The 110,894-nt window shown below is 72.6% G+C and carries 116 protein-coding genes and 3 tRNA genes (2 of these 119 cut by a window edge); 84 read left to right on the top strand and 35 right to left on the bottom strand.

The features are described 5' to 3' along the window. The 6 genes from AB0K51_RS06960 to AB0K51_RS06935 all read left to right on the top strand — a co-directional run. Positions 1-36: the 3' portion of a sugar phosphate isomerase/epimerase gene (locus tag AB0K51_RS06960; protein WP_363451432.1), read on the top strand. The gene continues 792 nt to the left of window position 1, outside the view; only the last 36 of its 828 coding nucleotides appear in the window; its start codon lies off the left edge, out of view; it ends in the stop codon at positions 34-36. Between the two features lie 59 nt (positions 37-95). Further along, positions 96-575, top strand: a complete 480-nt coding sequence (locus AB0K51_RS06955) for a cupin domain-containing protein (protein WP_363451344.1) — start codon at positions 96-98, stop codon at positions 573-575. Then, positions 572-970 carry a VOC family protein gene (locus AB0K51_RS06950; RefSeq protein ID WP_363451342.1) on the top strand — a complete coding sequence of 133 codons (399 nt, stop codon included), beginning with the start codon at positions 572-574 and terminating at the stop codon, positions 968-970. Before AB0K51_RS06955 ends, AB0K51_RS06950 begins: the two co-directional genes overlap by 4 nt. Before the next feature lie 16 nt (positions 971-986). Then, positions 987-1,745, top strand: a complete 759-nt coding sequence (locus AB0K51_RS06945; RefSeq protein ID WP_363451340.1) for a class I SAM-dependent methyltransferase — start codon at positions 987-989, stop codon at positions 1,743-1,745. A gap of 128 nt (positions 1,746-1,873) precedes the next feature. Then, complete coding sequence (gene ilvD, locus AB0K51_RS06940) at positions 1,874-3,718, top strand: dihydroxy-acid dehydratase (RefSeq protein WP_363451338.1); 1,845 nt, start codon at positions 1,874-1,876, stop codon at positions 3,716-3,718. Positions 3,719-3,765: 47 nt separating this feature from the next. After that, the gene (locus AB0K51_RS06935; protein WP_363451336.1) at positions 3,766-4,251 is read left to right on the top strand and encodes a hypothetical protein; all 486 of its coding nucleotides are present in this window, start codon (positions 3,766-3,768) and stop codon (positions 4,249-4,251) included. A gap of 7 nt (positions 4,252-4,258) precedes the next feature. Here the strand turns inward: AB0K51_RS06935 and AB0K51_RS06930 are convergent, their stop codons facing one another. The 3 genes from AB0K51_RS06930 to AB0K51_RS06920 form a co-directional block, all read right to left on the bottom strand. Continuing rightward, on the bottom strand, positions 4,259-5,467 hold the full coding sequence (locus AB0K51_RS06930) for a hypothetical protein (protein ID WP_363451335.1): 1,209 nt from the start codon (positions 5,465-5,467) through the stop codon (positions 4,259-4,261). Between the two features lie 168 nt (positions 5,468-5,635). Next, a complete protein-coding gene (locus AB0K51_RS06925) occupies positions 5,636-6,064 on the bottom strand; it encodes a hypothetical protein (protein WP_363451333.1) in 429 nt (142 codons plus the stop codon). 84 nt (positions 6,065-6,148) lie between these two features. Then, a complete protein-coding gene (locus AB0K51_RS06920) occupies positions 6,149-6,613 on the bottom strand; it encodes a hypothetical protein (protein ID WP_363451331.1) in 465 nt (154 codons plus the stop codon). A 407-nt stretch (positions 6,614-7,020) separates the two neighbouring features. Here AB0K51_RS06920 and proC point away from each other — a divergent pair, with 407 nt between their 5' ends. From proC to AB0K51_RS06875, 9 genes are all read left to right on the top strand, one after another. Continuing rightward, the gene (gene proC / locus AB0K51_RS06915; protein WP_363451329.1) at positions 7,021-7,845 is read left to right on the top strand and encodes a pyrroline-5-carboxylate reductase; all 825 of its coding nucleotides are present in this window, start codon (positions 7,021-7,023) and stop codon (positions 7,843-7,845) included. 10 nt (positions 7,846-7,855) lie between these two features. Then, entirely contained in the window at positions 7,856-8,509 is a 654-nt protein-coding gene (locus tag AB0K51_RS06910) for an HAD family hydrolase (protein WP_363451327.1), read from the top strand. Positions 8,510-8,604: 95 nt separating this feature from the next. Next, a complete protein-coding gene (locus AB0K51_RS06905; RefSeq protein WP_363451325.1) occupies positions 8,605-9,822 on the top strand; it encodes an MFS transporter in 1,218 nt (405 codons plus the stop codon). A gap of 141 nt (positions 9,823-9,963) precedes the next feature. Continuing rightward, positions 9,964-11,148 carry an acetoin utilization protein AcuC gene (locus tag AB0K51_RS06900; protein ID WP_363451323.1) on the top strand — a complete coding sequence of 395 codons (1,185 nt, stop codon included), beginning with the start codon at positions 9,964-9,966 and terminating at the stop codon, positions 11,146-11,148. Next, positions 11,145-11,984, top strand: coding sequence for a phosphatase (locus tag AB0K51_RS06895; protein WP_363451321.1), 840 nt, complete (start codon positions 11,145-11,147; stop codon positions 11,982-11,984). The genes AB0K51_RS06900 and AB0K51_RS06895 overlap by 4 nt, the downstream gene beginning before the upstream one ends. 116 nt (positions 11,985-12,100) lie before the next feature. Then, positions 12,101-12,310: a helix-turn-helix domain-containing protein gene (locus tag AB0K51_RS06890; RefSeq protein ID WP_099900174.1), complete on the top strand. Its 210-nt coding sequence runs from the start codon at positions 12,101-12,103 to the stop codon at positions 12,308-12,310. Between the two features lie 122 nt (positions 12,311-12,432). Further along, entirely contained in the window at positions 12,433-12,531 is a 99-nt protein-coding gene (locus tag AB0K51_RS06885) for an AURKAIP1/COX24 domain-containing protein (RefSeq protein WP_003948845.1), read from the top strand. Between the two features lie 150 nt (positions 12,532-12,681). Then, positions 12,682-13,734, top strand: a complete 1,053-nt coding sequence (locus AB0K51_RS06880; RefSeq protein ID WP_363451319.1) for an NAD-dependent epimerase/dehydratase family protein — start codon at positions 12,682-12,684, stop codon at positions 13,732-13,734. After that, complete coding sequence (locus AB0K51_RS06875) at positions 13,731-14,741, top strand: lysophospholipid acyltransferase family protein (protein ID WP_363451317.1); 1,011 nt, start codon at positions 13,731-13,733, stop codon at positions 14,739-14,741. The genes AB0K51_RS06880 and AB0K51_RS06875 overlap by 4 nt, the downstream gene beginning before the upstream one ends. A 52-nt stretch (positions 14,742-14,793) precedes the next feature. On the opposite strand, the gene AB0K51_RS06870 is transcribed toward AB0K51_RS06875, so the two are convergent. The 3 genes from AB0K51_RS06870 to AB0K51_RS06860 all read right to left on the bottom strand — a co-directional run bounded on the left by AB0K51_RS06870 (position 14,794) and on the right by AB0K51_RS06860 (position 18,513). Next, positions 14,794-15,948, bottom strand: a complete 1,155-nt coding sequence (locus AB0K51_RS06870; RefSeq protein WP_363451315.1) for a DUF5667 domain-containing protein — start codon at positions 15,946-15,948, stop codon at positions 14,794-14,796. A gap of 273 nt (positions 15,949-16,221) precedes the next feature. Further along, positions 16,222-16,992 carry an ECF subfamily RNA polymerase sigma factor, BldN family gene (locus tag AB0K51_RS06865; RefSeq protein WP_363451430.1) on the bottom strand — a complete coding sequence of 257 codons (771 nt, stop codon included), beginning with the start codon at positions 16,990-16,992 and terminating at the stop codon, positions 16,222-16,224. A gap of 537 nt (positions 16,993-17,529) precedes the next feature. Further along, positions 17,530-18,513, bottom strand: a complete 984-nt coding sequence (locus AB0K51_RS06860) for an HAD-IB family hydrolase (protein WP_363451313.1) — start codon at positions 18,511-18,513, stop codon at positions 17,530-17,532. A gap of 124 nt (positions 18,514-18,637) precedes the next feature. Here AB0K51_RS06860 and AB0K51_RS06855 point away from each other — a divergent pair, with 124 nt between their 5' ends. The 7 genes from AB0K51_RS06855 to hemB all read left to right on the top strand — a co-directional run bounded on the left by AB0K51_RS06855 (position 18,638) and on the right by hemB (position 25,864). Further along, positions 18,638-18,913 (top strand): glutaredoxin family protein, encoded by a 276-nt coding sequence (locus AB0K51_RS06855; protein ID WP_363451311.1) that lies wholly within the window; start codon positions 18,638-18,640, stop codon positions 18,911-18,913. A gap of 210 nt (positions 18,914-19,123) precedes the next feature. Further along, positions 19,124-19,804 carry a 3'-5' exonuclease gene (locus AB0K51_RS06850; RefSeq protein ID WP_363451309.1) on the top strand — a complete coding sequence of 227 codons (681 nt, stop codon included), beginning with the start codon at positions 19,124-19,126 and terminating at the stop codon, positions 19,802-19,804. A 107-nt stretch (positions 19,805-19,911) separates the two neighbouring features. Further along, the gene (locus AB0K51_RS06845) at positions 19,912-20,769 is read left to right on the top strand and encodes a redox-sensing transcriptional repressor Rex (protein ID WP_363451428.1); all 858 of its coding nucleotides are present in this window, start codon (positions 19,912-19,914) and stop codon (positions 20,767-20,769) included. Positions 20,770-20,800: 31 nt separating this feature from the next. Continuing rightward, complete coding sequence (locus AB0K51_RS06840; protein ID WP_363451307.1) at positions 20,801-22,186, top strand: glutamyl-tRNA reductase; 1,386 nt, start codon at positions 20,801-20,803, stop codon at positions 22,184-22,186. A gap of 41 nt (positions 22,187-22,227) precedes the next feature. Then, positions 22,228-23,202, top strand: coding sequence for a hydroxymethylbilane synthase (gene hemC / locus AB0K51_RS06835; RefSeq protein WP_363451426.1), 975 nt, complete (start codon positions 22,228-22,230; stop codon positions 23,200-23,202). Further along, positions 23,199-24,818: a uroporphyrinogen-III synthase gene (locus AB0K51_RS06830; RefSeq protein WP_363451305.1), complete on the top strand. Its 1,620-nt coding sequence runs from the start codon at positions 23,199-23,201 to the stop codon at positions 24,816-24,818. The genes hemC and AB0K51_RS06830 overlap by 4 nt, the downstream gene beginning before the upstream one ends. Before the next feature lie 65 nt (positions 24,819-24,883). Then, positions 24,884-25,864 (top strand): porphobilinogen synthase, encoded by a 981-nt coding sequence (gene hemB / locus AB0K51_RS06825; protein ID WP_363451303.1) that lies wholly within the window; start codon positions 24,884-24,886, stop codon positions 25,862-25,864. 71 nt (positions 25,865-25,935) lie between these two features. On the opposite strand, the gene AB0K51_RS06820 is transcribed toward hemB, so the two are convergent. The 3 genes from AB0K51_RS06820 to AB0K51_RS06810 all read right to left on the bottom strand — a co-directional run bounded on the left by AB0K51_RS06820 (position 25,936) and on the right by AB0K51_RS06810 (position 27,233). Further along, positions 25,936-26,193, bottom strand: coding sequence for a hypothetical protein (locus tag AB0K51_RS06820; RefSeq protein WP_363451301.1), 258 nt, complete (start codon positions 26,191-26,193; stop codon positions 25,936-25,938). A 203-nt stretch (positions 26,194-26,396) separates the two neighbouring features. Continuing rightward, complete coding sequence (locus AB0K51_RS06815; RefSeq protein WP_363451299.1) at positions 26,397-26,744, bottom strand: rodlet layer protein; 348 nt, start codon at positions 26,742-26,744, stop codon at positions 26,397-26,399. Between the two features lie 144 nt (positions 26,745-26,888). Beyond that, positions 26,889-27,233 (bottom strand): rodlet layer protein, encoded by a 345-nt coding sequence (locus AB0K51_RS06810; RefSeq protein ID WP_363451297.1) that lies wholly within the window; start codon positions 27,231-27,233, stop codon positions 26,889-26,891. Positions 27,234-27,481: 248 nt separating this feature from the next. Between AB0K51_RS06810 and AB0K51_RS06805 the strand changes: the two genes are divergently transcribed. Beyond that, on the top strand, positions 27,482-28,189 hold the full coding sequence (locus AB0K51_RS06805) for a hypothetical protein (protein ID WP_363451295.1): 708 nt from the start codon (positions 27,482-27,484) through the stop codon (positions 28,187-28,189). Positions 28,190-28,259: 70 nt separating this feature from the next. Here the strand turns inward: AB0K51_RS06805 and AB0K51_RS06800 are convergent, their stop codons facing one another. The 4 genes from AB0K51_RS06800 to AB0K51_RS06785 all read right to left on the bottom strand — a co-directional run bounded on the left by AB0K51_RS06800 (position 28,260) and on the right by AB0K51_RS06785 (position 29,910). Further along, entirely contained in the window at positions 28,260-28,646 is a 387-nt protein-coding gene (locus tag AB0K51_RS06800) for a hypothetical protein (RefSeq protein WP_363451293.1), read from the bottom strand. Between the two features lie 111 nt (positions 28,647-28,757). After that, complete coding sequence (locus tag AB0K51_RS06795; RefSeq protein ID WP_363451291.1) at positions 28,758-29,039, bottom strand: chaplin; 282 nt, start codon at positions 29,037-29,039, stop codon at positions 28,758-28,760. 88 nt (positions 29,040-29,127) lie between these two features. Further along, complete coding sequence (locus tag AB0K51_RS06790) at positions 29,128-29,370, bottom strand: chaplin (RefSeq protein ID WP_363451289.1); 243 nt, start codon at positions 29,368-29,370, stop codon at positions 29,128-29,130. A 285-nt stretch (positions 29,371-29,655) separates the two neighbouring features. Next, complete coding sequence (locus AB0K51_RS06785; protein ID WP_363451287.1) at positions 29,656-29,910, bottom strand: chaplin; 255 nt, start codon at positions 29,908-29,910, stop codon at positions 29,656-29,658. A gap of 241 nt (positions 29,911-30,151) precedes the next feature. Between AB0K51_RS06785 and AB0K51_RS06780 the strand changes: the two genes are divergently transcribed. Both AB0K51_RS06780 and AB0K51_RS06775 read left to right on the top strand, forming a co-directional pair. Beyond that, entirely contained in the window at positions 30,152-30,391 is a 240-nt protein-coding gene (locus AB0K51_RS06780) for a chaplin (RefSeq protein ID WP_363451285.1), read from the top strand. Between the two features lie 223 nt (positions 30,392-30,614). After that, positions 30,615-32,264 (top strand): RICIN domain-containing protein, encoded by a 1,650-nt coding sequence (locus AB0K51_RS06775; protein ID WP_363451283.1) that lies wholly within the window; start codon positions 30,615-30,617, stop codon positions 32,262-32,264. 34 nt (positions 32,265-32,298) lie between these two features. Here AB0K51_RS06775 and AB0K51_RS06770 read toward each other — a convergent pair whose 3' ends face one another. Beyond that, complete coding sequence (locus AB0K51_RS06770) at positions 32,299-32,874, bottom strand: DUF4291 domain-containing protein (protein ID WP_363451281.1); 576 nt, start codon at positions 32,872-32,874, stop codon at positions 32,299-32,301. 400 nt (positions 32,875-33,274) lie between these two features. Here AB0K51_RS06770 and AB0K51_RS06765 point away from each other — a divergent pair, with 400 nt between their 5' ends. Both AB0K51_RS06765 and AB0K51_RS06760 read left to right on the top strand, forming a co-directional pair. Continuing rightward, on the top strand, positions 33,275-34,030 hold the full coding sequence (locus tag AB0K51_RS06765; protein ID WP_363451279.1) for an SIS domain-containing protein: 756 nt from the start codon (positions 33,275-33,277) through the stop codon (positions 34,028-34,030). Positions 34,031-34,035: 5 nt separating this feature from the next. Next, positions 34,036-35,037, top strand: a complete 1,002-nt coding sequence (locus AB0K51_RS06760; protein ID WP_363451277.1) for a BadF/BadG/BcrA/BcrD ATPase family protein — start codon at positions 34,036-34,038, stop codon at positions 35,035-35,037. Here the strand turns inward: AB0K51_RS06760 and AB0K51_RS06755 are convergent. After that, positions 34,998-35,618 carry an ATP-binding protein gene (locus AB0K51_RS06755; protein ID WP_363451275.1) on the bottom strand — a complete coding sequence of 207 codons (621 nt, stop codon included), beginning with the start codon at positions 35,616-35,618 and terminating at the stop codon, positions 34,998-35,000. The two genes, AB0K51_RS06760 and AB0K51_RS06755, sit on opposite strands and share 40 nt — an antisense overlap. A gap of 185 nt (positions 35,619-35,803) precedes the next feature. Between AB0K51_RS06755 and AB0K51_RS06750 the strand changes: the two genes are divergently transcribed. Further along, complete coding sequence (locus AB0K51_RS06750) at positions 35,804-36,562, top strand: GntR family transcriptional regulator (RefSeq protein WP_363451272.1); 759 nt, start codon at positions 35,804-35,806, stop codon at positions 36,560-36,562. A 174-nt stretch (positions 36,563-36,736) separates the two neighbouring features. After that, a complete protein-coding gene (locus AB0K51_RS06745; protein ID WP_363451270.1) occupies positions 36,737-38,554 on the top strand; it encodes an alkyl sulfatase dimerization domain-containing protein in 1,818 nt (605 codons plus the stop codon). Positions 38,555-38,619: 65 nt separating this feature from the next. Here AB0K51_RS06745 and AB0K51_RS06740 read toward each other — a convergent pair whose 3' ends face one another. Beyond that, complete coding sequence (locus AB0K51_RS06740; RefSeq protein WP_363451268.1) at positions 38,620-39,147, bottom strand: YbhB/YbcL family Raf kinase inhibitor-like protein; 528 nt, start codon at positions 39,145-39,147, stop codon at positions 38,620-38,622. Between the two features lie 108 nt (positions 39,148-39,255). Beyond that, positions 39,256-40,056 (bottom strand): hypothetical protein, encoded by an 801-nt coding sequence (locus AB0K51_RS06735; protein ID WP_363451266.1) that lies wholly within the window; start codon positions 40,054-40,056, stop codon positions 39,256-39,258. 177 nt (positions 40,057-40,233) lie between these two features. Between AB0K51_RS06735 and AB0K51_RS06730 the strand changes: the two genes are divergently transcribed. Then, positions 40,234-41,559: a nucleotide disphospho-sugar-binding domain-containing protein gene (locus AB0K51_RS06730; protein ID WP_363451264.1), complete on the top strand. Its 1,326-nt coding sequence runs from the start codon at positions 40,234-40,236 to the stop codon at positions 41,557-41,559. Here the strand turns inward: AB0K51_RS06730 and AB0K51_RS06725 are convergent. Beyond that, positions 41,519-43,729, bottom strand: coding sequence for a bifunctional polysaccharide deacetylase/glycosyltransferase family 2 protein (locus tag AB0K51_RS06725; protein WP_363451262.1), 2,211 nt, complete (start codon positions 43,727-43,729; stop codon positions 41,519-41,521). The genes AB0K51_RS06730 and AB0K51_RS06725 overlap by 41 nt on opposite strands. A 43-nt stretch (positions 43,730-43,772) precedes the next feature. Continuing rightward, positions 43,773-44,246, bottom strand: a complete 474-nt coding sequence (locus tag AB0K51_RS06720) for a hypothetical protein (RefSeq protein WP_363451260.1) — start codon at positions 44,244-44,246, stop codon at positions 43,773-43,775. 307 nt (positions 44,247-44,553) lie between these two features. On the opposite strand from AB0K51_RS06720, the gene AB0K51_RS06715 reads away from it, so the two are divergent. Together AB0K51_RS06715 and AB0K51_RS06710 are read left to right on the top strand one after the other, a co-directional pair. Beyond that, entirely contained in the window at positions 44,554-45,045 is a 492-nt protein-coding gene (locus AB0K51_RS06715; RefSeq protein ID WP_363451259.1) for a DUF5994 family protein, read from the top strand. 55 nt (positions 45,046-45,100) lie between these two features. Next, complete coding sequence (locus AB0K51_RS06710) at positions 45,101-45,349, top strand: hypothetical protein (protein WP_363451258.1); 249 nt, start codon at positions 45,101-45,103, stop codon at positions 45,347-45,349. Between the two features lie 37 nt (positions 45,350-45,386). Here the strand turns inward: AB0K51_RS06710 and AB0K51_RS06705 are convergent, their stop codons facing one another. Both AB0K51_RS06705 and AB0K51_RS06700 read right to left on the bottom strand, forming a co-directional pair. Then, positions 45,387-45,980: a DUF5994 family protein gene (locus AB0K51_RS06705; RefSeq protein WP_363451256.1), complete on the bottom strand. Its 594-nt coding sequence runs from the start codon at positions 45,978-45,980 to the stop codon at positions 45,387-45,389. A 148-nt stretch (positions 45,981-46,128) separates the two neighbouring features. After that, complete coding sequence (locus tag AB0K51_RS06700) at positions 46,129-46,296, bottom strand: hypothetical protein (protein WP_363451254.1); 168 nt, start codon at positions 46,294-46,296, stop codon at positions 46,129-46,131. A 126-nt stretch (positions 46,297-46,422) separates the two neighbouring features. Between AB0K51_RS06700 and AB0K51_RS06695 the strand changes: the two genes are divergently transcribed. Next, on the top strand, positions 46,423-46,680 hold the full coding sequence (locus tag AB0K51_RS06695; protein ID WP_363451252.1) for a hypothetical protein: 258 nt from the start codon (positions 46,423-46,425) through the stop codon (positions 46,678-46,680). A 34-nt stretch (positions 46,681-46,714) separates the two neighbouring features. On the opposite strand, the gene AB0K51_RS06690 is transcribed toward AB0K51_RS06695, so the two are convergent. Beyond that, positions 46,715-47,203 (bottom strand): hypothetical protein, encoded by a 489-nt coding sequence (locus AB0K51_RS06690; protein ID WP_363451249.1) that lies wholly within the window; start codon positions 47,201-47,203, stop codon positions 46,715-46,717. 354 nt (positions 47,204-47,557) lie between these two features. On the opposite strand from AB0K51_RS06690, the gene hemL reads away from it, so the two are divergent. The 7 genes from hemL (at position 47,558) to AB0K51_RS06655 (ending at position 54,431) form a co-directional block, all read left to right on the top strand. Then, positions 47,558-48,898 (top strand): glutamate-1-semialdehyde 2,1-aminomutase, encoded by a 1,341-nt coding sequence (gene hemL / locus AB0K51_RS06685; protein WP_363451247.1) that lies wholly within the window; start codon positions 47,558-47,560, stop codon positions 48,896-48,898. Positions 48,899-48,939: 41 nt separating this feature from the next. Next, the gene (locus tag AB0K51_RS06680; RefSeq protein ID WP_363451424.1) at positions 48,940-49,590 is read left to right on the top strand and encodes a histidine phosphatase family protein; all 651 of its coding nucleotides are present in this window, start codon (positions 48,940-48,942) and stop codon (positions 49,588-49,590) included. A gap of 151 nt (positions 49,591-49,741) precedes the next feature. Then, complete coding sequence (locus AB0K51_RS06675) at positions 49,742-50,338, top strand: TlpA disulfide reductase family protein (RefSeq protein WP_363451245.1); 597 nt, start codon at positions 49,742-49,744, stop codon at positions 50,336-50,338. Next, complete coding sequence (locus AB0K51_RS06670) at positions 50,335-51,120, top strand: cytochrome c biogenesis protein CcdA (protein WP_363451243.1); 786 nt, start codon at positions 50,335-50,337, stop codon at positions 51,118-51,120. Before AB0K51_RS06675 ends, AB0K51_RS06670 begins: the two co-directional genes overlap by 4 nt. Positions 51,121-51,123: 3 nt before the next feature. Continuing rightward, complete coding sequence (locus AB0K51_RS06665) at positions 51,124-52,863, top strand: cytochrome c biogenesis protein ResB (protein ID WP_363451241.1); 1,740 nt, start codon at positions 51,124-51,126, stop codon at positions 52,861-52,863. 3 nt (positions 52,864-52,866) lie between these two features. Further along, a complete protein-coding gene (gene ccsB, locus AB0K51_RS06660) occupies positions 52,867-53,988 on the top strand; it encodes a c-type cytochrome biogenesis protein CcsB (RefSeq protein WP_363451239.1) in 1,122 nt (373 codons plus the stop codon). A gap of 59 nt (positions 53,989-54,047) precedes the next feature. Further along, on the top strand, positions 54,048-54,431 hold the full coding sequence (locus tag AB0K51_RS06655) for a hypothetical protein (protein WP_363451237.1): 384 nt from the start codon (positions 54,048-54,050) through the stop codon (positions 54,429-54,431). Between the two features lie 173 nt (positions 54,432-54,604). Here the strand turns inward: AB0K51_RS06655 and AB0K51_RS06650 are convergent, their stop codons facing one another. The 3 genes from AB0K51_RS06650 to AB0K51_RS06640 all read right to left on the bottom strand — a co-directional run bounded on the left by AB0K51_RS06650 (position 54,605) and on the right by AB0K51_RS06640 (position 57,209). After that, complete coding sequence (locus tag AB0K51_RS06650; RefSeq protein WP_363451235.1) at positions 54,605-54,805, bottom strand: acyl-CoA carboxylase epsilon subunit; 201 nt, start codon at positions 54,803-54,805, stop codon at positions 54,605-54,607. 57 nt (positions 54,806-54,862) lie between these two features. After that, entirely contained in the window at positions 54,863-56,455 is a 1,593-nt protein-coding gene (locus AB0K51_RS06645) for an acyl-CoA carboxylase subunit beta (RefSeq protein ID WP_363451233.1), read from the bottom strand. 352 nt (positions 56,456-56,807) lie between these two features. Further along, positions 56,808-57,209: a PLD nuclease N-terminal domain-containing protein gene (locus AB0K51_RS06640; RefSeq protein ID WP_363451231.1), complete on the bottom strand. Its 402-nt coding sequence runs from the start codon at positions 57,207-57,209 to the stop codon at positions 56,808-56,810. 76 nt (positions 57,210-57,285) lie between these two features. Between AB0K51_RS06640 and AB0K51_RS06635 the strand changes: the two genes are divergently transcribed. Beyond that, complete coding sequence (locus AB0K51_RS06635) at positions 57,286-58,737, top strand: menaquinone biosynthesis decarboxylase (protein ID WP_363451229.1); 1,452 nt, start codon at positions 57,286-57,288, stop codon at positions 58,735-58,737. Next, positions 58,734-59,636 (top strand): menaquinone biosynthesis prenyltransferase MqnP, encoded by a 903-nt coding sequence (gene mqnP / locus AB0K51_RS06630; protein ID WP_363451227.1) that lies wholly within the window; start codon positions 58,734-58,736, stop codon positions 59,634-59,636. The genes AB0K51_RS06635 and mqnP overlap by 4 nt, the downstream gene beginning before the upstream one ends. A gap of 40 nt (positions 59,637-59,676) precedes the next feature. Here the strand turns inward: mqnP and AB0K51_RS06625 are convergent, their stop codons facing one another. Next, on the bottom strand, positions 59,677-60,405 hold the full coding sequence (locus AB0K51_RS06625) for a helix-turn-helix domain-containing protein (RefSeq protein WP_363451225.1): 729 nt from the start codon (positions 60,403-60,405) through the stop codon (positions 59,677-59,679). A 232-nt stretch (positions 60,406-60,637) separates the two neighbouring features. On the opposite strand from AB0K51_RS06625, the gene AB0K51_RS06620 reads away from it, so the two are divergent. The 4 genes from AB0K51_RS06620 (at position 60,638) to AB0K51_RS06605 (ending at position 63,931) form a co-directional block, all read left to right on the top strand. Then, a complete protein-coding gene (locus AB0K51_RS06620) occupies positions 60,638-61,303 on the top strand; it encodes a DUF4097 family beta strand repeat-containing protein (RefSeq protein ID WP_363451223.1) in 666 nt (221 codons plus the stop codon). 88 nt (positions 61,304-61,391) lie between these two features. Further along, positions 61,392-62,363 (top strand): ATP-binding cassette domain-containing protein, encoded by a 972-nt coding sequence (locus AB0K51_RS06615; protein ID WP_363451221.1) that lies wholly within the window; start codon positions 61,392-61,394, stop codon positions 62,361-62,363. Beyond that, on the top strand, positions 62,360-63,142 hold the full coding sequence (locus AB0K51_RS06610) for an ABC transporter permease (RefSeq protein ID WP_363451219.1): 783 nt from the start codon (positions 62,360-62,362) through the stop codon (positions 63,140-63,142). The genes AB0K51_RS06615 and AB0K51_RS06610 overlap by 4 nt, the downstream gene beginning before the upstream one ends. A 414-nt stretch (positions 63,143-63,556) precedes the next feature. Next, the gene (locus AB0K51_RS06605; protein WP_363451217.1) at positions 63,557-63,931 is read left to right on the top strand and encodes a VOC family protein; all 375 of its coding nucleotides are present in this window, start codon (positions 63,557-63,559) and stop codon (positions 63,929-63,931) included. Positions 63,932-63,970: 39 nt separating this feature from the next. Here AB0K51_RS06605 and AB0K51_RS06600 read toward each other — a convergent pair whose 3' ends face one another. Together AB0K51_RS06600 and AB0K51_RS06595 are read right to left on the bottom strand one after the other, a co-directional pair. Then, the gene (locus tag AB0K51_RS06600) at positions 63,971-64,681 is read right to left on the bottom strand and encodes an MOSC N-terminal beta barrel domain-containing protein (protein WP_363451215.1); all 711 of its coding nucleotides are present in this window, start codon (positions 64,679-64,681) and stop codon (positions 63,971-63,973) included. Positions 64,682-64,763: 82 nt separating this feature from the next. Next, positions 64,764-65,504: a cyclase family protein gene (locus AB0K51_RS06595; RefSeq protein WP_363451213.1), complete on the bottom strand. Its 741-nt coding sequence runs from the start codon at positions 65,502-65,504 to the stop codon at positions 64,764-64,766. A gap of 230 nt (positions 65,505-65,734) precedes the next feature. Between AB0K51_RS06595 and AB0K51_RS06590 the strand changes: the two genes are divergently transcribed. The 6 genes from AB0K51_RS06590 to AB0K51_RS06565 all read left to right on the top strand — a co-directional run bounded on the left by AB0K51_RS06590 (position 65,735) and on the right by AB0K51_RS06565 (position 71,415). Continuing rightward, positions 65,735-66,412 carry a UbiX family flavin prenyltransferase gene (locus AB0K51_RS06590; RefSeq protein WP_363451211.1) on the top strand — a complete coding sequence of 226 codons (678 nt, stop codon included), beginning with the start codon at positions 65,735-65,737 and terminating at the stop codon, positions 66,410-66,412. Between the two features lie 119 nt (positions 66,413-66,531). After that, positions 66,532-66,993, top strand: a complete 462-nt coding sequence (locus AB0K51_RS06585; protein WP_363451209.1) for an Lrp/AsnC family transcriptional regulator — start codon at positions 66,532-66,534, stop codon at positions 66,991-66,993. Between the two features lie 51 nt (positions 66,994-67,044). Further along, a complete protein-coding gene (locus tag AB0K51_RS06580) occupies positions 67,045-68,007 on the top strand; it encodes a threonine/serine dehydratase (protein ID WP_363451207.1) in 963 nt (320 codons plus the stop codon). Positions 68,008-68,060: 53 nt separating this feature from the next. Then, complete coding sequence (gene mqnE / locus AB0K51_RS06575) at positions 68,061-69,224, top strand: aminofutalosine synthase MqnE (protein ID WP_363451205.1); 1,164 nt, start codon at positions 68,061-68,063, stop codon at positions 69,222-69,224. A gap of 208 nt (positions 69,225-69,432) precedes the next feature. Next, complete coding sequence (locus tag AB0K51_RS06570) at positions 69,433-70,374, top strand: L,D-transpeptidase family protein (RefSeq protein ID WP_363451203.1); 942 nt, start codon at positions 69,433-69,435, stop codon at positions 70,372-70,374. A gap of 96 nt (positions 70,375-70,470) precedes the next feature. Beyond that, positions 70,471-71,415: a beta-ketoacyl-ACP synthase III gene (locus AB0K51_RS06565; protein ID WP_363451201.1), complete on the top strand. Its 945-nt coding sequence runs from the start codon at positions 70,471-70,473 to the stop codon at positions 71,413-71,415. A gap of 213 nt (positions 71,416-71,628) precedes the next feature. Here AB0K51_RS06565 and AB0K51_RS06560 read toward each other — a convergent pair whose 3' ends face one another. After that, positions 71,629-72,270, bottom strand: coding sequence for a TetR family transcriptional regulator (locus AB0K51_RS06560; protein WP_363451198.1), 642 nt, complete (start codon positions 72,268-72,270; stop codon positions 71,629-71,631). 296 nt (positions 72,271-72,566) lie between these two features. On the opposite strand from AB0K51_RS06560, the gene AB0K51_RS06555 reads away from it, so the two are divergent. After that, positions 72,567-74,834: a serine/threonine-protein kinase gene (locus AB0K51_RS06555; RefSeq protein ID WP_363451196.1), complete on the top strand. Its 2,268-nt coding sequence runs from the start codon at positions 72,567-72,569 to the stop codon at positions 74,832-74,834. 68 nt (positions 74,835-74,902) lie between these two features. Here AB0K51_RS06555 and galE read toward each other — a convergent pair whose 3' ends face one another. Next, a complete protein-coding gene (galE, locus tag AB0K51_RS06550) occupies positions 74,903-75,877 on the bottom strand; it encodes a UDP-glucose 4-epimerase GalE (protein WP_363451194.1) in 975 nt (324 codons plus the stop codon). Between the two features lie 191 nt (positions 75,878-76,068). Between galE and AB0K51_RS06545 the strand changes: the two genes are divergently transcribed. After that, entirely contained in the window at positions 76,069-77,109 is a 1,041-nt protein-coding gene (locus AB0K51_RS06545; RefSeq protein ID WP_363451422.1) for a trypsin-like peptidase domain-containing protein, read from the top strand. A gap of 98 nt (positions 77,110-77,207) precedes the next feature. Here the strand turns inward: AB0K51_RS06545 and AB0K51_RS06540 are convergent, their stop codons facing one another. Beyond that, positions 77,208-78,362 (bottom strand): sensor histidine kinase, encoded by a 1,155-nt coding sequence (locus tag AB0K51_RS06540; protein ID WP_363451191.1) that lies wholly within the window; start codon positions 78,360-78,362, stop codon positions 77,208-77,210. A 226-nt stretch (positions 78,363-78,588) separates the two neighbouring features. Here AB0K51_RS06540 and AB0K51_RS06535 point away from each other — a divergent pair, with 226 nt between their 5' ends. From AB0K51_RS06535 to AB0K51_RS06465, 15 genes are all read left to right on the top strand, one after another. Further along, positions 78,589-78,996, top strand: coding sequence for an NADH-quinone oxidoreductase subunit A (locus AB0K51_RS06535; RefSeq protein ID WP_363451189.1), 408 nt, complete (start codon positions 78,589-78,591; stop codon positions 78,994-78,996). Then, the gene (locus AB0K51_RS06530) at positions 78,987-79,631 is read left to right on the top strand and encodes an NADH-quinone oxidoreductase subunit B family protein (RefSeq protein WP_363451187.1); all 645 of its coding nucleotides are present in this window, start codon (positions 78,987-78,989) and stop codon (positions 79,629-79,631) included. Before AB0K51_RS06535 ends, AB0K51_RS06530 begins: the two co-directional genes overlap by 10 nt. A gap of 80 nt (positions 79,632-79,711) precedes the next feature. After that, on the top strand, positions 79,712-80,737 hold the full coding sequence (locus tag AB0K51_RS06525) for an NADH-quinone oxidoreductase subunit C (protein ID WP_363451420.1): 1,026 nt from the start codon (positions 79,712-79,714) through the stop codon (positions 80,735-80,737). Beyond that, the gene (gene nuoH / locus AB0K51_RS06520; RefSeq protein WP_363451185.1) at positions 80,734-81,693 is read left to right on the top strand and encodes an NADH-quinone oxidoreductase subunit NuoH; all 960 of its coding nucleotides are present in this window, start codon (positions 80,734-80,736) and stop codon (positions 81,691-81,693) included. Before AB0K51_RS06525 ends, nuoH begins: the two co-directional genes overlap by 4 nt. Next, the gene (locus AB0K51_RS06515) at positions 81,690-82,247 is read left to right on the top strand and encodes an NADH-quinone oxidoreductase subunit I (protein WP_363451418.1); all 558 of its coding nucleotides are present in this window, start codon (positions 81,690-81,692) and stop codon (positions 82,245-82,247) included. Before nuoH ends, AB0K51_RS06515 begins: the two co-directional genes overlap by 4 nt. Positions 82,248-82,255: 8 nt before the next feature. Then, a complete protein-coding gene (locus AB0K51_RS06510) occupies positions 82,256-82,801 on the top strand; it encodes an NADH-quinone oxidoreductase subunit J (RefSeq protein ID WP_363451416.1) in 546 nt (181 codons plus the stop codon). Positions 82,802-82,803: 2 nt separating this feature from the next. After that, positions 82,804-83,172, top strand: a complete 369-nt coding sequence (gene nuoK, locus AB0K51_RS06505) for an NADH-quinone oxidoreductase subunit NuoK (RefSeq protein ID WP_363451183.1) — start codon at positions 82,804-82,806, stop codon at positions 83,170-83,172. After that, on the top strand, positions 83,169-85,187 hold the full coding sequence (locus tag AB0K51_RS06500; RefSeq protein ID WP_363451181.1) for an NADH-quinone oxidoreductase subunit L: 2,019 nt from the start codon (positions 83,169-83,171) through the stop codon (positions 85,185-85,187). Before nuoK ends, AB0K51_RS06500 begins: the two co-directional genes overlap by 4 nt. 43 nt (positions 85,188-85,230) lie before the next feature. Beyond that, a complete protein-coding gene (locus tag AB0K51_RS06495) occupies positions 85,231-86,757 on the top strand; it encodes an NADH-quinone oxidoreductase subunit M (protein ID WP_363451179.1) in 1,527 nt (508 codons plus the stop codon). Positions 86,758-86,789: 32 nt separating this feature from the next. Continuing rightward, on the top strand, positions 86,790-88,298 hold the full coding sequence (locus AB0K51_RS06490; RefSeq protein ID WP_363451414.1) for an NADH-quinone oxidoreductase subunit N: 1,509 nt from the start codon (positions 86,790-86,792) through the stop codon (positions 88,296-88,298). Positions 88,299-88,403: 105 nt separating this feature from the next. Continuing rightward, on the top strand, positions 88,404-89,261 hold the full coding sequence (htpX, locus tag AB0K51_RS06485) for a zinc metalloprotease HtpX (protein WP_363451177.1): 858 nt from the start codon (positions 88,404-88,406) through the stop codon (positions 89,259-89,261). A gap of 105 nt (positions 89,262-89,366) precedes the next feature. Then, positions 89,367-91,079: a cytochrome c oxidase subunit I gene (gene ctaD / locus AB0K51_RS06480; RefSeq protein ID WP_363451412.1), complete on the top strand. Its 1,713-nt coding sequence runs from the start codon at positions 89,367-89,369 to the stop codon at positions 91,077-91,079. A 127-nt stretch (positions 91,080-91,206) separates the two neighbouring features. After that, a complete protein-coding gene (locus tag AB0K51_RS06475) occupies positions 91,207-91,614 on the top strand; it encodes an SHOCT domain-containing protein (protein ID WP_363451175.1) in 408 nt (135 codons plus the stop codon). Between the two features lie 151 nt (positions 91,615-91,765). Further along, entirely contained in the window at positions 91,766-92,167 is a 402-nt protein-coding gene (locus tag AB0K51_RS06470; protein WP_363451173.1) for a YccF domain-containing protein, read from the top strand. Positions 92,168-92,319: 152 nt separating this feature from the next. Continuing rightward, the gene (locus AB0K51_RS06465; RefSeq protein WP_363451171.1) at positions 92,320-93,084 is read left to right on the top strand and encodes a phosphotransferase; all 765 of its coding nucleotides are present in this window, start codon (positions 92,320-92,322) and stop codon (positions 93,082-93,084) included. An 18-nt stretch (positions 93,085-93,102) separates the two neighbouring features. On the opposite strand, the gene mug is transcribed toward AB0K51_RS06465, so the two are convergent. Beyond that, positions 93,103-93,678 (bottom strand): G/U mismatch-specific DNA glycosylase, encoded by a 576-nt coding sequence (gene mug, locus AB0K51_RS06460; protein ID WP_363451169.1) that lies wholly within the window; start codon positions 93,676-93,678, stop codon positions 93,103-93,105. 122 nt (positions 93,679-93,800) lie between these two features. On the opposite strand from mug, the gene AB0K51_RS06455 reads away from it, so the two are divergent. Together AB0K51_RS06455 and AB0K51_RS06450 are read left to right on the top strand one after the other, a co-directional pair. Then, a complete protein-coding gene (locus tag AB0K51_RS06455) occupies positions 93,801-94,268 on the top strand; it encodes a hypothetical protein (protein ID WP_363451167.1) in 468 nt (155 codons plus the stop codon). A gap of 185 nt (positions 94,269-94,453) precedes the next feature. Beyond that, the gene (locus AB0K51_RS06450) at positions 94,454-95,005 is read left to right on the top strand and encodes a hypothetical protein (RefSeq protein WP_363451165.1); all 552 of its coding nucleotides are present in this window, start codon (positions 94,454-94,456) and stop codon (positions 95,003-95,005) included. A gap of 73 nt (positions 95,006-95,078) precedes the next feature. Here the strand turns inward: AB0K51_RS06450 and AB0K51_RS06445 are convergent, their stop codons facing one another. Next, positions 95,079-95,567: a YajQ family cyclic di-GMP-binding protein gene (locus AB0K51_RS06445; protein WP_363451163.1), complete on the bottom strand. Its 489-nt coding sequence runs from the start codon at positions 95,565-95,567 to the stop codon at positions 95,079-95,081. Positions 95,568-95,781: 214 nt separating this feature from the next. On the opposite strand from AB0K51_RS06445, the gene AB0K51_RS06440 reads away from it, so the two are divergent. Then, positions 95,782-95,862: transfer RNA gene (locus AB0K51_RS06440), tRNA-Tyr, on the top strand. 141 nt (positions 95,863-96,003) lie between these two features. On the opposite strand, the gene AB0K51_RS06435 is transcribed toward AB0K51_RS06440, so the two are convergent. Then, on the bottom strand, positions 96,004-98,793 hold the full coding sequence (locus tag AB0K51_RS06435; RefSeq protein WP_363451161.1) for a PKD domain-containing protein: 2,790 nt from the start codon (positions 98,791-98,793) through the stop codon (positions 96,004-96,006). A 308-nt stretch (positions 98,794-99,101) separates the two neighbouring features. Between AB0K51_RS06435 and AB0K51_RS06430 the strand changes: the two genes are divergently transcribed. From AB0K51_RS06430 to AB0K51_RS06415, 4 genes are all read left to right on the top strand, one after another. Further along, positions 99,102-101,147 carry a phosphocholine-specific phospholipase C gene (locus AB0K51_RS06430; protein ID WP_363451159.1) on the top strand — a complete coding sequence of 682 codons (2,046 nt, stop codon included), beginning with the start codon at positions 99,102-99,104 and terminating at the stop codon, positions 101,145-101,147. Positions 101,148-101,284: 137 nt separating this feature from the next. Then, positions 101,285-101,434, top strand: coding sequence for a hypothetical protein (locus AB0K51_RS06425; RefSeq protein WP_363451157.1), 150 nt, complete (start codon positions 101,285-101,287; stop codon positions 101,432-101,434). Next, the gene (locus AB0K51_RS06420) at positions 101,431-101,820 is read left to right on the top strand and encodes a Fic family protein (RefSeq protein ID WP_363451155.1); all 390 of its coding nucleotides are present in this window, start codon (positions 101,431-101,433) and stop codon (positions 101,818-101,820) included. The genes AB0K51_RS06425 and AB0K51_RS06420 overlap by 4 nt, the downstream gene beginning before the upstream one ends. A gap of 60 nt (positions 101,821-101,880) precedes the next feature. Further along, entirely contained in the window at positions 101,881-105,489 is a 3,609-nt protein-coding gene (locus AB0K51_RS06415; RefSeq protein WP_363451153.1) for a COR domain-containing protein, read from the top strand. Between the two features lie 25 nt (positions 105,490-105,514). Here AB0K51_RS06415 and AB0K51_RS06410 read toward each other — a convergent pair whose 3' ends face one another. Next, positions 105,515-106,768 (bottom strand): hydrolase, encoded by a 1,254-nt coding sequence (locus AB0K51_RS06410; protein ID WP_363451151.1) that lies wholly within the window; start codon positions 106,766-106,768, stop codon positions 105,515-105,517. A 220-nt stretch (positions 106,769-106,988) separates the two neighbouring features. Between AB0K51_RS06410 and AB0K51_RS06405 the strand changes: the two genes are divergently transcribed. The 8 genes from AB0K51_RS06405 to AB0K51_RS06370 all read left to right on the top strand — a co-directional run. After that, a tRNA-Thr gene (locus AB0K51_RS06405) sits at positions 106,989-107,061 on the top strand. 41 nt (positions 107,062-107,102) lie between these two features. Continuing rightward, positions 107,103-107,175 (top strand) — tRNA-Met (locus tag AB0K51_RS06400). An 82-nt stretch (positions 107,176-107,257) separates the two neighbouring features. Then, positions 107,258-107,422 carry a 50S ribosomal protein L33 gene (gene rpmG / locus AB0K51_RS06395; RefSeq protein ID WP_006604855.1) on the top strand — a complete coding sequence of 55 codons (165 nt, stop codon included), beginning with the start codon at positions 107,258-107,260 and terminating at the stop codon, positions 107,420-107,422. 84 nt (positions 107,423-107,506) lie between these two features. Beyond that, positions 107,507-107,962: a MaoC family dehydratase N-terminal domain-containing protein gene (locus AB0K51_RS06390; protein ID WP_363451149.1), complete on the top strand. Its 456-nt coding sequence runs from the start codon at positions 107,507-107,509 to the stop codon at positions 107,960-107,962. Between the two features lies 1 nt (position 107,963). Beyond that, complete coding sequence (locus AB0K51_RS06385) at positions 107,964-108,386, top strand: MaoC family dehydratase (RefSeq protein WP_363451147.1); 423 nt, start codon at positions 107,964-107,966, stop codon at positions 108,384-108,386. An 88-nt stretch (positions 108,387-108,474) separates the two neighbouring features. Further along, positions 108,475-109,047 carry a helix-turn-helix domain-containing protein gene (locus tag AB0K51_RS06380; RefSeq protein ID WP_363451145.1) on the top strand — a complete coding sequence of 191 codons (573 nt, stop codon included), beginning with the start codon at positions 108,475-108,477 and terminating at the stop codon, positions 109,045-109,047. 96 nt (positions 109,048-109,143) lie between these two features. After that, positions 109,144-110,571 (top strand): DHA2 family efflux MFS transporter permease subunit, encoded by a 1,428-nt coding sequence (locus AB0K51_RS06375; protein ID WP_363451143.1) that lies wholly within the window; start codon positions 109,144-109,146, stop codon positions 110,569-110,571. Positions 110,572-110,594: 23 nt separating this feature from the next. Further along, positions 110,595-110,894, top strand: partial view of an antibiotic biosynthesis monooxygenase gene (locus tag AB0K51_RS06370; protein WP_363451141.1) — the 5' portion only. The gene runs 120 nt beyond the window's last position; the window shows 300 of its 420 coding nt (coding positions 1-300); the start codon lies at positions 110,595-110,597; its stop codon lies off the right edge, out of view.

Here is a 110,894-nt window from a genome sequence, read left to right as displayed (position 1 = left end):
CGGCTGCACCTGGCCGCGGCCCGGCCCACCGCCTGACGGACCGTCAGGCGGTAATTCGCCGGACAGCGTTGCGGACCCCGCCTAGAGTCAGGTCCATGATCAACGACAAGCCGGTCGAGCCGGTGCGCGCCCACGAGGCGGAGACCAGCGCGGACCCCAGCAGCGTGATGACCCTGCTCGCCGAGAACGCCGACCACACCACGTACCGCTCCAGCTTCGCCACGGGCGCGGTCGGAGCCCCCGCGCACTTCCACACCCGCGCCACCGAACTGTTCTTCGTCCTCGACGGCGCGCTGCGGGTGCTGCTCGACGACCGGGTCGTGGTGCTGGAGCAGGGCGACTTCCTCGCCGTGCCGCCGCGCACCCCGCACGCCTTCGCCGCCGCCCAGGGCCGCACGGCGGACGTGCTCTTCACCTTCACCCCCGGCATCGGCCGCTTCGACTACCTGCGCCTGCTCGGCCGGGTGATGCGCGGCGAGGCCGACCCGGCCGAGATCGCCGCCTCCGCGGAGAAGTACGACAACCACTACGTGGACAGCCCGGTCTGGCGCGCCGAACTGGACGCCACCGCGTGATCGGCCCCACCACGCACGTCCGGCTGGCCCGCCCGTCCCGGGACCTCGCGGCCGCGGAGCGCTTCCACACCGAGGGCCTCGGCCTGACCGTACTGTGGCGCACCACCGAGCGGGTCCCCGGCGAGCACGACCTGGTGATGGTCGGCTTCCCCGGCGGCGGCTGGCACTTCGAGCTGACCCACGACCCCGAGCACCCGCTGGCCCCGACGCCGACGGTGGACGACCTGTTCGTGCTGTACCTCGGTGAGCCGGTCGACGACGCGCTGGTCGAGCGGCTGGTGGCCGCCGGCGGGCGTCGGGTCGCCGCGCACAACCCCTACTGGGACGAGCACGGCGTCACCGTCGAGGACCCCGACGGGTACCGGCTGGTGCTGTGCTCCCGCAGCTGGCAATAGTCGAGAGGACGATCTGATGACCGACGAACTCCGGGCCCACGCGATGTCCTTCGGACCGGTGGCCGCCCAGTACGACGCGGCGCGGCCGTCCTACCCGGACGCGCTGTTCGACGAGTTGGAGCGCCTGTCCGGCCGGTCGCTGCGCGGCGCCGACGTGCTGGACGTCGGCGCGGGCACCGGCATCGCCACCCGCCTGCTGGTCGGCCGCGGCGCCCGGGTGGTGGCGGTGGAGCCCAGCGACGGGATGGCCGCGGTGCTCCGCCAGGCCAGCCCCGAACTCCCGGTGGTGAAGGCCGGCGGCGACGAACTGCCGTTCCACGACGCCTCGGTGGACTTCGTCACCTACGCCCAGGCGTTCCACTGGACCGACCCGAAGCGCTCCGTCCCGGAGGCGCTGCGGGTGCTCCGCCCGGGCGGCACGCTGGCGCTGTGGTGGAACGTGAAGGACCGTCAGGCCCCGTGGGTGCACGCCCAGGAGCAGCGGCTCGCGGCCGCGCTGCCGAGCTACCACTACTACGGCGGAGTGATCGCCGGGTCCGAGGAGTTGACGGCGGCGGGCCTGGAGACCGGGCACGTCCAACTGCGCTGGGAGCGGCAGGTGACCATCGACAGCCACCTCGCCGACCTCACCTCCCGCTCGTACTTCGCGGTGCTGGACGAGCAGCGCAGGGCCCCGGTGCTGGCCGCCGAACGGGAGGCGCTGCTCGCCGAGTTCCCGGACGGCCTGATCCCGGAGCCGTACACCCTGGACCTGTTCGCCGCGAAGCGGCCGTAGCGGTCGCAGCGGAGCCCCGGGGCAGGGGCGCGCCCGTGCTGCCCGCATCGCGGACAGCCGGTCCGGACGCGGGCGGTACGGGCGTAGGCTCGATGGGATACCACGAGTCTGTCGAAGGAGCGGCTCCGATGCCCCAGCTGAGGTCTGACACGGTCACCCAAGGTCGCAACATGGCGGGCGCGCGCGCCCTTCTGCGCGCCGCTGGCGTAGCCCGCGAGGACTTCGGCAAGCCGATCATCGCGGTCGCCAACTCGTTCACCGAGTTCGTCCCCGGCCACACCCACCTGCAGCCGGTCGGCCGGATCGTCTCCGAGGCGATCAAGCAGGCGGGCGGCATCCCGCGCGAGTTCAACACCATCGCGGTCGACGACGGCATCGCGATGGGCCACAACGGCATGCTCTACTCGCTGCCCTCGCGCGACCTGATCGCCGACTCGGTCGAGTACATGGTGAACGCGCACTGCGCGGACGCGCTGATCTGCATCTCCAACTGCGACAAGATCACCCCCGGCATGCTGATGGCCGCGCTGCGCCTGAACATCCCGACGGTCTTCGTCTCCGGCGGCCCGATGGAGGCCGGCAAGGCCACCCTGGTGGACGGCACCGTCCGCAAGCTGGACCTGGTCGACGCGATCTCCCAGGCGGTGAACGAGAACGTCTCCGACGCGGACATCTCGATCATCGAGGAGAACGCCTGCCCGACCTGCGGCTCCTGTTCCGGCATGTTCACCGCCAACTCGATGAACTGCCTGACCGAGGCGATCGGCCTGTCGCTGCCCGGCAACGGCTCGGTGCTGGCCACCCACACCGCCCGCAAGGCGCTGTACGAGCAGGCCGGCCGCACCGTCGTGGACATCACCAAGCGGTACTACCACGGGGACGACGACTCGGTGCTGCCCCGCAACATCGCCACCTACGCCGCGTTCGAGAACGCCATGGCGCTGGACATCGCGATGGGCGGCTCCACCAACACGATCCTGCACCTGCTCGCCGCCGCCCAGGAGGCCGGCGTCGAGTTCGACATGCGGGCCATCGACGCGATCTCCCGCAAGGTGCCGTGCCTGTCCAAGGTCGCCCCGAACGGCAACTACTACATGGAGGACGTGCACCGGGCCGGCGGCATCCCCGCCATCCTCGGCGAGCTGTACCGCGGCGGGTTGCTCAACGAGGAGGTGCACACCGTGCACTCCGACTCGATCGCCGAGTGGCTCAAGACCTGGGACGTGCGCGGCGGTTCGCCCTCCGAGGAAGCCGTCGAGCTGTGGCACGCCGCGCCCGGCTGCGTCCGCTCCGCCGAGGCGTTCAGCCAGTCCGAGCGCTGGGAGACGCTGGACACCGACGACGCCAAGGGCTGCATCCGCAGCGTCGAGCACGCCTACTCGGTCGAGGGCGGCCTGGCCGTGCTGTACGGCAACATCGCCGAGGACGGCTGCGTGGTGAAGACCGCGGGCGTCGACGAGTCGATCTGGCGCTTCCAGGGCACCGCCGTGGTCTGCGAGTCCCAGGACGAGGCGGTGGAGAAGATCCTCGCCAAGCAGGTCAAGGAGGGCGACGTGGTGGTCATCCGCTACGAGGGCCCCAAGGGCGGCCCCGGCATGCAGGAGATGCTCTACCCGACCTCCTTCCTCAAGGGCCGCGGCCTGGGCAAGGCCTGCGCGCTGATCACCGACGGCCGGTTCTCCGGCGGCACCTCGGGCCTGTCGATCGGCCACGTCTCCCCGGAGGCGGCCTCCGGCGGCGCGATCGCCCTGGTCGAGGACGGCGACTCGATCACCATCGACATCCCCGCCCGCACCATCAGCCTGGACGTCTCCTTCGAGGAGCTGCACGAGCGCCGGCTCAAGCTGGAGGCCGCGGGCGGCTACCGGCCGAAGAACCGCGACCGCCAGGTCAGCGCCGCGCTCAAGGCGTACGCGGCGATGGCCACCTCGGCGGACAAGGGCGCCGTCCGGGACGTCTCCAAGCTCGGCTGAGGCGCGTCGCTCCGGGGCAGGCCGCCGGCCGCGGTGATAATCGGACCGTGACCGCGCCCAGTACCGCCCCCGCCCCGGAGCCGATCCGCTTCTTCGGCACCACCTGGGTCGACCGCGGCGCCGCCTACTGGCTGCGCCGCGTCCTGGTGTCGCTCGGCGCGCTGGCCGCCACCCTCACCGGGGCCCTGCTGCTGCGCCTGAGCGTCTCCGGCGTCCGGCTCTCCGACGCCCGGGCCGTCACCCTGCTGCTGATCCTCGCCCTCGGCGTGTGCACCGCGCTGGCCGCCATGCGCACCTGGAAGATCCTCACCGAGGGCCGCGGCGCGCTCAGCGGCTGGATGGCCGAGGAGAAGTCGCTGGGCGGCGTCTGGCTGGTCGGCTTCACCGGCGCCCTCGCCGCCTACTTCTGCCGCAGCCTGGTCGAAGCCCCCGGCGAGGGCCTCAAGCGTGCCGTCTACGACCAGGAGAGCGCCGTCTGGCACCGCCGCCGCGCCGCCCGCGAAGCCCGCGGGGCGACCCGGCGACGGGCCTGACGCTCCGTCAACTGCGGCTGATCGAGCCGCACTCGCCGCTCTCGGTGAGCGGCCGGCTCCAGTCGTACGGGTCGGTGGTCGGCCCGGCGGAGGGCCCGTCGCTCGGCCGGGCGCTCACGGTGGCCCAGTCGGCGTCGAAGGACGGCCGCAGGTAGCCGCCGTGGAAGCCGCACAGGTTGTTGCCGAGATCGCTGTAGGAGTGCGCCACCGAGAGCTTGCCCTTCTTCACCTGGAAGCGGGCCGGGTCGGCGAACCGGAAGTCGAACTTGCGCCGGACGATCTCCCGCTCGACGTCGACCGCGCCCGGCGTGTCCTGCACCCAGCCCACCGGCTTGGCCGCGCCCGTACCGCCGCCGGTCGGCGCCGGCTGCGAGGGCTGCGAGGGCTGCTTCGACGGCGCGGCCTTGCCGACCTCCGGACCCGGCCGCGCCGCGTACACGAAGGTGACGTCGGTGTGCACCAGCAGGCCCTGCTCGCCGTCGCCCTCGAAGCTGATCAGCCCCTGCACCTTGACCTGGTCGGTCACCGGTACCGCCCACGCGGGGTCGAAGCGGCTCAGCCAGTTCGACGGGTCGTGCTCCTCGCTCGGGTGGGCCAGGTCCTCCGCCAGCGCGTCGGCGGTCGAACGGTTCGTCAGATCCAGTGCCGCCTGCGGGTACCCGCCCGCGAGCACCTTCGGATCCATGTTGGCCGCGACCAGGAACTGCTTCACCACGTCCAGGTCCGCGGCGACCTGCTCCGGACCGAACACCCCCACCGCGGTGGCCGCCGGCAGCGCCAGCCCGTCCGGGCCGGACGGCCACGCCTCGGCCGGCGAACCCGCCCACGGGTGCTCCACCGTGGCGGTCTGGGGCGCGACGCTCGGCGGCGCACTGCTCGGTGTCGCCGTCGCCGCGCCGAGGGTCGGCAGCGCGGACGACTTCACGGCGTCGGACTTCGCGAAGTCCGACTTCACCGTCCGCGCGTACGCCACCGCGACCAGCAGCAGCGCCGGTATCAGCAGGAGCAGCAGCGCGTTGCGCAGGCCCCTGCGCCACCTGCGGCCGCCATCCACCCGGCGGGCCCGCCGGCCGAACCACGACCGCCGGATCTCGGCCACCGGCAGGTTCGGCCCGCTGTCCGGCGGCGGCTCGTTCTGCCACCGCGCACTCAACATCCGGGCCCGCCCGGACGCCTCCTTCACCCGCGCGGCCCGGACGAACTCGTCGTCCAACACCAGCCCGGCGAACGGATCGTCGGACTCCCGCCCAGGTCCCGGTTCAGGATCATCAATCGTTGGCACGAGCCGGAAGTATGCCGACCGTCGCCGACACGCCCGACACCGGGGGGCGAAATGCCGGGGGCCGGACCGGCACCGTGCCGACCCGGCCCCCGAACGGCCCGCTCAGCTCCGGCGCGCCGCCTTCACCGAGCCGACCACGCCCGCCACCACCAGCAGCAGCCCGGCCGGCAGCAGGGAGAAGAACAGCGCCCCGAACAGGCCCCAGCTGCCCAGCAGCCACAACGCGACCGTGTTCAGCACCAGCAGCGCCCCGGCGGCCGGCAGCACCGACTGCCACGGGTGCGCGTCGGACCACCGCCGCAGCCGCCGGTCGCCGTCCTTGCGCAGCCGGCCGCCCACCGTGCCGACCAGGAAGAAGAAGAACAGGGCCAGCCCGACCGGGCCCGCCAGGATGTCCATCGACCAGTGCCCGGTCACCACATCCACCACCAGCGCGGCCCCGCCGACCACCGCGCCCACCGCCGTGGCCGTCCGCCACGGCCCGAGGGTCGAGGCCGCGACGGCGACCTGGCGGCTCTCACGTCCAGTCAAGTCTCCGTGTCCCATGTCTCCACGGTGCTCCTCGCGGACGGGCAAATCCAGAGGGCCCGGCCCTGACTTTCCCCCTACGGGCCCCTACTCCCAGACGACGACGTCCAGGGTCAGCACCCCGCCGCTGCCGCCCGGGGTGGCGGTGTTCGACACCACGGTCACCAGCGCGTCGAAGCCGCCCGGGAAGACGCAGAACCGCTTGCCCGCGCCCAGCCCGCCGGCGGAGGGGTCACCGTTGGCGCGCGGCGAGTTCCGGCACGCCTGGTGGCTGGAGTCCGCCCCCGGCGCGAGCAGGGTCACCGAATCGGGGAAGCCCTTGATGCCGAGGTAGTCCTCGCCGTTCGCGTCCTTGCCGCTCCAGGCGAAGTTCTGGGTGGTCCACTCCCCGGTGGTGCGCTGGTGGTCGGGGTCGTGCGCACCCAGGTTGATCGCGTAGCCCTCGGCCAGCGCGTACGTGTAGCGGTAGCCGCCGTCCGCCGCGGTGGCGGTCGGGCTGGGCGGGAGGCCGCCGGCGGCCTGTCCGCCGGTGCCGGTGGTTCCGCCGGTCACGGCTCCGGTGGCTCCGCCCGCCGTGCCGCCGGTCGTGCCTCCCGTGGTCCCGCCGCCCGTGGTGCGCCCGGTGGTGCCGCCGGTGGTGCCCCCCGTAGTGCCTCCGGTCGTGCCTCCCGTGGAACGACGATCTTGGTGAGCTGGACGGCTGCGGTCTGGTTCGTCTGGTTCTTCTCCTCGGACGGGTCGTGCTTCGCCATGTCCACCCCCCCAGGCGGACAGCGCGCGGTGGCCGATTTTCGTCGGGAGTGTTCCAGCCGGGTGCCGCCCCAACCCCCGGGCGGGAGACGGATACCGGGATGTGACGGTTCGTCGGGGAACCGCCGACCGCAGGGTGGACACCTGCGGCGTCGGCGGGGGGATCGGGTGCAAGATGGCGGGCAGGAAACCGCAGCAAGGAGGGCCCGATGGGCAGCATCGCTACCGGACAGAAGATCGCCTTCCTGGGCACCGGCAAGATCGGTGAGGCGCTGCTCTCCGGACTGCTGCGGGCCGGGACGGATCCGGCGGACGTGCTGGTGACCGCGCGGCGAGCGGATCGCGCCACCGAACTCGCCGACCGCTACGGCGTGTTCGCCGTCACCAACGCGGAGGCGGCCAAGCTCGCCGACACCCTGATCCTGGCCGTCAAGCCGCAGGACATGGGCAGCCTGCTGGACGAGCTCGCCCCGCACGTGGCCGCCGACAAGCTGGTGGTCTCCGCCGCGGCGGGCATCCCGACCGGCTGGTTCGAGGAGCGGCTCGCCCCGGGCACCCCGGTGGTCCGGGTGATGCCCAACACGCCGGTGCTGGTGGACGAGGGCATGAGCGTGCTCTCCGGCGGCTCGCACGCCACCGAGGCGCACCTGGCCCGCGCCGAGGCGATCTTCCGCTCGGTCGGCAAGGCGCTGCGCGTCCCGGAGAGCCAGCAGGACGCCGCCACCGCGCTGTCCGGCTCCGGACCGGCGTACTTCTACTTCCTGGTCGAGGCGATGATCGACGCGGGCATCCTGCTCGGCCTGCCCCGGCAGGTCGCGCACGAGCTGATCGTGCAGTCCGCGATCGGCGCCTCGGTGATGCTGCGGGACTCCGGCGAGCACCCGGTCAAGCTCCGCGAGGCGGTCACCTCCCCGGCGGGCACCACCATCGCCGCCATCCGCGAACTGGAGAACCACGGCGTGCGGGCCGCCCTGCTGGGCGCCCTGGAGGCCGCCCGGGACCGCTCCCGCGAGCTCGCCAGCGGCGGCAAGTAGGCTCGGACCGGTGAGCTACGACCTGCTGATCCTGGACAACGACGGCGTGCTGGTGGACAGCGAGCCGATCTCCAACCGGGTGCTCGCCGAGTACCTGACCGAACTCGGCTACCCCACCACCGTCGAGGACTCCTACCGCGACTTCATGGGCTGCGCCGCGCACACCGTCCACGACGTGATCGGCGAACGGTACGGCGCGACGCTGCCCGAGGGCTTCGACGACCTGTTCCACGACCGGGTCTTCGCCGCCTTCGCGACCGAACTCACCCCCGTCCGGGGCGCCGAGCAGCTCCTCAAGCACCTCCAGCAGCACGGCATCCGCTACTGCGTGGCGTCCTCCGCCCACCACTCCTGGATCCGCACCGCGCACCGGCTCACCGGCCTGGACGGCTACTTCACCGACGAACTGCTGTTCAGCGCCCAGGACGTCGGCGTCGGCAAGCCCGCCCCGGACCTGTTCCTGCACGCCGCCCGCACCATGGGCGCCGACCCCGCCCGCTGCCTGGTGCTGGAGGACAGCCGCAACGGCGTCCTGGCCGCCCGCGCCGCGGGCATGGACGTGTACGGCTACGCCGCGCTCACCGACCCGGCCAAGCTGACCGGCGCCGGCGCCACCGGACTGCTCGCCGGACTCGAATCCGCGATCGCACTGCTGCCGAACTGATCCCGTCGCCCCCCTCCCGCCGACGCCGCCGACCGCCTACGCTCTGCCCAACATCTCCGTACCGGCCGGTAGCGTCGGTGGTCAGCGAGGTCCCGATGCAGGTCACGGCAGAGGCCGAACCCAGCCCCCGGCTCCGACAGGCCCGGGCCGCGCTGGCCGTCTCCTTCCTGCTGCAGGGCACCACCTTCGCCCTGCTGGTCACCTGCATCCCCGAACTCCAGCACCGCTACGGCCTCAGCGACTCGCTGCTGCCGCTGTTCCTCGCCGCGGTGCCGATCCTGGCCGGCGTCGGCTCTATCACCTCCGAGAGCCTGGTCAAGCGGACCACCGCCCGCGGCGTGCTGCGGATCGTCCAGCCCGCCGTCTGCGTCTCCCTGGCACTGGCCGGCCTCGGCAGCCAACTGTGGCAACTCGCCATCGCTCTCGGCCTGTTCGGCCTCCTGGTCGGCGCTCTCGACGCCTCGATGAACATGCTCGGCGTCGGCCTGCAGCACCGCTACGGCCGCAGCATCATGATCGGCTTCCACGCCGCGTTCAGCCTCGGCGGCATCGCCGGCGCCGCGATCGCCGGCCTCGGCGCCCACTACGACACCGGCCTGCCGGTGCTGTTCGGCGTCTCCGCGGCGGTGTTGATCCCCGCCGCGATCATCACCGGCCGCTGGTTCGCCGGACCGGCCGAACTCGGCGACGCCGTCCGGGAGGCCGCCGCACTGGCCGCCCGTCGCATCCCCTGGAAGCCGCTGCTCCCGCTGTGCGCCGCGATGGCCTTCGCCTACATCGCCGACGCCTCGGTCTCCAACTACAGCGTCAAGTACCTCACCGACGGGCTCGGCAGCCGCGAGGACCTCGCCAAGCTCTCCTACCTCGGCTACATGGTCGCCATGCTGCTCGGCCGTACCGTCGGCGACCGCGCCGTCCAGCGCTTCGGCGCGATCCCGGTGGTCCGCACCGGCGCGACCGTGGCCGGCGCCGGCTTCCTGGTCGCCGCGCTGGCCCCCGCCCCGTGGGCCGCGATCCTCGGCTTCACCGTCCTCGGCTTCGGCATCTGCGCGATCATCCCGCAGGTCTTCGCCGCCGGCGGCCGGCTCTTCCCCGCCGCGAGCGACGCCGCGGTCGCCCGCCTCAACCTCTTCAACTACGTCGGCTTCCTGGTCGGCTCCCCCCTGGTCGGCACCCTCGCCGACCTCTCCTCCTACCGGCTGGCCTTCTGCGCCCCGATGCTGCTGATCCTCGCGATCCTCCCGCTCGCCCCGCAATTCGCTCCGCGATCGGTGGAGCTGACGAAGGAGGAACGCGAACCCGTGCCCAGCTAGGGGCGCGAGGAACTGCGCGAGCAACCGATCACGCACGGCAAGATCGCGCCGCGGTCCAAGCCGCCGCCCTCGGCGCGATCCCGGCGGTGCCGCTCTCCGCTCCGCGCGGTTCCCCGCACCGCACCCGATAGCGTGTGACCCATGTCGGAAACCACCTGTGGGCTGCACCTGTTCTGGGACGAGGCCGCGACCAGCTACGACTTCGGGCCGGGCCACCCCATGGACCCGACCCGGCTGGCACTGACCATGCGCCTGGTCGAAGCCCTCGGCCTGACCGAGCTGCCCACCGTACGGCTGCGCTCCGCGCCGCCGGCCGGCGACTCCACGCTGCGCCTCGTCCACACCGCCGACTACCTGGCCGCGGTCAAGCAGGCCGCCGCCGACCCGGCCGCCGCCGACCCGGCGTACGGCCTCGGCACCGACGACAACTGGGCCTTCCCCGGCCTGCACTCGGCGTCCGCGCTGATCGCCGGGCAGTCGGTCGCCGCTGCCGAGGCGGTCTGGCGCGGCGAGAGCCCGCACGCAGTCAACTTCGCCGGCGGCCTGCACCACGCGATGCCCGGCCAGGCGTCCGGGTTCTGCGTCTACAACGACCCGGCGCTGGCCATCGCCCGCCTGCTGGAGCTCGGCGCCGAACGGGTCGCCTACCTGGACGTCGACGTCCACCACGGCGACGGCGTCCAGCAGGTGTTCTGGAACGACCCCCGGGTGCTCACCGTCTCCCTGCACGAGAGCCCCAGCACGCTCTTCCCGCAGACCGGCTGGCCCACCGAGACCGGCGGCCCCGACGCCGAGGGCACCGCCGCCAACCTGGCCCTCCCGGCCGGCACCGGCGACGCCGGCTGGCTGCGCGCCTTCCACGCGGTGGTCCCCGAGCTGCTGGCCGCGTTCCGCCCGCAGGTGATCGTCAGCCAGCACGGCGCCGACACCCACGTCGAGGACCCGCTGGCCCACCTCGCGGTCACCGTCGACGCCCAGCGGCTGATCGCCGAGGCGGTCCACGACCTCGCGCACCGGCACGCCGAGGGCCGCTGGGTGGCCACCGGCGGCGGCGGGTACGCGGTGGTCGACGTGGTCCCGCGCAGCTGGACCCACCTGGTGGCCACCGCCGCCGGACACCCCGTCGACCCGCTCACCGAGACGCCCGAGGCGTGGCGCGCCGAGGTCTACCGGCTCACCCGCAGGCCCGCGCCGCCCCGGATGACCGACGGCGCCACCCCGCGCTGGCAGGACTTCGACGGCGGCTACGACCCGGCCGACCGCCTCGACCAGGCCGTGCTGGCCACCCGCCGCGCCGTCCTCCCGCACCACGGACTGATCCCGTGACCGCCCGCGACCGCCTGCGCGCCCACCTGCTGCGCCACCGGCTGGCCGGCCCCGAGGTGCCGACGCCCCGTCAGAACAACCTGCGCCACTACCGGTTGTTCGCCCAGGGCGACCCCAAGGCGCTGATGGGACTCGACCCGGAACACCGCTACGACCAGGACCAGGTGCTGGCGCTGATGGTCGAACGGGTCGGCGTCGACCCCGACCCCGGCTACACCGACGGCCCCGACGGCATCGACCCCGAGCGCACCCTCGACGCCCTCGACCGGCTCGCCGCCCTGCTGCGCCGCACCGCCGACCGCCGCGGCAGTGTGCTGGCCGGCACCGGCCACCCCACCAAGCTGCCCGGCTTCCACGGGGCGCTCACCCGGGCGCTCGCGGCGGCCGGCTGCCCCGTGCTCACCCCCGCGCGGGGAACGCGCTTCCGCGAGCCCACCCCCGACGGCGACCGCGGCCGGGTGCTCGACCTGGTCGGACACGTCCTGGTGGTCCGGGCCCTTGACGGCACCGGGCGGACCGGAAACCCTGGCACCGGCGAACTGGCGCACACCCACTCGCCGTTGCCCGTCCGGCTGGCCCTCACCGCCCTCGCCGACGCCGGCCACCGCCCGCCCGACCTGGTACTGGGCGACCACGGCTGGATCTGCGGAGCAGGCCGGCTCGGCATCCCGGCCGGCGGCCTGGCCGACTGCAACGACGTCGCCCCGTTCGCCGCCGAGGCGGCCGGCACGGTCGAGGTGGTCGTCCCGCTCGACGACGGCTCTGCGCCCGCCTGCTACAGACCACTGAGCGACTACGTACTGCAACAGGCGGATCTCGCACCGTACAACAGCTGAGGGCCCCCCTCTTCCCACCCGTACCACCCATAACTACTCTGGGGATACACGTGTGCCGGTGGAGTCACCGGAGGGGAAGCCGGTGCCTTGCACACGGGTAAGGGTCGGTGAGGGTCATGAGTTCCGGCGAGCGTCCCCTGCAGGATGTCGTCTTCCTGACCGTGGCCGAGGTCGCCTCGGTCATGCGGGTGTCGAAGATGACGGTCTACCGCTTGGTGCACAGCGGCGAGCTTCCGGCCATCAGGGTCGGACGCTCGTTCCGGGTGCCCGAGCAGAAGGTCCACGAGTACCTCCAGGAGTCCTACGTGCGGCTGCAGAGCGCGTAGGCGAAAGCATCAAGGGGCACCGATTACGGCAAACGCGACGTGGACGGTAGGCTAGGCCCTCCGTCAGTCGTATGGACTCCCGTCTCTCACGGGCGCGGGTCCGAGTGAGCGAGGAATGTTCCGTGGGCTCTGTCATCAAGAAGCGTCGCAAGCGTATGGCCAAGAAGAAGCACCGCAAGCTTCTGAAGCGCACTCGCGTGCAGCGTCGCAACAAGAAGTAACACCGCCTGCGGTCGCCTCGCGTCGCCAGGTTTCCGTCCTGCCCGTCCCGGATTGATTTCCCGGGGCGGGCAGTGGCGTTTCCGTCACCGTGACGTCGGCGCGGTACGGTGCATGGCAGGAGCGCAGGGAGCCAGGGAGGTCGCGGCAACGTGGGCAAGGTCGTGCTCGTCACCGGCGTGGCGCGCCGACTCGGCGCGCGGTTCGCCGGACAGATCGCCGAACAGCCCGACGTGGAGCGGGTGGTCGGAGTGGACATCGGCCTGCCGTCGCGGGAACTGCCGCTCGGCGTGCACTTCGCGCCGGTCGACCTGCGCCGCCCCGCGATCGCCCGGGTGATCGCCGAGCACGAGGTCGACACCGTCGTGCACCTGAACGTCACCGCGCTCGGCCAGGGCGGCCGCGCCACGGTGAAGGAGACCAACGTCATCGGCACCATGCAACTGCTCGGGGCCTGCCAGAAGGCACCCGGCCTGCGCCGACTGGTCGTCAAGTCCACCACCGCCGTCTACGGGTCCGCGCCCCGCGACCCCGCCGTCTTCGGTGAGCGGATGCAGCCCAAGGCGCTACCCGACGGCGGCTTCGCCCGGGACGCCGCCGAGGTCGAGGGCTACGTGCGCGGCTTCGCCCGCCGCCGCCCCGACGTCGCGGTCACCGTGCTGCGCTTCGCCAACATCCTCGGCCAGGGCGGCGACACCCCGCTGGCCGCGTACTTCCGCCTGCCGCTGCTGCCCACCGCGCTCGGCCACGACCCGCGGCTCCAGTTCGTCCACGAGGACGACGCCGTCGAGGTCCTGTGCCGGGCCGCGCTCACCGCCACCCCCGGCACCTACAACGTGGCCGGCGAGGGCGTGCTGCTGCTCTCCCAGTGCGCCCGCCGGCTCGGCCGGCCGACCGTCCCGCTGCTGAAGCCCGCGCTCGGCGCGGTCGCCCAGCTGGCCCGCCGGCTGACCGCCCCCGCGGACCGCGCCTTCTCCCCGGAGCAGCTCCAACTGCTCACCCACGGACGGGTGGTGGACACCACCCAGCTGCGCGAGACGTTCGGCTACACCCCCCGGTACACCACCTCCGAGACCTTCGCCGACTTCGCCGCCCACCAGTCACCCGGCCTGCTGCCGCCCGACCGGCTGGCCGCCGCCACCGACCGGCTCGCCGCGTTGCTCGACGACCGCCCCACCGACACCGAGGAGTTGAGGCCGCGATGACAGCCGTCCGGGAGCCCGCCGACCCGGCGGCCAAGGTCATCCCGATCGAGTCCGCGCCCAGCTGGACCGGTCCCGACCCCCGCCCGGCCCTCGCCGACCAACTCGCCGACGCCGTCGGCCACGCCCTCTCCGGCCAACTCGGCGCCACCGCCACCCGGCTGCTCGGCAAGGGCTGGGAACAGCGCGCCGCACACGGCCTCGGCTTCCTGCGCCGCCGCCTCACCGGCGACTACGAGGTCGACGACTTCGGCTTCGACAAGGAGCTCACCGAGGAGGTCTTCCTCTCCCTGCTGCGCCCGCTCGCCGAGAAGTACTTCCGGGTCGAGGTCCGCGGCACCGAGCACATCCCCGCCGAGGGCGGCGTGCTGATCGTCGCCAACCACTCCGGCACCGTCCCGCTCGACGCCCTGATGACCCAGGTCGCCGTGCACGACCACCACCCGGCCCGCCGCCACCTGCGGATGCTCGCCGCCGACCTGGTCTTCGTCCTCCCCGTGGTCAACGAACTGGCCCGCAAGGCCGGGCACACCCTCGCCTGCAACGAGGACGCCCAGGCCCTGCTGGAACGCGGCGAGGTGGTCGGGGTCTGGCCCGAGGGCTTCAAGGGCATCGGCAAGCCCTTCGCCGACCGGTACAAGCTGCAGCGCTTCGGCCGCGGCGGCTTCGTCGCCTCCGCGCTGCGGGCCGGCGTCCCGATCGTCCCCTGCTCCATCGTCGGAGCCGAGGAGACCTACCCCATGATCGGCAACTTCAAGACGCTGGCCCGCCTGCTCGGCCTGCCCTACGTCCCGATCACGCCCACCTTCCCCTGGCTCGGTCCGCTCGGCGCGATCCCCCTCCCCACCAAGTGGACCATCCAGTTCGGCGAGCCCATCCCCACCGACAGCTACCCGAAGGACGCGGCGGACGACCCGATGCTGGTCTTCAACCTGACCGACCAGGTCCGGGAGACCATCCAGCACACGCTGTACAAGCTGCTGGTCCAGCGCCGCTCGGTCTTCTTCTGACCGGACGACAACAGGGGCGCCGGGCGGTGACCCAGCGCCCCTGCCGCGGATGTCAGCCCAGGGTGATCCCCGGCAGCAGCCCCGGAATGAGCGGCGGAATGGTGATCCCCTGCCCGTCCGGCGCGGCCGGCGAGCCCGAGGGGGCCGGGCTGCCCGCCGGGCTGGTGGAGGGCGCGGGCGTGTTGCCGGTCAGCGTCCCGAGGAGGTCGCCGAGGCCGGACTGGGTGGACGTGCTGGGCGACGGCGTGGACCGGGCGGACGGCGCGGTGCCCGGGTTGCGGCCGCTGGTGCCGCCGCTCGCCGGAGCGTTGCCCACCCCCGGGACCTGCTGGCCGGTGCCGGTGCCGCCGGTGCTGGTGCCACCGGTCGAGGACGGTCCGCCGCTGCCCGGCCCGGAGGGCTGCTCCAGGCGCAGGGGCGCGACGTCTTCGCTTATGTCGCTGAAGAGTTGGTCCACCTTGTCGGCCTGGGTGGTGAGCCCGGACGGCAGCTTGGACTGCAGCGCGGACCAGCGCTGGTCCTCCCCGGCGAAGTCGGCGAGCTGCCGCATCGGGGTCAGCGAGCCGTTGGACCGGTAGACGGCCCGCAGCAGGTCGCGCCCGCGCAGCGCCTCGGCGTGCATGTCGTCCAGGGCGCGGCGGACCTGGTCCACCGTGGCGGGGCTGAGCGCGCCGGGCGAGTCGGAGCGGCCGAGCAGGGACTGGGCCTCGTCCAGCCGGGTGGACGCCTGCTGGAGCAGCAGGGCGCCGCGCTCGCTGTCCGAGTCCGCCCAGTCGAGCTGGAGGCCTTCGAGTCCGCGCTTCATGCCGTACAGGGCGTCGCCCGGCAGAGCGTCGGTGGAGGCGGCGGCGGCTCCCGCGAAGGAGCCGACCGCGACGCCGGCGACCAGCCCGCCGATCGCCAGCCGGCGGCCCCAGCGGGTGCGGCGGGCCCGCCGGCCCGGCTGGGCGGGGATCACCGCCGTGGGGGCGCCGCCGGCCCACTGCTGCTCGAACGCGGCCATCAGCTGGGCGCGTTGGACCGTCCGCGTCTCGGCGGCGAGCTCGGGGGCGGGGAGCGCACCGAGCGTGTCGGCCATGGCGAGCAACTCGGTCATGGCGGCGGAGCCGGCCCGGTGCGAGCCGCTGCTCCGGTGATCACTCTGGTGGGCCTCCAGCGCCTCGGCGAAGGACTTCGCCCGCCGGTGCTCCAGCACGTTTGCCGTCACGGGCCACACCTCCCTTCGTCGTTTTCGACACCGTGGCCCGCCGGTTGGTTGTCTCCGCAGGCCGAAACCACACCATCGGGTGACAGTTCCAAGCCCCACTTGACTGCGGGCCCGATGGCGGACTTCACGCTGGCCAACGAGCGGCGTCGGGAGTCGGTTACGCACGACCCCCCTGGCGTATTAAGCAGAGCAGATGACCGGCCCGTCACCCGGACGTGGCAACGCCCGGGCGGGACTGACGGTCCAGGGTCTATCGGATCCACGAGGCGCGGGTCACCGGGCGTCCGGCGGCAGCAGGCGGGCCAGCGTGCGCACCGCCCGGTACTGCAGGGTCTTGATGGCGCCCTCGTTCTTGCCCATGATCCGGGCCGTCTCGGCGACCGAGAGCCCCTGTAGGAACCGGAGCGTGACGCACTCCTGCTGCTGCGGGTTGAGTCGGTGCACCGCGTCCAGCAGGGCGGCGTTGGAGAGCGACTCCAGCACCGACTCCTCCGGGCTGCGCTCGCACTCGTTGGAGTCGAGCATCTCGCCGGTGGTGACCTCCAGCCGGAAGCGGCTGGACTTGAAGTGGTCGGCGACCAGGTTGCGGGCGATGGTGACCAGCCAGGCGCCGAAGTCGCGGCCCTGCCAGGTGAAGGTGCCGATCCGGCGCAGCGCGCGCAGGAAGGTCTCGCTGGTGAGGTCCTCGGCCGTGGCCCGGCTGCCGACCCGGTAGTAGATGTACCGGTAGACGGTGTCCGCGTAGTGGTCGTAGAGCCGGCCGAAGGCCTCGCTCTCGCCGTTCTGGGCCCGCTCGACCAGTTCCACGACCGGGTTCTGCTCGGTGTCGTAGCCGGGTCCGGCGGGCGCGCTGCGGGAGCGGCCGCGGGTGCCGGGGGATGGGACGGTCCGGCTGCGCGGGGTGGCGGCGGTGTTGCCCGCCGCGGTGGAGCGCAGCAGCGGCGCGGGGAAGGCCGGGGCGGTGAACGCGGCGCCGGCCACCGCGGGCTGGGGGACGAGCAGGTCGAAATCGCGGATCGCGGCCCACAGCAGGTCCAGGCGCACACCGCGGCGCAGAGTGGCGGTCGACGGGCGGGAGGTGGCTGGCGCGTCGTTCCGGACGGGTGGGTACACGGGACTCCCAGAGGCAGAACTGTGGACGGATCACCTCCGCCTGTGCGGAGAGCACGCCGCACTGACCACCCGTCACGGGACGCTCGGGTGGCGTGCATCCAGGAGAGAATAACGCTTTGTGCAATGACAGCTACACCGCGTGGTCGAAGTGGTCGGATGAGGTCCACTTCTTGCGCATATTCACCTGTCGCTGACCGGAGTTGTCGCCATCCATCCGGCCCAATGTGACCGATTGTGCACCGGGGGTGACCGGTTGTCCGGCCGGCACCCCGGTTTCCCCGGTACCGGCGCTTCCAACCCCCGACTTTGCCGGGCTGCCGAACGATCAGTTCCAGTCACCACCGGACGGAAGCGAAGTACCGTGCTCCGTACCGCCGTTCGCTCGTTGGTGTGAGCCGGAACCACCCCTGGGGTGGGCGGGCGAACACCGAGTTGACGTCGGGTCAGGACGCCCGGCCGGGCGGGGCGTCAGGCGCGGTGCCGGCGGCGCAGCGAGACGGCCGCGGCGGTGGCGCCGGCCAGCACACCGAGGCCGGCCGCGGCGGGCAGGCCGATCCGAGCGGCCTTGCGTCCGGTGCGGAAGTCGCGCACCCGCCAGCCCATCGCCCGGGCGTGCCGGCGCAGCGCGCCGTCCGGGTTGATCACGTACGGGTGGCCGACCAGGGTGAGCATCGGGATGTCGTTGGCGGAGTCGCTGAACGCGGCGCAGCGGGCCAGGTCCAGCTGCTCGCGGCGGGCCAGCGCCTGGACGGCGGCGGCCTTGGCCGGGCCGTGCAGCATCCCGCCGACCAGCTTGCCGGTGTACTCGCCGTGCCGGATCTCCGAGACGGTGCCCAGCGCGCCGGTCATGCCGAGCCGGCGGGCGATGATCCGGGCCACCTCCTGCGGGGCGGCGGTGACCAGCCAGACCCGCTGGCCGGCGTCCAGGTGCATCTGCACCAGGGCGCGGGTGCCGGGCCAGATCTTCTCGGCCAGCACCGGTTCGAAGATCTCCTCGCAGATCTTCTCCAGGTCGGCGGTGCGCTTGCCGGCGACCAGGCCGAGCGCGCTGTCCCGGGCGTCGGCGATGTGCTCGGGGTTCTCCGAGCCGCGCAGCCGGAACACGGCCTGCTGCCAGGCGAACCGGGCCACGTCGCGGCGGGAGAGGAAGCGGCGGCGGTACAGGCCGACGCCGAGGTAGAAGATCGCGGCGCCGCGCAGGATGGTGTTGTCGCAGTCGAAGAAGGCGGCGGCGCGGGCGTCCCCGGGCACCGGCGTGTGGTCGCCCTCGGGGGCCTTGGGCTTCCCGCCGGCCGGCGGCTCGGACGCGGCGTCGGCGGGCGCGGATCCGGCGTCGGTCCCGGACTCGGCGGCGAGCGCGGACTCGGCGGCGTCGGCCGCGGCCTCGCCCGCCAGGGCGGTCCGTTCGTCGGGGGAACGCCTTGCCTGGGTGAGCCTTCTCAGCGCGGCCATGCAACGAGCATAGTCAGCCGGGCCCCCCGGCCCCGTGACGTCGGGATGCCGCACCGGTGAACGCGGGGCGACCGGCCCACCCCGTACGGGCGGAGCGGGCCGCGGCGGGCGGCACAATGAACCGGTGAGCCTGCTGCGACGTGACACCAAGAAGAAGAACCCCGCCGACTCCACCGTCACCCTGATCGGCAAGCCCGGCTGCCACCTGTGCGACGAGGCCCGGGCCGTGATCGTCAGGGTGACCGGGGAGCTCGGCGCCGCCTTCGAGGAGAAGGACATCCTGCAGGATGCCGAGCTGTACGAGAAGTACTGGGAGCAGATCCCGGTCACCTTGATCGACGGCCGCCAGCACGACTTCTGGCGGGTCGACGAGACCCGGCTGCGCACCGCACTGGGCTGACCCGCCCGGGCCCGTTCTCCGCCCTTGCGTTATCCTCCCGCCCCGCCCCCGGGCCCGGCCCCGAACGCGCAGATCAGCCGCATGATCGCGGGCAGCCCGGCATTCCTTCGTGAGCGTCCGATGAAGATCGGCCTAGGAATTCATCAACTGATCGGCTTACGATCGAGCGCGTTTCCGAGTCCGCCGGGGGCTGATGCAGAGGAGGGCGCGATGGACGGCTACGCCGTCGTCGACGTCGAGGCCACCGGCCGTAGTCCTTGGCGCCATCGGATGGTGGAGGTCGCGGTGGTGCTGCTGGACGACGGGCTGCGGACCGAGGGCGAGTTCGCGACCCTGCTCGACCCCGTGGGCCCGGTCGGGCCGACCCACGTGCACCGGATCACCCAGGACGAGGTGGCCGGCGCGCCGCGGTTCCGGGAGATCGCGCCCAGGCTGCTGGAACTGCTCGCCGGACGGGTGCTGGTCGGCCACCACGTGGCCTGTGACCGGGCCTTCCTGGAGCGGGAGTTCGCCCGGATCGGGGTGGTGCTGCCGACCGTCCCGCAGCTGTGCACCATGCGCCTGGCCCGGCACCGGCTGTCGGACGCCGGGAGCTACGGCCTGGCCGCGTGCGCGGCGGCGGCCGGGCTCGGCTGGTTCCCCGCGCACACCGCGCTCGGCGACGCCCGGGCCACCGCCGGACTGCTGCGGCACTGCCTGCGCGACGAGCCCGCGCCCCGGCGCCCGGAGCAGCCGTCCGCGGCGGAGGTGCCCTGGCCCCGGCTGGCCCCCGCGCGGTCGGGCCGGGCCGCCGGCGGGGTGGCGCTGCGCCGCCGGTCGCTGCCGCACGGGCCGCGTCCGGCGGGGGCCGAGGGCCCGTGGCAGCTCATCGGCGCGCCGGGGGGCGAGTGATGCGTGTCACTGTGCAGGGACAAATCGGACACCATCTTTGTGCACACGTTCACAAACGCATAGCCTGGCGTTCCAAGCCCAGCTTCACCCACAGGAGCACCGTGGCAATCGGCCGACCCTCACCCAGCAGTTCGCAGACGCCCGACCAGGGCGCCGGGCGCCGCCCGTCGCGTGCCCGGGGCATCCCGGAGGCGACGGTGGCCCGCCTCCCGCTCTACCTGCGGGCGCTCACCGCGCTGTCCGAGCGGTCCGTGCCGACCGTCTCCTCCGAGGAGCTCGCGGCCGCGGCCGGCGTCAACTCGGCCAAGCTGCGCAAGGACTTCTCCTACCTCGGCTCCTACGGGACCCGCGGCGTCGGCTACGACGTCGAGTACCTCGTCTACCAGATCTCCCGCGAGCTGGGCCTCACCCAGGACTGGCCGGTCGTCATCGTCGGCATCGGAAACCTCGGGCACGCCCTCGCCAACTACGGCGGCTTCGCCTCCCGCGGGTTCCGGGTGGCCGCGCTGCTGGACGCCGACCCCAACGTGGTCGGCAGCACCGCGGCCGGACTGCCGGTGCGGCACATGGACGAGCTCGAGGAGATCGTGGCCGGCCAGCAGGTCTCGATCGGCGTGATCACCACCCCGCCCGGCGCCGCCCAGCAGGTCTGCGACCGCCTGGTCGAGGCCGGTGTGACCAGCATCCTGAACTTCGCCCCCACCGTGCTGACCGTCCCGGACGGCGTGGACGTGCGCAAGGTCGACCTGTCGATAGAGCTGCAGATCCTCGCCTTCCACGAGCAGCGCAAGGCCGGCGACGAGCCCTCCGCCGGGGACTCGGTGCTCGACCGCGCCCCCGGGCCGGTCCGCGCCGCCGCCGCCAAGCTCCGCCGCGCGGCCGGCGGCGCCAAGTCCGAGCAGGCCAAGGCCACGCCGGCGGCCACCGGAACCGACGGTGAGATGTCCGCGGTGATGCCGGCGTGAGCGCACACATCCGTCACAACGAGGTGGGGGCATGAGTCTTCTGGTAGTCGGCCTGAGCCACCGGACGGCACCGGTCGGGGTCCTGGAGCGCGCCGCGCTCACCGGCGAGACCCCGACCCGGCTGCTGCACGACGCCGCGGCCTCCGCGACCGTCGCCGAGGCGGCACTGGTCAACACCTGCAACCGGATCGAGCTCTACGCCGACGTCGACAAGTTCCACGCGGGCGTCGCCGAACTCTCCCAGCTGCTCGCCGCGCACAGCGGCGTCGACCTGGACGAACTCACCGCCCACCTGTACGTGCACTACGAGGACCGCGCCGTCCACCACCTCTTCTCGGTCGCCTGCGGCCTGGACTCGATGGTGGTCGGCGAGGGCCAGATCCTCGGCCAGCTGCGCGACGCGCTGGCCACCGCGCAGGACGAGCACACCGCCGGACGCGGCCTCAACGAGCTGTTCCAGCAGGCCCTGCGGGTCGGCAAGCGGGCGCACAGCGAGACCGGCATCGACAAGGCCGGCCAGTCGCTGGTCACCTTCGGCCTGGAGCAGGTCGCGGCCGGCGCCGGGCCGATCGCCGGCAAGCGCGCCCTGGTGGTCGGCGCCGGCTCGATGAGCTCGCTGGCCGCCGCCACGCTGGTCCGCTCCGGCGTCACCGACCTGCTGATCGCCAACCGCACCGCGGCCCGCGCCGAGCGGCTGGTGGAGATCCTCGGCGGTGCCGCCCGCACCCTGGACCTCGCCAAGGTCCCGCAGGCGCTCGCCGACGTCGACCTGGTGATCTCCTGCACCGGCGCGGCCGGCACCGTGATCGGCGCCGCCGAGGTGGCCGCCGCCCTGGCCCTGCGCACCGCCGCCGCCCCGCTCGCCTTCCTCGACCTCGCCATGCCCCGCGACGTCGACCACGCCGTGCACGAGCTGCCCGGCGCCCTGCTGGTCGACCTGGAGAGCCTCTCGCACGCGCACGCCGCCACCCCCGGCGCCGGCGACGTGCAGGCGGTCTCCACCATCGTCGCCGACGAGGTCACCGCCTTCGGCCAGGCGCAGCGCGCCGCCCGGATCGCCCCCACCGTGGTCGCCCTGCGCGCCATGGCCTCCGAGGTGGTCAGCGGCGAACTGGCCCGACTCACCTCCCGGCTGCCCGACCTGGACGAGCGCTCCCGCGCGGAGATCTCGCAGACCGTGCGCCGGGTGGTCGACAAGCTGCTGCACGCGCCGACCGTCAAGGTCAAGCAGCTCGCCGCCGAACCCGGCGGCGCCTCCTACGCGGAGGCGCTGCGCGAACTGTTCGACCTCGACCCGGCCGCCGTGCACGCCGTCTCCGGAACCCCCATCGGTGCGCAGGCCGGCTCGTCGATCCCGGCCGGCGGCATCCCCGCCGCCCAGACAGCCCTAGCCCCGCCCGCCGGAGCCTCCAGATGAACACCCCGTCACCCCACCAGCACGACCAGGACGGTCACCTCATGAACGGTCAGGAGACAGTGCCGGCGCTCCGCCTCGGCACCCGTCGCAGCGCCCTCGCCATGGCCCAGTCGGGCATGGTCGCCGAGGAGGTCGCCAAGGTCACCGGCCGCCGGGTCGAACTGGTCGAGATCACCACCTTCGGGGACGTCTCCCGGGAGTCGCTGGCGCAGATCGGCGGCACCGGCGTGTTCGTCTCCGCGCTGCGCGACGCCCTGCTGGACGGCCGGATCGACCTGGCCGTCCACTCGCTGAAGGACCTGCCGACCACCGCCCCCGCCGGGCTGCTGCTGGCCGCCGTCCCCGAGCGCGAGGACGTCCGCGACGCCCTGATCGCCCGCGACGGCCTCTCGCTCGCCGAGCTGGTCGCCAGGAGCGACGGCCGCACCGTGCGGATCGGCACCGGCTCCCCGCGCCGGATGGCCCAGCTCAACGCCTGGGCCCGGGCCCGCGGCGCCGACCTGGAGACCGTCGCGATCCGCGGCAACGTGGACACCCGGATCGGCTACGTCACCGACGGCCGGCTGGACGCCGTGGTGCTCGCCACCGCCGGCCTCAACCGCCTCGGCCGCTCCGCCGAGATCACCGACCACCTCGACACCGTGCTGATGCTGCCCGCCCCCGGGCAGGGCGCGCTGGCCGTCGAGTGCATCGACCCGACCCTCGCCGCCGCCCTCGGCGCGCTCGACCACACCCCCACCCGGGCCGCCGTGGTCGCCGAGCGCGCCCTGCTGGCGACCCTGGAGGCCGGCTGCTCCGCGCCGGTCGCCGCGCTGGCCGCCTGGCACGGCGCGGAACTGCGCCTCGACGCCGTGGTCGGCACCCCCGACGGCGTCGAACTGCTCAAGATGTCCGCAAACGGCCCGCTCGTCCCCGACGACGCCGCCGAGGAGCAGGCCGCGGCCCTGGGCCGCGCCCTCGCCGCCCGGCTGCTCGAAACCGGCGCGGCCGACCTGATGGGGGAGCGCGCCCGATGACCGCCGCCGGATTCCACCCGCCCGCAGGGCGCTGCACCTTCCTCGGCGCCGGACCCGGCGACCCGGGGCTGCTCACCCTGCGCGCCGTCGACGTGCTCGGCACCGCCGACGTCCTGATCGCCGACCCGGTGACCGCCGCCGCGGTGCGCACCCACTGTCCGGCCGCCGTGCAGGTCCTCGACCCGTGCGAGGCCGGCGCACAGATCGCCGCGCTCGCCGCCGACGCGGTGAAGGCCGGCCGCCACCTGGTCCGCACCGTCGACGGCGACCCCGGCCTGGACGGCGCCGCCGCCGACGAGATGCTGCGCTGCGCCCACGCCGGCGTGCCGTTCGAGGTCGTCCCCGGCGTCGCCCAGTCGGTCGGCGTGCCCGCCTACGCGGGCGTGCCGCTGCGCGCCGGCCAGGGCGCGGACGTGCGCTTCGTGGACGGCGACGCGCTGCTGGCCGGCCAGCTGGTCGACCTCGGCGTGCCGGACACCACCCTGGTGGTGCGCACCACCCTGGGCCAGCTGCCGGTGACCGCCAACGCGCTGGTCGCGCACGGCCGCAAGCCGGACGCGGCGCTCTCCGCGACGCTCTCCGGCACCACCACCCGGCAGCGCACCTTCACCTCCACCCTCGCCGCCATCGCCGCCGACCTGAAGGCCGCCCGGGTGCTGCCCTCGCCGGTCTCCGCCCCGGTGGACCCGGCGACGCCGGTGATAGCCGTGGTGGGCGAGCAGGTCGCCCACCGGGCCTCGCACTCGTGGTTCGAGACCAAGCCGCTGTTCGGCTGGAACGTGCTCGTCCCGCGCACCAAGGAGCAGGCGCACGGCCTGTCCGAGCAGCTGCGCTCGTACGGCGCGGTGCCGCAGGAGGTGCCGACCATCGCGGTCGAGCCGCCGCGCACCCCGCAGCAGATGGAGCGGGCGATCAAGGGCCTGGTCACCGGCCGCTACGAGTGGATCGCCTTCACCTCGGTGAACGCGGTCAAAGCGGTCCGGGAGAAGTTCGAGGAGTACGGGCTGGATGCCCGGGCGTTCGCCGGGATCAAGGTCGCCGCGGTCGGCGAGACCACCGCGCAGGCGCTGGTCGACTTCGGCGTGAAGCCCGACCTGGTGCCGTCCGGCGAGCAGTCCGCCGCCGGGCTGCTGGAGGACTGGCCGCCCTACGACCCGGTCTTCGACCCGATCGACCGGGTGCTGCTGCCGCGCGCCGACATCGCCACCGAGACCCTGGTGGCCGGCCTGGTCGAGCTCGGCTGGGAGGTCGACGACGTGACGGCGTACCGGACCGTGCGCGCCTCGCCGCCGCCGGCCGAGACCCGCGAGGCGATCAAGGGCGGCGGCTTCGACGCGGTGCTCTTCACCTCGTCCTCGACCGTCCGCAACCTGGTCGGCATCGCCGGCAAGCCGCACAACGTGACCGTCATCGCCTGCATCGGCCCGGCCACCGCCAAGACGGCGGAGGAGCACGGCCTGCGGGTCGACGTGATGGCCCCGGCCCCCTCGGCCTCCGCGCTGGCCCAGGCGCTCGCCGACTTCGGGGCCGTCCGCCGGGACACCGCCACCGCGGCGGGCGAGCCGGTCTACCGGCCGAGCGAGCGACGCCCCGGCTCGCGCCGCAAGGCGCGCTGACCCTTCGTCAGGGGGAGCCCGCCAGGCTTCCCCTGACGCCTTCGCGACCACAGGGAGCCTTCGAAGTGTCCGCCGAATTCCCCTCCGTCCGACCCCGCCGCCTCCGGGCGACGCCCGCCATGCGCCGGCTGGTCGCCGAGACCCGGCTGCACCCGGCGGAGCTGATCCTGCCGGCGTTCGTCCGGGAGGGGATCACCGAGCCGCGGCCGATCGGCTCGATGCCGGGCGTGGTCCAGCACACCCGTGACACCCTGCGCCGGGCCGCGGTCGAGGCCGCCGAGGCGGGCGTCGGCGGCATCATGCTGTTCGGCGTCCCCGAGGTGCAGGACGCGATCGGCTCCGAGGGCACCAACCCCGACGGCATCCTCCAGGTCGCCATCCGCGACGTGGTCGCCGAGGTCGGCGACGCCCTCGTGGTGATGTCCGACCTGTGCCTGGACGAGTACACCGACCACGGCCACTGCGGCGTGCTCGCCGCGGACGGCTCGGTCGACAACGACGCCACCCTGGAGCGCTACGCCGAGATGGCCGTGGTGCAGGCCGACGCCGGCGTCCACCTGGTCGGCCCGTCCGGCATGATGGACGGTCAGATCGGCGTGGTCCGCCGCGCGCTGGACGCCGCCGGCCACCAGGACACCGGCATCCTCGCCTACACCGCCAAGTACGCCTCCGCGTTCTTCGGCCCGTTCCGGGAGGCGGTCGGCTCCTCGCTGCGGGGCGACCGCAAGAGCTACCAGCAGGACCCGGCCAACGCCCGCGAGTCGCTGCGCGAGCTGGAGCTCGACCTCGCCGAGGGCGCCGACCTGGTGATGGTCAAGCCCGCGATGTCCTACCTCGACATCGTCCGCCAGGTCGCCGACGCCTCGCCGGTGCCGGTCGCCGCCTACCAGGTCTCCGGCGAGTACTCGATGGTCGAGGCCGCCGCCGCCAACGGCTGGGTGGACCGCGAGCGGATCATCCTGGAGACCCTCACCTCGATCCGCCGGGCCGGCGCCGACCAGATCCTCACCTACTGGGCCACCGAGGCCGCCCGGATGGTGCGCTGACCTCCCGTCAGCACGTACGAAGGGCGCGGGAGCCGTCGATCGCTCCCGCGCCCTTCGTCGTTGACGCGACGTCAGTGGATTTCGACGATGCCGCCCTCGCCGCCGCCGGTGGCCTCGTCGGTGGCCCAGAAGTAGCCACCGCCCGCGGTGAAGATGTGCGAGGTCTCGGCGAAGCCCGCCCAGTGGCCGGCCACGAACGGCTCGTCAGCGGTGGCGATGCCCTCCTGGCCGCCGCCGGCGGCGACGTGCGCGTACGCGGGGGCGGCGACACCGGCCAGCGCCACCGCGGCGACCGTGGTGACCAGGGCCTTGCCCAGCTTGCTCTTCATGAGAGGTCCTCTCTGCGTCAGGGGATGTTCCTACGTCAACACAGGGATGCGGCTGGTTCGGCGCTGCACGCGCCCACCGGAGCTCCGATCCACCCGATCGCACCGCAGACGAACGGGTATCCGGGAGCGGCCGGAGACATGGCACCGCCGGGCCCGCGGGGAGAGGCTCCCCCCGGACCCGGCGGCCGGCTTCGAACGGGAGATCAGCCGATCAGGTGGCTGACGCCACCGTCGCCGCTGCCCAGGGTGTTCTGGCCGACGTCGCAGGTCTGCTCCGGGTTGTTGTTCAGGACGTTGGCCTCGACCGGCACCGCGACACCGATGAGGGCCGCAACGGCGATGTTGTGGACCTCCGGCAGGCAGATGTTCGGGTTGTCCAGGGTGTGGAAGTTCGGGCTGTGGGCGCCCGAGGTGCCGGTGGCGTTGGTACCGCCGTTGCCCTGGACCGAGGTGGCGGAGCCGTCCGCGTCGGTGATCGCCATCGCGGGGGAGGCGGTCATGGCGAGACCGGCGGCGGCGACGCCGACGGCGGCGAGAGCCTTCTTGATCATTGGGGTTTCCTTTTCGGATCTGATGGAGTGGAGCGGCGGCCCAACCCGTGGCTCGGGCTGGGCCCGGCCGCCCGGCCGGGGGAGCGGACCGGGCGGCTGTGTCGCGCGGAGCGGGGGCTCCGCGCCGCAGGCGGTGGCGGTGCGTCAGCCGACCAGGTGGGAGACGCCGCCGTCGCCGCTGCCGACGGTGCCCTCGCCGACCACACAGGTCTGCTTGGGCTGGTTGTTGAGGGCATCGACCTCGACCGGGACCGCCACACCGAGGACCGCCACGCCGATGTTGTGGATCTCCGGCAGGCAGATGTTCGGGTTGTCCGCGAAGTGGAAGTTCGGGCTGTGGCTGCCCCAGGTGCCGGTCGCGTTGGTGCCGCCGTTGCCCTGGATGGAGCCGGCCGCGCCGTCCGCGTTGCCGATCGCGACGGCGGGGGTGGACACCGCGGCCAGCGCGGCGGCGGCCAGGCCGGCGGTAGCGAAAGTCTTCTTGAGCATGATGGAGATACCTCTCTGAAATGCCGTTCGAGGGGTGCTGCCCCGTCGTCGTCGGGATCAAAGAATGGCGACTGGGAAAGTTACGGGGTTCCCGGGAAATTCGTCGAGGATCGCCGTTTTCCCCGTGCGCCGGTCGGACTATTACGCCGTTTCGGTTAACTGTCGCAATCCACCCGGGCCGTGGCTCGTTCGCAGGGTGCTTTCCGTACCCCTTTCAACCCCCCGTAACCGAACGAACGGCGAACAGCATGAAGCTCTCCAAGCGGGCGACCGGCGCCCTGCTGCTGGCGGTCGGCGCCGGCGTGGTGGCGGCGCAGGGCGCGGCCCAGGCGGCTCCGAAGACCCCGGCCGACGTGGCCGCGATCGAGAACGGACTGGCCACCCAGGAGGTGCCGTTCACCATCCCGCTGAGCGCGGCCACCGCGCCACTCCCGCTGCTGCCGGACGGCGGCGAGATCCACGGCGGGATCCCCACCTCGCCGCTGATGCCGCCGACCGAGACCGGTCAGAGCCCGTCGCAGCCGATGCCGGACCACGTGCTGCCGGCCATCAACGGCGGCAAGGCGGGCCCGTCGCTGGGCGCCACCCTGCCGCTGCCCGAGGCCGACCACGGTGCGGAGCTCGGCACCCTGGGCCTGGACGCCCCGGCCGCCCCGTTGAACCTGGCCGGCCCGGCGGTGGGGCTGGGCCGACCGGTCTCCTTCGTGCAGGGCGAGAGCGGCCAGCTGACCGACGCCGCGCTGACCCTGGACAAGGTGGACCCGCACCTGGTCACCGGCCCGGTGCAGGCCGTCCCCGGCGCCAGCGCCTCGCTCGGCGGCGAGCAGGACCAGATCTCGGTCACCGACTCGGCGAAGAACCTGGCGGCCACCACCACCGGCACGGTCGGCGGCATCATGGACCAGGCCGGCCCGGTGGAGACGCTCGGCGGCGCGCTGGACCAGACCGCCCTCTGACCCGCCGTCAGCAGGGCGACGGCCCGGGCCCCTCCGGCAGCGGAGCGGGCCCGGGCCGTCGCACGCCCGCTCAGCCCGGCAGCACGCCGAGCAGCGGCCCGGCCACCGGCAGCGAGTCGGGGCCGCCGCCGCCGCTCAGCGGGGCGGTCAGCGGGGCGGTGCCGACCGGGGCCAGGCCGTTGTCGGGCTCGACCGCGACGCCGTTGTTCAGGACGTCCGCGGAGGAGCCGGCCCACGGGTCCAGCCGCAGGTCCTTGACCGGGGCGATCGCGTAGCCGAGCGCGTTGGTGGTGCCGCCCACGGCCTGCTGGGCGTCGGTGTTCTGCAGGTGGGTGGCGGGCAGCGGCAGGCCGCCGGCCGGCGGGGCGGGCGCCGCGTGGGCGGCCTGGGCGGACACGCCGCCGAGCAGCATCGCGGCGCCGAGCGCCGCGACGGCGCCGCTGGTCTTCCGGGACATCGAGCGATCCTTCGGGGTGAGGAGGGTGGTGACGGTGCGTCGGAACGCCGCAGCCCCCCGGCCGTCGGGCCGAGGGGCAGGAGCACGGGGTTACCGGTCGGCCGGGGCCGATCAGCAGTCGTCGTCGTCCATGTGGTGCTCCACGTGCGGCGCGTCCACGTTGGCGCAGGAGTTGCCGAACGCCGGGTTCAGCAGGCCGACCACGTCGATCGAGTTGCCGCAGACGTTGACCGGGACGTGCACCGGCACCTGGATCAGGTTGCCGGAGAGCACGCCGGGGGAGTTGGCGGCGACGCCCTCGGCCGAGGAGGAGGCGTTGGCCAGGCCGGCCGAGCCGAGGACCAGACCGGCGGCGGCGGCGGACAGGACCGCGGCCTTCTTCACGTTCTGCATGGGGGTTGATCTCCTAGATCACACAGGGAGGGGGTGCGCCGCACCGCGGGGTGCGCGGTGCGGCGCGAACACTGCTGCGTCAGGCAGTTCAGCCGACGTTGGCGCAGTGGTTGCCGAACGCCGGGTTCAGCAGACCGATCACGTTGATCGAGTTGCCGCAGACGTTGACCGGGACGTGCACCGGGACCTGGATCAGGTTGCCGGAGAGCACACCCGGGGAGCCGGCGGCGACGCCCTCGGCCTCGGCGGAGGCGTTGGCCAGACCGGCCGAGCCGAGGACCAGGCCGGCGGCGGCGATGGACAGGACCGCGGCCTTCTTGAAGTTGCGCATAGCTGTATTCCTCACGTTCTGCCCGACTGTGGATGGTCGGGTGCCGGGCGATTGGCATCATCGCCCGCCGCTTTCGGGATGGGCCGTGAATGTCACTCCCGCGGCTCAACACCTGCGTGTCGCCCGTGGCTTGGGCGATACCTGCCGCGTTTACGAGTGCGCCGACGATCGCTCACTCACGGCTGCGAGCGGTCGCCCTCGCGGCGCGCCAGGCGGGCCGGGGGCCACGGCCTGGGATCTGCGGAGCCGGCCCGGCTGGGGTACGGCCGTCGGGCCGGCCGGCCGTCAGGAGACGTTGGCGCAGGAGTTGCCGAACGCCGGGTTCAGGAGACCGATCACGTCGACGGTGTTGCCGCAGACGTTGACCGGGACGTGCACCGGCACCTGGATCAGGTTGCCGGAGAGCACGCCGGGGGAGCCGGCCGCCACGCCCTCGGCCGACGCGCCGTGGGCGCCGTGGGCCGAGGCCGCACCGGCGGCACCGAGGAGCAGGGCCGCGGCGGCCGCGGAGCCGAACGCGCCGTAGGCGAGCTTGCGCATGATGCAGTCTCATTTCTTGCGGTGGAGCGGGTTTCGCCAGGAAGAACGAACCAGGGGGCGCGGGGAAACGGGCGGATTCCACCGTCACCCGAATGCGTCGGTTGCGCCGGTCGGGTGATTGTGCGGGAGTCCGCGCAACCGATTGCGAAACGCCTCGTTGGCCCGGTGCACGTCCCGTGTGCTTCCTTGCGGTAGCCCCCGGCGCGGCAATTGGAAGATCTGATTTTTCGAGGAGACTCATATGAGCATCAAGAAGGCCGCCGCCGTCGGCGCCGCCGTCGTGGGTATCGTCGCCGCCGGTGCCGGCTCCGCCATGGCGAGCAGCGAGGCCGAGGGTGTGGCCGCCGGCTCCCCCGGCGTGCTCTCCGGCAACGCGATCCAGGTTCCGGTGCACATCCCGGTCAACGTCTGCGGCAACACCGCCAACCTGATCGGCGCCCTGAACCCGGCGTTCGGCAACTCCTGCGCCAACGTCGGCTGACGCGCGCCGCGGACCGGTCGAGCCGCCTCCCTCACCCTCCTGACGGGTGCGAGCGGCGGCTCGACTGCGTTCCGGGGTCCAACTGCTGCTCGGCGGTGCTGTTCTGACTCTTGTTGTGTTACCTGTCAGTACCTAGCATGTGAGCCTGCCTCATGTTCCACCCCCATGCTCCGCGCCCTCCGGCGTTCGCCGGCGGATCCCCCACCCTCGCAAGGAGACATGAGTGTTCAGGACACCCCGTGCCCGGCGCAGGCCACCCGCCCTGCTCGCCACTGCCGCCCTGCTCGCCGCCCTCGGCCTCGGCTCCGGCCTCGGCGCCGCGACCACCGCCCAGGCGGCGTCCGGCAGTCCGGGCAAGCCCGCCGCGATCGTCGCCCTCGGCGACAGCGCCATCTCCGGCGAGGGCGCCGGCACCGACACCGGCGACGACTACGTCCCCGGCACCGACACCCCCACCAACTACTGCCACCGCTCGACCAGGTCCGAGATCTTCGTGACCCAGCTCCCCGGCGTCACCCCGATCGACCTGGCCTGCTCCGGCGCCCAGACCGGCGACCTGGTCAGCGACCCCGAGCTGGCGAAGATCACCGGCCCCGGCAGCGGCGACTTCGGCGAGGCCAAGCAGGACGTCCAACTCGCGGCCACCGCGGCCCAGTACGACGTCAAGATGGTGGTCGTCACGATCGGCGCCAACGACGACTTCGACTTCGCCGGGATCATGATGAGCTGCCTGGCGCAGTACTTCCCGATCCCGCAGTCCCAGGGCTGCCGGGACACCATCGGCAGCGCCGAGATCACCAAGCGCGCGGCCGGCATCAAGCCCAAGGTGGCGGCGGCGCTGACGAACATCCGCAGCACCATGCGGAAGGCCGGCTACTCCGACGACTCCTACCAGCTGGTCTACCAGTCGTACTTCAACCCGATCACCCCCGACATCCGGCGCAACGACTACGCCGGCAAGGTCGCCGACGGGTGCCCCGCGTTCCCCGAGGACCTCGCCTGGGGCCACAACTGGGTGGTGCCCACCCTCAGCGACGCGCTCCGCGAGGCCGCCTCCACCGTGCCCGGGGTGCGCTACCTCGACCAGCGCCGGGTCGCCTTCGGGCACGAGGTCTGCGCCGAGTGGACCAGCTCGCCGTACGAGTACACCAACGGCGACGTGATCGACCTCTCCGAGAAGACCCGCAACGGCTGCGACAGCCCGATCTCCATCCCGGGCCTGTGCATGAACAACGTCCGCCAGTCCTACCACCTGCGGGTCGCCGGGTACGCCGCCGAGGCCGCCTGCCTGCGCCAGTTCTACCAACAGCCGTCGCAGGCCCAGGCGTTCTGCTCGCTCAACCAGCAGGACGGCACCTCGATCACCCCGCTCACCCCCGGCAAACCGTTCCCCGACACCCCCGAGGAGGGCGCCTGGTACCAGCTCACCAACCAGGCCGACGGCAAGGCCCTCGACCTGTCCGGCGGCGGCACCTACGGCGACTCGACCAACGGCCGCACCGCCCTCACCTATCCGGTGACCGGCGGCCTCAACCAGTCCTTCGTCCTGGAGATCAAGGCCGGCGGCTCCTACGAACTCGACTTCAGCGGCAACCGCGACATGTGCCTCGACGTGGCCGGCGGCTCCACCGCGCCCGGCGCCAAGATCGAGCAGTGGCGCTGCAACGGCGGCGGCAACCAGCACTGGCTCCTCCAGCCCGTCGGCGACGGCACCTACAAGCTCGCCGACTCCCAGGACCCCACCAAGCTCGCCACCGCCTCCCCCCAGACCGACCCCCAGGGCAACACCCTCGTCCAACTCGCCACCGACACCGGCTCCGCCACCCAACACTGGCGCCTGACCAAACTCGGCATCGTCTACCTCCACGGCTGACCCGGGGCGTGACGGAGGGTCACTCGGCTCTCCGTCACATCCGGAGCCGAACGGCGGCCGCCGCGGGCACCGGGTACGGCCGCTCCTCCGGCAGCAGCCGGGCATCCCGGGTCTCGTGCAACTCCCGCGCCAGCGCGGTCAGATCCTCGATCCGCACCAGCCACTCGTCCGCGTACCCGTGCACCAGCGGCCCGCTCAGTCCCAACTGCAACGACCGGTGCGGCAACGGCTGCAGCTGCAGGTCCCGCTCCGGATCCCACTGCGCCCGGGCCGCGCTGCGCCGCAACTCCCGCTGCCACGCCGCCTTCGAGGCGTGCACGCCGCGCTCGTAGCCGCTCAGCACCGCGGCCCCCAGCGCCTCGTCGAACCCCGCCCGGCGCACGGTCACCCCCAGGATCCGCTCCTGGCCTGCGGCGCGCCCCCAGTCGCTCCGGTACATCAGCCACCGGAACGAGGGCTTCACCCAGGTCATCCGTCCGCGCGAGAACGCCTCCGGCCACCGCCCGTCCGCCACCGCGGGCCCCGCGATCTCCGGCCGGAAGGCCTGGTAGACCGTCACCGTCTCCGCGTCGTAGCGCGCCCTGACCTGTCGCTTCGGTGTCTCCTCCATTCCGCCATCCTCACCGCCGCCGCCCGCGCCCGCCTCCGGATTTCCGCTCCACCGAAACCCGCTGGTCCGCCCGAGCCCTGCGGAGCACCACCCCGGCACGGACCTCCTCGCCCAACTGGACCAGGTCGCCCCGCTCGCGCCGGGCGCGCCGTCCGAATAGCTGGAGTTGACGACGGTGATGGTGCCGGCTGCGCCTGGTGCCGCGGGGCGAGCTGCTTCTCCTGGCGCGTCCCCGCGGCATGTTCGACTTCCCAGGGCCTGTCCGGCCTTGATCCGGACGACGATCCGTTCGACCTCGAGTCGTTCGAGAGCGCGACACTGGTCTAGTCCACTCGTTGACAGCGGTGCGGGCGCAGGCGAATAGTGGTGCAGCACACAGCGATTCACCTGGAGGTTTCCGGTGCCCAGCCCGTCCGCGGCCGATTTCGCCGCTGCTGCTCATGCCGCCATCGACCGTGTCAGTGCCGGGCAGGCCGAGGGGGTGGCGCGGGCTGCGGAGCTGATCGTGGCGGCGCTGGCCGCGGACGGCATCGTGCAGGCGTTCGGGACGGGGCACTCCGAGGCGTTGGCGATGGAGGTGGCGGGGCGGGCCGGCGGGCTGGTGCCGAGCAACCGGATCGCGCTGCGGGACGTGGTGCTGTTCGGCGGGAAGCCGGTCGAGGTGCTGGAGGGCCCGGACCTGGAGCGCGGCACCGACTCGGCGGCGCAGCTCTGGGAGCTGACGGACCCGCACCCGGCGGACGTCTTCGTGCTCGCGTCGAACTCGGGCGTCAACGGCTGCGTGGTGGAGCTGGCCCGGCTGGCGAAGGAGAACGGCCACCCGCTGATCGTGATCACCTCGGCCGAGCACACCGCGGGGGTGGAGCCCAAGCACCCCTCGGGCCTGCGGCTGCGCGACTACGCGGACGTGGTGCTGGACAACGGCGCTCCGTACGGCGACGCGGTGCTGCCGATGGCGGGTGGCGGCAAGGCGTGCGGCATCTCCTCGATCACCGCGGCGCTGCTGGCGCAGCAGGTGGTGGCGGAGGCGATCCGGCGGATCGAGGAGTCCGGCGGCGTGCCCCCGGTGTACCTGTCCGCGAACATCCCCGGCGGTGACGAGCACAACCGGAAGCTGGAGGCGCTCTACGCCGGCCGCATCCGTCGCACGGCGTGACGGGCATGACGGCCCCTCAGTCCGCCGACGCCGACCGGCTGGTGATCGGCCTGGACGTCGGCGGCTCCACCACCCGGGTGCTGGTCGCCGACCTGACCGGGCGGGTGCTCGGCACGGCCCGAGGCGGAGGGGGCAACCCGGTCTCCAACGGGACCGAGGCGGCGGCGCGGGAGATCGGCGGGGCCGTCCGCGCGGCGCTGGCCGGCCTGGACCCGACCCGGGTCGAGGCGGGCGTGATCGGCCTGGCGGGCGGGCTGGTGGCCTCGCCGGAACTCTCCGCGCTCTGGCCCGCGACCGGGCTGACGGTCCCTCCGCGGCTGGTCTCGGACGCCGAACTCGCCTACACCGCCGGTACCAGCGAGCCCTCCGGCACGGTGCTGATCAGCGGGACGGGCGCGGTGGCCGCGGACGTCCGCGACCACGAGCTGATCCGCACCGCAGACGGGCACGGCTGGCTGCTCGGCGACCGCGGCTCGGGCTTCTGGCTGGGCCGCGAGGCGGTCTCGGCGACGCTGACCGAGGTGGACCGGCTCCTCCCGGTGGTGCTGGACGCGGACGCCCCACCCGCCCGACTGCCCGGCCTGGCCGGTGCGGTGGCCGAGGCGCTGCTCGGCGAGCGGGGCCTGGGCGTCCACCCGCGGGCGGCGCTGATCACCGCCGCGCACGCCGAACCGCCGGCCCGACTGGCCCGGCTCGCCCCGCTGGTGCTCGACCACGCGGCGGCGGGCGACCCGGTGGCCGCCGCGCTGCTGGAGCGCGCCGCCGACCTGCTGCTGGAGACGCTCGCCCTGATCCGCGAACCGGCCTCCGACCTCCCGATCGTGCTGGCCGGCGGCATCCTCTCCGCCGACACCCCGCTGACGCCCCGGCTGCGCACCCGCCTCGCCGCACGGTGGCCCGACGCCCCGCTCACCCACGCCCGCAACGGCGCGGGCGCGGCCGCCTGGCTGGCCGCCCGCACCCTGGGTCACGGCACGGAGAAGCTGCACGCCGAACTGACGGCGTGACGCCACCCGGCGGACCTGTACGCGGCACCGGCGCCGCGCCGCGGCGTGGAGGAGCCGCCGGTCATCGCCCAGGGGGTGACCCCGGGATGGGGCGACCTCCGGCGGGCGCGGTCGCCGGTGCGGCCGGGGGCGCCCGGCGTGCGTCCGGGGGTGCGCCCCGGCGTGCGCACGGACCGGCCGTGGCCGGCCGGGAGGGCGATCTCGGCCCACACCCACTTGCCGCCGCGTTTGCGCACCACGCCGTGGGCGAGGGCGAGTTCGCCGATCAGCAGCATGCCGCGGCCGGCCTCCTCGTCCTCGCCCGGGTGGCGGCGGTGCGGCAGGGCGGGGGAGCGGTCGTAGACCTCGATCACCGCGCGGCCGCGCAGCGGGTCGGCGTGCACGCCGACGGTGACGGTGGGGCCGGCGGCGTGCCGGACGGCGTTGCCGAGGAGTTCGGAGGTGACCAGGTCGAGGGTGAGGCGGGTGTCCTCGTCGAGGCGGGTGCCGGCGGCGGTGATCAGGTCGCGGACCCGGCGGCGTCCGGCGGCGACGGTGGCGGGCTCGCGGGGCAGGGAGAACCATCGGCGGTGCACGGACATGGCGGGCTCCTCACGCGGACCGCCCGGTGAGCGGGTCCGTCCCGGTGGATCGGTTGATCGAGTGGCCGATATGAGGATGTGTCAGATACCCACCTCTCTAGACAAGCTGAATTCTCTAGAGATGTCAATGCGCTCCCGGGCCCCGCGCGCGTAGGATGTCTAGAGAGGGGAAGGGAGCCGCTCTGATGACCAGTCACCCACGCGCCACGCAGCCCAAGTACCAGCGGATCGCCGAGGACCTCAGGCGCGAGATCGACTCCGGCCGCTACCGCCCGGGCGACCGGCTTCCCGGCGAGAACGACCTGATGGCCCGTTACGGCGTGGCCCGGATGACGGCCCGCCAGGCGCTGGGAGTGCTGCAGGGCGAGGGGATCGCGGAGGCCCGCAAGGGCGTCGGCGTGTTCGTCCGGGAGTTCCGGCCGATACGGCGGCGCGGCATCCAGCGGCTCTCCGACCGTACCTGGGGCAGCGGCGCGTCGGTCTGGTCGGCGGACATAGCGTCCCGGGAGCTGACGGTCGACCAGCTCACCGTCGCCGAACGCGAGGCGCCCGAGCCGATCGCCGCCGTGCTCGGCCTCAAGCCCGGCGAGGGCGCCTGCGTCCGCAGTCGCCGCTTCGTGCTGGACGGCAAGCCGGTGCTGCTCGCCGAGTCCTACCTCCCCGCCGCGCTGGTCGCCGGCAGCCGGATCACCGCCCCCGACACCGGCCCCGGCGGCACCTACGCCCGGCTCGCCGAACTCGGCTGCAAGCCCGTCCACTTCCAGGAGCACATCCGGGCCCGGATGCCCTCCGCCGACGAGGCCGAGCGCCTCGCACTCCTGCCCGGCACCCCGGTCTTCCTGGTCCACCGCACCGCCTTCGCCGAGGACGGCCAGGCCGTGGAGGTCAACGAGATGGTGCTCGACTCGGCGTCCTACGTGCTCGAGTACGACTTCGACGCCTGAGCCCCGGGCGGGTCGGGACGCGGGCAGCTCGTCCACAGCCTGTGGACGAGCGACACACCGGGACCTCACCGGTTCGGCGCAGCCCGCCGGGCTCGGGCGCGGCCCGGCGACGGAGGGTGGGGAGCGGGTCTGCCCGCGAGCGGCGCGGTGCGGCCCGCGACCAGGGAGGCCACGGTGACCCGCTCCGACCAGGACCTGCTGGACTACTCCGACCGCACCGACTTCGAGGACGCCGACCGCGGCCTGCTCGCCCGTCCGACCGGCGACACCATCACCACCGCCGAGGGCGCCGTCGCCTGGGACTTCCGTGCGACCGACTTCCTGGCCGGCGAGTGCCCGGACACCGTCCACCCCAGCCTCTGGCGGCAGTCCCAACTCACCTCGCGCGCCGGACTGTTCGAGGTCACCGAGGGCGTCTACCAGATCCGCGGCTTCGACCTCTCCAACATGACCCTGATCGAGGGCGAGCGCGGCGTGGTGGTGGTCGACCCGCTGGTGTCCGCAGAGTGCGCCGCGGCCGGCCTGGCCCTCTACCGCTCGGTGCGCGGCGAGCGCCCGGTGACGGCGGTGCTGGTCACCCACTCGCACGCCGACCACTTCGGCGGCATCCTCGGCGTGCTCGACCAGGGAGCGGACGTCCCGATCGTCGCGCCGGCCGGCTTCATGGAGCACGCGGTCGCCGAGAACGTCTACGCCGGCACCGCGATGCTCCGGCGCGGCAACTACTACTCCGGCGGCGACCTGCCGCCCGGTCCCACCGGGCTGGTCGGCATGGGCCTCGGCCACGCCGCCTCGCACGGCAACCCGAGCCTGCTGCCCGCCACCCTGGACGTCACCCGCACCGGGCAGGAGGAGCGCCTGGACGGGGTGCTGTTCCGCTTCCAGCTCACCCCGGACACCGAGGCCCCGTCCGAGCTCAACTTCTTCCTGCCCGAACGCCGGGCCCTGTGCATGGCCGAGAACGCCACCCACAACCTGCACAACATCCTGACCCTGCGCGGCGCCCTGGTCCGCGACACCCGGATCTGGTCGCGCTACCTCACCGAGGCGATCGACCTGTTCGCCGGGGACGCCGACGTGGTCTTCGCCTCCCACCACTGGCCGACCTGGGGCACCGAGCGGCTCATCCGCTTCCTGTCCGAACAGCGCGACCTCTACGGCTACCTGCACGACCAGACGCTGCGCCTGCTCAACCAGGGGTACACCGGCCCGGAGATCGCCGAGCTGATCGAACTCCCCCCGGCCCTCGCCTCCGCCTGGCACGCCCGCGGCTACTACGGCTCGGTCAGCCACAACGTGAAGGCGATCTACCAGCGCTACATGGGCTGGTACGACGGCAACCCGGCCTCGCTCTGGGAGCACCCGCCGACCGAGTCCGCCACCCGCTACGTCGACTGCATGGGCGGGCTGGACGCGGTCCTCGCCAAGGCCCGGGAGTACCTGGACGGCGACGACGCCCGGTTCGCCGCGCAGCTGCTCAAGCACGCGGTGTTCGCCGCCCCGGACAACGCCGAGGCCAAGGAGCTGCTGGCGCGGACCTTCGAGCGGCTCGGCTACGGCGCGGAGTGCGCGACCTGGCGCAACTGCTACCTGATGGGCGCTCAGGAACTCCGCCAGGGCCGCAAGGCGCTGGCGTTCGGCGCGAGCAGCATGGCCGGCGCGCTCTCCGTCGACCAGGTCTTCGACGCGCTAGCGATCCGGGTCGACGGGCCCAAGGCATGGGACCTGGACTTCACCGTGGTGTGGCGCTTCACCAACCTGCACGCCACCCACCGGATGACGCTGCGCAACGGCGTCCTGGTGCACGCCCCCGTCACCGGCGACCCGGGCCCGGCCGATCTGACCGTCACGCTCGCCGTGCAGCACCTGATCCCGGTGCTCGGTGGCGCCGTCCTCGACAGCCCGCTGCTGGTCGGCGACTCCACCGTGCTGGATCGCCTGCGCGGCGTCCTGGACGACTCCGACCCGGCGTTCGCGATCGTCACGCCCTGATCCGCGGGCCGTGCGCCGCGTGGGCCGGTCCGGCGGATCGCGCCGGACCGGCCCACGGGCGGTGGTCAGCTCTCGTGCTCGGCCACGATCACGGCCCGCGCCAGCGCGTGGAAGCCGAGCGTCCCGCTGATCGCCGCCGCCGAGGTGTCCGCGGGCAGGCCCAGCTGCTCGACGCCCAGCGCGTGCACCGTGAAGACGTACCGGTGCGGGCCGTGCCCGGGCGGCGGCGCGGCGCCGCCGAAGTCGTGGGTGCCGTAGTCGTTGCGGCCGTGCACCGCGCCGACGGGCAGCCCCGGGAAGACACCGCTGCCCGCGCCGGCCGCCAACTCCGTGGTCTCCACCGGCAGATCGAACAGCAGCCAGTGCCACCACCCGGACCCGGTCGGCGCATCCGGATCGAAGCAGGTCACCGCGAAGCTCCGGGTCTCCGCGGGAAAGCCCTCCCAACTCAACTGCGGCGACAGGTTCCCGCCCTCGTACACCTGCGCCGGCGCCAGCCGCCCGCCGTCCGGGACGTCGGTGCTGCGGAGCGTGAACTGCGGTACGGGGCGCAGGAACTGATGTGGCAGAGGCGGCCTGGTGGGCGCGGACATGGGTGTCTCCCCCGAGGAAGGTGGTGGGTGTGCCTGCGGACGTTAGCACCGCTCCCCGCCCCGGCGCGCGGCAATGTTCGTCCACAGCCTGTGGACGGCGTCGGTCGCTCAGCCGAGGACGACGGGGTAGCGGCGCTCGGTGACGGTCCGGGCGTGCGGGGAGAGGGCGATGGTGAAGCCGGCGCGGTCGGCGGCCTCGCGGAGGTCGGGGAGCGGGAGGGAGCCCTGGCGTTCGACGGTGAGCCGGGGGCGACCGGAGGAGGCGGGGGCGGTGTAGTGGAAGGCCAGCACGGTGGTGGACATCGGCCGGTGGCGGGGGTGGGCGCGGCGGGCGGCGGGTTCGTCCTGGTGGGGGAGGAAGACCATCTCCGGGTGGGAGTCGAACTCGGCGCGCAGCGGGGCCAGTTGCCAGTGGGCGGGCTCCTCCGCGGTGCCGGTCATCCGGCGTGAGCGGTTGGCCGAGGTGATCGCCAGGAAGTCGCCGCCGGTCGCGGCCAGCGCTTCGGCGAGGAAGCCGTTGGACGGGCAGGCGTAGCCCGGGGCGATCAGCTGGACGGTGCGCACGCCGTCCTGAACGGTCGTCAGGTGGTCGGGCAGACCGGTGGCGGCGGGCCCGCGCAGGCCGAACGGGCCGATGCCGTACAGCAGATCGGCCAGCGAGAGCAACTGCTGCCGGGTGACGCCGTCCGGCAACCGGGTCCAGTCGAAGAGCGCGGCGATCCGCGAGGGCGGGGCGGTGATGCTGCCCACCTGGTCCTCGGGACGGCCCTTCAGTCGGTTCATCGCCCGGACCGCGGGGCCGTCGGGGCGGCAGCTCAACGCGTAGAAGTTGCCGAACCCGTGGGCCACCACCCGTCCGGCGACCACCGCCGCCACCGCATCGCGCACCGCATGCGTGTCACCCAGCACCGTCGTACTCCCTCACCCTCGCCGCCCCGCGGAACTCCCGACAACGGGTGCAACGCCCGGGGGCGCACGGAGTCACCGCCCGGCGCGAAGGGGATCGCGCGCCGATCAGCGGGCGTTGATCGTTCGTTGATCGCCGTCGGGCAGGCTGGGGCCACACCGATCGACCCCGGGGGATCCATGTCGAAGATCATCGTCGCCGCCACACCCGTGACGGGCCACACCCATCCGCTGCTGCGGATCGCCACGCACCTGGCCGAGCAGGGCCACGAGGTGGCGTTCCTCGGCGGCGCGAGGTACCGCGCGGCGGCGGAGGAGTGCGGGCTGGCGTTCGCGCCCCTGCCGGCCGAAGCCGACTACGACGACCGGGACTTCGCGGCCTCCTTCCCCGAACGCGCGGCCGTCCCGGCCGGACCGGCCCAGCTGCTGTGGGACGTGATGCACGTCTTCGGCGACCCGCTGCCGGCCCAGCACCGGGCGCTGCGCGCGCTGCTCGCCGAGTTCCCGGCCGTCGCGGTGCTGCACGACAGCCTGTTCCTCGGCGCGGTGGCACTGGCGATGGCCCACCCGCGGGCCGAACGCCCGGCGGTGCTCGCGGTCGGCATCTCCCCGCTCGCGTTGGTCAGCAAGGACACCGCGCCGCCGCTGCTCGGCCTGCTCCCGCCCGTCGACGAGCAGCAGCGCGCCGAGTACGCCGCACTCGGACGGGAGTCGGCGCGGCGGATGCGGCCCGCGATGGAGTACGTCAACGCGCGGTTCGCCGAGACCGGCCTCCAGGTACCGGAGGGGACCCACCTGTTCGGGCGCGTCGAGTCCGTCGACGCGCTGCTCCAACTCACCGTCCCCGCCTTCGAGTACCCGCGCAGCGACCTGCCCGCGAACGTCGCCTTCGTCGGCCCGCTGCCGATCCCCGCCGCGCCGGGCGGCCTGCGACCCGACTGGTGGCCGCGGCTGGCCGAGGCCCGCGAGGCCGGCCGCCGGGTGGTCGTGGTCACCCAGGGCACCATCGCCAACGCCGACCCGCAGGCGCTGCTCGCGCCCGCCGTCCGCGCGCTGGCGGACCGTCAGGACCTACTGGTGATCGTCGCCACCGGCCGGGTGGACGGCCCCGACCTGCTCCGCGGCGCGCTGCCCGCGGTGCCCGCCAACACCGTGCTCGCCGGCTTCGTCCCGTTCGACGCGCTGCTGCCGCACGCGGACGCCCTGGTCACCAACGGGGGCTACGGCGGGGTGCAGGCCGCGCTCGGGCACGCGGTCCCGGTGGTGGTGGCCGGCGACAGCGAGGACAAGCCCGAGGTCGCCGCCCGCGTCGAGTGGACCGGCACCGGCGTCAACCTGCGCACCGGACGCCCGACGGAGCGTCAACTCGCCACCGCCGTCGACACGGTGCTCACCGACCCGGAGCTCCGCGACCGCGCGGCGGCGCTGGCCAAGGAGTTCGCCGGCTACGACGCGCTGCGCCGGATCACCGAGCTGCTGCCCCGCGTCGCGGCTCCCCGGCGGTAGCCGCCGCGGGGCCGCCCGGCTGCGGCGGGAGCGACAGGCTGCCGTAGCGCTGCATGCGCTGCCAGCGCAGCCGCGTCCCGGCCAGCGCGGTGCAGACGGACTGGATGACGACCAGGTACATCAGCTGCCGGTAGACCACCTGCTGGAGCGGCAGGGTCCACAGCGGGCCCAGCCGCTCGCCGTCCAGGCGGAAGGCGTAGGCCCCCATCGCCACCTGCATCAGCAGGAAGGCGAGCCACAGGCCGATGATCCGGACCGGGTCCAGGAAGACCAGGCCGTACACCGCGAAGACGTCCACCACCGGGGCGAGCAGCGGCAGCAGGACCTGGAACATCAGCAGGTAGAGCAGGCCGCGGCGGCCGAGCTTGCCGGCCTGGCCGCGCTGGCCGAGCGCGCCGCGGTGCTTCCACATCGCCTGCAGGGTGCCGTAGCACCAGCGGTAGCGCTGGCGCCACAGGGCGCCGAGGGTCGCGGGCGCCTCGGTCCAGGCCCTGGCGCGCTCCTCGTAGACGACCCGCCAACCCGCCCGGCACAGCGCCATGGTGAGGTCGGTGTCCTCGGCCAGCGTCTCCTCGGCGACGCCGCCGATCCGCAGCAGGGCGGACCGGCGGAAGGCGCCGACCGCGCCGGGCACGGTGGGCATGCACTGGGCGAGGTCGAACAGCCGGCGGTCGAGGTTGAAGCCGACCACGTACTCGATGTGCTGCCAACGCCCCAGCAGCCCGCCGCGGTTGACGACCTTGGCATTGCCCGAGACGGCGCCGACCCGGCGGTCGGCGAACGGCTGGACGAGCATCCGGACCGCGTCGGGTTCGAAGACGGTGTCGCCGTCGACCATCACCACCAGCTCGGCGCGGGCGTGCCGCAGGCCGTTGTTGAGGGCGGCGGGCTTGCCCGCGTTGGCCTGCCGGACCACCCGGACGCACGGCAGCCGGAGCGACTCCACCAGGTCGGCGGTCCCGTCGGTGGAGCCGTCGTCGACCACGATCACCTCGACCGGATGGTCGGAGGCGAGCAGCGAGCGGACCGCAGCCTCGATGCCCGCGCTCTCGTTGAACGCCGGGACGATGACCGAGACCGGATCGGTGACCGGCGGCCCCCAACCCCGGCGGCGCAGCCGCTTGTGGCGCCGCGCGGCGACGATCAGCGCGAGGGCGCGCAGCGCCCCGATCGCACCCGCCGCCCAGAGCAGCCAGCCCAGCAGGTCGAGCACCCGGGAGCTGGCGGCGAGGACGGCGATCAGGGCGAGCCCCTGCCAGTGCTCGGCGGTGCTCGCCGGACGGACCGGGTCGGTCAGGCCGACGGCCGCCGAGACCGTCGCGAAGTGCCAGCCAGCGTCCGTGAGTTGCGGCAGCAGCCGGTCGAGGGCGGCGACCGTCTGCGCGCGGTCGCCACCCGCGTCGTGCATCAGCAGGATGCGGCCGTCGTGGTCCTTCGGGGTGGCGTTCGCGACGATCGCGTCGACACCGGGGCGGCGCCAGTCCTCGCTGTCCTGGTCGGTCAGCACGGTGAGGTACCCGGCCCGGCCGGCCTGCCGGACGGCGTCCCAACCCGCGTCGGTGAGTGCGTCGTTCTCGGACGAGTACGGCGGGCGGAACAGCGAACTGGTCACTCCGGCGGCGCCCGCCAGGGTCAGCTGCGACTCGCGCAGCTCCAGGGTGCGCCGCCAGGGGGAGGCGGTGGACAGGTCGGCGTGGGTGAAGGTGTGGATGCCGATCTGGTGGCCCTCGGCGACGATCCGGCGGGCCAGTTCGGGCTCGGCGGCGACCTGGGTGCCGACGGTGAAGAAGGTGGCGTGCACGCCGTGGCGCCGCAGCACGTCGAGGATCCGCGGCGTCCAGACCGGGTCCGGGCCGTCGTCGAAGGTCAGGGCGATCGTCCCCGCCGCGGGACGCGCGGTGCGGGCGCCGTCGGCGGAGATCACCGGGCCGCCGGTGCGCACCTGCGCGGGAACGGTCGCGTTGCCGCCCCGGTCCGGCACGGCGCCGTCGGCCGCGCTGCCGTACATGTGCCGGGTGTAGCCCTGCAGCAGCAACGCGGCGGCGAGGGTGAGGACCAGCGTGCTGAGCAGCAGCCAGTGGGTGCGCAGGGGGACTTGGCGCACGACCCCGCGGCGGCCGCGCCGCCGGGGGGCGCGGCGGTCGCGGCGTCGGGAGGTGGGGGTGGTCACGGCGGGGCCCTCCGGGGCTGGGGTCGGTGCTGCGGGGGGACCGTCAGGGGGTCTTGGTCGGCCGGTGGCTGGGCGGCGCGGTGGGCTTGCCGTGGCCGGGTGCCGCGGTGGCCGTCGGCGGCGGTGTCGTCGTCGGGACGGCGGTGGTGCCGGAGGCGGCCGGCGTCGGCTCGCCGCTGCCGTGCGCGGCGGTGGCGGTGGGCCTGGCGGCCGGGCCGACCGCCGCCGACCGGCCCGGGGCAGGCCCACCGGTGGTGACCGCGGGGGCGGACGCGGAGGCCTCGGGCACCGGGGCGGTGGAGACGGCGTGCGCGGGCCCCTGCGGCAGGAACGGCGCGCTGATGCTGGGCCCGCCGAGCATCGAGCTCACCAGCAGCGCGAGGTAGCCGACCGCCGGCACGGCGAGCAGTCGGCCGACGCGGCGCACGCGCCGCTGGCGCTGGCCGCTGCCGTCGACGAACACCGGGGGCGGCGCCACGGCCGGGTCGCGGTCGGCGCTGAGGCTGGTGTCGATCACTGGTGTGCTCCGGGTGGAGACGGGCGCAGCGCGCCGTCGCGGCGCGAGGTCCTCGAAGCGTCCGCGGCGAGGCCCCGCCGGAGGGGTCGGCCAGTACCCCTTCCAGCAGGCTCAGCGCTGCGGCCCGCCGGGGTGTCACACCCAGGCCGCGACTTCCCCGGCCGGACGCCGGCGGCCCCCGCCGGGTCGGACCGGCCCGGCGCGGGCGGAGTACGGTGGAACAGCCGGGGCAGCCCGAGCTGCCGCTCCCCAGGGGTCGGCGCACACGCAGCGGGCCGGGTCTGTGCCGGTGGACAGGTGGCGAGCCATGTCGGACAGCACCGCATCGCCCCAGCGCGGGCTCCTGCCCGACCGGTTCGAGCAAGCGGCGAAGCCCGGGACGATGCTGTTGCGGCTGAAGACCACGCAGTCACGCGAGGGCACGCTCGACGGCGCGTGGTGGCCGCGTTCCCGCGACGTCGCCGCGGAGCTGCCCGGCCTGGTCAGAGCCCTGACGGAACACCTCGGCCCGGTCGCGAGCATCGGTCTCGACGCTGACGCCTGGGACGACATCCCGCCCCGGCTGGTCGTCGACGGGCGGCCGGTGCACATCGACCGGTACCCGGTCGGCGACGACACCGTGATCATCACCCGGGGCGACCGCGATCACTTCAGCCTGCTCGTCGTCCCGCCGCAGGCAAGCCAGGAGGCGGCGCTGGCCGCGATGGCACGTGCCGTCCTGGCCGGCGGAACCGACTCGGCGCAACAGATCCTGGTCACCACCGGGATCGGTTCCGCGCCACCGGCGGACGCGACCTGAGACCAGGTCACACGGGTCGGGCACCCCGGGCAGACAGGAAAGGCGGGACGAGGAGATGTCCGTCTACGTGAAGCTCTCAGCCGAGGCCCGGGCGCCGGCGGAGCCGTCGAAGGGGCCGTTGGACCTGCAGTTCGAGGACGGCGCGGACGACGGCGTCACCTTCGAGTACGACCTCCACCCGAGCGGCGCGCTGCGCATCCTGCGGGTCTTCGAGGACACCCCGCACCGGATCGAGACGTGCTTCGGCCGCGGAGCCTGGCTGCAGGTCGCCGGTACCTACCTGCGAAGCGGCTCCGAGTACTGACGGCGATCCGCCGCCGAGCCAGGGGTCGGACGGACCGTCAGCGGCGGTGGGCCGGGTCCGTGTCGGCGGGCCCGGGCGGGAAGGACGGGTCGCACCAACGGGCGGAGCCCCAGGTCGAGGCCGAGGGGTCGCGGACCGGCCAGGCGATTCCGCGCCGGTCGGGCGCGCCGGCGCTCGCCCCAACGGCGAGCAGCTCGCTCGCGGTCCGGGTGTTCGCGGGATCGGCGGCCTCGGCCATCAGCCGGGCGGCCTCGACGGCACCCGTCCGCGGCGGGACGACCAGCAGGGTCAGCCGGTGGGGAAGGTGCGTGCGGACCGAGATCGTGTGCTGGTCCTGCACGGTGGTGAGCCGGCCCGCGTGGACGGTGTGGTTCGCGTGGACGGTGTGGCCGGCGACGGGGATGCGGCGGGGGACGGCGGACCACTGGGCGGGGTTCACGGTGATCCGGGCGACCCGGCCCCATCGCTTGCCCAGTTCGGCGGCCAGGGAAGGGAGTTCGAGCGGAAGGTCGCACGATCGGGGCCACCAGGCTCCGTCCAGCGCACCGGACCGGGTGCCGTCCGGTGCCAGGGAGAGCCGCAGCCGACACTCAGGGGCGGCAGGCGTCGTCGCCCGGTCGATCACAGTCATGGTCAACGACCTGTCTCCGAACCCGACCGCAACCGGGTCCGGGATCGCCGTACGCCGGAGACGACGCCAGTGTCCGGTGCCGGCATGCGAAGCGCCTTCGGTGAGGTCCAGGCTACTCTCGGCCGGGCTCGCAAACCCGGCAGGGCATTCAGCGGTCCGCGGATCGGCCGCCGCGCCGGAACCGGACGGCGGCGAGCGCCAGCGCGACGATCAGTACGGCGATACCGATGAACAGCAGGTAGGTCAGACCGTCGGCGGCGACACCCACCAGTCCGAGCACGATCGCCACGATGACGAGGAACAGCACCAGTGCCATCGTCGGCCTCCCTCCACCCCTCCCTTCCATCGTGACACCGCCGCCGCCCGACGTCCCCGGTCGCTGTCCGCCCGCCCGCCTCGTACGGTCGTGGTCGAGGCAGGACCGTCGTCCCAGGAGGCCACGATGCGGCGCTACCGGTGGATTCTGGAGACCCAGGACGACGACGGCCGCTGGTCCCGGCAGGACGAGACGCAGGTGTCGAACCCGCTGGACTACGACGGTCCGCCGCAGCGCGCGGCCAACCACCTCCGGGACGTCTTCGTCCGCACCCTCTCCCGACCCGCGCCCGGCCCCCGCGCCGTCAGGGTCCGCCTCTGGGAAGGGACCGGTGCCGACGGCGAGCCGCAGGCCGAGACCGAGTGGTCACGCGAACGCGAATGACCTGGACCCGGCACGGCGTTGATCGCGCCGAAGGTCAGGGCCAGACCAGGCAGTACAGCTGGTGGCCGGCGTCGTGCAGGCGGTTCGCGAAGTCCTGCCACTCGTGGAGCATCTGGTAGATGACGAAGGCGTCGCGCGGGCCCCGGCGGTCGGGGACGGTGGACCAGATGAAGGCGGCGGCGCCGAGCTCGGTCTCGTCGGCCTTGCGGAGGGGCTCGACGACGGTGTGCGGGAGCTGGACGACGGCGTAGTCCGGGTGCAGCACGACCAGTTCGAGCGGCGGCACCTGGTGCAGCGCGACGCCCTGGATGCCGGTGAGGACCATCGCGCTCATGGTCTCCGGCTTGATCTTGGTGGAGAGGTGCCCGTTGAGGGAGCCGCTGGTCTCCATCAGGTCGCCGAGCCGTCCCAGGGCTCCGAGTTCGCCGGCCTCCAGGCCGAGGCCGCCGGGACCGAGGGCGGTGGGGACTCTGGCGGCGGTGGCCCGGTCGGGTGCGCCGAAGTACTTGTAGGTGACCCCCACTCTGCCCTCGCCCCTCCTTCCCCTGCCCGTTCCCGTACCCCCGCCGGCTTCGCCGGGCCTGCGGGAGCGACCCGCGGCCTCGTCGAAACCGTCCTGCGTCTCGGACACTCGGACCATCCTCACCGGAATTCGCCGGAATCGACAGACCCCCCGCATGTCCGGTGCCCTCCGAACATGCCCCTTACCCGTCTGCTGTCGTGCTACACGAGCCGACCTCCACCGACCTTACCTTCGACACAGCCAGTGAGGGGAGCAGCACACGGATCATCGTTCCAGATGATCGGGCCCGAGATGCAATAAGCAAGGACACGATTTGAGAGCATGTCCGGGTAAGCCACCCCGCGGACCCTCCGGATGAGCGAGCAGATGAGCTACCCGTACGAAGCCCCCCAGTCCCAGTCGCTGTTCGAGCGCGCCTTGGCGGTCACCCCCGGCGGCGTCAACTCTCCGGTGCGGGCCTTCCGCGCGGTCGGCGGCACGCCCCGTTTCATGGTGTCCGGCACCGGCCCCTACCTGACCGACGCCGACGGCCGCGAGTACGTCGACCTGGTCTGTTCCTGGGGCCCGATGCTGCTCGGGCACGCCCACCCGGCGGTGATCGAGGCGGTGCAGCAGGCGGTCGCCCGCGGCACCTCGTTCGGCACGCCCGGCCAGGGCGAGGTCGAGCTGGGCGAGGAGATCGTCGACCGGATTGCCCCGGTCGAGCAGGTCCGGCTGGTCTCCTCCGGTACCGAGGCCACCATGTCGGCGATCCGGCTGGCCCGCGGCTTCACCGGCCGCGCCAAGGTGGTGAAGTTCGCCGGCTGTTACCACGGTCACGTGGACGCGCTGCTCGTCGCGGCCGGCTCCGGCGTCGCCACCTTCGGCCTGCCGGACACCCCGGGCGTCACCGGTGCGCAGGCCGGCGACACCATCGTGCTCCCCTACAACGACCTGGACGCGGTGCGCGCCGCCTTCGCCGCGAACCCCGGCGAGATCGCCTGCGTGATCACCGAGGCCTCGCCCGGCAACATGGGCGTGGTCCCGCCGCTGCCCGGCTTCAACCGCGGCCTGTCCGAACTCTGCCGCGAGAACGGCGCGTTGTTCATCTCCGACGAGGTGATGACCGGCTTCCGGGTGTCCCGGTCCGGCTGGTACGGCCTGGAGGCCGCGCACGAGGGCTGGGCTCCGGACCTGCTCACCTTCGGCAAGGTGATGGGCGGCGGCTTCCCCGCCGCGGCCTTCGGCGGCCGCGCCGACGTGATGGCCCACCTCGCCCCGGCCGGCCCGGTCTACCAGGCCGGCACGCTGTCCGGTAACCCGGTGGCCACCGCCGCGGGCCTGGCCCAGCTGCGGCACTGCACCGACGAGGTGTACGCCACCGTCGACCGGGTCGCCGCCGAGGTCTCCGGCCTGGTGACCGAGGCGCTCACCAAGGAGGGCGTGGCGCACCGGCTGCAGACCGCGGGCAGCATGTTCTCGGTGTTCTTCACCGACCAGGCCGTCACCAACTACGACGAGGCGCGCACCCAGCAGGCGTTCCGCTTCAACGGCTTCTTCCACTCGATGCTCAGCCAGGGCGTCTACCTGCCGCCGTCGGCCTTCGAGTCCTGGTTCGTCTCGGCCGCGCACGACGAGCGCGCGGTCGAGCGGATCGCCGCCGCCCTGCCCGCCGCCGCCCGCGCCGCCGCCGAGGCCACCGAGGAGTCCAAGTGAGCGAGCAGGGCCAGGACAAGGACATCACCGTCGTCCACCTGATGCGGCACGGCGAGGTGCACAACCCGGAGGGCATCCTGTACGGGCGCCTGCCGGGCTATCACCTCTCCGAGCTGGGGCGGCAGATGGCGGACCGGGTGGCCGAGCACCTCGCCGACCGGGACATCACCCACGTGGTGGCCTCCCCGCTGGAGCGCGCCCAGGAGACCGCCGAGCCGATCGCCAAGGTGCACGGCCTGGAGGTGGCCGCCGACCCGCGGCTGCTGGAGGCGGAGAACATCTTCGAGGGCAAGACCTTCGGCGTCGGCGACGGCTCGCTGCGCAACCCCGCGTACTGGCGGTACCTCACCAACCCGTTCAAGCCGTCCTGGGGCGAGCCGTACATCGACCAGGCGGTGCGGATGATGCGCGGCCTGGCCGCCGCCCGGGACGCCGCGCGCGGGCACGAGGCGGTGGTGGTCAGCCACCAGCTGCCGATCTGGACCGTCCGCTCGTTCGCCGAGCGCCGCCGGCTGTGGCACGACCCGCGCCGCCGGCAGTGCTCGCTGGCCTCGCTGACCAGCTTCACCTACGAGGGTGACCGGATCGTCTCGATCGGCTACCGCGAGCCGGCCCGGGACCTGCTGCCGGCCCACCTGATCGGCAAGGGGAAGAAGGGCGACAAGCCGGTCGGCAAGAGCTTCGGGGCGTAGCTCACACCGGGCCGCCGCGGGTAAGCGCCGGGCGCGGTGAAATGTCCGGAATAAGACGATCATAAGCGGAGAAGCCGCAGGTCACGGGGGGTCCGGTCGACAAGGCCGGACCCCCCGGAAACGGCCTGGAGAGCCATGCGAAACTTTTCACATGTCTCGGACGTCCAGCCGTCGTATCGCCCTCGCCGCCACGCTCCTCGCGGCCCTCGCCCTCGCCGGGTGCTCCAGTTCGGGGTCCGTGAGCGGCGACGGTTCGACGGGTTTCGTCACCGGCAAGGGCGGCATCGACACCGCCGCCACCGGCAAGCGCGCCGCCGCCCCGGACGTCACCGGGACCGGGCTGGACGGCACCGGCTCGCTCAAGCTCTCCGACTACCGCGGCAAGGTGGTCGTGCTCAACATCTGGGGCTCCTGGTGCAGCCCCTGCCGGGCCGAGGCCAAGGGCCTGCAGGAGGTCTCGCAGAAGTACGCCGACCAGGACGTGCAGTTCCTCGGCATCAACACCCGCGACACCGACCCGGCCAACGCGGTCGCCTTCGAGCGGAACTTCGGCGTGACCTACCCGAGCATCTACGACCCGGACGGCACCCAGATCCTCAAGTTCCCCAAGGGCAGCCTCAACCCGCAGTCCATCCCGACCACCATCGTGGTCGACCGGGACGGCAGGCTCGCCGCCCGGGCCATGCACGCACTCTCCGCCGAGGATCTGGAGACGATGCTGAAGCCGGTCCTCGCGGAGTCCAAGTGACCGCCACGGCCGTCCAGTTGGCCGCCGCCGTCGGATACAACGAGACCGTCGGCAGCGGCGCCCTGCTGCTCGCGCTGCCGATCGCGCTGGCCGCCGGACTGGTCTCCTTCTTCTCGCCCTGCGTCCTCCCGCTGGTCCCGGGCTACCTCAGCTACGTCACCGGATTCTCCGCCGCCGACCTGGCCGACGCCCGCGGCTCCCGGCGCGGCCGGATGCTGCTCGGCTCGGCGCTGTTCATCCTCGGCTTCGGCGCGGTCTTCGTCTCCGAGGGCGCCCTGTTCGGCTCCTTCGGGCAGACCCTGCTGGCCCACCGGCGCACCATCTCGGTCGTGATGGGCGTCTTCACGGTGCTGATGGGCCTGGCCTTCATGGGCCTGCTGCCCGGCTTCACCATGCGCGAGCTCCGCACCCACCGCCGCCCGGCGGTCGGCCTGGTCGGCGCCCCGCTGCTCGGCCTGGTGTTCGGCGTCGGCTGGACCCCGTGCATCGGACCGACCATGGCGGCGATCAACTCACTCTCCATCAACCAGGCCAGTGCCGCGCGTGGCGCACTGCTGATGGCCGTCTACTGCCTGGGCCTCGGCGTACCGTTCATCCTGGCCGCCCTGGCCTTCCGCAAGGCGCTGGGCGCCTTCGGCTGGATCAAGCAGCACTACCAGTGGGTGATGCGGATCGGCGGCGGCATGCTCGTCGCGGTCGGCCTGCTGCTGGTGACCGGGGCCTGGGACTCGATGGTCAACCAGCTCCAGTACCTCACCGAAGACTTCTCGATCGGAATCTGACCCGTGAGCGACACCAAGACCACCCCGCAGGCGCCCGACGACGCCGCCGAGGCGGAACGGCTCAGCACGGCGCCCGAGGAGACGGACGCCCCGGTCGGCATAGGCGTGTTCGGCTGGCTGCGCTGGACCTGGCGCCAGCTCACCTCGATGCGGGTCGCGCTGATCCTGCTCTTCCTGCTCTCGCTGGCGGCCATCCCCGGCTCGCTGATCCCGCAGAACGGCCCCAACCAGCTCAAGGTCATCGACTGGAAGAACGCCCACAAGGGCATCACGCCGTTCTTCGAGAAGATCCAACTCTTCGACGTCTACAGCTCGGTGTGGTTCTCCGCGATCTACATCCTGCTGTTCGTCTCGCTGGCCGGCTGCATCGTCCCGCGCACCTGGCAGTTCGTCGGCGTGCTGCGCGCCCAGCCCCCGACCGCGCCCCGCAACCTGGCCCGGATGCCGGTCTACGCCGCCTGGCACACCGACGCCGACGCGGAGACGGTCAACGCCGCCGCCCACCGCCTGCTGAAGAAGCGCGGCTTCCGGGCCGCCGCCGACACCGGCTCGGTCGCCGCCGAGAAGGGCTACCTGCGCGAGGTCGGCAACCTGCTCTTCCACTTCGCGCTGTTCGCCCTGCTGATCGGCTTCGGCTGGGCCAGCCTGGCCAGCGGCCAGGGCGGCAAGCTGGTGCTGGAGGGCCAGGGCTACTCCAACACCACCACCCAGCTCGACGACTTCTCCGGCTCCGCCTTCTACGGCGTGGACGACCTCGACCCGTTCGGCTTCAAGCTGGACGGCTTCACCGCCCGCTACCAGACCAGCGGCGACCAGGCCGGCAGCGCCCGCGAGTTCACCGCGCACATCCGGTACTGGACCGGCGAGGACGCCAGCAAGCTGAAGAACGCCGAGATCCAGGTCAACCACCCGCTGGAGATCGGCGGTTCCAAGGTCTTCCTGATCGGCCACGGCTACGCCCCGGTGGTCACCGTCCGGAACGCGAAGAACGAGATCGTCTACCGCGGCCCGACGCCGTTCCTGCCGCGCGACGCCAACCTCACCTCGCCCGGCGTGATCAAGGTCAACGACTACGGGGCCGACGCCAACGGCACCAAGACCCAACTCGCCTTCCAGGGCTTCTTCCTGCCGACCGCGCCGCCGGACTTCGAGAAGACCGGTCCGATCTCGCTGTTCCCCGGCGCCGCCGACCCGATGCTGGTGATCACCGCCTACGCCGGCGACCTGCGCACCGACAGCGGCCTGCCGCAGAACGTGTACCAGCTCGACACCAAGGCGATGACCCAGCTCCAGGTCAACGGCGAACCCGCCAAGGCCCGGCTCAGGGTCGGCCAGGGCTGGGAGCTGCCGAACGGCTACGGCACCGTCACCTTCGACGGCTACCAGCAGTGGGCCAGCTTCACCGTGTCCCACCGCCCCGGCAACGCCGTCGCCCTGATCGGCGCGATCGCCGCGATCCTCGGCCTGGCCGGCTCGCTCTTCGTCCAGCGCCGCCGGATCTGGGTCCGCGCCACCGCCACCCCCGACGGCCGGACCCTGGTCGAGGTGGCCGGCCTGGCCCGCAGCGAGTCCGCCCGGACCGCCGAGGAACTCGCCGAACTCGCCGTCGACCTGCAGGACGACGCCCCGGCCACCGAGGAACCACCGGCCGACCCCGACGCCCTGCCGACCGTCCCCGACCAACCGACCGCAGCCGACTCCCCGGCCGCCGTCGCCCCCGCCGATCCGGAAACCAAGGAGTAGACGGTGCTGCTCGCGCAGGTCAACACCCAGTTGGCCGATACCTCCAACAAGCTGATCTACTCGGCGATGGCCGTCTACACCCTGGCCATGTTCGCCCAGATGTTCGAGTGGACCTTCGGCTCCAAGGGCGGCGTCGCCGTCCGCTCCGCGCAGCAGGCCACCCTCGCCGAGACGGTCAGCGACTCCGCCGACGCGGCCAAGGGCGTCCGCAAGGTCACCGTCACGGTGGCCGCTGCGAACGGTGGCACCACCACCCTGACCCGCACCGCCCTCGCCGACGCCGGGGCCACCACGGTCACCAGCGGCCGCGGCGACGGCGGCCCCACCGACGGCCCCGGCCCGGCCGGCACCAACGAGAAGGCCGACACGGCCGGCCGGATCGCGGTCTCGCTCACCGTCCTCGGCCTGCTGCTGCACGTCGGCGGCGTGCTCACCCGCGGCCTGTCGGTGATGCGCTGGCCGTGGGGCAACATGTACGAGTTCTCCTGCGCCTTCGCCATGATGATGGTCGGCGCCTACGTCGTCCTGCTGGCCACCCGGAAGAACGTCCGCTGGCTCGGCCTGCCCGTGGTGATCGCCGCGCTGCTCATCCTCGGCATCGCCGTCAGCGTCCTCTACACCGACTCCGAGCAGCTCGTCCCCGCCCTGCACTCCTACTGGCTGGGCATCCACGTCTCCACCGCCACCATCTGCGGCGGCGCCTTCTTCGCCGCGTTCGTCGCCACCGCCGCGTACCTGCTCAAGGACCGCTACGAGCACCGCGTCGCCGCCGGACTCACCGTCCGCGCCGCCAACCTGATGGAGCGCCTGCCCGCCGCCGGCACCCTGGACAAGCTCTCCTACCGGATCAACGCGCTGATCTTCCCGCTCTGGACCTTCACCATCATCGCGGGCGCGATCTGGGCCGAGGCCGCCTGGGGCAAGTACTGGGAGTGGGACCCCAAGGAGACCTGGTCCTTCATCACCTGGGTCGTCTACGCCGCCTACCTGCACGCCCGGGCCACCGCCGGCTGGCGCGGCCGCAAGGCCGCCTACCTGGCGCTGCTCGCCTTCGCCTGCTGGCTGTTCAACTTCTACGGCGTCAACATCTTCATCACCGGCAAGCACTCGTACGCCGGCATCTGACGCCACGTCACTCACACGTCTGCGAGGAGGGCAGCACAATGGAGTGCGACGAAGTCATCATGACCGTCCGAATCACCGCCGCCGAGCGAACCCTGCTGCGACGGCTCGCCCAGGGCCACCACAGCGACGTCTCCGAGGTCGTCGCCGACGGGCTGCTGGACGTCTTGCCCACTCTCCACTGCACGGCCGACGACTACCGCCTGCTCGCCGCCATCACCGACCCCGCGCCCTGCGCGCTCACGGTCTGGCTCCCCACCGAACTCGCGGACCTGCTCAACCTCGCCACCGCGCGGATCGCCCACAACACCGGCGTCCGCCTCGGCTCCTCCTGCATCATGCTCGGCGCCGCGGTCCGCCTCTGGCTCGCCCAGGACCCCCAACGCCTCGCCGCCAACCTGACCACCATGCACGCAGGCCGGCCTGCGGCCTTGGCTGCGGCTTAACCAGGCACGTCTTTAAAGGGGCTCGGGGAACGGCGAGGCGAGTGCCTGGCGGTCTCAACCTGGCTGAAGGTCTTCAAGACCCCCAGCCAAGCTCAGACCGTCCGACACTCGCCTCGCAGTTCCGCCCCCAGCCCCAAGGGGGGCCGGGAGGTACCCCCAGAGCCCCTGAAAAACTACGCCGCTTGCTGCCAGCTGACCGGCGAGAAGTACGCCGGGCGGCGCTCCAGGCGGGACCAGGTGGCGATGGGCTCCGCGGCCTGGACGGCGGTGGCCGCGGCGGCGGCAGCCTGCCTCGCGGCGAGGACGGCGGTCAGGGCGGCCAGTTCCTCGGTGGTCAGCGAGCCGCGGACGATGCGGACGAGTGGTTCGCTCATGGTTCCCGTTCTCCCCCAGTCTGAAGTCTGAATGGTTTCGGCGCGCTTGAGGCTGCGTTACATCGGCGGGTTGCCGTGCTTGCGGCTCGGCAGGTCGGCGTGCTTGGTGCGCAGCATGGCCAGCGAGGAGGCGAGGACGGCGCGGGTCTCGGCGGGGTCGATGACGTCGTCGACGAGGCCGCGTTCGGCCGCGTAGTACGGGTGCATCAGTTCCGTCTTGTATTCCTTGATCTTCTGGGCGCGCATCGACTCGGGGTCGTCGGCCCCGTTGATGTCGCGGCGGAAGATGACGTTGGCGGCGCCCTCGGCGCCCATCACGGCGATCTCGTTGGTGGGCCAGGCGAACGACAGGTCCGCGCCGATCGACCGGGAGTCCATCACGATGTATGCGCCGCCGTAGGCCTTGCGCAGGATCAGCTGGATGCGCGGGACGGTGGCGTTGCAGTAGGCGTACAGCAGCTTCGCGCCGTGCCGGATGATGCCGTCGTGCTCCTGGTCGACGCCGGGCAGGAAGCCGGGGACGTCGAGCATGGTGACCAGCGGGATGTTGAAGGCGTCGCACATCTGCACGAAGCGCGCGGACTTCTCGCTGGCGTTGATGTCGAGGACGCCGGCCAGCGACTGCGGCTGGTTGGCGATGATGCCGACCACGTGGCCGTCGACCCGGGCGAGGGCGCAGATCACGTTGGTGGCCCAGCGCTCGTGCACCTCGAGGTACTCGCCGTGGTCGACGATCTCCTCGATCACCTTGCGCATGTCGTAGGGCCGGTTGCCGTCGGCGGGCACCAGGTCCAGCAGGGAGTCGTTGCGGCGCTCGACCGGGTCGTCGTTGGGGACGGACGGCGGCATCTCGCGGTTGTTCTGCGGGAGCAGCGAGAGCAGGTAGCGGACCTCTTCGATGCAGGACTGCTCGTCGTCGTAGACGAAGTGCGAGACGCCCGACACCGAGGAGTGGACGTCCGCGCCGCCGAGGCCGTTCTGCGAGATCTTCTCGCCGGTCACGGCCTGGACGACGTCCGGGCCGGTGATGAACATCTGCGAGGTCTCGCGGACCATGAAGACGAAGTCGGTCAGCGCGGGGGAGTACGCCGCGCCGCCGGCGCACGGGCCGAGCATCACGGAGATCTGCGGGATCACACCGGAGGCGCGGGTGTTGCGCTGGAAGATGCCGCCGTAGCCGGCCAGGGCGGTGACGCCCTCCTGGATGCGGGCGCCGGCGCCGTCGTTGAGCGACACCAGCGGGGCGCCGGCCGCGATGGCCATGTCCATGATCTTGTGGATCTTCTGCGCGTGGGCCTCGCCCAGCGCGCCGCCGAAGATCCGGAAGTCGTGCGCGTAGGTGAAGACGGTGCGGCCGTGCACGGTGCCCCAGCCGACGATGACGCCGTCGGTGTGCGGCTTCTTCGCCTCCAGGCCGAAGCCCTGGGCGCGGTGCCGGCGCAGCGGCTCGACCTCGTGGAAGGAGCCCTCGTCGAGCAGCAGCTCGATGCGCTCGCGGGCGGTCAGCTTGCCCTTGGCGTGCTGTGCCTCGGTGGCCTTCTCGCTGGGGCCGCGGCGGACCTGCTCGCGCAGTTCGTGCAGCTCCGCCACCCGACTGCGGGCGTCGGCCGGGGTCTCGCCGCCGACCGGCGCATCGTGCAGGACCGTCATTTCGAACCACTCCAAGGTCGCGTAAGGCTGCGAACACCTCTCCTGCTACGACACTACGAGTCCCGGCCGTCCCGTTTCGGCGTCGGTTCCGTACAAGGTCGGAAGCCGTTCGCTGTACAGGCCCCACAGAAGGGGGCGCACGGGGCTACTCGTGGGTCGCCGGAGGCGGGTGCCGGACGGTGGGGGTCGCGGGCACCCCTGGAGGGGTCGATTTGGCAGGTCAGCGCCATGAGCGGGGCGTCGGAGCGGGCGTCGCCGGGCCCGCGCCGCGGGTGGGCGCACGGGGGCCGGCGGCGAGGTGCGGAGGGTACGTACGGCGTTCGGATCGTAGGGATGCGCCAAAAGGGCGTGATCAGCCCTTGGGGTGGTCCTCGCCGCCCTCGGACTCGCTCCCACGACGCAGTTCGTCCTCGCGGCGGCGGAGATCGGCCTCCCACTGCCGGAGCATCTCGCGGTGCTGCCGGTCCCCGGTGTTGTCGCGGTTCAACGAGGCCAGGAACTCCGGGTCGTCGTCGGGGGCGACCGGCCGGGTCGGCGGCTGCGCGGGGCGGGCCGTCGCGGCGCGGCGGGCGGTGGCGCGGTCCTTGCCCACCAGCAGCCAGGCGATCGAGCCGACCAGCGGGAAGAGCAGGACGACGATCGCCCACACCACCTTGGGCAGGTGGCGCACCTCGTCGTCGGGCGTGGTCAGGCAGTCGATGAACGCCCAGACCCACAGGGCCAGCAGCGCCACCACGGGCACGATCCTCAGCACAGCGGCAAGCTCCGAAACTTCACTCAGGTGGGACCCTTGGCGGGCTCAGGGTAGCCCGTGTCGGATACTGACACCTATGGCATACGACGATCTCCGTTCCTTCCTCCGGGCGCTGGAACGGGAGGGCGACCTGAAGCGGATCAAGGTGGAGGTCGACCCCTATCTGGAGGTCGGCGAGATCGTCGACCGGGTGCAGAAGGCCAAGGGCCCCGCGCTGCTCTTCGAGAACGTCAAGGGCTCGGCGATGCCGCTGGCCATGAACGTGTTCGGCACCGAGCGGCGGCTGTCCAAGGCGCTCGGCCTGAAGTCCCCGGACGACATCGCGGAGAAGATCGCCGGCCTGCTCAAGCCGGAGCTGCCGCAGGGCTTCACCGGTTTCCGCGAGGCCTTCGGCAAGCTCGCCTCGATGGCGCACGTCCCGCCGAAGAACGTCAAGGACGCCCCGGTGCACGAGGTCGTGCTCACCGGTGAGGACGTCGACCTGGACCAGTTGCCCGCGCTGTTCACCTGGCCGCAGGACGGCGGCTCGTTCTTCAACCTGGGCCTGACCCACACCAAGGACCCGGACTCCGGTGTCCGCAACCTCGGCCTGTACCGGCTGCAGCGGCACGACAGCCGCACCATCGGCATGCACTGGCAGATCCACAAGGACAGCCGCAACCACGCCGCCGTCGCCGCCAAGCGCGGCGAGCGCCTGCCGGTCGCCATCGCCTTCGGCTGCCCGCCCGCGGTGACCTACGCGGCCACCGCGCCGCTGCCGGGCGACATCGACGAGTACCTGTTCGCCGGCTTCGTGGCGGGGGAGCGGGTCCGGATGGTCGACTGCAAGACGGTGCCGCTGCAGGTCCCGGCCGACGCCGAGGTGGTGCTGGAGGGCTGGCTGGAGCCCGGGAAGATGCTGCCCGAGGGCCCGTTCGGCGACCACACCGGCTTCTACACGCCGCAGGAGCCGTTCCCCGCGCTCACCATCGACTGCGTCACGATGCGCCGCCGCCCGCTCCTGCAGTCCATCGTGGTCGGCCGCCCGCCGACCGAGGACGGCCCGCTGGGCAAGTTCACCGAGCGCTTCTTCCTGCCGCTGCTCAAGGTGATCATCCCGGACATCGTCGACTACGACCTGCCCGAGGCCGGCGGCTTCCACAACTGCGTGATCGTCTCGATCGACAAGAAGTACCCCAAGCACGCGCAGAAGGTGATGCACGCGATCTGGGGCGCCCACATGATGTCGCTCACCAAGCTGATCATCGTGGTGGACGCGGACTGCGACGTGCACGACTACCAGGAAGTCGCCTGGCGGGCGCTGGGCAACGTCGACTACAGCCGCGACCTCTCCGTCGTCGAGGGCCCGGTGGATCACCTGGACCACGCCTCCTACCAGCAGTTCTGGGGCGGCAAGGCCGGCATCGACGCCACCCGCAAGCTCCCCGAGGAGGGCTACACCCGCGACGGCGGCTGGCCCGAGATGGTCGCCTCCGACCCCGCGACCGCCGCCCGGGTCACCAGCCGCTGGAAGGAATACGGACTGTGACCACCGCCGACGCGTTCGAGGCCCCGCCGAGCAGGACCCGCGCCTTCCTGCGCCTGGTCGCGATCGAGCACTCGATCTTCGCGCTGCCCTTCGCCTACATCGCCGCGCTGACCGCGATGTTCCTCGCCGACCGGCACGTGCACTGGGGCGAACTGCTCCTGGTCACCGTCTGCATGATCGGCCTGCGGACCTTCGCGATGGCCGCCAACCGGATCATCGACCGCGAGATCGACGCCCGGAACCCGCGCACCGCGCAGCGTGAACTCGTCACCGGCGCGGTGTCGCTCCGCACCGCCTACCTCGGCTCCGCGGTCGCCCTGGTGGTCTTCCTCGGCGCCGCCGCGATGCTGAACACGCTCTGCCTGCTGCTCGCCCCGGTCGCCGTCGTGCCGATGGTGGTCTACCCGTACGGCAAGCGGTTCACCGACTTCCCGCAGGCGATCCTGGGGCTGGCCCAGGCGATGGGCCCGATCGGCGCCTGGCTGGCCGTCACCGGCACCTGGTCCTGGGACGCCGTGGTGCTCGGCCTCGCGGTCGGCATCTGGATCGGCGGCTTCGACCTGATCTACGCCTGCCAGGACGTCGCCGCCGACCGCGGCCAGGGGGTCCGCTCCGTCCCCGCCCGGTTCGGCGTCGCCGCCGCGATCACCGGCGCCCGGGTCTGCCACCTGCTCACCACGGTGCTGCTGGTCTGGTTCGCGCTGCTCACCGACGCCGGTCCGGCGTTCTGGCTGGGGCTCCTGGTGGTCGCCGGGGCCTTCGTCTACGAGCACACCATCGTCAAGCCGAACGACCTGTCCCGGCTCAACCGGGCGTTCTTCTCCACCAACGGCTTCGTCGGCATCTCGCTGTTCGGCTTCGCCCTGATCGACCTGATCAGCCGGGGCCTGTCGATCTGATCCGCCGTCGTCGAACCGAGGGGCCGTCGCTGACGGCCCCTCAGTCGTTCCCGCCCTCCCCGCCCGGCGCGGGCCCGGCGGAGAGCACCTCGCGGGCCTGTTCGGCGGCGCGGGTGATGCTCTCGGAGATGAAGTCCAGGAACCGGGCGATGTTCTCCAGCCGGGCGGCCGCCGGGGTGTCGGGTCCGAGCACGGCGACGCCTTGCCGGGCGGTCTCCACCAGCCGGGCGTTGGCCCGGGCGCTGGCCATCGTGGCCTGGTAGAACACGTCGTCGTCCACCACGTACCGCTCCCGCCGCCGCTCGTCCCGCTCCCGGCGGACCAGCCCCTGCTCCTCCAGGAAGGCGATCGCCTTGGAGACCGACGCCGGGCTGACCTGCAGCCGCTCCACCAGCTCGGCGGCGGTGAGGCTGCCGGTGTCGGTGGTGTAGAGGGCGACCTGAACCCGCGCCATCATCCGCGGCACGCCCGACTGCACCAGCACGGCGGTGAACGCCTCCTCGTACGCCCGCAGGGCCGCGGCGTCGCGTCCCGCGCCGTACGGGGCGGTCTCGGGCGGTGCCGACTGCCCACGCCGGGCCCGCCGTTCGGTGGCGTCGTGGGCGAGTTCGGCGCGGTAGGCGGTCGGGCCGCCGTTGCGGGTCACCTCGCGGGTGACGGTCGAGGTGGGGCGGTCGAGCCGCCGGGCGATCTCCGCGTAGGCGTGGCCGTCGGCCAGCCCCAGCGCGATCTGCCGGCGTTCCTGCTGGGTGAGCCTGCCTCCCGGCATCGCGGGGGTCTCCTTCCTGGGTCCGAACTGCCCCCAGCATAGCGTTCACCTTCAGGCCATTGCAACGAACGCACTGCCCGTGTTGCATTCAGCTTCAGGGGCATTGCAATGATTTCCCCAGTTTGACCTGCGGTGATGGGAGTTGGATGCAACAAGGGCGTTGCCGAGTTCATGAACGCAACGTAGCGTTTGCGAAGTCGGAAACGAGAGAAGCGAAACCAAGGAGCACACCATGCAGAAGTTCGACACCCCCGCGCCGATCACCGTCGTGCTGGACGTCCCGGCCGGGCTGGTCCGGTTCATCGCCGCCGACCGCGCGGACAGCGTGGTCGACGTGCGGCCCGCGGACCCGTCGAAGAGCCGGGACGTGAAGGCCGCCGAGCAGGTCGAGATCGGCTACCGCGACGGTCTGCTGCGGGTGACCGCGGCCGAGCCGGCGAACCGGCTGCTGGGCTCGTCCGGGTCGGTCGAGGTGACCGTCCAGCTGCCCGCCGGCTCCCGGGTGGAGGCGAAGGCGGCGGCCGGCGAGATCCGCGGCGTCGGACGCCTGGGCGACGTCGCCGTCGAGGTGGCGCTGGGCCCGGTCAAGCTCGACGAGGCGGCGGGCGGCCGGGTGGTCCTGCAGTCCGGCGACGTGGAGATCGGCCGGCTGACCGGCCCGGCCGAGGTCAGCACCCGCAAGGGCGGCATCCGGATCGCCGAGGCGGTGCGCGGAAGCCTGGTGCTGCGCACCGACCTGGGCGCCATCGAGGTCGGCGCGGCCGCCGGGGTGTCGGCGTCGCTGGACGCGGGCACCGGCCACGGCCGGATCCACAACGCGCTGGCGAACGCCGGCGAGACCGCACTGCACATCCAGGCGACCACCGCCCAGGGCGACATCACCGCCCGCAGCCTCTGACCCCTCGTCAGTCCCGCGTGCCACGGGCCCGGCGCACCGCCGGGCCCGCCCCTCCCCGCCCCACCGAAACCGAAGGAGTACCCCCGTCATGACCGAACCGGCCATCTCCGCCGTCGGGCTGCGCAAGTCCTACGGCGACAAGACCGTCCTGGACGGCATCGACTTGGCCGTCCCCGCCGGGACGATCTTCGCCCTGCTGGGCCCGAACGGTGCCGGCAAGACCACCGCCGTCAAGATCCTCTCCACCCTGATCTCCGCCGACGAGGGCCAGGCCCAGGTGGCCGGCCACGACGTGGCGAAGGCGCCGCAGCGGGTCCGCGCCGCGATCGGCGTCACCGGCCAGTTCTCCGCCGTCGACGGCCTGATCACCGGCGAGGAGAACATGCTCCTGATGGCCGACCTGCACCACCTCCCCAAGACCGAGGGCCGCCGCGTCACCACCGAACTCCTCACCCGCCTCGACCTCCTGGACGCCGCCCAGAAGCCCGCCGCGTCCTACTCCGGCGGCATGAAGCGCCGCCTCGACATCGCCATGACCCTGGTCGGCAGCCCCCGCATCATCTTCCTCGACGAACCCACCACCGGCCTCGACCCCCGCGCCCGCCACGCCATGTGGCAGATCATCCGCGACCTCGTCCGCGACGGCGTCACCGTCCTGCTCACCACCCAGTACCTCGAGGAAGCCGACCAACTCGCCGACCGCATCGCCGTCCTCAACCACGGTCACATCGTCGCCGAAGGCACCGCCGACGAACTCAAGCGCCTCATCCCCGGCGGCCACGTCCGCCTCCGCTTCACCGACCCCACCGCCTACCGCCACGCCGCCACCGCCCTCCCCGACGCCGCCCCCGACGACGACGCCCTCGCCCTCCAACTCCCCAGCGACGGCAGCCAACACGACCTGCGCACCCTCCTCGACCGCCTCCACACCGCCCACATCGAAGCCGACGAACTCACCGTCCACACCCCCGACCTCGACGACGTCTTCTTCGCCCTCACCGGCGCCACCACCGTCCCCGCCCAGAACCAGCCCGCTCAGTCGAAGGAGAACGCCCGATGAGCACCCTCGCCCTGGCCGTGCGCGACTCGTCCACGATGCTGCGCCGCAACCTGCTGCACGCCCGCCGCTACCCCTCGCTGACGCTGAACCTGCTGCTCACCCCGGTGATGCTGCTGCTGCTCTTCGTCTACATCTTCGGCGACACCATGAGCGCCGGGATGTCCGGCGGCCGCACCGCCTACATCGCCTACCTGCTGCCCGGCATCCTGCTGATGACCATCGGCTCCACCACCATCGGCACCGCCGTCTCGGTCGCCACCGACATGACCGAGGGCATCATCGCCCGCTTCCGCACCATGGCCATCCACCGCGGCTCGGTGCTGATCGGACACGTCGTCGGCAGCGTCATCCAGGCCGTGGCCAGCGTCCTCCTGGTCGGCGCGGTCGGCCTGGCGATCGGGTTCCGCACCACCGGCGCCACCGCGCTGGAGTGGCTCGCCGCCCTCGGCCTGCTCGCCGCGTTCTCGCTCGCCCTGACCTGGATCGCCGTCGGCATGGGCATGGGCAGCCCGAACGCGGAGGCCGCCTCCAACAGCGCGATGCCGCTGATCCTGCTGCCGCTGATCTCCAGCGCCTTCGTCCCGCTGCACTCGATGCCCGGCTGGTTCCAGCCGATCGCCCAGTACCAGCCCTTCACCCCCGCCATCGAAACCCTGCGCGGACTGCTCCTCGGCACCGCGATCGGCAACAACTGGTGGATCGCGCTGGCCTGGTGCCTCGCCCTCACCGTCCTCGGCTACCGCTGGTCCAAGAGCCAGTTCGACCGCGACCCCAAGTAACCGGCGTGCGCACCCGGGCCGCGAGCCGGCCCCCGCCACCCCCCGAAGGCCCGTCGCCGCCACCGTCCAGGTGGCAGCGACGGGCCTCCTCGCGTCCGAGGGGGCGCCTACCCCCGCAACGCGAGCCGCGCGTACGCCCGGACGTCCGCATCGGCGTCGGCCAGCCGCTCCCGCAGCGCCTGCGCCACCCCCGGCCCGGCGACCGCCCCCGCCAGCGCCCGGACGGCGGCCTTCCGGACGTCGGCGTCCTGATTGGCCGGGGTTTTCGTTGCTGCGCCGTCACGCCACCTGACGGACCGTCCGACCCGGCGCTGAGCTGGGCGGACGGCGCCCCCGCCGGATGAACCGCCACCCCGCCCGGCGATGCGCCATGCTGGAAGCACGGGCATCGAGCGACCAGGACGGTGAGGTCTGATGATCGGCGTACTGCAGTGCGTGGTGCTGGACTGCCACTACCCGGCGGGCCTGGCCCACTTCTACGCGGGCCTGCTCGGCGGCGAGGTCGACCGCCCCGACGCGCGCTGGTCGCCGGACGACGACTGGTCGACGGTCCACCTGCCCGACGGGATGGTGCTCTGCTTCCAGCGGGCCCCGGACTTCCGCCCGCCGATCTGGCCCGACCCCGCGCACCCGCAGCAGCTCCACCTGGACATCGAGGTCGAGGACCTGGCCGTCGCCGAGCGGCGGGCGCTGGAACTCGGCGCCGAGGTCAAGGACCGCAAGCCGACCTGGACGGTGTACGTCGACCCCGCCGGGCACCCGTTCTGCCTGGTCCGGAAGGTCCCGTGACGGGCATCCGGCCGCTGCGGGGCCGGTGCTGACGCGGGGTCAGTGCAGCGTCAACGCGTCGCCGACCCGCAGTCGGCCCGGCCGGTCGACGGTGGCCAGCGCGTCCAGCCGCCCGTCGTGCTCGTGGACCAGCGTCTTGAGGATCTCCGGCGCGTGCGGCAGGCCCGGCTGCGGGGTGCCCACCATCGCGCAGCGCTCGCTGGAGCGGACGAACGCCAGCCGCACCCCGCCCTTCACCCGGCCCTCGCGGCCGAACCAGCGGTCCTCGGTGAACGGCGGCGTCCCCGGCGGGGTGCGCAGCAGCACGTTCGGGCGGAACCGGCGCTCGTCCACCACCGCCATCGGCACCGCGGCGGCCACCCAGTCCAGGGTGGCGGTGGTCAGCACGCTCACCGGCAGCTGGTCGAAGTGCGAGACGGCGTCCTCGCGGGCGAGTTCCACGTCCTCCTGCTCCAGGTAGGCGCGCAGGAAGGAGGTGGGGTCGGCGACCGGTGAGCCCAGCGGGTCGAACAGTTCCGGGGCGTCGATCCGGGCGCCGAGCCGGGCGCTCAGCCGCAGCAGCCCGTCCATCCGGCGGAAGCGCCGGGTGTTCTTCCCCGACCCGAGCTTCCCGGCCCCGTCCCGGACGGCGTACAGCCGGTCGCCGGCCAGGCCGCGCTCGTCCACCTCGACGGCGTCCAGCAGCTCGCCGCCCGTGGACTTCACGGGGTATCGCCACAGCCGCTCGACGACACCGATCACCTCAGCCATGGGCGCGAGCCTAGCGGCGCTCTCCGGCTTTGGTCTAGACCAAGTCCGGTGCCGCGGAAGGGCGCTGGTGCCGGCGCCGCGCTCAGCCGATCCGCGCCACCGCCCGCACCGGCGCCCCGTCCGCCGCGGTCAGCCGCAGCGGGAACAGCGACACCTCGACCGGCGTGCCCGCCGCCTGCGCCTCCAGCAGCAGCGTCAGGTCCGTCAGGTTCTCCGCGATCACCCCGCCGCCCTCCGGGCCCAGCAGCACCCGGTGCGCCGCCAGCGTCGGCGGCTCCGGAGCCGGATCGTGCTCGTCCGCCAACTCGGCCAGCAGCCGCGCCACTTCGGGGTCCGAAGGGCCCGGGTCCGGCGTCGGGTCCACCGACAGCGCATCGATCCCCACGGTGCGCACCCCGGCGTCCACGATCGCCCGGGCGGCCTCCTCGGTCAGGTACGGGTGCGCGAAGTAGCGGTCCGTCCCCCAGTACCGGGGCCAGCCCGTCGCCAGCAGCAGCACCGTGCCCGGCCCCGACGCGGCCAGCGCCTCGGCGAGATGACGCCCCGTCACCGCCCCGCGGGCCGGGACCTCCCGCAGGTCCACCACCACGGCGGGCCCGGTGAACAGCTCCAACGGCAGCCCGTCCAGCGTCGGCCACCGCACGTCCAGGTGGTACGGCGCGTCCACGTGCGTCCCGGTCTGCGACCCCAGGTGCACCTGCAACACGTTCACCCCCTCCACCTCGGCCGTGAGCGCCGCCCGCAACTCCACTCCGGGATCACCGGGGTACACCGGCATCCCGGACACCACCGGATGCGTCAGATCCACCAACACCGCTGCCATACCTCCATTCTGAGGGGAAGTCGCCCCAACCAGGGGCTCTGGGGGTACCTCCCGGCCCCCCTTGGGGCTGGGGGCGGAACTGCGAGGCGAGTGGCGGTCCGGGTTCCGGGGCGCTGCGAGGTCTGGGCGCCGACGGTTTCCCAAGGCCCCCAGCCGAGCTCAGACCACCAGACACTCGCCTCGCAGTTCCCCGAGCCCCCAGTGGTTGCTCCACAGCGACAATGGGCCCCATGAGCAACACCCGAAAGCCCTGGATCGTCGGCGTCTCCGGTGCCTCCGGCACCCCCTACGCCGCTTCCGTGATCCGCGCCCTGCTCGACGCCGGCGAAGCCGTCGACCTGATCGTCAGCCGGGCCGCGCGGCTCACCATCCTGGACGAGACCGGCATCTCCTTCCGGGACGCCCACTGGCGGGCCGACCTGGCCGACTGGCTGGGCCTCGCCGAGCAGGCGCTGGGGGACGTCCGGTACTGGCCCGCGGGCGACTTCGCGGCGGGCCCGTCCTCCGGCTCGTACCCCGCCAAGGGGATGCTGGTGGTGCCGGCCACCACCGGCGCGGCGGCGGGCATCGCGCTCGGCCTCTCCAAGGACCTGCTCCAGCGCACCGCCTCGGTCACCCTGAAGGAGCGCCGCCCGCTGGTGCTCTGCCTGCGCGAGACCCCGCTGACCGGCGCCACCCTGCGCCACCTGGTGGCCCTCGACGAGCAGGGCGCGGTCGTCCTCCCCGCCTCCCCGGGCTTCTACGCGGGCGGCTCCACCGCCCGGGAACTGGTCGACTTCGTGGCCGGCCGGGTGCTGGACGCGGTCGGCGTCCCGCACGAGCTGTACCGCCGCTGGTCAGGCAGCCTGGGAGAGGCGGCGAGCACCCCCGCGCGACACCGCGAAGTCCACCCGAGCCGGGGCGAGTGAGCGGGCTCGTTACGGGAGAGTATGTTCTCTGGGATACCCGGGTTGATCGGCGCACGACGCCTTGGATTCCGGATAATGATCTGTGGTTCTGGAGAGGTTCGGAAGGACGCGGCAGGCACATGGACTCTGTGGACAGACAGCTCATCCAGGCACTGAGGGAGAACGGCCGCGCCTCGTACGCGGAGCTGGGCCGCCTGGTGGGCCTCTCCGGGCCGAGCGTGACGGACCGGATCAACCGGCTGGAGCAGGCCGGCGTGATCACCGGCTACCGGGCGACCGTCAACCCGGCGAGCCTCGGCTACGGGGTGACGGCACTGATCGGCCTCCAGCTCACCGACGCCGCCGACCACGACGACGTCTCGCACCGGCTGAAGGACCTCCCCGAGGTGGAGGACTGCTGGTTCATCGCGGGCGACGACTCCTACATGCTCAAGGTCCGGGTGCCGGACGTCGAGGGCCTGGAGTCGGTGGTCAAGCGGCTGTCCGGCACCAAGGGCGTGGCCCGCACCCGCACCACCGTGGTGCTCTCCACCAAGTGGGAGAACCGGGTCAGTGAGCTGCCGCTCGACCTGGCCGAGTAACGTCCGCTGCGAAGCGCGCCACTGACGCACCGTCAACGAGAGGGAGCGGACATGACCCTGATCGGCCTGGAGGAACTGCACGCCGCGCAGCGGCGGATCGCCGGCACCGCCGTGCGCACCCCGCTGCTGCCCTGCCCGTGGGCCGCGTCCGGCCCGCGCGAGCTGTGGCTGAAGCCGGAGAACCTCCAGCCGACCGGGGCGTTCAAGATCCGCGGCGCGATGAACCGGCTGGCCGCGCTCACCGACGAGGAGCGCGCCCGCGGCGTGGTCGCCCAGTCCAGCGGCAACCACGCCCAGGCGGTGGCCTACGCGGCGCAGCGCCTCGGCCTCAAGGCGGTCATCGTCATGCCCGACACCTCGCCCGCGGTGAAGATCGAGAACACCCGCGCGTTCGGCGCCGAGGTGGTCATCGTCACCGCCGAGGAACGCGACACCGTCCCCGCCGAGCTGGCCGACGAGCACGGCTACGTCTGGGTGCCGCCGTACGACGACCCGTACATCATCGCGGGCCAGGGCACCGTCGGCGTGGAGATCGCCGAGGACGCCCCCGACGAGCTGGACACCGTGCTGGTGCCGGTCTCCGGCGGCGGACTGATCTCCGGCACCGCCGCCGCGCTCAAGCTGGCCTGCCCGGGCGTGCGGGTGATCGGCGTCGAGCCGGAGTTCGCCGCCGACGCCCAGGCCAGCCTGCGCGCCGGGGTGCGCACCGCCTGGCCGGTCGCCGACACCTACCGCACCATCGCCGACGGCCTGCGCACCACCTCCGTCGGCGTGCTCCCGTTCGAGCACCTCACCGCCTACGTGGACGACATCGTGACGGTCTCCGAGGACGAGATCCGCGCCACCGTCGCGCTGCTCGCCCGGCGCGGCCGGATCGTCGCCGAACCGTCCGGCGCGGTCGCCCCCGCCGCCTACTTCCACCGCGCCGAGGAGCTCGGCGGCCGCGTGTTCGCCGCCGTCGTCAGCGGCGGCAACCTCGACCCCGCCCTGCTGGCCGAGCTGCTGGCCGCCTAGGCGTAGTCTCGACTTCGGCAACGAATCGAAGTCGCAAGGAGGCGGAGCGCCGCATGGACGCAGGGCTCAAGCGCGAGCTGGAGGCGAAGGTCTACGCCGGTGAGCGGCTGACCCGCGAGGACGGGATCGCACTCTACGAGAGCGACGACCTGGCCTGGCTGGGCGGCCTGGCGCACCACGTGCGGACGCGGAAGAACGGCGACGTCGTCCACTTCAACGTCAACCGCCACCTCAACATGACCAACGTCTGCAGCGCCTCCTGCGCCTACTGCTCGTTCCAGCGCAAGCCGGGCGAGAAGGACGCGTACACCATGCGCATCGAGGAGGCCGTGCGGCTGGCCAAGGCGATGGAGGTGGAGTCCCTCACCGAGCTCCACATCGTCAACGGCCTGCACCCGACGCTGCCCTGGCGCTACTACCCGCGCTCCCTCAAGGAGCTCAAGGCCGCGCTGCCGAACGTCTCGCTGAAGGCCTTCACCGCCACCGAGATCCACTGGTTCGAGCGGATCAGCGGCCTGACGGCCAGTGAGATCCTCGACGAGCTGATCGACGCCGGCCTGGAGTCGCTCACCGGCGGCGGCGCGGAGATCTTCGACTGGGAGGTCCGCCAGCACATCGTCGACCACGACACCCACTGGGAGGACTGGTCGCGGATCCACCGCCTGGCGCACGAGAAGGGTCTCAAGACCCCGTGCACCATGCTGTACGGCCACATCGAGGAGCCCCGCCACCGGGTCGACCACGTGCTGCGGCTGCGTGAACTGCAGGACGAGACCGGCGGCTTCCAGGTCTTCATCCCGCTGCGCTACCAGCACGACTTCCACGACTCCAAGGACGGCAAGGTCCGCAACCGTCTGATGGACCGCACCGAGATGGCCACCGGCGCCGAGGCGCTGAAGACCTTCGCGGTCTCCCGGCTGCTCTTCGACAACGTCCCGCACGTCAAGGTCTTCTGGGTGATGCACGGCGTCACCACCGCCCAGCTCGCGCTCAGCCACGGCGCCGACGACATGGACGGCTCGGTGGTCGAGTACAAGATCACCCACGACGCGGACAACTTCGGCACCCCGAACAAGCTCGGCCGCGACGACCTGCTCGACCTGATCCGCGACGCCGGCTTCCGCCCGGTCGAGCGCAACACCCGCTACGAGATCATCCGCGAGTACGACGGCCCGGACCTCCAGCGCCGCGAGACCCCGCAGGCGATGCGCCTCTGACGACCGCCCGACCCGCGCCCCGGTGGCTGCTTCCGACATTCGGAACCGGCCACCGGGGCGCGGTCGTACCCGCGGGGCGTGCGGCGCTGCGCCGCACCACCGAGGGCCTGCGGCGGCGGTGAAGAAACGTTTCCGGCCGCGTATGCTCACAGGCTCATCACACGTCCCGGGTTCCGCACCGGTCTCCGGGTCTGGGAGGATCGACCGCATGTCCGGTTCCCATCGCGCCGCCTCGCACCGCCGTTCGGCCGCCGCGCCGAGCACCCGGAGCGGGGTCCCGGCCGCCGCGCCGAGCACCCGGAACGGGGCCGAGCAGCCCCAGGGCCGTGCCGCGGGCCGCCGTCGCAAGCCGAAGCCGCGCCGGACCCGCAAGTTCACCGTCGGCACCGCGACGCTGCTGGCGCTGGCCGCCGGCTGGTTCACGATCGGCCCGGGCCGGACCTTCCCGCAGACCGCCAGCGCCGCCCCGGACCGCGAGCCCGGCGAGCAGGTGGTCCCGATGCAGGCCGCCGAAGCGCACACCGACGCCCCGGCCGCGGACCGCTCCAGCCGCGACAAGATCACCGCGATTCCCGGTCTCGGCCCCACCTGGACCGCCCAGATCCCCGCCGAGACCCGCCAGCTGCTGGTCGCCAGCGGCAAGGACAAGGACTCCTCCGACTCCACCGTCACGCTCTGGACCCGCGGCGACGACGGCAGCTGGCAGGCCGGCCAGGCCTGGCCCGCGCACAACGCGTACAAGGGCTGGACCGCCGACCACAAGGCCAACGACCTGCGCAGCCCGATCGGCCTGTTCGCGCTCACCGACGCCGGCGGCCGCAAGGCCGACCCCGGTGCCAAGCTCCCGTACGACCGCGACAACGCCTTCCAGATGTCCGGGCGCGGCTTCAACAACGAGCCGCTGGCGGGCTCCTTCGACTACGTCATCGCGATCAACTACAACCGGGTCGCCGGCACCTCGCCGCTCGACACCGGCTTCCCGATGGGCGCCGCCAAGGGCGGCGGCATCTGGCTGCACCTCGACCACGGCGGCCCCACCCACGGCTGCATCTCGCTGACCGAGGACCACATCGTCGAGCTGCTGAAGACCCTCGACCCGGCGATGCATCCGATGATCGTCATGGGTGACGCCCCCGCACTGGCCGCCTGACCAGCGCCGAGTTGTGAGGCCCCTACAGCATCCGGCACCCGATCCTGTGCCAGAGTGTTACCGCCCGACTCACCGGTAACCCGGTTGAGTGGCTGTATGACCGCCTCCCGCATCGTGTCGCTCGGCCACTACCAGCCACCCAAGATCCTCACCAACGACGAGTTGGCGAAGCTGGTCGACACCGACGACGAGTGGATCCGCACCCGGGTCGGCATCCGCACCAGGCACATCGCCGAGTCCGAGACCCTGGTCGACCTCGCCACCGAGGCCGCCCAGAAGGCGCTGGCCGCCAGCGGGTTCTCCGCCGACCAGATCGACCTGGTCGCGGTCGCCACCTGCACCGCCGTGGAACGCAGCCCCAGCACCGCCGCCGCGGTCGCCGCCCGGCTCGGCATCCCCACCCCCGCCGCGTACGAGTTGAACACCGCCTGCTCCGGCTTCTCCTACGCGCTGGCCACCGCCGACCACGCGATCCGGGCCGGCGCCGCCACCCGCGCGCTGGTGATCGGGGTGGAGCGGATGTCCGACATCATCGACTGGACCGACCGGACCACCTGCGTGATCTTCGGCGACGGCGCGGGAGCCGCGGTGGTCGAGGCGGTTCCGGACGAGCAGTCAGGCATCGGCCCGGTGGTGTGGGGCTCCGAGCCGGAGAAGGGCGACGCCGTCGCGATCAGCGGCTGGCAGCCCGTCATCAGCCAGCAGGGCCAGACCGTCTTCCGCTGGGCCACCACGCAGATCGCCCCGCTGGCCCGCCAGGCCTGCGAGAGGGCCGGCCTCGACCCGTCCCAGCTGCGCGGCTTCGTCGCCCACCAGGCCAACCTGCGGATCATCGACGCCATCGCCGGCAAGCTCGGCCTGCCCGAGGACGCGGTGGTCGCCCGCGACGTGGTCGACTCCGGCAACACCTCCGCCGCCTCCATCCCGCTCGCCCTCTCCAAACTGGTCGCGCGCGGCGAGCTCGCCAGCGGCGACCCCGTGCTGCTCTTCGGCTTCGGCGGCGGCCTGGCCTACGCCGGCCAGGTGGTGCGCTGCCCCTGACCGGGCACCCGGGACACCGGGCCGGCCCCGACGGGGCGCCGGACACGACGAAGGGGCGGTCGGGAGAATCTCTCCCGACCGCCCCTTGCGTCCGTAGATGGGTGGCGCACTACGGTACGTCGGCGAACCTCCCCCGAGGACACGGCCGCCGTCCGCCACACCCCGGACAGGAAACCGGGGTTCGCACGCCAGGTGGACTGAGCTCTGCGGCTGTTACTTCGGCGGCTTCTTTCCGGTGACTCCGAGGTACACCTGGAGCGCCAGGTTGGGCTTGAGGTCCTTGACCTTCACGCCCCACGAGGTGAACGCCTTCGAGTGCTCCGCCGCGGAGGCCAGCAACGAGACCAGGGAGCCGGCGATCGCCGACGGATCGACCGACTTGTCGGTCTTGCCCTGGTTGTTGCGGACCGCCTCGGTGAGCGGCGCCGCCACCGAGTTGAGGACCTTCATGCGGATCTTGAAGAACCGCTTGTCCCCTTCCGCGGCACCGAGTGTGACCACTCGGAGAATGGCGTCATTCTTGCGCCAGAAGGCGAGGAATCCGTCCACCAGATCTTCCGAAGTGGTGAACCCGGTCTTTCCCGCCCAGGACTTTCCATCGACGAGCTCTTTGAGCCCGCCGCTGTCCTCGGCCATTTCCTCGGCGATCTCAAGGACTGCGCCCTCGACATCCGGGAAGTACTGGTAGAAGGTCGCGGGGGAGGTACCCGCCATACGGGCGACGTCGATGACCTTGACGTCCCGGTACGGCGACGTGCTGAGCATCTCGCGGAGGCAGTCGAGCAGCTTCTGCCGCGTCTCCTGTCCGCGCCGCCCGGCGACGCGACCGTCGACGGTGCGAACTTGTCCTGTCATGCCGTCAGCTTACCGCCACAAGATCTTGGCGCGATTCGGTGATGCGACTATTAGTCCGCCCGAGGGGGGAAACGACGGTTTTTCAGCGTGTGTTGTTGCCCCCCCGTGCACTGATGACCCCACAGCGTGACGACAAGTCAGCTTCCGCGGTCCTTCCGGGCGGCGGAGCGACCCGGCGGCCGAGGCTGAGGGGCGTGTCACGGGCGGGGGAGATTGGCTCCCGGGCGGTGGGCAATGGAGAATCGTGGGCGCGCCACCGCCGGGGGGCGCTGGCGGACAGGGGAGGTGGCTGCGGAGTGGACCAGCTGACGGCGCACGATCCGAGGCGGATCGGGCCCTTCGAGGTGCTCGCCCGGCTCGGCGCGGGCGGGATGGGCCTGGTCTACCTGGCCCGGTCGGCCTCCGGGCGCCGGGTGGCCATCAAGACCGTGCGCAGCGAGCTCGCCGAGGACAACCTGTTCCGGGTCCGCTTCGCCCGTGAGATCGCCGCGGCCAAGACGGTCGGCGGCTTCTACACCGCCGCCGTGGTGGACGCGGACGCCGACGCCGCGGTCCCGTGGCTGGCCACCGCGTACGTGCCCGCGCCCTCGTTGGAGGACCTGGTCACCGGCTGCGGGCCGCTGCCGGTGGGCGCGGTGCGCTGGCTGACCGCCGGCATCGCGGAGGCCCTGCAGTCCATCCACGCCGCGGGCCTGGTGCACCGTGACCTCAAGCCGTCCAACGTGCTGGTGGTCGAGGACGGGCCGCGGGTGATCGACTTCGGGATCGCCGCCGGGGTCTCCACCACCCGGCTCACCATGACCAACGTCGCGGTCGGCACCCCCGCCTACATGTCGCCCGAGCAGGCCCGGGACAGCCGCAGCGTCACCGGTGCCAGCGACGTCTTCTCGCTCGGCTCGCTGGTGGTGTTCTGCGCCACCGGGCACCCGCCGTACCGCGGCTCCAACCCGGTGGAGACGGTCTTCCAGCTGCTGCGCGACCAACCCGACCTGTCCGGACTGCCGGTGGACCTGGTGGACCTGGTGCGGGCCTGCATGCGGCCCGCGCCCGAGCACCGTCCGACGCCCGCTCAGATCCAGGCCGAGCTGGCGCCGCACCTGTTCTCCCGGGCGGACGCCTCCGGCGAGGCGGGGGACTGGCTGCCGCCGGTCGCGCTGGACCTGATCGAGGCCAAGCGCTCCAGCCGCCGCCCGCCCGCCGCGGCGCCCGCGGTGCCGCCGCAGCCGCTCGCACCGCCCGAGCCGCCGCCGTCGCAGGCCGCCCCGGTCGGCGGGCCCGGCTCCGCCGTCGCCGAGGTGGCCACCGAGCGGATGCGCCCGCACCAACCGCCGCCCGGCCGCCCCGGCGGCGAGGTGCGGCTGCCCGGGACCCAGGTGCCGATAGGGCCCGGGCCCCGGGTCGAGCCGTCCGCGCCCTCCCTCGCGCCGGCCGGCACCGACTGGGTCCGCCGGACCAGCGCCCCCGCGGCGCCGCCGGCCGCCCGCTGGCGGCCCTGGCGGTTCCGGATGTCCAACGACGTGTGGGGCACCCCCGTGGTCGCCGACGGCACCCTGTTCGTCTCCAGCTTCGAGGTGCACGCCCTCGACATCGCCTCCGGGCAGCGCCGCTACAAGACCCACGACGTGGCCTGGGCGCTGGCCGTCGACAACGGCCGGGTGCACGCCGCCGACGGCCCGCACCTCTACACCGTCGACGTCGCCGACGGCACCGAGCGCTGGCGCAGCTCGCTGGACGGCTGGGTGTACTCGCTGGACGCCGCCGACGGCGTGCTCTGCTGCGGCATCCGCGGCGGCGGGGTGCAGCTGCGCTCGGCCGCCAGCGGCGCCGAGCTGTGGCGCGCCGAGGACGCCCAGCAGGAGTACGAGAACCCGCAGTCCGGCCCGGCGCTGGTCGGCGGTGCCGCGTACTACCAGGGCGGCGGGCGGCTGCACTGCGTCGACCCGCGCGGCGGCGGGGTGCGCTGGGCGGTGCCGGTCGGCGGCGACGTGCCGTCCCGGCCGGTGGAGCGCGGCGGGGTGCTGTACGTGACGGCGGGTCAGCGGGTGTACGCGCTGGACGCGGCGACCGGTGCCGAGCGCTGGCGCTTCGACGCGCCGGTGGTGCTGTTCACCCCGCCCGCGGTGGACGGCGCGGCGGTGTACGTCGCCGACTACCTCGGCACCCTGTACGCGCTGGACGCCGTCACCGGGCAGGGCCGCTGGCGGGCCGCCACGGCCGCCAGACAGGGCGCCGAGCCCGCCGTGGTCGCCGACGGCGCGGTGCTGCTCGGCTCGGGCGACACCCTGTTCGCGTTCGACGCGGCCACCGGCCGGGAACGCTGGCGCTACGCCACCCGCGGCGAACTGGTCGGCTCCCCGGCCGTCGCCGACGGCCTGGTCCACCTCGGCAGCCGCGACCACTCGCTGCACACCCTGGAGCTCGCCACCGGCCGGCTGCGCTGGGAACTCGGCACCAAGGGCGAACTGACCGGCTCCCCGGTCGCCGTCGGCGGCCGGGTCTTCGTCGGCTCCAAGGACCGCTGCGTCTACGCGCTCGACGCGTTCTACGGCACGGCGGTGCCGTAACCACCAGGGGCTCCGGGGGTACCTCCCGCCCCCCCCGAGCCCCTGGGTGTTGCACCTTCCCCTGGTAGTTACGGGTGCCGGTGCTGCCAGCCGGCCCACGCGGAGGTGACCATCTCGCGGACGTCGTAGCGGGCGGTCCAGCCGAGCTCGCGGTGGATCAGGTCGGCGGCGGCGACCACCCGGGCGGGGTCGCCGGGGCGGCGGGGGGTGACCTCGGGGGCCAGGTCGAGGCCGGTGACCTCGGCGATCTCGGCGAGCATCTCGCGCACCGAGACGCCCTCGCCGCGGCCGATGTTCAGCACCAGGTTGACCTGCTCGTCCTCGCCCGCCGCGTTCAGCCGACGGACCGCCGCCAGGTGCGCGGAGGCGATGTCCGAGACGTGGATGAAGTCGCGGATGCAGGTGCCGTCCGGGGTCGGGTAGTCGGCGCCGAAGATCCGCGGCGGCTGACCGGCCGTCAGCCGCTCGAAGACCATCGGGACCAGGTTGGTGACGCCCTCGTCGGACAGCTCCGGCGTGGCCGCGCCCGCCACGTTGAAGTAGCGCAGCGCCACGGTCGACATCCCGTACGCGGTGGCGGAGGCGTTCAGCAGCCACTCGCCGATCAGCTTGGACTCGCCGTACGGGTTGATCGGCGCGCACGGGGTGGACTCGGTGACCAGGTCGACGTCCGGCATGCCGTAGACCGCGGCGGAGGAGGAGAGCAGGATGCGCCGCACCCCGCCCGCGACGGCGGCCTCCAGGACCAGGCGCAGGCCCTCGACGTTCTCCTGGTAGTAGCGCAGCGGCTCGGCCACCGACTCGCCGACCTGCTTCTTGGCGGCGATGTGCAGGATGCCGGTGACGCCGTGCTCGGCGATCACCTTGTCCAGCAGCGGGCGGTCGAGGGTGGAGCCGACCACCAGCGGGACGCCGGCCGGCAGGCGGTCCGCGGATCCGCTGCTCAGGTCGTCCAGGACGACGACCGGCTCGCCGGCCCCGGCCAGCTCGCGCACCACATGTCCGCCGATGTATCCGGCCCCGCCGGTGATCAACCAGGTCATGCCGCGATCCTAGTCCGACGTCGCCGGGACGAACTTGGGTGTGTCTCCAAGGGCAACCGGACATAACGGTGAAATGCTGACAAAGTCCTGTCCAGCGACCGGAGGTGGCCGCCGTGCGCCCGAAGAAGGAACCGACCCGCCCGATCCCGGCCGGGCCCCGGCCCACCGGGCCCAAGCTGTGGCTCGGCCCGATGGCGCTGCTGGCCGCGGCCGGACTGCTCGTCACCGGTTGTTCCAGCTCCGGCTCCAGTTCCTCCAGCTCGACGGCGGCCACCGGTCCGGCCTCCGCGGCGGCCACGCCGTCCAGCAGCAACCAGCTGCAGGACGACTACCAGCGGGTGATCGGGCAGGTGCTGCCGTCGGTGGTGCAGATCACCGCGGGGGACAGCCTCGGCTCGGGGATCGTCTTCGACGACAAGGGCGACATCGTCACCAACGCGCACGTGATCGGCAGCGCGCAGACCTTCACCGTCACGCTGGCCAACAGCACCACGCCGCTGGACGCCACCCTGGTCGGCTCCTACCCGGACTCCGACCTCGCGGTGATCAAGCTGAGCAGTCCGCCGAGCGGGCTGAAGCCGGCCGTCTTCGGTGACAGCTCCAAGGTGGAGGTCGGGCAGATCACGCTGGCCATGGGCAGCCCGCTGGGGCTGTCCAGCTCGGTCACCCAGGGCATCGTCTCGGCCACCGGACGGACCGTCAGCGAGCCGAAGAACGCCACCTCGCCGGGCGCCACCATCGGCAACATGGTGCAGACCTCGGCCGCGATCAACCCGGGCAACAGCGGCGGCGCGCTGGTCAACCTCTCCAGCCAGGTGATCGGCATCAACACGCTGGCCGCCGTCGACCAGGAGCTGAACGGCTCGGCCGCGCCCGGCATCGGCTTCGCCATCCCGGCGGTGACCGTCACCGGCATCGCCAACCAGCTGATCAAGGACGGCAAGGTCACCAACTCCGGCCGGGCCGCGCTCGGGGTGACGGTCCGTCCGTACTTCGACGCCAACTACCAGCCGGCCGGGGCGGTGATCGTCTCGGTCACCTCGGGTGGCCCGGCGGCCTCCGCCGGGCTGCAGGCGGGCGACGTGATCACCAAGATCAACGACACCCAGATCACCTCGCCCGCCACGCTGACCACCGCACTGGCCTCGCTCAGCCCCGGCGACAAGGTCACCGTCGGCTACCAGCGCGGCGGCCAGAACCAGACCGCACAGGTCACCCTCGGGACGCTCTAGGGCTTGTCAGACAAGCCTTGGCACCGCCGAACCCGGGCCCGGAGTGCCGTACCGCGCAAGGGAAGCGGCACTCCGGGCCCGCCCATGCCGGCCGTCGGTCAGGAGCGGGCGCCGGCGCGGGTGCGCCAGGGCAGCTCGACCGTGACCGAGGTGGGGCCGCCGGCGGGGCTGTCCACCACGAAGACGCCGTCCACCGACTCGACCCGCTCGGCCAGCCCGGCCAGGCCGCCGCCCGGGCGGACCGTGGCGCCGCCCTTGCCGTCGTCCTGCACCATCAGCATCAGCCGGTCCTCCTGGCGCCAGAGGTCCACCGAGGCGGTCCGGGCGCCGGAGTGCTTGGAGGCGTTGGTGAGCAGCTCGCTGACGGTGAAGTAGGCGATCCCCTCGACCGCGGAGTCCGGGCGGTCGCCGCCCAGCTCGACGTGCACCCGGACCCCGCCGGGGACGGTGCAGCGGGCCGCCACCGAGGAGAGCGCGGCGTCCAGTCCGCGGTCGGTGAGCACCGCCGGGTGGATGCCGCGGGCCAGGTCGCGCAGCTCCTGCAGGGCGAGCTTCACCTCGCCGTGCGCCGCGTCCACCATGTGCCGGGCGGCCTCCGGGTCCTCGGACAGCTTCTCCTTGGCCAGGCCGAGGTCCATCGCCAGCGCCACCAGCCGGGCCTGCGCGCCGTCGTGCAGGTCGCGCTCGATCCGGCGCAGGTCGGCCGCGGCGGTGTCGACCACCGCGCCGCGGTCGTCCTCCAGTTCGCGCACCCGCTCGGACAGCGCGCTCGGCGAGAGCAGGCTCTCCACCAGCATCCGGGACGCCCAGGCCATCGCCCGCATCACGAACGGCAGCACCGGCCAGCCGACGATCAGCACCGCCAGCGTCACCGCGAAGGTCAGCACGCCCCACGGCAGCAGTACCACGCAGTACAGCGCCGAGCGCCAGCTCAGCGAGTCCGTCAACGCCGCGGTGACCCGGCCGCCGAGACCGGCGCGGGACGGCTCCACCGGCACCGGCTCGCCCACCCGGCTGCCGAGGTCGGTGCGGGCGCGGGCCCGGGCGACCGCCCCGAACCAGCGGCAGCCGGCCAGCCCGAAGGCCAGCAGCGGCAGCCCGACCACCGTCACCGCCAGGCCCAGGCCGACCGTGAGCATCACGGTGGTGAACACGAACCCGGCCAGTGCGACCGGCAGGTTCAGCAGCCCGTGCCCGACCTGCCGCCACATCTGCGGCCCGTACAGCGACGGGCGCTTCGGCTCCTCTCCCATGCGCGGCGCACTCTCCTCACTCTCGCCCGGCTGGTGTCGATCACCAGCATCCCGGGAGCGGCCCCGGCGGCGCCATGGTGCTGGATGCCGTCTTCTCCCGGGGGTTAACCCCACCCCCGGTGGTGGACCGTCTTGCAGGGCGGGCGGGTGAAGGGGTAAACGGACGGTGCACATAGACTCGCGCGTTAGCGATGGTCATTGACTGGCAAAGAAGAAGGGCGAACGCATGGAGGGGCAGCCGCTCGCTGCCGACCCCGCCGTCGGCAGCGGCTACTTCGACGCCTACGCGGCCGTCGGCCTGCTGACGGTCATCGGCGTCCTCTTCGTCGCGGTGGCCTTCACCGCCAACCGCCTGCTGCGGCCGGTCGTCCACACCCCGGAGAAGCTGCTCACCTACGAGTGCGGCGTCGACCCGGTCGGTGAGGGCTGGGCCCACACCCAGGTCCGGTACTACGTCTACGCCTTCCTGTACGTGATCTTCGCGGTCGACGCGATCTACCTGTTCCCGTGGGCCACGGTCTTCGCGGCGGCGGGATACGGCGCGACCACGCTGGTGGAGATGTTCGTCTTCATCGGCTTCCTCGCGGTCGGGCTGCTCTACGCCTGGAAGAAGGGCGTTCTGGAATGGACGTGACGCATTCGCACGGGACGCCGGGCTCCGGCCCCGTCCCGCTCGGCATCCCCGACCCGGCCCACCCCGGCGCCGCGGTCGAGCAGCGGCGCCTCGGCCCGCTCGCCCGGCTGGCCCCGGACCCGGTCAAGGTGGTGCTCAACTGGGGCCGCCGGTACAGCCTCTGGTGCTTCAACTTCGGCCTGGCCTGCTGCGCGATCGAGTTCATCGCCGCGTCGATGGCCAAGCACGACTTCATCCGAATGGGCGTCATCCCGTTCGCGCCCGGCCCGCGCCAGGCCGACCTGATGATCGTCTCCGGCACCGTCACCGACAAGATGGCGCCCGCCGTCAAGCGGCTCTACGAGCAGATGCCGGAGCCCAAGTACGTGATCTCCTTCGGCGCCTGCTCCAACTCCGGCGGCCCGTACTGGGACTCGTACTCGGTCACCAAGGGCGTCGACCAGATCATCCCGGTCGACGTCTACGTGCCCGGCTGCCCGCCCCGGCCCGAGGCGCTGCTGCAGGGCATCCTCAAGCTGCAGGAGAAGATCGCCGCCGAGGACGTCCCGCAGCGCTACGCCGCACCCGACGCCGCACTGCGCCGCCCGTTGCAGGCCGCGCCGCCCGCGCCGACCGTCCCGGGGGAGGGCCAGTGACCGACACCCCGGACGCCCCGACGCCCGACGAGCCGTCAACTCCCGCCGAGCCCACGGCGGCCGAGCGCACCGCCGCCGCGATCGGGCCCTGGGCGAGCGGTGCCGAGGCGTACCAGCTGCTCACCGTCGACGTGCCCGCCGAGCACTGGATCGAGGCGCTCACCGCCGCCCGCGACGGGCTCGGCCTCGCCTTCCTGGACTGGCTGAGCGCCGTCGACGACCTCGCCGAGGGCTTCGCGGTCTGCGCCCACCTCGCCGCCGTCGGCCGGCCCGGCGAGGTGCGCCGGCTGCTGCTGCGCACCCGGGTGCCGCGCGAGGGGGCCGTGCTGCCCACCGCCACGGGCGTGTACGCGGGCGCCGCCTGGCACGAGCGCGAGACCCACGAGATGTTCGGCATCGACTTCGCCGGACACCCGCACCTGATCGCCCTGCTGCTGCCGGACGGCTTCGAGGGCCACCCGCTGCGCAAGGACTTCGTGCTGGCCGCCCGGGTCGCCAAGGACTGGCCGGGCGCCAAGGAGCCCGGCGAGTCCGCCGACCACGGCGGCCCGGCCCGGCGCAAGATGCAGCCGGCCGGCGTCCCCGACCCGAACGAGTGGGGCCCGCTCAAGGGCACCCTCCCGCCGGTCGCCGAACGCCCCGCCCGGGCCGCCCGGGCCGGAGCGGCCGCCGGGGTCGACCGTCCGCGCCGTACCCGCAGCGTCGGCGAGGGCTCCGCCACCCAGGCCGCACCGGCCGAGGGCGACACCCCGCCGGTCCGCGCCGACCGTCCGCGCCGCACCCGCAGTGTCGGCGAGGGCTCGGTCAGCCAGGCGCCCGACACCCCGGCGACGCCCGGCACCGCGCCCGAGCCCGCCCCGCGCCGGTCGAGCGACGCCCCGTGGCACGCGCCGGTCCCGGCGTACGACGAGAAGCCCGGATCGGAGGCGGTGCCCGAGGCCGCGCCCGCGCCCGCGGCGAAACCTGACGCCGTCCCCGCGCCGGAGGCCGAGCCCGAGCAGCGGCCCGAGCCCGAGCAGCCGCAGCCCGAGCAGCCGCAGCGCGAGCCGTCGCAGCCCGACAGCGAACCCGACCAGCCCACCGACCGGAACGGAGACAGCGCGTGAACCTCATCGACACGCTGCTGCGCTGCGTCGGGACGCTGGCGGTGTTCCTGGTGCTGCCGCTGGTGGTCGGGCAGACCGAGCACAAGGTGATGGCGCACATGCAGGGCCGGCTCGGCCCGATGTACGCGGGCGGCTTCCACGGCTGGGCGCAGCTGGTCGCCGACGGCGTGAAGTTCGCGCAGAAGGAGGACGTCGTCCCGGCCGGTGCCGACCGGCGGATCTTCCAGGCCGCCCCGGCGGTGGCGCTGCTGCCGTACCTGCTGGTGCTGCTGGCGATCCCGGTCGGGCCGAACGGCTTCGTCGGGCAGGCGATCGACGCGGGCATCTTCTTCGTGCTCGCGGTGATGGGCATCGGCGTGCTCGGCTCGCTGATGGCGGGCTGGGCGTCGGCCAACAAGTTCTCGCTGCTGGGCGCGCTGCGCTCCGCCGCGCAGCTGATGTCGTACGAGCTGCCGATGCTGCTGGCCGCCGCGTCGGTGGCGATGGCGGCCGGGACGGTGTCGCTGCCGGGGATCGTGGACGCCTTCCACTGGTGGTGGATCCCGTGGCAGCTGATCGGCGCGTTCGTGTTCTTCACCGCGGGCCTGGCCGAGCTGCAGCGCCCGCCGTTCGACATGCCGGTGGCCGACTCGGAGATCATCTTCGGCGCGTACACCGAGTACACCGGCCTGCGGTTCGCGCTCTTCCTGCTCGCCGAGTACGCGGGCATCGTGGTGATCTGCGCGCTGACCTCGGTGCTCTTCCTCGGCGGCTGGCACGGCCCGTTCTCCGACGGCCTCGGCTGGCTGTGGACGCTGCTGAAGACCCTGGCGCTGGCCTTCGTGGTGCTCTGGCTGCGGGTCACCTACCCGCGGCTGCGCGAGGACCAGCTGATGCGTTTCGCCTGGACGGTGCTGATCCCGCTCGCCCTGGCCCAGCTCGCCCTCACCGGCATCATCAAGGTGGCGATCTCCTGATGAAGATTCCCGGCAGCGGCCTGGCCAAGGGCCTGGCCGTCACCATGCGCACGATGACCCGCAGGACCGTCACCGCGCAGTACCCCGACGTGCAGCCCGCGCTGCCGCCCCGCTCCCGCGGGGTGATCGGGCTGCTGGAGGAGAACTGCACGGTCTGCATGCTGTGCGCCCGCGAGTGCCCGGACTGGTGCATCTACATCGACTCCCACAAGGAGACGCTGCCCGCCGCCGACCCGAACGCCCGGGCCCGCACCCGCAACGTGCTGGACCGCTTCGCGATCGACTTCTCGCTGTGCATGTACTGCGGGATCTGCATCGAGGTCTGCCCGTTCGACGCGCTGTTCTGGTCCCCGGAGTTCGAGTACGCGGAGACCGACATCCGCGAGCTCACCCACGAGCGGGACCGGCTGCGCGAGTGGATGTGGACCGTCCCCGCGCCGCCCGCGCACGACGGTGCGGCGGAGGAGCCCAAGGAGATCGCCATGGCCCGCAAGGCGGCCGACAAGCTCGCCGCCGCCGCGGCGGCCCAGGAGCAGGAGGGTGGGGAGAGTTGAGCACCCTGCTGGCCGCGGCCGGCTCGCTGGAGCCCGCGGCGCGCTCGTACCTCTCGCCGACCGGGCAGGAGGTCGTCTTCCTGCTGGTCGGGGTGCTCGTGCTCGGCGCCGCGGTGGTCTCGGTGACCACCCGTCAGCTGGTGCACGCCGCGCTCTGGCTGGTGGTCGCGCTCGGCGGCCTGGCGGTGGAGTTCCTGCTGCTGACGGCCGAGTTCGTGGCCTGGGTGCAGGTGCTGGTGTACCTGGGCTCGGTGGTGGTGCTGGTGCTGTTCGGGCTGATGCTCACCCGCGCCCCGATCGGCCGCTCCCCGGACGCCGACTCCGGCAACCGCCCGGCCGCGCTGGCGGTCGGCCTGGCCTCCGCCGCGACCCTGGTCACCCTGGTGGTGGACGCCTTCCGCTCGTCCTGGATCGACCTGTCCGGCGCGGCCGGCACCACCCGGCTGACCGGTGAGTACCTGTTCTCGCACTGGGTGCTGCCGTTCGAGGCGCTCTCGGTGCTGCTGCTCGCCGCCCTGGTCGGCGCGATCGTGCTGTCCCGCAAGGAGCGCTGAGAGTGCATCTCGCCTACCCCGCAGTCCTCGCCGCGCTGCTGTTCAGCGTCGGCGTCTACGGCGTGCTCGCCCGGCGCAACGTCATCCTGGTGCTGATGTCGGTCGAGCTGATGCTGAACGCCGTCAACCTCAACCTGGTCGCCTTCGACGTCTGGCTGCGCGACACCCTGCACGCCGGCCAGGCGCTCACGCTGTTCACCATCACCATCGCCGCCGCCGAGATCGGCCTCGGCCTGGCCGTCGTGCTGCTGGTCTACCGCACCCGCCGCACCGCCGACGTCGACCGGATCACCGCGCTCGGCGACCGGCACGAGGCCGAACTCGCGGACGAGCGGCCCGCCGAGACCGAGAAGGCGCAGGTCACCGCATGAACCTCGCCCTGCCGATCCTGGTCCCGGCGCTGCCCGCGCTCGGCGCCGCCGCCGGCCTCGCCACCGGACGCCGCCACCCGGGCCTGGCCCGCCCGCTGGCCGTCCTGCCGGTCGCGGTGGCCGCCGTGCTGGCCCTGGTGACGGCCCTTCAGCTGGGCACCGGCGCCACCCTGGACGCCGCCACCCGGCTGGCCCCCACCGGCGGCCCGGAGATCTCGCTCGCCCTGCACCTGGACGGCTTCTCCTCGCTGATCTCGGTGCTGGTCGGCCTGGTCGCCACCTGCGTGCAGGTCTACTCCACCGCGTACCTGAAGGACGACCCGCGCTACCCCTCGTACGCGGCGCTGGTCTCGCTGTTCACCGCGGCGATGTTCCTGGTCGTCTACTCCGGCGACCTGATCGTGCTGCTGGTCGGCTGGGAGGTGATGGGCATCTGCTCGTACTTCCTGATCGGCCACCACTGGGAGACCGCCGACGCCCGCAGCGCCTCGCTGAAGGCCTTCCTGGTCACCAAGCTCGGCGACGTGCCGTTCCTGTTCGGCCTGTTCCTGCTCGGCGCGGACGCCGGCAGCTTCCGGATCGACGAGGTGCTGAAGGCCGCCGCCGAGGGCCGGCTCGGCCACCCCACGCTGATCGCGCTGCTGCTGCTGGGCGGCGTCGCGGGCAAGAGCGCCCAGTTCCCGCTGCACACCTGGCTGCCGGACGCGATGGCCGGCCCGACCCCGGTCTCCGCGCTGATCCACGCCGCCACCATGGTCGCGGCCGGCATCTACCTGGTCGCCCGGCTGCTGCCGGTCTTCCTGCTGTCCTCCACCGCGCTGCTGGTGCTCGCGATCATGGCCGCGATCACCATGATCGGCTCGGCGCTGTGCGCGCTGGCCCAGGACGACCTGAAGCGGGTGCTCGCCTACTCGACGGTCGGCCAGCTCGGCTACATGGCCGGCGCGCTGGCCTCCGGCGACCGCGACGCCGCGGTCTTCCACCTGATCACCCACGGCGCGTTCAAGGCGCTGCTGTTCCTCGCCGCCGGTGTGGTGATCCACGCCGCGCACACCAACTCGATCAGCGTGATGTCGCGGATCGACGGCCTGCGCCACCGCGTCCCCGACGCCTACTGGACGATGGGCATCGGCCTGATCGCCCTGATCGGCCTGCCGCCGTTCGCCGGCTTCTTCTCCAAGGAGGCGGTGCTCTCCGCCGCCGAGCACGCCGCGAACGGCGAGGCGCTCACCGGCGGCCTCGGCCCGGCCTCCGCGGTCCCGGCCGCGGCCGGCTCGATCGTGCTCGGCGCCGGACTGCTCACCGCCCTGCTCACCGGCGCCTACGCCACCCGGATGTGGCTGGTCGCCTTCCACGGCAAGCCGCTCCCCGCCGCGGCGGGCACCCACCAGGCCGGCGCCCCGTACTCCCCGGAGATCGACGAGGCCGACCCCGCCAAGGCCGAGCCCGGCGCGATGCGCTGGCCGCTGTGGGTGCTGGCGGTCCCCTCGATGGGCCTCGGCCTGGCCGGGCTGCGCACCGACTGGCTGCCCGCCCTGCTCGACGGCGAGTCGCTGCGCCCGTCCACCACCACCGCGGTGATCGGCACCGGCGTCGCCCTCGCGGGCATCCTGATCAGCTACGCCGCCTGGCGCACCGTCACCTCGCGGCAGGCCGCGCAGCAGCCGGCCGGCCAGGTGCTGGTGCCCGGCCAGCCCGGGCCGCCGGCCGCCGAGACCCTCCCGGCCGACCCCGCGCCCCGCCTGCTCGGCCCGCTCTACCGGCCCGCGCTGCACGGCTTCGGCGTCGACCGGCTGTACCACCTGCTGTTCGTCCGGCCCACCGAGGCCGCCGCCCGGCTGGTCCGCTTCCTGGACAAGGCCGTGGTGGAGACCTACGTCCGCGGCGCGGGCGCGGCCCCCGGCTGGCTCGGCCGGGCGGTGCGCTTCGCCCAGACCGGCAACGCCCAGGGCTACCTGAGCGCCCTGCTCGCCGGGGCCGTCCTGCTCGCCGTCCTGGTGGCGGTCGGCTCATGACCCACCTTCAGCTCCCGTCCCCGGCACGCCCTTGGAGCCCCCGATGAACGCGGTCCTCATCGCCCTCCTGGTGCTGCCGCTGCTCGGCGCGGCCGCCACCCTCGCCCCGATCGGCGAGAAGCAGGCGCTGCGCCTGGGCACCGCCGTCACCGGCGCCACCCTGGCGCTGGCGATCGCCCTGGCGGCCGGCTTCGACCACGACGCCCCGAGCCGGATGCAGGCCGTCACCGACGTCGCCTGGATCCCGGCCCTGGACGTCCGCCTGCACCTGGGCACCGACGGCATCTCGCTGCCGCTGCTGGTGCTCACCGCGCTGCTCACCTTCCTGTGCGCGCTGTACTCGCTGCGCAAGCTCCCCGACGGCCCCGGAGGCCGGGGCTTCACCGGGCTGCTGCTCCTGCTCGAGACCGGCATGCTCGCCACCTTCGCGGTGCTCGACCTGCTGCTGTTCTTCCTGGCCTTCGAGATCGTGCTGATCCCGATGTACTTCCTGATCGCCCGCTGGGGCAGCGGGCAGAAGGTCGCGGCCGCCAACCGGTTCATCCTGTACACCCTGCTCGGCTCCGCGGTGATGCTGCTCGGTTTCCTGCTGATCGGCGTCAAGGCCGGCACCTTCGACATGGTGAAGCTCGCCGACGCGCACGGCGCCGGCCTGTCGCACACCACCCAGCTGATCGCCGCGCTCGCCATCCTGGTCGGCCTCGCCGTGAAGGCCCCCGCCTGGCCGCTGCACTCCTGGCTGCCCGACGCGCACACCGCCGCGCCGACCGCCGGCTCGGTGCTGCTGGCCGGCGTGATGCTCAAGATGGGCACCTACGGCCTGGTCCGCGTCCTGCTGCCGATCGTCCCCGACGGCACCGCCACCTACGCCCCGTACCTCGGCGCGTTCGCCGCCGTCGGCATCGTCTACGGCTCGCTGGCCTGCCTGGCGCTGGCCCGGCAGGGCGCGAAGGGTGACCTGAAGCGGCTGATCGCGTACTCCTCGGTCGGCCACATGGGCTTCGTGCTGCTCGGCATCGCCTCGCTCACCCAGACCGGAGTGAACGGCGCGCTGTTCGCCAACATCGCGCACGGCCTGATCACCGGCCTGCTGTTCTTCCTGGTCGGCGCCGTCAAGGACCGCTACGGCACCGCCGACCTGGACACCCTGTCCGGCACCACCGGCGCCGCCCTGTACGGCCGCGCGCCCCGGATCGGCGGGCTGCTGGTGTTCGCCGCCGTCGCCAGCCTCGGCCTGCCCGGCCTGGCCGGCTTCTGGGGCGAACTGCTCGCCATGTACGGCGCCTTCGACCCGGCCGCGGGCCTGTCCCGGCCCGCCTTCGTGACGTACATGGTGCTGGCCGGCCTCGGCACCCTGCTGACCGCCGCCTACCTGCTGATCGTGGTCAAGCGGGTCTGCATGGGCGACCCGAAGCAGCCCGCCCCGGTCGCCGACCTGCCGGACATCAAGGGCTACGAGGCCGCCAGCTGGACGCCGCTCGCCGCGCTCACCCTGCTCGCGGGCCTGTGGCCGGCCCTGCTGCTCGGCCTCTCCGACCCGGCCGTCAAGCACCTCCTCGGAGGCGGCTGATGACCACCACTCACGACCTGGGGCAGCCCGTCATGACCTCGCTCGCCGTCGCCGACCCGGGCCGGCTGATCCAGTCCGTCGACTGGCTCGCCATCGCCCCGCCGCTGATCGCCGCGCTCGCCGCCCTCGCCGTGCTGGTCGCCGACCTGTTCCTGCCCGACGACCGCAAGCGGCTGCTCGGCTGGCTGACCGTCACCGGGCTGCTCGCCGCGCTGGCCATGCTGCTGCCACTGGTGCTCGGCGACACCCGCTCGACCTTCTGCTTCAAGAGCCCCGGCGGCGGCTGCTCCTACACCGCCGACCACTTCGCGCTCGCCTTCCAACTGCTCGTCCTCGGCGGCGCGCTGCTCACCGCGCTGCTCTCGCTGCACACCGTCGACGACGACCGGCTGCCCCGCGGCGAGTACTGGTTCCTGCTGCTCTCCTCCGCCTGCGGCGCCGCCCTGCTGCCCGCCGCCCGCGACCTCGCCACCCTGGTGATCGCCCTGGAGGTGGCCTCGCTGCCCGCCTTCGCCCTGGTCGCCCTGCGCCGGGACGGCCGCGGCGCGGAGAGCGCGCTGAAGTTCTTCCTGTCCTCGGTCACCGCCACCGCCGTCATGCTGCTCGGCGTCAGCTTCGTCTACGCCGCCGCCGGCACCCTCCAGCTGCAGGGCGTCGCCGAGGGCCTCGCGCACGCCCCCGCCCAGCTGAAGCCGCTGGCCGAGGCCGGCGCGGTGCTCACCCTGGTCGGCTTCGCCTTCAAGACCGCCGCCGTCCCGTTCCACTTCTGGGTGCCCGACACCTACGTCGGCGCTCCGCTCCCGGTGGCCGGCTACCTCTCGGTGGTCGGCAAGGCGGCGGGCCTGTCCGGCCTGGCCCTGGTCACCACCCTGGCGTTCCGCCCGTACGGCCACACCTGGGGCCTGGTGCTGGCGGTGCTCGCCGCGCTCACCATGACGGTCGGCAACGCCGCCGCGCTGCGCCAGCGCACCGGCACCGCGTTCGGCGCGGTGCGGCTGCTCGCCTGGTCCTCGATCGGCCAGGCCGGCTACCTGCTGGTGCCGCTGGCCGCCGCCGGGTACGCCGACTCCGCCGAGCCGCTGGGCGCGACGGTGGCGTACGCGCTGATCTACGGCCTGGTGAACCTGGGCGCGTTCGGCGTGGTCGCGCTGGTCGGTGGCTCGGGCCGGCTGGACGACTTCCGCGGCCTGGCCGCCCGCAACCGCTGGGCGGCGTACGGCCTCGCCTTCTTCCTGCTCTGCCTGGCCGGCCTGCCGCCGGGCGTGGTCGGCCTGTTCGGCAAGGTCGTGGTGTTCCGCGCCGCGGTCGACGCGGGCCTGGGCTGGCTGGCCGTGGTGATGGCGGTGAACGTGGTGATCGCGCTCGCCTACTACCTGAAGTGGACGGCGCTGCTGTTCGCCCCGGCCGCCGCCGAGACCCCCGAGCAGCGCCGCACCCCGGCCTCGCTGAGCGCCGCGCTGGGCCTGGCGGCCTGCGGCGCGGTCGTGCTGTCGGTGGCTCCGCAACTGGTCCTTCAGGTGGTGTCGGGCAGCCTGTTCTGACCTGTGCGAGAGTGCCCGGGGGAACGAACCCGCGAGTTCGGGGCGTTGATCCGGGCAGAGGGAGCCCGCCGGAGGGCCTCCACAGGCACCACAGGAGGGCCCGCAGTGCACCGCCACCACAACGGATTGCGGACGGCCGTCCTCCTCGGCGGACTGTCCGCGCTGATCCTGGTGATCGGCAGCTTCTTCGGCCGGGCGGGCCTGCTGATCGCCCTGGTGGTGGCCGTCGGCACCAACGCCTACGCGTACTGGAACAGCGACAAGCTGGCGCTGCGCGCGATGCGGGCCCGCCCGGTCAGCGAGATCGAGGCCCCGCAGCTGTACCGGATCGTCCGCGAGCTCTCCACCTCGGCCCGCCAGCCGATGCCCCGGCTGTACATCTCGCCCACCCCCGCCCCGAACGCCTTCGCCACCGGCCGCAACCCGCGCAACGCCGCGGTCTGCTGCACCGACGGCATCCTGCAGCTGCTGGACGAGCGCGAGCTGCGCGGGGTGCTCGGCCACGAGCTCAGCCACGTCTACAACCGGGACATCCTGATCTCCTCGGTCGCCGGGGCGCTCGCCTCGGTGGTGATGTTCCTGGTCAACTTCGCCTGGCTGATCCCGATCGGCCGCAGCGACGACGACGACGGCCCCGGCCTGGTCGGGCTGCTGCTGATCATGATCCTCGGCCCGGTCGCCGCGGGCCTGATCCAACTGGCCGTCAGCCGTTCCCGCGAGTACCAGGCGGACGCCGACGGCGCCCGGATCACCGGCGACCCGCTCGCCCTGGCCAGCGCCCTGCGCAAGCTGGAGTCCGGCACCCAGCGCCTCCCGCTCCCGCCGGAGCCGCAGCTGCAGACCGCCAGCCACATGATGATCGCCAACCCGTTCCGCCCGGGCGAGGTCGGCGCCAAGCTGTTCTCCACCCACCCGCCGATGCGCGAGCGGATCGCCCGCCTGGAGCGCCTGGCCGGCCGCTGACCCGTGTGGGCGACCGCAGCGGCGAGCGTCCCCGGCCCACCCGGCCCGCACTGGTAGTGCTTGACGCACTGCCAGACCCGAGGCCGGAGGTGCGGTGCGGTGACGATGCTGCCGAGCGATGCCGAACTGGGGCTGTCCGGCCCGCCCGCGCCACCCCGCCGGCGCCGCCGCTTCGGCCGCGCCTCCCGCCCGTACCGGGGCCGGAAGCTGGTGGTCTGGCTGACCACCACCGATCACAAGCAGATCGGCACCCTCTACATGGGGACGTCGTTCGCCTTCTTCCTGGTGGGCGGGGTGCTGGCTCTGGTGATGCGGGCCGAACTGGCGCGGCCGGGGACCCAGTTGATCTCCAACGAGCAGTTCAACCAGGCGTTCACCATGCACGGCACGATCATGCTGCTGATGTTCGCCACCCCGCTGTTCGCGGGCTTCGCCAACTGGTTCATGCCGCTCCAGATCGGCGCCCCCGACGTCGCCTTCCCCCGGCTGAACGCCTTCGCCTACTGGCTCTACCTGATCGGCTCGCTGATCGCCGTCGGCGGCTTCCTCACCCCGCAGGGCGCCGCCGACTTCGGCTGGTTCGCCTACGCGCCGCTGAACAGCGCGGTGCACTCGCCGGGCATCGGATCCGACATGTGGATCATGGGCCTGGCCTTCTCCGGCTTCGGCACCATCCTCGGCTCGGTCAACTTCATCACCACGGTCATCTGCCTGCGCGCGCCCGGGATGACCATGTTCCGGATGCCGATCTTCGTCTGGAACATCCTGCTCACCTCGGTCCTGGTGCTGATGGCCTTCCCGGTCCTGGCCGCCGCCCTGCTCTGCCTGGAGGCCGACCGGAAGTTCGGCGCGCACGTCTTCGACCCGGCCAACGGCGGCGCGATGCTCTGGCAGCACCTGTTCTGGTTCTTCGGCCACCCCGAGGTGTACATCATCGCGCTGCCGTTCTTCGGCATCGTCACCGAGATCTTCCCGGTCTTCAGCCGCAAGCCGACCTTCGGCTACTCCGGCCTGATCGCCGCCACCATCGCCATCACCGGCCTGTCGGTCACCGTCTGGGCGCACCACATGTTCGTCACCGGCCAGGTGCTGCTGCCGTTCTTCTCCTTCATGACCTTCCTGATCGCCGTCCCGACCGGGGTGAAGTTCTTCAACTGGATCGGCACCATGTGGCAGGGCTCGCTGAGCTTCGAGACCCCGATGCTCTGGTCGATCGGCTTCCTGGTCACCTTCCTCTTCGGCGGCCTCACCGGCGTCATCCTGGCCGCCCCGCCGCTGGACTTCCACGTCTCCGACTCGTACTTCGTGGTCGCCCACTTCCACTACGTGGTCTTCGGCACCGTCGTCTTCGCGATGTTCGCCGGCTTCTACTTCTGGTGGCCCAAGATGACCGGCAGGATGCTGGACGAACGCCTCGGCCGGGTCCACTTCTGGACGCTCTTCGTCGGCTTCCACACCACCTTCCTGGTCCAGCACTGGCTGGGCGCCGAGGGCATGCCGCGCCGCTACGCCGACTACCTCGCCTCGGACGGCTTCACCACCCTCAACACCGTCTCCACCATCGGCTCGTTCCTGCTCGGCCTGTCCACCCTGCCGTTCCTCTACAACGTCTGGCACACCGCCAAGTACCAGCCCAAGGTCGGCGTCGACGACCCGTGGGGCTACGGCCGCTCGCTGGAGTGGGCCACCTCCTGCCCGCCGCCCCGGCACAACTTCGTCACCCTGCCGCGGATCCGCTCCGAGTCCCCGGCCTTCGACCTGCACCACCCCGACATCGCCGAGCTCGACCGCCTGCAGAACGAGATCGAGACCAGCTAGCCCCCCGGTCGCCCGGTGGCCGCACCTGGCATGCGATGTCCGTTTCATGGTGATACGAATCGTTTCGTCCCCTGCGCCATCCGGCCGCCGGGGCGACTCGTCGGACCGTGTGCGGGATCGGAGCGTCATGGACAACTATCCGCTGCTCAACATCTTCTGGACGATGCTGGAGCTGTTCCTCTGGATCCTCTGGTTCTTCCTGCTCTTCAAGATCATCACGGACATCTTCCGCAGTGACGACATGGGCGGCTGGGGCAAGGCCGGCTGGACGTTCTTCGTGATCCTGCTGCCCTTCCTCGGCGTCCTGGTCTACCTGATCGTCCGCGGCGGATCGATGACCCAACGCGACATCACCCAGGCCAAGCAGGCCGACGCCGCGTTCCAGGACTACATCCGCAAGACCGCCGCCACCCCCGCCGGCGGCGGTGCCGCCGCGTCCCACGTGGACGACCTGGCCAAGCTCGCGGACATGAAGAACAGCGGCGCGCTCACCGAGGAGGAGTACCAGAAGGCGAAGGCCAAGCTCCTCACCTGACCCCTCCCACCCGCGAAAGGCCCGCCCCGGAAGCCCCGGGACGGGCCTTTCGCCGTCCCTCGCACCCCGTCGGCCCCGCCCGCGTCACACGCTTGCCACAACCGGGCTCCGCCCGGTCCCCGATCCGCCCCCGATGTGCGAGCCTGGACCCATGAAGGTGATCAACTTCGTACTCAACGTCATCTGGCTGCTCTTCTGCGGACTCTGGATGGCCATCGGTTACGCCATCGCCGGGATCATCTGCTTCATCCTGATCATCACGATCCCCTTCGGCGTCGCCGCGTTCCGCCTGGCCGGCTTCATGCTCTGGCCCTTCGGCCGCACCACCGTCGAGAAGCCCGACGCCGGCGCCGCCTCCTGCGTCGGCAACGTCATCTGGCTGGTCTTCGCCGGCTGGTGGCTCGCCCTCGCCCACCTGGTCACCAGCATCCCGCTCTTCCTCTCCATCATCGGCATCCCCTTCGGCTGGGCGAACCTCAAGATGATCCCCATCTCCCTGATGCCCCTCGGCCGCGAGGTCGTCTCCACCGACGAGGGCTTCGGCGGCCGCTAGCCCGTTCCCCGGCGGGGGACGCTCTTCTCACCCCCCCGGCGCCCTTCCCTCGTTCGCTCCCGCAGTCCGCCCGAGGACCGAAATCCCCTCCCCGGGCGGACTCCGCTGTGCCTACACTCCCCGCGCAGCAGGAGTCGACCCGAAGGAGCCCCGTGCCCGACCAGGAAACCCTCCGTGGCGGCGTCAACCAGGTGGTCCGCATCGGCGCCACCGTCCTCCGCCCCACCGGCCCCAGGTCGCCCGCCGTGCACGGTCTCCTGACCCACCTCCGAGCTCGCGGCTTCACCGCCGCCCCCGCCTTCCACGGCCTGACCGAGGACGGTCGCGAGATCCTCGACTTCCTGCCCGGCGAGGTCTCCAACTACCCGCCGACGCCCGCCGCCGCCTCCCGCACCGCGCTGCTGACCGCCGCCCGCCTCCTGCGGGCGTACCACGACGCCACCCTCGGCTACACCGCCGACGGCTGGATGCTCCCCGCCCGCGAGCCCGTCGAGGTGGTCTGCCACGGTGACTTCGCCCCGCACAACTGCGTCCTGGACGGCGAACGCGTGGTCGGCGTCATCGACTTCGACACCGCCCACCCCGGCCCCCGGCTGTGGGACGTCGCCTACGCGGTCTACCGCTGGGCCCCCACCACGGCCCCCGGCAACGCCGACGGCTTCGGCACGCCCGTCGAACAGGCCCGCCGGGTACGGGAGTTCTGCGACGCGTACGGTCTGGACCCGGCCGACCGGGCCGCCCTGGTGGACGCCGTCGCGGACCGCCTGCACGCCCTGGTCGACTTCATGCACGCCGAGGCCGCCGCCGGCAACGCCGCCTTCGCCTCCCACCTCGCCGACGGCCACCACCTGATGTACCTCGCCGACGCCGCCTACGTCCGGCGTGAACGCGCCCTCTTCGAAGCCGAGTTGGCCTGACCGTCAGTCGCCTCGCGTTCAGCCCTCCGTGGACTCCACGTGCTCCCGCAGCACCCGGAACTCGGCCGCGATGCCGTCCAGCGTGTAGTGCGCGTTCAGGCCGCTCGGGTTGGGCAGCAGCCACACCTCGGTGTCGCCGATCGGCTCCGCCTGCCGCCCGACCGAGGCCCGCGGCCGACCGAACGCCGCCCGGTACGCCCCGATGCCCAGCACCGCGAGGGCGCGCGGGCGCAGCCGCAGCACCCGGTCGACCAGGGCCGCGCCGCCCACCCGGTACTCCTCGGGCGTGAGTTCGGCGGCCTTGGCGGTGGTCCGGGCCACCACGTTGGTGATGCCGAGGCCATGGGCGAGCAGTTCGTCCTGCTCCTCGGGCCGGAGTTGGCGCGGGGTGAAGCCGGAGCGGTGCAGCGCGGGCCAGAACCGGTTGCCCGGCCGGGCGAAGTGGTGTCCGGTCGCGCCCGACCACAGGCCGGGGTTGATGCCGCAGAACAGCACCCGCAGGCCGGGTCCGGAGACGTCCGGGATGGTGGCGTCCTGGGCGGCGGCGAGCTGCTCGGCGGTGGGCCGCGGACGGGGCGCGGGAGTGCTGGTCACCCGCCCCACTCTGCCAGTTCGCCTCCATGAGCGCCCAAGTGCGGTCTGGCCCCGCCAATCGGATGGATTGTCAGTTCGATTGTTTTCCTGACCGGATCGCAATTCCGGCGGAGAATGGGGAGGTGTCATACGAACTGAACGCACTGCTGGCCACCGCCGAACTGCTCGCCGTGGTGGCCGCCGAGGTCCCGGCCGCGCGGATGACCCGCCTGTCCCACGACCTTGCGCTCATCCCGATGACCGACGAGCTTTTCGATGCACTCCAACAACCGTCCCGCAGCGCCGACTTCGGCTTCAAGCGGTTCCCGGACGGATTCGGCCTGCGGATCGCCGCCTGGTCCAAGTCCGCCCCGATCGCGTACGTGGAGACCGACGCCGAACACTCCGGCACCCCGGGCGGCCAGCGCGCCGCCGCCTGGTACGACGGCCGCGTCGTCCTCGGCCCGATCGACGTCGCCACCGGCGACCCCGCGCCCGCCGCGGGACGGCCGCTCGACCAGGTGCTCCGCCACCTCGGCGTCCCGGTCCGGGCCGACCAGGACCCGTGCCGCGTGGTCGGCCTCCACCGCTACCGGCCGCGGGCCGCCTGACGCGGTTCCGGTGCCGCCCTCAGTGGTGGCTGATCCCCCGTCGGATCCGGAGGTGACGGTCCGTCGGCCGCGGCTCCCTGGCTCCGCACCATTCGGCGTACGCGCGGTGGCCGCCCCCGTACGGGTGGCCCAACGTGTGGTGCAGGCGAAATGCCTGAACTCCGCTGAAAGGAACGGCTTTACCCATGCGTGCCCACTGGCCGGCCGCCGCGCTGACCGCAGTCCTGAGCCTCACCACGGTCACCCTGGCGACCGCCATCCCCGCGTCCGCTGCCGACACCGCCGACGTGTTCCGCAACCGTCCCGCCGTCACCCGGCCGATCGCGCCGCCACAGCTGCCCATCGGGCTGCCGGGGCTGCCCGGGCTGCCGATCACGGTCCCCGCCCCGCCGACCGGGTCCACCCAGACCGGTTCGCTGCCGGCCACGGGGGGTCTGCCGACCGACACCCTGCCGGTCTCCCCGCCCTCGACGCCGTCCGTGCCCGCACCGCCCTCGCTGGACCTGCTCGGCACCCTCGGCAACCTGCTGAAATCGCTGACCGGACTGCTGGGAGGCCTGCTCCCGACGAGCGGCGCGCCCGACACCGGCGCGATCCAGAAACTGGTCGAGCAGCTCACCAGCACGATCCAGGGGCTACTCGGCGGCCTCCCGTCCCCGCCCAGCCTGCCGACCCCGACAGGCCTCCCGACCCCGACGAGCCTCCCCAGCCCGCCGGCCGTCCTCACCGTCCACTGACCCGACCTGTTCACGAACCGGACCGGCCGGGCCGCCCCCACCGCACGGGGGTCGGCCCGGCCGGTCCCGCGTGTCAGCGGTAGTTGACGAACTGCAGCGCGAAGTCCAGGTCCTTGCCCTTGAGCAGGGCCTGCACGGCCTGCAGGTCATCACGCGACTTCGAGCTGACCCGCAGCTCGTCGCCCTGCACCTGGGCCTTGACGCCCTTGGGGCCCTCGTCGCGGATGATCTTCGCCACCTTCTTGGCGTCGTCGGTGGTGATGCCTTCCTTCACGTCCGCGAAGATCTTGTACTCCTTGCCGGACAGCTGCGGCTCCGCCGCGTCCAGCGCCTTCAGCGACAGCCCGCGCTTCACGAACTTGGTCTGCAGCACGTCCAGGATCGCCCGGACCCGCTCCTCGCCGTTGGCCTTCATCTCGATCTTCTCGCCGGACCGCTTGATCTCGGCGCCCACGTTCTTGAAGTCGAAGCGCGTGGCGATCTCGCGGGAGGTCTGGTTGATCGCGTTGTCGACCTCCTGCCACTCGACCTTCGAGACGATGTCGAAACTGGAGTCGGCCATGGGTGTTGGTCTCCTTGAGCTACAGGCTTGACGGTCTCGCCACCCGTCCCGGACGGGCGACGCCCCAGCCTATCCAGCGCCCCGCACCCCCGCCCGCAACCGCAGCGCGCCGTCCTTGATCATTGCGTGACTTAACCGAGTGGCAGACCACCCCCCAACATCAGGTATCGTTTACGACGTCGAACAGGGAAGCCCCCTGCGAGACACCATCCCTGGCTGGTTGCCCGAGCGGCCAAAGGGAGCAGACTGTAAATCTGTCGCGCAAGCTACGCAGGTTCGAACCCTGCACCAGCCACCGGATAGTGAACAGCCCCTGATCTGCGGAAACGCTGATCAGGGGCTGTTTCGTTGTGTCCGCCCGCCAGGCTGGCGCGGATGGCCGTTATGGGTGGCCCGGCCCCACCGAAGTTCCGGTGGGGCCGATCAGGTGGGGGGTCTAGCCGGCGGTGAAGTAGCCGAAGAGGTCGGTGATGACGTTGGTCGTGCCGACGTGGTTGTAGACGTCGAAGGAGCCGTTGGAGACCGGGGTGATGACCTGGTTGGGGATGGTGCGGCCGGGGCCGAAGTTGAGGTTGCTGGTGGCCGGGCGCGGGGTGGTGGTGGCGTGGACGGTGAGGAAGCTGTCGGCGGTGCCGTCGACGGCGGTGACGTTGAGGACGGCGGCGGTGGCGTTGGCCGGGACGCCGCCGACCGAGATGCTCGAGTTCGGGGTGAGGGCGTGTCGGCCCGGCTGGCGGGTGTCCATCAGGCGCTGGGGGGAGACGGGGATGAACTTGCCCTTGCTGTCGGGGCTGTAGTAACCGAAGACGTCGACCACCGCGTGCACGCTGCCGATGTGGTTGTAGATGTCGATGCTGCCGCCCTGGCCCACGGGGACGATGACCTGGTTCCCGGTGTCGGTCCCGGCCTTGAAGTTGACGTTCGAGGCGTTCGGGAGCTGGGCACCGGTGGGGTAGACGGTGAGGAAGCTGTCGGCGGTGCCCTCAGTGGCCGTGACGTTCAGTGCGACGGCGGTGGCGTTGGCCGGGATGGCGGAGGCTCCCGCGACCTGGAGGCTGCGGACACCGAACTGGCCCAACGGGGAGTTGGTGGTGCGGGTGTCGAGCAGTCGGGTCGGCGTCGCGGGGGTGTAGTTCGAACCGGCGGCGGGCTTGTAGTAGCCGAGCACGTCGGCGACCACGTGGACGGTGCCGACGTGGTTGTAGAGGCTGATGGTGCCGTCGGCCGTCATCGGGATCGTGACGACGTTGGAGACGTCCTGGCCCGGCTTGAAGTTGACGTTCGAGGCGGTCGGCACCTTGGTGCCGGTGGGGAAGGCGGTCAGGAAGCTGTCGTCGGTGCCCTGCGTCGCCGTCAGGTTGACGACCACGGCGGTCGCGCCGATGGGTACGGCGTTCGGGCCGCTGCCCCCGGCCGCCTGGACGACGGTCGTCGCGCCGGGGCCGAGGGGGGCGGGCCCGGAGGCGGACCAGCGGGTGTCGAGGATGCGGGTGGGCGTGAGCGCGACGTAACCGGCGGGGTCGTAGGCGGTGGTGACCTGCTGGACGGTGGTCGCCTTGGCACCGGACTCGTCGGTGACGGTCAGCGTGACGGCGTAGGTGCCGGGCTGGGGGAAGGTGTGCTGGAGGAACACGCCGGACGAGTCGGTGGTGGGCGTGGATCCGTCGTTCCAGTCGATGACGTACGTGGTGATCTTGTACGGGCCGGAGGAGGCCGACGCGTCGAGGTTGTACCTCATCGGGGAGCTCCACGGCTTCACCGTGAACGAGGGCTGCAGCGTCGCGTCGGCGGGGGCGACGGTCACGTCCTGGTAGGGCTCGCTGGTCACCTTGCCGCCGACGCCGTCGGTGACGGTGACCGTCGGGTGGTACTTGCCCGGCGTGCCGTAGACGTGGGTGGTGGTCGGCTGGTCGCCGGTCTGGGTGGTGCCGTCGCCGAAGTCGTAGGTGTACGTGAGCTTGGTGGGCCAGTCGTTGGTCACGGTGGCGCTGAAGGTCGCCGTGAACGGTGCCGGGCCCTGCGGCGTCCGGTAGCGGCCCGTCGCGCTCAACTCGGCCCGCTTCAGGCCCTGGAGCTGGTACGCGCCGCGGTCGAGCAGGTTTCCGTCGGCCGGCGTGGGGACCTTCGGGTCGTCGGTCGGGCCGTAGCCGAGCAGGTCGGTGGCCGGCACCCCGGGGGCGTTCGGGTCGGCGGACTTGAGGGCCGCGGTGTCGGCGTCGGTCAGCCGGTCGCCGAAGAGCACCGTCCGGTCGAAGACGATGGCGGAGTCGACGTCGTGGGCACCCTGCTGGCTCGTCGCCCGGAAGTCGGCCACGCCGGCGAGGGCGGTTCCGGCCCAGTTGTAGTCGGGGTGACCGGCGGGCGCGTGGACGATGTTGTAGTCGACCTTGGTCCGGGTGACGGACCCCGCGGAGACGGCGATCTGCGCGTCAGGACTACCCGTCGAGGACGGAGCACTCGTCGCGTCCACCACGATGTTGTTCTCGACCGTGGCGTCGGTGGCGGCGCCGAGGAGGGAGATGCCGGGCCCGGTGCCGGCCGAGACGGTGTTGTTGGTGACCACGGCCCCGGGGGCCGCGACGTGGATCGCGCCGGCCAGCGAGCCGGGCAGGTCGTTGCCGGCGATGGTGGTGTTCCCGACCAGGGGGTCGACCACGATGCCGTGCGTGGCTTCCAGGTACGAGCGGCTCAGGGTGACGTGGTCGCCCTGACCGGTGATCAGGACGCCCGCCCCGGCCGACGACTGGGGGGCCTCGCCGACGTCGAGGTGGTCGAGGAGCACGCGGCTGGAGTCCTTGACCACGATCGGGCCGCTGGTCGCGGAGCCGGAGGCGTAGAGGCCGTCGATCACCACGTCGTGGACGCCGGACAGCGTGAGCGCCGGCTGGCCGCCGACGGCGTCGATCTCGGGCTGGCTGGGGAAGTCGTCCGACCCCTTGATGGTGATCGGGTGCCCCGGCAGGCCGGACTTGGTGATCCGGACGGCCTCGTTCAGGGGCGCGCCCGGGGCCACCTGGACCGTCTGGTCGGGCTGGGCGCTGTCGGCGGCCGCGGTGAGGGTGCAGAACGGCAGGGCCTGAGTGCCCGTGCCGCTGTCGGAACACCGGGCGGCGACCGGGTTGACGTAGATCGTGGCGTCGGCCGCGGAGGCGGACGCCGGAACGGCCAGTCCGAGGATGCCCGTGATGCAGGCGACGGACAGGACGGAGGCGCGGTTGGTGCGCACGTGGAATCCCCCCAGAGATGTTGCCTCGCTCGCGGTGTGCGCGATGAGGCCACGCGCAGGGAGCGGAGCAGCAGAGTAACGGAGGGGGTGGACCGTCGATCGTCGGCCCCCCGGTCGTTGTGGGCGGCTGGGTGCCGAAGTGGCAAGGGTCGGTTGCCTGCGAAGTGGCCGAAGCGGGCCGGAGGCCGTGCGACGGCCCCTGGGTGTTCCGAGTTGTTCAGACATCTGCCACTGCGCGCGGGCTAGGCAGTTACCCGACGGTAGGAGAGTCTCTGGTCGACTCATCCGTCGCTGGAGGGAGACCAGGGATGACACCTGTCAATCGGAGGACCTTTCTCGGGTCCGCGGCCGCGCTCGGTGCGGTGCTCGGGTTGGAGAGCCTGCCCGGGACGCTCGGCCGGGCCGAAGCCGCCACCACCGGGACCATCACGGACGTGAAGCACGTGGTGGTGCTGATGCAGGAGAACCGCAGTTTCGACCACTACTTCGGGACGCTGAAGGGCGTACGCGGTTTCGCCGACCGCAGTGCGATCCTGACGGCCGGGGGCAACAGCGTCTTCAACCAGGTGAACGGCAGCGGGCGGCAGTACCCGTGGCAGCTGAGCGCCAACAACACCTGGTGGTGGGGGACCAGCGCGGAGAGCATCGCCCAGTGCGACGGCTCGCTGGACCACGGCTGGTCGACCCAGCACTCCGCCTGGAACGCCGGGAAGATGGACAACTGGATCTCGGCCAAGGGCTCCAACCGCACCATGGGCTACATGGCGCGCGCCGACATCCCGTTCCACTACGCGCTCGCCGACGCCTACACCATCTGCGACGCCTACCACTGCTCGATCCTGAGCGCGACCGGCCCCAACCGCACCTACCTGTGGTCCGGCAGCATCGACCCGAACGGCACCGCGGGCGGGCCGGCGTACGACGGCGGCTCCGAGTCGGGGCTGACCTGGCAGACGTACGCGGAGGCGCTGCAGAACGCCGGGGTCAGCTGGAAGGTGTACCAGAACGCCTCGGACAACTTCGGGGACAACGGGCTCGCCTACTTCAAGCAGTTCACCGACGCGGCGAGTTCCAGCCCGCTGGCGCAGCGCGGCATGGGCTCGGTGCCGAAGGCCAGCGGCTCGACCCCGGACGACATCGCCGCGGCGATCAGGGCGGACGCGCTGGCCGGGACGCTGCCGCAGGTCTCCTGGGTGGTCGCCGACCAGGCGCACTCCGAGCACCCGGACGCCCCGCCGAACGACGGCGCGCACTTCGTCAACCAGGTGATCAACGCGCTGGCCGCCAGCCCGGAGGTCTTCGACTCGACCGTCCTGTTCCTCAACTACGACGAGAACGACGGCTTCTTCGACCACGTCCCGCCGCCGGTGCCGGCCGACGGGACGGCGGACGAGTTCACCGAGGGCGCCGCGATCGGCCTCGGCTTCCGGGTGCCGATGATCATCGTCTCGCCGTGGACCCGCGGTGGCTGGGTCGACTCCGAGGTGTTCGACCACACCTCGGTGATCCGCTTCCTGGAGACCTGGACCTCCGCCATCGGCAAGCCCGCGGCCTGCCCCAACATCTCCGCGTGGCGCCGCCAGGTCTGCGGCGACCTGACCAGTGCCTTCGACTTCGCCCACCCCGTGTACGGGCTGCCCGCGCTCCCCGACGTCAGCGCCACCGTCCACCAGGCCGGCTGCAACGTCACCCCGAACCCCGGTCCGACGACCAACGCGCTGCCCGCCCAGGAGCCAGGCACCAGGCCGGCCCGCGCGCTGCCGTACCAGCCGAACGGCAACGTCGACCGGATCGAGTTCCAGGACGGCGGCAAGACGCTGGTCTGGCTGTCGATGGCCAACCAGGGCCAACCGGCCTCCCGCGCCGCGCACTTCGCGGTCTACGCCAACGCCTACCGCACCGGCGGACCGTGGCAGTACACGGTCGGCGCAGGCGGCAGCGCCACCGACTTCTTCAACGTCGGCACCGGCTTCGGCGACGGCAAGTACGACCTCACCATGACCGGCCCGAACCGCTTCCTGCGCCGCTTCACCGGCAACACCACCACCGCGGGCCGCAGCGTGGAGGCCACCGCGCGCTACGCCGCGGCGCCGGACACCGGCAAGGCGGCGATCTGGTTCCGCATGGTCAACACCTCGGCGGCGTCGGTGAAGTTCACCGTCACCTCGAACAACTACCGCTCCGGCACCTGGACGTACCAGGTCGCCGCGGGCGCGGCGGTCGAGGACTTCTTCAACGCCGAGGCGATCGCGTCCGGTTGGTACGACTTCACGATCACCGTGGACTCCGACGCCGCCTGGACCCGCCGCTTCGTCGGCCACCTGGAGACGGGCGCCGCCAGCATCAGCGGCTGAACCGCGGCCGCCCTGCCCGTACCGGTCGCCCCGGTGCGGGCAGGGCGCTGCCCGGCGACACCAGCCGGAAATCCGTTCGACGGCTCCCTTCCGGCCCCGTTAGCGTCGGCGGCCGGCGACCAGGGAGGAGGCCCGGTATGGAGCAGCAGGAGCAGCAGGACCAGCAGCCGGAGCAGCGGGCGGAGCAGGAGCTCTCGCCGGAGGCGAAGGCGGAGCTCCGGGCCGCGCTGGTCGCGCGGATCCGGGCTGCGAACGCCGAGACGCTGGAGAGGCTGGCCGAGCTGTGAGCGACCGCCGTACCGCGTACCTGGACGAGGGCGACGTCGACTACCTGGTCGGCGAGGCGGCAGTGGTCCGTGACCGGGCGCTGCTGCTCTCCGCACTGGGCCGCCCGCGGGCCAGTGCGTTCGGCGCCGACGCGTACCCGGACGTGTGGACCAAGGCGGTCGCGCTCGGCGAGTCGATCGCCCGCAACCACCCGATGACCGACCGGAACAAGCGCACCGCCTTCGAGTCGATGCTGCTCGTCCTCGACTACAACCACCAGCCCTACACCGACCCCCACCCGGACGCCGCGGTGACCTTCGTGCTGCGCCTCGCCCAGGGCGGATACGCGGGCCAACTGGCGGAAGCGGTAGGGGATTTCCGGCTGATGCTGGGCGCGGAGGACTGACCGCCGCCGCGGTTGGCCGAACGGCTGACCGGGGCGGCGGCGTCTCGTTACGCTCGCTGGGTGGATTCCGAAGAACTGGACGACGCCCGACAGGCGATCGCGGAGGCCCTCGCGGACCGCAGCCGAAGCCTCGTGCTGGAGCTGGAGGGCGTGCCGGAGCAGGAGGTCGACTCCCTCGGGCCGGCGATGCGACAGCTCACCGAACTGCGCGAGCTGGAGCTGGTGGTCGACAAGCTGCCCGCGTGGCTGGCCGAGCTGACCTGGCTGGAGGGGCTCGACCTCAGCTACGCGGACATCGATGAACTTCCGGAATTCATCGGCGAGTTGGCGAATCTGCAAGTGTTGGACCTGACGGAGAGTCCGGTGACCCGGCTGCCCGTCGGGCTGGCCCGGCTGTCCGAATTGCGGGAGCTCGCGCTCGACTTCGTCGACCTGGAGGAATTCCCGGATTTCATCGGCGATTTCAGGCACCTGCGGAAGCTCTCGCTGATCGGCGCGAAAATCCGGCGGCTCCCGGACTGCGTGCGCCGACTCGACGCGCTCGAAACACTCGACCTGGGAATGTCCGATCTGGAGGAAATGCCGCACTGGATCGGCGAGTTGACCTCGCTGACCGAGCTGACGCTGGCCGCCTGCGGGCAGCTGGCCGGACTTCCCGAGCACCTTGCCGAGCTCCGGTCCCTGCGCTACCTGGCGGTGGGCGACCTGGACCTGCCGGCACTGCCGGACTGGATCGGCCGGTTGACGGCCCTGCAGCTGCTCAGCGCGCCCAACAACCAGTTCGAAGAATTCCCCTCCTGCGTCCGGGAGTTGTCCAACCTGACCAGCCTCGATCTGGCCAGCAACGAGCAGCTGGGCAGCCTGCCGGAGTGGATCGGCGAGCTCACCCGGCTCGAACGGCTCGAGCTCAACCGCTGTGGCCTGACCGGGCTCCCGGCCGAGATCGGTGCGCTCGAACAGCTCACCTCGCTCCACCTCATGGCCAACGAGATCACCGAACTCCCGGACTCCATCGGCAGGTTGTCCAGCATCAGGTCCATCGACCTGGACGGCAACCGGCTGGTCGAGCTGCCCGACTCGATCTGCGAACTGCGGAGCCTGTCCATCCTCGACCTGCGCGGAAACCGGCTGACCCGGCTCCCGGACGGCATCGGCCGGCTCGGCAACCTGGGCACGCTCTACCTGCAGTTCAACCGGCTCACCATCCTGCCGCGCGGCCTCGGCGACCTGGCCCTCCAGCTCCTGTCCGTCACCGGCAACCCGCTGCCGCCCGAAGTGCTCGCCGCCGACGAGGACGGCCCCGATGGCCTGGGCACCTTCCTGCGCCTGGTCGCCGACGAGGGCGAGCTGATCCGGGAGGCCAAGCTGGTGCTGGTGGGGGAGGGGGCGGTCGGGAAGTCGAGCCTGCTGGGGGCGTTGCGGGGGGAGGCGTTCGTCGAGGGGCGGAACACCACGCACGGGATCGAGATCAAGCCGGTGGAGGTGACCGCTCCCGGCGGGGCGGTGATCACCTTGAACGGGTGGGACTTCGGCGGGCAGCAGATCTACCGGCCCACCCACCAGCTGTTCTTCACCGAGCCGGCGGTGTACCTGGTGGTGTGGAAGCCCCGGGAGGGGCCGGAGCTCGGGCAGGTGGACGAGTGGATCCGGATGATCCGGCACCGGGCCGGCAGCTCGGCCCGGATCCACGTGGTGGCCACCCACGGCGGCCCGGGTGCCCGGTACGCGCACATCGACGAGGCGGCGCTGCGCGAGCGGTACGGCGAGATGATCGCGGGGTTCCACCACGTCGACAGCCGGGTCCCGGACGCCGCGCTGGCCGGGCTGAGGGACGCCATCGCCCGGACCGCGGCCGGGCTGGCGCACGTGCAGCGCTGGTACCCGCGCAGTTGGAGCCTGCTGCGGCAGGACCTCGGGGCCGGTCCGGAGCCGTACCTGCGCTACGAGGACTACCTGAGCGCGGCCGCCGCGCGCGGGTTGTCCGAGCGCAGTGCCGAGTCGCTGGTCCGCAACGGGCACGCGCTGGGGCACTGGATCCACTACGCGGACGACCCGGGCCTGAACGAGCTGGTGATCCTCAAGGCGGACTGGCTGAGCGTCGCGGTCGGCTTCGTGCTGGACGACCCGGAGACCGTGCAGAGCGCCGGACTGCTGCGCCACCGGAGGCTGGCCCGGATCTGGGCCGACCCGGCCCGCGACCCGGAGCAACGCTACCCGCACCAGCTGCAGCAGATGTTCCTGCGGCTCATGGAACGCTTCGAACTGAGCTACCGGGTGCCGGAGTTGACCGGCGGGGAGCCGCTCAGCCTGGTCGCCCAGCTGGTCCAGGCGCACCGGCCCGACCTCACCGCCGCCTGGGGCTCGTACCGGCCGGGAGATCCCGAACTCGCCCAGATCATCGGGGTGTTCGATCGCGAGAGCCGCCGCCAGGTGTGGCCGGACGGGCTGATGCACCGGCTGATCGTGCTGTTCCACCGGCACTCGCTCGGCCGGGAGAACGTCACCGAGGCGGTGCACTGGTCCGGCGGGATGGTGCTGGCCGAGCGGTACGGCGCCCGCGCGCTGATCACCCTCGCCCAGGAGGGCCTGGTGGTCCGGGTCCGCGGGCTCAACCCGCAGGCCTTCCTGGACCACCTGGTGCGCGAGGTCCGGGACTACGTGGACGGCTTCTGGAAGGGGCTGGAGACCCGGGTGCAGCTCTCCTGCACCGCGCTCTGCCGCCTGCAGCCGGCCGGCCGCGGCCGCTTCGACCTGGACAAGCTCTACCGCCAACTCGACCGCGGACGCGTCGACTTCCCCTGCTCCGAGCCCAGCTGCGACGAGGACCTGGAGATCACCGCGCTGCTGCACGGACTGGACCGCCGCGGCCCCGCCGTCGGCCTCGGCGAACTGGTCCGCTCCGCCGTGGACGACGTGCTGGAGAGCCACATCGACCGGGTCATCGCCGCCCAGAGCGCCGGCACCACCCGCCTGCTCGGCCGCCTCGACGGCCTCGACGACGACCTGCGGATGCGCTTCAGCCGGGTCGACGCCCAGCTCTCCGCCACCCTGCACGCCTTGGCGGACGAGGCGGTCAACGGCCCGCGGCTGTTCAGCCTGGAGGAGCTCGACCGCACGCTGCGCCACCCCGGCCTCACCACCCGCCGCCTGCGGCTCACCCTCTACTGCGAGCACAGCCGCCTCCCGGTCCACCGGCTGGAGACCGGCCGCCCCGACGCCGGGGTGTACGAGATCGAGGTCCCGCGGGAGTGGTGGGTGCGCGCCGCCCCGCTGCTGCGGGCCACCGCCGCCCTGGTCAAGACCCTGCTGCCGGTCAGCCTGGCCGCCCTCGAGTACCAGCTGGACGACCAGGAGTGGGACTCCGTCAAGAAGCAACTCGCCCTCGCCAAGGAGTCCCTGGGCGCCGCCGCGGAGGCCGGGCAGGCGCTCCCCGAGGAACTCGACGCCGACGGCCGGCTCGTCGACTGGGAGGGCCCCGCCGAACTCGCCGAGGGCGGGCTGCTCCGCGAACTGCACGCCCTGCTGGCCGACGAGGACATCGGCTACGCCGACCTGCGCCGGGTCACCGACGCGCAGGGCCGCTACCTCTGGGTGCACCGCCGCTTCGTCGACGTCTACCAGCCGCCGCTCCCGGTCATCCCGGTCGGGCTAACCCGCCTGGGCGGCTGAAGCGGCACGCTCCCGAGGGCGGGCCCTACCCCGGGTGGTTCTGCCGGGGCAGGGCCAGCGCCACGGTGTCCGCGAACTCCCGCACCGCGCTGGTGCGGGAGACCACCCGGCCGTTGTGGACCACCAGTCGGGAGTGGCCACCGGACAGGGCCGCGCCCAGGCTGTCGCCGCGCACCGCGAGCAACTCGGCCGGGAACCCGGCGTCCACCCGTACCAAGGCCAGCCCCAGCGCCGCCCGGGCCTGCCCGGAGACCGCCTCGTACGCCGCCTCCGGCGAGACCGCCCCGCTCGCGGCCAGCAGGCGGGCCGCCTCCAGCGGGTCGGCCCGACCGACCGGGTTGGCGGTGTCCCGCAGGGCTCCGCCGCCCGCCGTCAGGGGGACCCGGGCGATGGTCAACTCCCGTACCAGCGATGGACGCAGGCCGACCGGCGGACCCTCCAGGCCGGTGCAGCCGCCGTTCTGCGGGAGGCAGACCACCCGCATGCCGGCGGTGGCCAGCACGGTCGAGCCGCCCGGCGCCAGCGCGCTGCACGGGCCGACCGTCACCCGCGGCCGGTGCGGCGCCAGCACGGCGACCAGCCGGGCGAGTTGGGCCTGGTCGACGGCGTCGGTGTGCAGGTCGACCGGGCAGTCCGCCTCGCCCGCCGCCTCCAGCAGCGCCTGCACGTAGCCGACCGGGTCCGGGTCCAGGTCGGGGCAGCCCCCGGCGGCGTCCGCGCCCAGCTTCAGCGCCTCCCGCAGCTGCGCCCGCCCGTCCGCCCCGGCCAGTCCGGTGAGCAGCCGTGGCATCGCCACCGCCTGCAGGTCGGCCAGCCCGCGCAGCGCCTGCCGGGCGGTCAGCACCGCCTCCAGCCGGCCGAGCCCGTGCACGTCGCCGATCCGGACGTGGGTGCGCTGGGCGGTCGCCCCGTACCCGAGTGAGGTGAGCGCCGCGTCGGTGACCCGGCGCACCAGGTCGCCCGGCCCCTCCGGCGGCGGGTTGGGCAGCGTCGCGGTGAAGGCGCTGTCGTAGTGCCCGTGCGGCTCGGCGGGCGCGGGCAGCAGCAGGTACCCCGAGAGGTCGATCCGGGCGCCGGTGGTCACCGTCGGCTGCCCGGGCAGCGCGGGCAGCGGGCCGAGGCTGCCGACCGTCCCGACCGCCTGGATCCGGTCCCCGCTGATCCGGACGTCCACCACCCGTCCGTCCGCCAGCCGGCCCCCGGTGAGCAGCAGCACCGGTCCGTGCCCGAGCGGGTTGGCGGCGGACGGCGGCTGGGCTCCCTCGCTGCGTTCACTCATCGGCCCGCTCCTCGCAAGATCGCTGACGGTCGAGCCTAGGCCGCGCTCGCCCGGGACGCTCGGAGGCGGGCTGACGGACGTGTCGGATCACCCCGGTTGCCGACCCGGTCGAACTGGTGTCGGGTGACGGCCCGTCAGTGCGGCCCCGCCGACCTGCGCTGATCCGGCGCGGATACGGATTTCACCTCTGGCCTGGAACCGTGTAATCTCTTCCTCGTTCGCCCCTATAGCTCAGTCGGTAGAGCGTCTCCATGGTAAGGAGAAGGTCTGCGGTTCGATTCCGCATGGGGGCTCTGGTGAAAGGCACTCACCCCGGTGAGGGTTCGATCATCAAAGCGGTGTAGCTCAGTTGGTAGAGCAAGCGGCTCATAATCGCTGTGTCACCGGTTCAAGTCCGGTCACCGCTACTCCGCGTAGTCGATCGGGGGATCCCTCCCGATCGGCTACTCTTGTCTGTGTTCTTATTCGTTGTCCCAGGAAGGCACTCCCGTGGCTGCCACTGACGTCCGCCCGAAGATCACGCTGGCCTGCGTGGAGTGCAAGGAGCGGAACTACATCACCAAGAAGAACCGGCGTAACGACCCGGACCGTCTTGAGATGAAGAAGCACTGCCCGCGTTGCAACTCTCACACCGCGCACCGCGAGACCCGCTGACTTTGCCTCGACTCCAGGCCGCACCCCATCAGGGGGAGCGGCCTGGAGTCATTTCTGCCTGACGAAGCATCAGAGGAGTTGCCCATGCCGCTCGACCCCTCCTTCATCGGGCGGACCTACCCGCCCACCGCGCCGTACGAGGTGGGCCGGGAGAAGATCCGCGAGTTCGCCGCCGCGATCGGCGACGCCAACCCGGCGTACTCCGACGTCGAGGCCGCCAAGTCCCTCGGCCACCTCGACGTGATCGCGCCGCCGACCTTCCCCTTCATCCTCACCTTCCAGGCCGCCGCCCAGGTGGTGAACGACCCCGAGCTGGGCCTCGACTACAGCCGGGTCGTGCACGGCGACCAGAAGTTCAGCTACCTCCGCCCGGTCCGGGCCGGCGACCGGCTCTCGGTCACCGTCTCCATCGACGCGATCAAGTCGCTGGCCGGCAACGACGTCCTGACCGTCCGTGGCGAGGTCCACGACGTCAGCGGCGAGCACGTGGTGACCTCGATCATGACGCTGGTGGCGCGTGCCGCCGACGGGGAGGAGTGACATGACGATCAACTTCGACGAGGTCCAGGTCGGCACCGAGCTGCCCGCCCAGGCCTTCCCGGTGACCCGGGCCGCGCTGGTCCAGTACGCGGGCGCCTCCGGCGACTTCAACCCGATCCACTGGAACGAGAAGTTCGCCCGCGAGGTCGGCCTGCCCGACGTCATCGCGCACGGCATGTTCACCATGGCCGAGGCCATCCGCGTGGTCACCGACTGGACCGGCGACCCCGCCTCCGTCGTCGACTACGGCGTCCGCTTCACCAAGCCCGTGGTCGTCCCCAACGACGAGACCGGCGCCACCATCGAGGTCACGGCCAAGGTCGCCGCCCTCCTCGACGACCGCCGCGTCCGCGTCGACCTGGTCGCCACCAGCGCCGGACAGAAGGTGCTGGGCATGTCGAAGGCGATCGTCCAGCTGAGCTGAGACGCTCGGTCGCACCATCCAGGGCCCCGGGGGCACCTGCGGTGGTTGCTCTCTTGCAAAGTTAGTCATCAATTACTAACCTGAAGCCATGGCCCGGAACAGCATGCGGATGTCCGCCGAGGAGCGGCGCGAGAGCGTCGTCCGTGCGGCGATGGTGGAGTTCGCCCGGGGTGGGTACCGGGGGACGTCCACGGAGGCGATCGCCCGGCGGGTGGGCGTCTCGCAGCCGTACCTGTTCCGCCTGTTCCCCAACAAGCAGGCGATCTTCGAAGCGGCGTGCGAGCACTGCATCGAGGAGACCTGGCGGGTCTTCGACAAGGCGTCCGAGGGCCTGAGCGGGACCGAGGCGCGCGAGGCCATGGGTGAGGCGTACCTGAACCTGGTCGAGGACCGCGAGCAGGTCATGATGCAGATGCAGATGTACGTCTCGGTGTTCGCCGCCGAGTCGCTCGGCGAGATGGAGGTCGGCGAGTCGGCGCGCGCGGCGTGGCTGCGGCTGTTCGAGCGGATCCGGGAGCGCGTGGGCGGTGACCAGAAGGAGGCCACCCAGTTCATGGCGTTCGGGATGCTGATCAACACGCTGGTGGCGCTGGGCTACCCGACGGACCATCAGATCTGGTCCGGGCTGGAGCACGGCGACGACGAGGCCGAGGGCAGCTGAGGCGCTCCGCCCCCGGTGGCGGCGCGCCCTTTTTTCGGCCCACGAAAGTTATTGATCAATCACAACCTTTCGAGACAAGGAAGCAAGGGGGACACCGTGAACAGGCAAGCGATCTGGACCCTGGTGGTGGTCAGCGTGGCCGGCTTCATGGCCGGGCTCGACAACCTGGTGGTCACCACCGCCCTGCCCGCGATCCGTACCGACCTGGGCGGCGCACTCGCCGACCTGGAGTGGACGGTGAGCGCCTACACCCTGACCTTCGCGGTCCTGCTGATGCTCGGCGCGGCCCTCGGCGACCGGTTCGGCCGGCGCCGGATGTTCCTCGGCGGGCTCGCCGTCTTCACGCTCGGCTCCGCCTCGGCGGCGCTCGCGCCGAGCATGGGCGCGCTGATCGCCGCCCGCGCCGTCCAGGGCGCCGGCGCCGCGGTGATGATGCCGCTCACCCTCACGCTGCTCACCGTCGCCGTCCCGGCGGCCAAGCGCGGGATGGCGCTCGGCATCTGGTCCGGCGCCACCGGACTCTCCGTCGCCTTCGGGCCGCTGATCGGCGGCAGCCTCACCGAGCACTTCTCCTGGCAGTGGATCTTCTGGGTGAACGTCCCGGTCGGCCTCGCCCTGCTGCCGATCGCCCGGATCGGCCTCGCCGAGAGCCGCAGCGAGAACCCCCGCCTCGACATCCCCGGCACCGCCCTGGTCAGCGCCGGACTCTTCGGCCTGATCCTCGGCCTGGTCCGCGGCAACCCCGACGGCTGGACCGACCCGCTGGTGCTCACCGCGCTGATCTCGGGCGTCGCGCTGCTGATCGCCTTCGTCGGATACGAGGCCCGCTTCGCACGCCGCCCGATGCTGCCGATGCGACTGTTCCGCAACCGCGCCTTCAGCGCCGTCAACTCCGCCAGCCTGCTGATGTTCCTCGGCATGTTCGGCTCGATCTTCCTGATCAGCCAGTACTTCCAGGGCATCGGCGGCTACACCCCCGAACAGGCCGGCATCCGGATGCTGCCCTGGACCGCCATGCCGCTGATCATCTCCCCGCTGGCCGGCATCCTCTCCGACCGGATCGGCGGCCGTCCGATCGTGGTCACCGGACTCCTCCTGCAGGCCCTCGGCCTGGCCGGCTTCGCCCTGCTCGCCGACCACTCGGCCGGCTACGGCCAGCAGATCCCGGTCCTGGTGCTCTGCGGCATCGGGATGTCCCTCTACTTCGCGCCCACCGCCAACCTGGTGATGGCCAGCGTCCCGCGCGCCGACCAGGGCATCGCCTCCGGCACCAACAACGCCATGCGGGAGGTCGGCGGCGCCCTCGGCGTGGCCGTGCTCTCCGCCGTCTTCTCCGCCCAGGGCGACTACGGCTCCGCGACCGCCTTCACCGACGGCCTGGTCCCCGCCCTGACGGTCGGCTCTGCCGCCGTCGCCGCCGCGGCGCTGGCCGCCGCACTCATCCCGCGCCGGCACGGCATGAAGCCGGTGACGGAGCGTCAGACCACCGCGATGCCCACCGCGCGCGCCGCGGTGCGGTCCTGAACCCGGAACCCGGAGCCACCACGATGCTCACCCTTCCCTGGACCCCGGGCCCCGCGACGCTCCGCGCCCCGGCCACGCCGGTGGTGATGGCCGCCGAACTCCGCGTCCGCAGCCTGCGGTACGTGCCGGGCTTCCTGCGACACTCGCTGCGCATCCGCCGCCAGACCCGCACCGCCGACGGGGCGCTCGGCGTCACCCTGCGCGCCGCCCCGCTGCGCGGCACCTTCTGGGTGCTGTCCGCGTGGACCGATCGCGAAGCGCTCGGGCGCTTCGTCAAGACCGACCCGCACCGCACCGCGATGCTGGCCCTCCGCCCGCACATG

This window comes from Kitasatospora sp. NPDC049285 (assembly GCF_040678815.1).
Lineage (GTDB): Bacteria > Actinomycetota > Actinomycetes > Streptomycetales > Streptomycetaceae > Kitasatospora.
This window is presented reverse-complemented; position numbering and strand designations above follow the sequence as displayed.

What these genes read in the sequence shown, in the direction of transcription:
- AB0K51_RS06655 (WP_363451237.1), top strand. Translation starts at nt 54,048, where the DNA reads ATGACCGTCCGAATCACCGCCGCCGAGCGAACCCTGCTGCGACGGCTC.
- AB0K51_RS06840 (WP_363451307.1), top strand. Translation starts at nt 20,801, where the DNA reads ATGAGTCTTCTGGTAGTCGGCCTGAGCCACCGGACGGCACCGGTCGGG.
- AB0K51_RS06760 (WP_363451277.1), top strand. Translation starts at nt 34,036, where the DNA reads ATGACGGCCCCTCAGTCCGCCGACGCCGACCGGCTGGTGATCGGCCTG.
- AB0K51_RS06890 (WP_099900174.1), top strand. Translation starts at nt 12,101, where the DNA reads ATGAGTTCCGGCGAGCGTCCCCTGCAGGATGTCGTCTTCCTGACCGTG.
- AB0K51_RS06755 (WP_363451275.1), bottom strand. Translation starts at nt 35,618, where the DNA reads ATGTCCGTGCACCGCCGATGGTTCTCCCTGCCCCGCGAGCCCGCCACC.
- AB0K51_RS06475 (WP_363451175.1), top strand. Translation starts at nt 91,207, where the DNA reads ATGGACAACTATCCGCTGCTCAACATCTTCTGGACGATGCTGGAGCTG.
- AB0K51_RS06815 (WP_363451299.1), bottom strand. Translation starts at nt 26,744, where the DNA reads ATGATCAAGAAGGCTCTCGCCGCCGTCGGCGTCGCCGCCGCCGGTCTC.
- AB0K51_RS06570 (WP_363451203.1), top strand. Translation starts at nt 69,433, where the DNA reads ATGTCCGGTTCCCATCGCGCCGCCTCGCACCGCCGTTCGGCCGCCGCG.
- AB0K51_RS06445 (WP_363451163.1), bottom strand. Translation starts at nt 95,567, where the DNA reads ATGGCCGACTCCAGTTTCGACATCGTCTCGAAGGTCGAGTGGCAGGAG.
- AB0K51_RS06470 (WP_363451173.1), top strand. Translation starts at nt 91,766, where the DNA reads ATGAAGGTGATCAACTTCGTACTCAACGTCATCTGGCTGCTCTTCTGC.
- AB0K51_RS06530 (WP_363451187.1), top strand. Translation starts at nt 78,987, where the DNA reads ATGGACGTGACGCATTCGCACGGGACGCCGGGCTCCGGCCCCGTCCCG.
- AB0K51_RS06705 (WP_363451256.1), bottom strand. Translation starts at nt 45,980, where the DNA reads ATGACTGTGATCGACCGGGCGACGACGCCTGCCGCCCCTGAGTGTCGG.
- AB0K51_RS06740 (WP_363451268.1), bottom strand. Translation starts at nt 39,147, where the DNA reads ATGTCCGCGCCCACCAGGCCGCCTCTGCCACATCAGTTCCTGCGCCCC.
- AB0K51_RS06710 (WP_363451258.1), top strand. Translation starts at nt 45,101, where the DNA reads ATGTCCGTCTACGTGAAGCTCTCAGCCGAGGCCCGGGCGCCGGCGGAG.
- ctaD (WP_363451412.1), top strand. Translation starts at nt 89,367, where the DNA reads ATGCTGCCGAGCGATGCCGAACTGGGGCTGTCCGGCCCGCCCGCGCCA.
- AB0K51_RS06635 (WP_363451229.1), top strand. Translation starts at nt 57,286, where the DNA reads ATGGCATACGACGATCTCCGTTCCTTCCTCCGGGCGCTGGAACGGGAG.
- AB0K51_RS06805 (WP_363451295.1), top strand. Translation starts at nt 27,482, where the DNA reads ATGAAGCTCTCCAAGCGGGCGACCGGCGCCCTGCTGCTGGCGGTCGGC.
- AB0K51_RS06500 (WP_363451181.1), top strand. Translation starts at nt 83,169, where the DNA reads ATGAACCTCGCCCTGCCGATCCTGGTCCCGGCGCTGCCCGCGCTCGGC.
- AB0K51_RS06795 (WP_363451291.1), bottom strand. Translation starts at nt 29,039, where the DNA reads ATGCAGAACGTGAAGAAGGCCGCGGTCCTGTCCGCCGCCGCCGCCGGT.
- AB0K51_RS06495 (WP_363451179.1), top strand. Translation starts at nt 85,231, where the DNA reads ATGAACGCGGTCCTCATCGCCCTCCTGGTGCTGCCGCTGCTCGGCGCG.
- AB0K51_RS06545 (WP_363451422.1), top strand. Translation starts at nt 76,069, where the DNA reads ATGGCGCTGCTGGCCGCGGCCGGACTGCTCGTCACCGGTTGTTCCAGC.
- AB0K51_RS06860 (WP_363451313.1), bottom strand. Translation starts at nt 18,513, where the DNA reads ATGGCCGCGCTGAGAAGGCTCACCCAGGCAAGGCGTTCCCCCGACGAA.
- AB0K51_RS06875 (WP_363451317.1), top strand. Translation starts at nt 13,731, where the DNA reads ATGACAGCCGTCCGGGAGCCCGCCGACCCGGCGGCCAAGGTCATCCCG.
- AB0K51_RS06610 (WP_363451219.1), top strand. Translation starts at nt 62,360, where the DNA reads ATGAGCACCCTCGCCCTGGCCGTGCGCGACTCGTCCACGATGCTGCGC.
- AB0K51_RS06625 (WP_363451225.1), bottom strand. Translation starts at nt 60,405, where the DNA reads ATGCCGGGAGGCAGGCTCACCCAGCAGGAACGCCGGCAGATCGCGCTG.
- AB0K51_RS06770 (WP_363451281.1), bottom strand. Translation starts at nt 32,874, where the DNA reads ATGGAGGAGACACCGAAGCGACAGGTCAGGGCGCGCTACGACGCGGAG.
- hemL (WP_363451247.1), top strand. Translation starts at nt 47,558, where the DNA reads ATGAGCGAGCAGATGAGCTACCCGTACGAAGCCCCCCAGTCCCAGTCG.
- AB0K51_RS06390 (WP_363451149.1), top strand. Translation starts at nt 107,507, where the DNA reads ATGCCGCTCGACCCCTCCTTCATCGGGCGGACCTACCCGCCCACCGCG.
- AB0K51_RS06560 (WP_363451198.1), bottom strand. Translation starts at nt 72,270, where the DNA reads ATGACAGGACAAGTTCGCACCGTCGACGGTCGCGTCGCCGGGCGGCGC.
- AB0K51_RS06585 (WP_363451209.1), top strand. Translation starts at nt 66,532, where the DNA reads ATGGACTCTGTGGACAGACAGCTCATCCAGGCACTGAGGGAGAACGGC.
- AB0K51_RS06810 (WP_363451297.1), bottom strand. Translation starts at nt 27,233, where the DNA reads ATGCTCAAGAAGACTTTCGCTACCGCCGGCCTGGCCGCCGCCGCGCTG.
- AB0K51_RS06620 (WP_363451223.1), top strand. Translation starts at nt 60,638, where the DNA reads ATGCAGAAGTTCGACACCCCCGCGCCGATCACCGTCGTGCTGGACGTC.
- AB0K51_RS06385 (WP_363451147.1), top strand. Translation starts at nt 107,964, where the DNA reads ATGACGATCAACTTCGACGAGGTCCAGGTCGGCACCGAGCTGCCCGCC.
- AB0K51_RS06850 (WP_363451309.1), top strand. Translation starts at nt 19,124, where the DNA reads ATGGACGGCTACGCCGTCGTCGACGTCGAGGCCACCGGCCGTAGTCCT.
- AB0K51_RS06430 (WP_363451159.1), top strand. Translation starts at nt 99,102, where the DNA reads ATGACACCTGTCAATCGGAGGACCTTTCTCGGGTCCGCGGCCGCGCTC.
- AB0K51_RS06535 (WP_363451189.1), top strand. Translation starts at nt 78,589, where the DNA reads ATGGAGGGGCAGCCGCTCGCTGCCGACCCCGCCGTCGGCAGCGGCTAC.
- AB0K51_RS06380 (WP_363451145.1), top strand. Translation starts at nt 108,475, where the DNA reads ATGGCCCGGAACAGCATGCGGATGTCCGCCGAGGAGCGGCGCGAGAGC.
- AB0K51_RS06615 (WP_363451221.1), top strand. Translation starts at nt 61,392, where the DNA reads ATGACCGAACCGGCCATCTCCGCCGTCGGGCTGCGCAAGTCCTACGGC.
- AB0K51_RS06675 (WP_363451245.1), top strand. Translation starts at nt 49,742, where the DNA reads ATGTCTCGGACGTCCAGCCGTCGTATCGCCCTCGCCGCCACGCTCCTC.
- AB0K51_RS06680 (WP_363451424.1), top strand. Translation starts at nt 48,940, where the DNA reads ATGCGGCACGGCGAGGTGCACAACCCGGAGGGCATCCTGTACGGGCGC.
- AB0K51_RS06900 (WP_363451323.1), top strand. Translation starts at nt 9,964, where the DNA reads ATGTCGGAAACCACCTGTGGGCTGCACCTGTTCTGGGACGAGGCCGCG.
- AB0K51_RS06450 (WP_363451165.1), top strand. Translation starts at nt 94,454, where the DNA reads ATGCGTGCCCACTGGCCGGCCGCCGCGCTGACCGCAGTCCTGAGCCTC.
- AB0K51_RS06700 (WP_363451254.1), bottom strand. Translation starts at nt 46,296, where the DNA reads ATGGCACTGGTGCTGTTCCTCGTCATCGTGGCGATCGTGCTCGGACTG.
- AB0K51_RS06955 (WP_363451344.1), top strand. Translation starts at nt 96, where the DNA reads ATGATCAACGACAAGCCGGTCGAGCCGGTGCGCGCCCACGAGGCGGAG.
- AB0K51_RS06695 (WP_363451252.1), top strand. Translation starts at nt 46,423, where the DNA reads ATGCGGCGCTACCGGTGGATTCTGGAGACCCAGGACGACGACGGCCGC.
- AB0K51_RS06750 (WP_363451272.1), top strand. Translation starts at nt 35,804, where the DNA reads ATGACCAGTCACCCACGCGCCACGCAGCCCAAGTACCAGCGGATCGCC.
- AB0K51_RS06600 (WP_363451215.1), bottom strand. Translation starts at nt 64,681, where the DNA reads ATGGCTGAGGTGATCGGTGTCGTCGAGCGGCTGTGGCGATACCCCGTG.
- hemC (WP_363451426.1), top strand. Translation starts at nt 22,228, where the DNA reads ATGAACGGTCAGGAGACAGTGCCGGCGCTCCGCCTCGGCACCCGTCGC.
- AB0K51_RS06715 (WP_363451259.1), top strand. Translation starts at nt 44,554, where the DNA reads ATGTCGGACAGCACCGCATCGCCCCAGCGCGGGCTCCTGCCCGACCGG.
- AB0K51_RS06800 (WP_363451293.1), bottom strand. Translation starts at nt 28,646, where the DNA reads ATGTCCCGGAAGACCAGCGGCGCCGTCGCGGCGCTCGGCGCCGCGATG.
- AB0K51_RS06730 (WP_363451264.1), top strand. Translation starts at nt 40,234, where the DNA reads ATGTCGAAGATCATCGTCGCCGCCACACCCGTGACGGGCCACACCCAT.
- AB0K51_RS06645 (WP_363451233.1), bottom strand. Translation starts at nt 56,455, where the DNA reads ATGACGGTCCTGCACGATGCGCCGGTCGGCGGCGAGACCCCGGCCGAC.
- AB0K51_RS06945 (WP_363451340.1), top strand. Translation starts at nt 987, where the DNA reads ATGACCGACGAACTCCGGGCCCACGCGATGTCCTTCGGACCGGTGGCC.
- AB0K51_RS06590 (WP_363451211.1), top strand. Translation starts at nt 65,735, where the DNA reads ATGAGCAACACCCGAAAGCCCTGGATCGTCGGCGTCTCCGGTGCCTCC.
- AB0K51_RS06490 (WP_363451414.1), top strand. Translation starts at nt 86,790, where the DNA reads ATGACCTCGCTCGCCGTCGCCGACCCGGGCCGGCTGATCCAGTCCGTC.
- mqnE (WP_363451205.1), top strand. Translation starts at nt 68,061, where the DNA reads ATGGACGCAGGGCTCAAGCGCGAGCTGGAGGCGAAGGTCTACGCCGGT.
- AB0K51_RS06820 (WP_363451301.1), bottom strand. Translation starts at nt 26,193, where the DNA reads ATGAAGAGCAAGCTGGGCAAGGCCCTGGTCACCACGGTCGCCGCGGTG.
- AB0K51_RS06790 (WP_363451289.1), bottom strand. Translation starts at nt 29,370, where the DNA reads ATGCGCAACTTCAAGAAGGCCGCGGTCCTGTCCATCGCCGCCGCCGGC.
- AB0K51_RS06605 (WP_363451217.1), top strand. Translation starts at nt 63,557, where the DNA reads ATGATCGGCGTACTGCAGTGCGTGGTGCTGGACTGCCACTACCCGGCG.
- proC (WP_363451329.1), top strand. Translation starts at nt 7,021, where the DNA reads ATGGGCAGCATCGCTACCGGACAGAAGATCGCCTTCCTGGGCACCGGC.
- AB0K51_RS06905 (WP_363451325.1), top strand. Translation starts at nt 8,605, where the DNA reads ATGCAGGTCACGGCAGAGGCCGAACCCAGCCCCCGGCTCCGACAGGCC.
- AB0K51_RS06540 (WP_363451191.1), bottom strand. Translation starts at nt 78,362, where the DNA reads ATGGGAGAGGAGCCGAAGCGCCCGTCGCTGTACGGGCCGCAGATGTGG.
- ilvD (WP_363451338.1), top strand. Translation starts at nt 1,874, where the DNA reads ATGCCCCAGCTGAGGTCTGACACGGTCACCCAAGGTCGCAACATGGCG.
- AB0K51_RS06780 (WP_363451285.1), top strand. Translation starts at nt 30,152, where the DNA reads ATGAGCATCAAGAAGGCCGCCGCCGTCGGCGCCGCCGTCGTGGGTATC.
- AB0K51_RS06830 (WP_363451305.1), top strand. Translation starts at nt 23,199, where the DNA reads ATGACCGCCGCCGGATTCCACCCGCCCGCAGGGCGCTGCACCTTCCTC.
- AB0K51_RS06595 (WP_363451213.1), bottom strand. Translation starts at nt 65,504, where the DNA reads ATGGCAGCGGTGTTGGTGGATCTGACGCATCCGGTGGTGTCCGGGATG.
- AB0K51_RS06410 (WP_363451151.1), bottom strand. Translation starts at nt 106,768, where the DNA reads ATGAGTGAACGCAGCGAGGGAGCCCAGCCGCCGTCCGCCGCCAACCCG.
- AB0K51_RS06785 (WP_363451287.1), bottom strand. Translation starts at nt 29,910, where the DNA reads ATGCGCAAGCTCGCCTACGGCGCGTTCGGCTCCGCGGCCGCCGCGGCC.
- AB0K51_RS06425 (WP_363451157.1), top strand. Translation starts at nt 101,285, where the DNA reads ATGGAGCAGCAGGAGCAGCAGGACCAGCAGCCGGAGCAGCGGGCGGAG.
- galE (WP_363451194.1), bottom strand. Translation starts at nt 75,877, where the DNA reads ATGACCTGGTTGATCACCGGCGGGGCCGGATACATCGGCGGACATGTG.
- AB0K51_RS06565 (WP_363451201.1), top strand. Translation starts at nt 70,471, where the DNA reads ATGACCGCCTCCCGCATCGTGTCGCTCGGCCACTACCAGCCACCCAAG.
- AB0K51_RS06580 (WP_363451207.1), top strand. Translation starts at nt 67,045, where the DNA reads ATGACCCTGATCGGCCTGGAGGAACTGCACGCCGCGCAGCGGCGGATC.
- AB0K51_RS06650 (WP_363451235.1), bottom strand. Translation starts at nt 54,805, where the DNA reads ATGAGCGAACCACTCGTCCGCATCGTCCGCGGCTCGCTGACCACCGAG.